This is a genomic window from Psychrobacter sp. UBA6291 (assembly GCF_002439405.1).
GTDB lineage: Bacteria > Pseudomonadota > Gammaproteobacteria > Pseudomonadales > Moraxellaceae > Psychrobacter > Psychrobacter faecalis.
Genome location: NZ_DJUD01000042.1, coordinates 1 through 105541, shown reverse-complemented (window position 1 = coordinate 105541; position 105541 = coordinate 1). Strand labels below are relative to the sequence as shown.

The 105541-nt window shown below is 44.2% G+C and carries 87 protein-coding genes, 1 pseudogene and 2 riboswitches; of the genes and pseudogenes, 36 read left to right on the top strand and 52 right to left on the bottom strand.

What is annotated here, in order from left to right:
• Positions 1 to 33: 33 nt before the first annotated feature.
• Together B3R91_RS07420 and B3R91_RS07415 are read left to right on the top strand one after the other, a co-directional pair.
• Entirely contained in the window at positions 34 to 1083 is a 1050-nt protein-coding gene (locus tag B3R91_RS07420; RefSeq protein WP_286797025.1) for a pyridoxal phosphate-dependent aminotransferase, read from the top strand.
• A gap of 238 nt (positions 1084 to 1321) precedes the next feature.
• Entirely contained in the window at positions 1322 to 1699 is a 378-nt protein-coding gene (locus B3R91_RS07415; protein WP_102077848.1) for a hypothetical protein, read from the top strand.
• Positions 1700 to 1845: 146 nt separating this feature from the next.
• Here the strand turns inward: B3R91_RS07415 and B3R91_RS07410 are convergent, their stop codons facing one another.
• The 4 genes from B3R91_RS07410 to B3R91_RS07395 all read right to left on the bottom strand — a co-directional run bounded on the left by B3R91_RS07410 (position 1846) and on the right by B3R91_RS07395 (position 5862).
• Complete coding sequence (locus B3R91_RS07410) at positions 1846 to 3540, bottom strand: alkaline phosphatase D family protein (RefSeq protein WP_286797023.1); 1695 nt, start codon at positions 3538 to 3540, stop codon at positions 1846 to 1848.
• Positions 3541 to 3699: 159 nt separating this feature from the next.
• Positions 3700 to 4086 carry a hypothetical protein gene (locus tag B3R91_RS07405; RefSeq protein WP_286797022.1) on the bottom strand — a complete coding sequence of 129 codons (387 nt, stop codon included), beginning with the start codon at positions 4084 to 4086 and terminating at the stop codon, positions 3700 to 3702.
• Between the two features lie 140 nt (positions 4087 to 4226).
• Positions 4227 to 5270, bottom strand: a complete 1044-nt coding sequence (gene lipA, locus B3R91_RS07400) for a lipoyl synthase (protein WP_068406192.1) — start codon at positions 5268 to 5270, stop codon at positions 4227 to 4229.
• Positions 5271 to 5466: 196 nt separating this feature from the next.
• Entirely contained in the window at positions 5467 to 5862 is a 396-nt protein-coding gene (locus B3R91_RS07395; RefSeq protein WP_286797021.1) for a carboxymuconolactone decarboxylase family protein, read from the bottom strand.
• Positions 5863 to 6197: 335 nt separating this feature from the next.
• On the opposite strand from B3R91_RS07395, the gene acnB reads away from it, so the two are divergent.
• Both acnB and B3R91_RS07385 read left to right on the top strand, forming a co-directional pair.
• Complete coding sequence (acnB, locus tag B3R91_RS07390) at positions 6198 to 8801, top strand: bifunctional aconitate hydratase 2/2-methylisocitrate dehydratase (protein ID WP_286797020.1); 2604 nt, start codon at positions 6198 to 6200, stop codon at positions 8799 to 8801.
• 229 nt (positions 8802 to 9030) lie between these two features.
• Complete coding sequence (locus B3R91_RS07385) at positions 9031 to 9477, top strand: PACE efflux transporter (RefSeq protein ID WP_286797019.1); 447 nt, start codon at positions 9031 to 9033, stop codon at positions 9475 to 9477.
• 97 nt (positions 9478 to 9574) lie between these two features.
• Here B3R91_RS07385 and B3R91_RS07380 read toward each other — a convergent pair whose 3' ends face one another.
• Positions 9575 to 10372: an enoyl-CoA hydratase/isomerase family protein gene (locus tag B3R91_RS07380; protein ID WP_286797018.1), complete on the bottom strand. Its 798-nt coding sequence runs from the start codon at positions 10370 to 10372 to the stop codon at positions 9575 to 9577.
• A 327-nt stretch (positions 10373 to 10699) separates the two neighbouring features.
• Between B3R91_RS07380 and B3R91_RS07375 the strand changes: the two genes are divergently transcribed.
• Positions 10700 to 11512: an alpha/beta fold hydrolase gene (locus B3R91_RS07375; RefSeq protein WP_286797017.1), complete on the top strand. Its 813-nt coding sequence runs from the start codon at positions 10700 to 10702 to the stop codon at positions 11510 to 11512.
• 179 nt (positions 11513 to 11691) lie between these two features.
• Here B3R91_RS07375 and B3R91_RS07370 read toward each other — a convergent pair whose 3' ends face one another.
• The 5 genes from B3R91_RS07370 to B3R91_RS07350 all read right to left on the bottom strand — a co-directional run bounded on the left by B3R91_RS07370 (position 11692) and on the right by B3R91_RS07350 (position 17594).
• A complete protein-coding gene (locus B3R91_RS07370) occupies positions 11692 to 12768 on the bottom strand; it encodes an HpcH/HpaI aldolase/citrate lyase family protein (protein WP_286797016.1) in 1077 nt (358 codons plus the stop codon).
• A gap of 149 nt (positions 12769 to 12917) precedes the next feature.
• Complete coding sequence (locus B3R91_RS07365) at positions 12918 to 14075, bottom strand: cysteine protease StiP domain-containing protein (protein WP_286797015.1); 1158 nt, start codon at positions 14073 to 14075, stop codon at positions 12918 to 12920.
• Positions 14076 to 14157: 82 nt separating this feature from the next.
• Positions 14158 to 14979: an HAD hydrolase family protein gene (locus B3R91_RS07360; RefSeq protein ID WP_286797014.1), complete on the bottom strand. Its 822-nt coding sequence runs from the start codon at positions 14977 to 14979 to the stop codon at positions 14158 to 14160.
• 122 nt (positions 14980 to 15101) lie between these two features.
• Entirely contained in the window at positions 15102 to 16388 is a 1287-nt protein-coding gene (locus tag B3R91_RS07355) for a phosphoribosyltransferase domain-containing protein (RefSeq protein WP_286797013.1), read from the bottom strand.
• Between the two features lie 42 nt (positions 16389 to 16430).
• Positions 16431 to 17594 carry an ATP-grasp domain-containing protein gene (locus B3R91_RS07350; protein WP_286797012.1) on the bottom strand — a complete coding sequence of 388 codons (1164 nt, stop codon included), beginning with the start codon at positions 17592 to 17594 and terminating at the stop codon, positions 16431 to 16433.
• A gap of 300 nt (positions 17595 to 17894) precedes the next feature.
• Between B3R91_RS07350 and B3R91_RS07345 the strand changes: the two genes are divergently transcribed.
• Positions 17895 to 19148, top strand: a complete 1254-nt coding sequence (locus B3R91_RS07345; protein ID WP_286797011.1) for a TerD family protein — start codon at positions 17895 to 17897, stop codon at positions 19146 to 19148.
• 106 nt (positions 19149 to 19254) lie between these two features.
• Here the strand turns inward: B3R91_RS07345 and B3R91_RS07340 are convergent, their stop codons facing one another.
• The 3 genes from B3R91_RS07340 to B3R91_RS07330 all read right to left on the bottom strand — a co-directional run bounded on the left by B3R91_RS07340 (position 19255) and on the right by B3R91_RS07330 (position 21503).
• Entirely contained in the window at positions 19255 to 19863 is a 609-nt protein-coding gene (locus B3R91_RS07340) for a TerD family protein (protein WP_286797010.1), read from the bottom strand.
• Between the two features lie 127 nt (positions 19864 to 19990).
• Complete coding sequence (locus B3R91_RS07335) at positions 19991 to 20743, bottom strand: TIGR00266 family protein (protein ID WP_286797009.1); 753 nt, start codon at positions 20741 to 20743, stop codon at positions 19991 to 19993.
• 184 nt (positions 20744 to 20927) lie between these two features.
• A complete protein-coding gene (locus B3R91_RS07330) occupies positions 20928 to 21503 on the bottom strand; it encodes a TerD family protein (protein ID WP_068408073.1) in 576 nt (191 codons plus the stop codon).
• Between the two features lie 327 nt (positions 21504 to 21830).
• On the opposite strand from B3R91_RS07330, the gene B3R91_RS07325 reads away from it, so the two are divergent.
• The gene (locus tag B3R91_RS07325) at positions 21831 to 22490 is read left to right on the top strand and encodes a 7-cyano-7-deazaguanine/7-aminomethyl-7-deazaguanine transporter (protein ID WP_068408071.1); all 660 of its coding nucleotides are present in this window, start codon (positions 21831 to 21833) and stop codon (positions 22488 to 22490) included.
• A 145-nt stretch (positions 22491 to 22635) separates the two neighbouring features.
• Here the strand turns inward: B3R91_RS07325 and B3R91_RS07320 are convergent, their stop codons facing one another.
• From B3R91_RS07320 to queC, 8 genes are all read right to left on the bottom strand, one after another.
• Complete coding sequence (locus tag B3R91_RS07320; protein WP_286797008.1) at positions 22636 to 23697, bottom strand: DUF475 domain-containing protein; 1062 nt, start codon at positions 23695 to 23697, stop codon at positions 22636 to 22638.
• Between the two features lie 279 nt (positions 23698 to 23976).
• Positions 23977 to 24552 carry a TerD family protein gene (locus B3R91_RS07315; protein ID WP_068408067.1) on the bottom strand — a complete coding sequence of 192 codons (576 nt, stop codon included), beginning with the start codon at positions 24550 to 24552 and terminating at the stop codon, positions 23977 to 23979.
• A 238-nt stretch (positions 24553 to 24790) separates the two neighbouring features.
• Positions 24791 to 27112 carry a bifunctional 23S rRNA (guanine(2069)-N(7))-methyltransferase RlmK/23S rRNA (guanine(2445)-N(2))-methyltransferase RlmL gene (rlmKL, locus tag B3R91_RS07310; RefSeq protein ID WP_286797007.1) on the bottom strand — a complete coding sequence of 774 codons (2322 nt, stop codon included), beginning with the start codon at positions 27110 to 27112 and terminating at the stop codon, positions 24791 to 24793.
• A gap of 204 nt (positions 27113 to 27316) precedes the next feature.
• On the bottom strand, positions 27317 to 28504 hold the full coding sequence (locus B3R91_RS07305) for a mechanosensitive ion channel family protein (RefSeq protein ID WP_226928854.1): 1188 nt from the start codon (positions 28502 to 28504) through the stop codon (positions 27317 to 27319).
• A gap of 224 nt (positions 28505 to 28728) precedes the next feature.
• A complete protein-coding gene (locus B3R91_RS07300; RefSeq protein ID WP_286797006.1) occupies positions 28729 to 30225 on the bottom strand; it encodes a dihydrolipoyl dehydrogenase in 1497 nt (498 codons plus the stop codon).
• A 71-nt stretch (positions 30226 to 30296) separates the two neighbouring features.
• Entirely contained in the window at positions 30297 to 30794 is a 498-nt protein-coding gene (locus B3R91_RS07295; protein WP_286797005.1) for a peroxiredoxin, read from the bottom strand.
• 171 nt (positions 30795 to 30965) lie between these two features.
• On the bottom strand, positions 30966 to 31295 hold the full coding sequence (locus B3R91_RS07290) for a hypothetical protein (RefSeq protein ID WP_144297135.1): 330 nt from the start codon (positions 31293 to 31295) through the stop codon (positions 30966 to 30968).
• A 341-nt stretch (positions 31296 to 31636) separates the two neighbouring features.
• Positions 31637 to 32449, bottom strand: a complete 813-nt coding sequence (gene queC, locus B3R91_RS07285; protein WP_286797004.1) for a 7-cyano-7-deazaguanine synthase QueC — start codon at positions 32447 to 32449, stop codon at positions 31637 to 31639.
• A 273-nt stretch (positions 32450 to 32722) separates the two neighbouring features.
• On the opposite strand from queC, the gene ttcA reads away from it, so the two are divergent.
• Positions 32723 to 33922 (top strand): tRNA 2-thiocytidine(32) synthetase TtcA, encoded by a 1200-nt coding sequence (ttcA, locus tag B3R91_RS07280; protein WP_286797003.1) that lies wholly within the window; start codon positions 32723 to 32725, stop codon positions 33920 to 33922.
• A gap of 235 nt (positions 33923 to 34157) precedes the next feature.
• On the opposite strand, the gene B3R91_RS07275 is transcribed toward ttcA, so the two are convergent.
• From B3R91_RS07275 to ccoN, 6 genes are all read right to left on the bottom strand, one after another.
• A complete protein-coding gene (locus tag B3R91_RS07275) occupies positions 34158 to 34739 on the bottom strand; it encodes a FixH family protein (RefSeq protein WP_191690606.1) in 582 nt (193 codons plus the stop codon).
• A 198-nt stretch (positions 34740 to 34937) separates the two neighbouring features.
• A complete protein-coding gene (gene ccoG / locus B3R91_RS07270; protein ID WP_201588893.1) occupies positions 34938 to 36350 on the bottom strand; it encodes a cytochrome c oxidase accessory protein CcoG in 1413 nt (470 codons plus the stop codon).
• A 509-nt stretch (positions 36351 to 36859) separates the two neighbouring features.
• A complete protein-coding gene (gene ccoP / locus B3R91_RS07265) occupies positions 36860 to 38005 on the bottom strand; it encodes a cytochrome-c oxidase, cbb3-type subunit III (RefSeq protein ID WP_286797002.1) in 1146 nt (381 codons plus the stop codon).
• Entirely contained in the window at positions 38002 to 38184 is a 183-nt protein-coding gene (locus B3R91_RS07260; protein WP_183618778.1) for a cbb3-type cytochrome oxidase subunit 3, read from the bottom strand. The genes ccoP and B3R91_RS07260 overlap by 4 nt, the downstream gene beginning before the upstream one ends.
• Complete coding sequence (ccoO, locus tag B3R91_RS07255; protein WP_286797001.1) at positions 38184 to 38822, bottom strand: cytochrome-c oxidase, cbb3-type subunit II; 639 nt, start codon at positions 38820 to 38822, stop codon at positions 38184 to 38186. The genes B3R91_RS07260 and ccoO overlap by 1 nt, the downstream gene beginning before the upstream one ends.
• Positions 38823 to 38831: 9 nt before the next feature.
• Positions 38832 to 40313 (bottom strand): cytochrome-c oxidase, cbb3-type subunit I, encoded by a 1482-nt coding sequence (ccoN, locus tag B3R91_RS07250; protein WP_286797000.1) that lies wholly within the window; start codon positions 40311 to 40313, stop codon positions 38832 to 38834.
• A gap of 876 nt (positions 40314 to 41189) precedes the next feature.
• Here ccoN and B3R91_RS07245 point away from each other — a divergent pair.
• Positions 41190 to 41579, top strand: coding sequence for an SCP2 sterol-binding domain-containing protein (locus B3R91_RS07245; protein WP_068408139.1), 390 nt, complete (start codon positions 41190 to 41192; stop codon positions 41577 to 41579).
• A gap of 107 nt (positions 41580 to 41686) precedes the next feature.
• Here B3R91_RS07245 and B3R91_RS07240 read toward each other — a convergent pair whose 3' ends face one another.
• A complete protein-coding gene (locus B3R91_RS07240; protein ID WP_286796999.1) occupies positions 41687 to 42667 on the bottom strand; it encodes a hypothetical protein in 981 nt (326 codons plus the stop codon).
• Positions 42668 to 43128: 461 nt separating this feature from the next.
• Between B3R91_RS07240 and B3R91_RS07235 the strand changes: the two genes are divergently transcribed.
• From B3R91_RS07235 to B3R91_RS07225, 3 genes are all read left to right on the top strand, one after another.
• Positions 43129 to 44364, top strand: coding sequence for a lipoprotein-releasing ABC transporter permease subunit (locus tag B3R91_RS07235; protein WP_286796998.1), 1236 nt, complete (start codon positions 43129 to 43131; stop codon positions 44362 to 44364).
• Positions 44365 to 44415: 51 nt separating this feature from the next.
• Positions 44416 to 45096, top strand: a complete 681-nt coding sequence (gene lolD / locus B3R91_RS07230; protein WP_068408142.1) for a lipoprotein-releasing ABC transporter ATP-binding protein LolD — start codon at positions 44416 to 44418, stop codon at positions 45094 to 45096.
• 214 nt (positions 45097 to 45310) lie between these two features.
• Positions 45311 to 45628, top strand: coding sequence for a hypothetical protein (locus tag B3R91_RS07225; RefSeq protein WP_198327921.1), 318 nt, complete (start codon positions 45311 to 45313; stop codon positions 45626 to 45628).
• Positions 45629 to 45737: 109 nt separating this feature from the next.
• Here the strand turns inward: B3R91_RS07225 and B3R91_RS07220 are convergent, their stop codons facing one another.
• On the bottom strand, positions 45738 to 46316 hold the full coding sequence (locus B3R91_RS07220) for a DUF2062 domain-containing protein (RefSeq protein WP_223808538.1): 579 nt from the start codon (positions 46314 to 46316) through the stop codon (positions 45738 to 45740).
• Between the two features lie 287 nt (positions 46317 to 46603).
• On the opposite strand from B3R91_RS07220, the gene B3R91_RS07215 reads away from it, so the two are divergent.
• The 4 genes from B3R91_RS07215 (at position 46604) to B3R91_RS07200 (ending at position 52857) form a co-directional block, all read left to right on the top strand.
• The gene (locus tag B3R91_RS07215; protein WP_286796997.1) at positions 46604 to 49666 is read left to right on the top strand and encodes a ComEC/Rec2 family competence protein; all 3063 of its coding nucleotides are present in this window, start codon (positions 46604 to 46606) and stop codon (positions 49664 to 49666) included.
• Between the two features lie 258 nt (positions 49667 to 49924).
• Positions 49925 to 50980 carry a signal peptide peptidase SppA gene (gene sppA, locus B3R91_RS07210; RefSeq protein WP_144297121.1) on the top strand — a complete coding sequence of 352 codons (1056 nt, stop codon included), beginning with the start codon at positions 49925 to 49927 and terminating at the stop codon, positions 50978 to 50980.
• A 126-nt stretch (positions 50981 to 51106) separates the two neighbouring features.
• Positions 51107 to 51994: an alpha/beta fold hydrolase gene (locus tag B3R91_RS07205; protein WP_286796996.1), complete on the top strand. Its 888-nt coding sequence runs from the start codon at positions 51107 to 51109 to the stop codon at positions 51992 to 51994.
• Positions 51995 to 52068: 74 nt separating this feature from the next.
• Positions 52069 to 52857: a CPBP family intramembrane glutamic endopeptidase gene (locus B3R91_RS07200; RefSeq protein WP_286796995.1), complete on the top strand. Its 789-nt coding sequence runs from the start codon at positions 52069 to 52071 to the stop codon at positions 52855 to 52857.
• Positions 52858 to 52955: 98 nt separating this feature from the next.
• On the opposite strand, the gene dusA is transcribed toward B3R91_RS07200, so the two are convergent.
• The 3 genes from dusA to B3R91_RS07185 form a co-directional block, all read right to left on the bottom strand.
• Positions 52956 to 53927: a tRNA dihydrouridine(20/20a) synthase DusA gene (dusA, locus tag B3R91_RS07195; protein ID WP_286796994.1), complete on the bottom strand. Its 972-nt coding sequence runs from the start codon at positions 53925 to 53927 to the stop codon at positions 52956 to 52958.
• A gap of 267 nt (positions 53928 to 54194) precedes the next feature.
• Positions 54195 to 55496 carry an MFS transporter gene (locus B3R91_RS07190; protein WP_286796993.1) on the bottom strand — a complete coding sequence of 434 codons (1302 nt, stop codon included), beginning with the start codon at positions 55494 to 55496 and terminating at the stop codon, positions 54195 to 54197.
• A gap of 91 nt (positions 55497 to 55587) precedes the next feature.
• Positions 55588 to 57258: a phospholipase D family protein gene (locus B3R91_RS07185; protein ID WP_286796992.1), complete on the bottom strand. Its 1671-nt coding sequence runs from the start codon at positions 57256 to 57258 to the stop codon at positions 55588 to 55590.
• Between the two features lie 511 nt (positions 57259 to 57769).
• Here B3R91_RS07185 and B3R91_RS07180 point away from each other — a divergent pair.
• The 4 genes from B3R91_RS07180 to B3R91_RS07165 all read left to right on the top strand — a co-directional run bounded on the left by B3R91_RS07180 (position 57770) and on the right by B3R91_RS07165 (position 61680).
• Positions 57770 to 59074 carry an O-succinylhomoserine sulfhydrylase gene (locus B3R91_RS07180; RefSeq protein ID WP_286796991.1) on the top strand — a complete coding sequence of 435 codons (1305 nt, stop codon included), beginning with the start codon at positions 57770 to 57772 and terminating at the stop codon, positions 59072 to 59074.
• Between the two features lie 90 nt (positions 59075 to 59164).
• The gene (locus B3R91_RS07175; RefSeq protein WP_068404078.1) at positions 59165 to 59494 is read left to right on the top strand and encodes a YbaB/EbfC family nucleoid-associated protein; all 330 of its coding nucleotides are present in this window, start codon (positions 59165 to 59167) and stop codon (positions 59492 to 59494) included.
• A 121-nt stretch (positions 59495 to 59615) separates the two neighbouring features.
• Positions 59616 to 60209 (top strand): recombination mediator RecR, encoded by a 594-nt coding sequence (gene recR, locus B3R91_RS07170; protein ID WP_191692347.1) that lies wholly within the window; start codon positions 59616 to 59618, stop codon positions 60207 to 60209.
• A 142-nt stretch (positions 60210 to 60351) separates the two neighbouring features.
• Positions 60352 to 61680 (top strand): ribonuclease D, encoded by a 1329-nt coding sequence (locus tag B3R91_RS07165; protein WP_286796990.1) that lies wholly within the window; start codon positions 60352 to 60354, stop codon positions 61678 to 61680.
• A gap of 51 nt (positions 61681 to 61731) precedes the next feature.
• Here the strand turns inward: B3R91_RS07165 and B3R91_RS07160 are convergent, their stop codons facing one another.
• From B3R91_RS07160 to gcvT, 5 genes are all read right to left on the bottom strand, one after another.
• On the bottom strand, positions 61732 to 62424 hold the full coding sequence (locus B3R91_RS07160; protein ID WP_198327932.1) for an esterase/lipase family protein: 693 nt from the start codon (positions 62422 to 62424) through the stop codon (positions 61732 to 61734).
• A gap of 179 nt (positions 62425 to 62603) precedes the next feature.
• Positions 62604 to 65501, bottom strand: coding sequence for an aminomethyl-transferring glycine dehydrogenase (gcvP, locus tag B3R91_RS07155; protein ID WP_201588929.1), 2898 nt, complete (start codon positions 65499 to 65501; stop codon positions 62604 to 62606).
• 70 nt (positions 65502 to 65571) lie between these two features.
• Complete coding sequence (locus tag B3R91_RS07150; RefSeq protein WP_286796989.1) at positions 65572 to 66330, bottom strand: nitroreductase family protein; 759 nt, start codon at positions 66328 to 66330, stop codon at positions 65572 to 65574.
• A 259-nt stretch (positions 66331 to 66589) separates the two neighbouring features.
• Positions 66590 to 66970: a glycine cleavage system protein GcvH gene (gene gcvH, locus B3R91_RS07145; RefSeq protein ID WP_068404068.1), complete on the bottom strand. Its 381-nt coding sequence runs from the start codon at positions 66968 to 66970 to the stop codon at positions 66590 to 66592.
• A 72-nt stretch (positions 66971 to 67042) separates the two neighbouring features.
• The gene (gcvT, locus tag B3R91_RS07140; protein ID WP_286796988.1) at positions 67043 to 68227 is read right to left on the bottom strand and encodes a glycine cleavage system aminomethyltransferase GcvT; all 1185 of its coding nucleotides are present in this window, start codon (positions 68225 to 68227) and stop codon (positions 67043 to 67045) included.
• 182 nt (positions 68228 to 68409) lie between these two features.
• A riboswitch (glycine riboswitch) is annotated at positions 68410 to 68568 on the bottom strand.
• A 52-nt stretch (positions 68569 to 68620) separates the two neighbouring features.
• A riboswitch (glycine riboswitch) is annotated at positions 68621 to 68757 on the bottom strand.
• A 236-nt stretch (positions 68758 to 68993) separates the two neighbouring features.
• Between gcvT and B3R91_RS07135 the strand changes: the two genes are divergently transcribed.
• The 4 genes from B3R91_RS07135 to B3R91_RS07120 all read left to right on the top strand — a co-directional run bounded on the left by B3R91_RS07135 (position 68994) and on the right by B3R91_RS07120 (position 72608).
• Complete coding sequence (locus B3R91_RS07135) at positions 68994 to 69314, top strand: YcgL domain-containing protein (RefSeq protein WP_102076631.1); 321 nt, start codon at positions 68994 to 68996, stop codon at positions 69312 to 69314.
• 251 nt (positions 69315 to 69565) lie between these two features.
• Positions 69566 to 70183 (top strand): hypothetical protein, encoded by a 618-nt coding sequence (locus B3R91_RS07130; protein ID WP_144297109.1) that lies wholly within the window; start codon positions 69566 to 69568, stop codon positions 70181 to 70183.
• Between the two features lie 256 nt (positions 70184 to 70439).
• Complete coding sequence (locus B3R91_RS07125) at positions 70440 to 71303, top strand: AAA family ATPase (protein WP_286796987.1); 864 nt, start codon at positions 70440 to 70442, stop codon at positions 71301 to 71303.
• Between the two features lie 81 nt (positions 71304 to 71384).
• The gene (locus B3R91_RS07120) at positions 71385 to 72608 is read left to right on the top strand and encodes a vWA domain-containing protein (RefSeq protein ID WP_286796986.1); all 1224 of its coding nucleotides are present in this window, start codon (positions 71385 to 71387) and stop codon (positions 72606 to 72608) included.
• Between the two features lie 151 nt (positions 72609 to 72759).
• Here B3R91_RS07120 and B3R91_RS07115 read toward each other — a convergent pair whose 3' ends face one another.
• From B3R91_RS07115 to B3R91_RS07100, 4 genes are all read right to left on the bottom strand, one after another.
• Complete coding sequence (locus B3R91_RS07115; protein ID WP_286796985.1) at positions 72760 to 73602, bottom strand: phosphodiester glycosidase family protein; 843 nt, start codon at positions 73600 to 73602, stop codon at positions 72760 to 72762.
• Between the two features lie 56 nt (positions 73603 to 73658).
• A complete protein-coding gene (locus B3R91_RS07110) occupies positions 73659 to 75461 on the bottom strand; it encodes an FMN-binding glutamate synthase family protein (protein WP_102076647.1) in 1803 nt (600 codons plus the stop codon).
• A gap of 583 nt (positions 75462 to 76044) precedes the next feature.
• On the bottom strand, positions 76045 to 76503 hold the full coding sequence (locus B3R91_RS07105; RefSeq protein WP_286796984.1) for a DIP1984 family protein: 459 nt from the start codon (positions 76501 to 76503) through the stop codon (positions 76045 to 76047).
• Between the two features lie 180 nt (positions 76504 to 76683).
• On the bottom strand, positions 76684 to 77511 hold the full coding sequence (locus B3R91_RS07100; protein WP_286796983.1) for an IclR family transcriptional regulator: 828 nt from the start codon (positions 77509 to 77511) through the stop codon (positions 76684 to 76686).
• Between the two features lie 175 nt (positions 77512 to 77686).
• On the opposite strand from B3R91_RS07100, the gene B3R91_RS07095 reads away from it, so the two are divergent.
• Both B3R91_RS07095 and B3R91_RS07090 read left to right on the top strand, forming a co-directional pair.
• The gene (locus B3R91_RS07095) at positions 77687 to 78871 is read left to right on the top strand and encodes an acyl-CoA dehydrogenase (RefSeq protein ID WP_286796982.1); all 1185 of its coding nucleotides are present in this window, start codon (positions 77687 to 77689) and stop codon (positions 78869 to 78871) included.
• 171 nt (positions 78872 to 79042) lie between these two features.
• Entirely contained in the window at positions 79043 to 80242 is a 1200-nt protein-coding gene (locus tag B3R91_RS07090) for a CaiB/BaiF CoA transferase family protein (RefSeq protein WP_286796981.1), read from the top strand.
• Here B3R91_RS07090 and B3R91_RS07085 read toward each other — a convergent pair.
• Entirely contained in the window at positions 80239 to 81003 is a 765-nt protein-coding gene (locus tag B3R91_RS07085; RefSeq protein ID WP_286796980.1) for an IclR family transcriptional regulator, read from the bottom strand. The genes B3R91_RS07090 and B3R91_RS07085 overlap by 4 nt on opposite strands.
• A 274-nt stretch (positions 81004 to 81277) precedes the next feature.
• On the opposite strand from B3R91_RS07085, the gene B3R91_RS07080 reads away from it, so the two are divergent.
• The 3 genes and pseudogenes from B3R91_RS07080 (at position 81278) to B3R91_RS07070 (ending at position 85874) form a co-directional block, all read left to right on the top strand.
• Positions 81278 to 82750 carry an NAD-dependent succinate-semialdehyde dehydrogenase gene (locus B3R91_RS07080; RefSeq protein ID WP_286796979.1) on the top strand — a complete coding sequence of 491 codons (1473 nt, stop codon included), beginning with the start codon at positions 81278 to 81280 and terminating at the stop codon, positions 82748 to 82750.
• Positions 82751 to 82924: 174 nt separating this feature from the next.
• Positions 82925 to 84223: a 4-aminobutyrate--2-oxoglutarate transaminase gene (gene gabT, locus B3R91_RS07075; RefSeq protein WP_286796978.1), complete on the top strand. Its 1299-nt coding sequence runs from the start codon at positions 82925 to 82927 to the stop codon at positions 84221 to 84223.
• Positions 84224 to 84434: 211 nt separating this feature from the next.
• Positions 84435 to 85874 (top strand): annotated as a pseudogene (locus B3R91_RS07070) (APC family permease).
• A 120-nt stretch (positions 85875 to 85994) separates the two neighbouring features.
• Here the strand turns inward: B3R91_RS07070 and B3R91_RS07065 are convergent.
• The 8 genes from B3R91_RS07065 to B3R91_RS07030 all read right to left on the bottom strand — a co-directional run bounded on the left by B3R91_RS07065 (position 85995) and on the right by B3R91_RS07030 (position 97797).
• Positions 85995 to 87413, bottom strand: coding sequence for a glycosyltransferase (locus B3R91_RS07065; RefSeq protein WP_286796976.1), 1419 nt, complete (start codon positions 87411 to 87413; stop codon positions 85995 to 85997).
• Positions 87414 to 87583: 170 nt separating this feature from the next.
• Positions 87584 to 88456 carry a TIGR03915 family putative DNA repair protein gene (locus tag B3R91_RS07060; RefSeq protein WP_286796975.1) on the bottom strand — a complete coding sequence of 291 codons (873 nt, stop codon included), beginning with the start codon at positions 88454 to 88456 and terminating at the stop codon, positions 87584 to 87586.
• A 12-nt stretch (positions 88457 to 88468) separates the two neighbouring features.
• Positions 88469 to 89737, bottom strand: a complete 1269-nt coding sequence (locus B3R91_RS07055; protein ID WP_286796974.1) for a putative DNA modification/repair radical SAM protein — start codon at positions 89735 to 89737, stop codon at positions 88469 to 88471.
• Positions 89738 to 89968: 231 nt separating this feature from the next.
• On the bottom strand, positions 89969 to 90919 hold the full coding sequence (locus B3R91_RS07050; RefSeq protein ID WP_286796973.1) for a hypothetical protein: 951 nt from the start codon (positions 90917 to 90919) through the stop codon (positions 89969 to 89971).
• Positions 90920 to 91417: 498 nt separating this feature from the next.
• Positions 91418 to 91894, bottom strand: a complete 477-nt coding sequence (gene greA / locus B3R91_RS07045) for a transcription elongation factor GreA (protein WP_144297093.1) — start codon at positions 91892 to 91894, stop codon at positions 91418 to 91420.
• A gap of 375 nt (positions 91895 to 92269) precedes the next feature.
• The gene (gene carB / locus B3R91_RS07040; RefSeq protein ID WP_286796972.1) at positions 92270 to 95524 is read right to left on the bottom strand and encodes a carbamoyl-phosphate synthase large subunit; all 3255 of its coding nucleotides are present in this window, start codon (positions 95522 to 95524) and stop codon (positions 92270 to 92272) included.
• A 162-nt stretch (positions 95525 to 95686) separates the two neighbouring features.
• On the bottom strand, positions 95687 to 96919 hold the full coding sequence (gene carA, locus B3R91_RS07035) for a glutamine-hydrolyzing carbamoyl-phosphate synthase small subunit (protein WP_286796971.1): 1233 nt from the start codon (positions 96917 to 96919) through the stop codon (positions 95687 to 95689).
• A 329-nt stretch (positions 96920 to 97248) separates the two neighbouring features.
• Positions 97249 to 97797 carry a phosphatase PAP2 family protein gene (locus B3R91_RS07030; protein ID WP_198328060.1) on the bottom strand — a complete coding sequence of 183 codons (549 nt, stop codon included), beginning with the start codon at positions 97795 to 97797 and terminating at the stop codon, positions 97249 to 97251.
• 242 nt (positions 97798 to 98039) lie between these two features.
• On the opposite strand from B3R91_RS07030, the gene B3R91_RS07025 reads away from it, so the two are divergent.
• Positions 98040 to 98576 (top strand): gamma carbonic anhydrase family protein, encoded by a 537-nt coding sequence (locus tag B3R91_RS07025; RefSeq protein ID WP_286797024.1) that lies wholly within the window; start codon positions 98040 to 98042, stop codon positions 98574 to 98576.
• A gap of 19 nt (positions 98577 to 98595) precedes the next feature.
• Here B3R91_RS07025 and B3R91_RS07020 read toward each other — a convergent pair whose 3' ends face one another.
• On the bottom strand, positions 98596 to 99042 hold the full coding sequence (locus B3R91_RS07020; protein WP_191691390.1) for a hypothetical protein: 447 nt from the start codon (positions 99040 to 99042) through the stop codon (positions 98596 to 98598).
• 195 nt (positions 99043 to 99237) lie between these two features.
• Between B3R91_RS07020 and B3R91_RS07015 the strand changes: the two genes are divergently transcribed.
• The 3 genes from B3R91_RS07015 (at position 99238) to B3R91_RS07005 (ending at position 101668) form a co-directional block, all read left to right on the top strand.
• On the top strand, positions 99238 to 99939 hold the full coding sequence (locus B3R91_RS07015; protein ID WP_286796970.1) for an HAD family hydrolase: 702 nt from the start codon (positions 99238 to 99240) through the stop codon (positions 99937 to 99939).
• A gap of 116 nt (positions 99940 to 100055) precedes the next feature.
• Positions 100056 to 101151 (top strand): peptide chain release factor 2 gene (gene prfB, locus B3R91_RS07010; RefSeq protein WP_286796969.1). Its coding sequence is split into 2 segments (ribosomal slippage): positions 100056 to 100127 and positions 100129 to 101151, totalling 1095 coding nucleotides; the frame shifts between segments, so codons are not numbered across the junction.
• Between the two features lie 232 nt (positions 101152 to 101383).
• Positions 101384 to 101668 carry a pyrimidine/purine nucleoside phosphorylase gene (locus tag B3R91_RS07005; RefSeq protein ID WP_286796968.1) on the top strand — a complete coding sequence of 95 codons (285 nt, stop codon included), beginning with the start codon at positions 101384 to 101386 and terminating at the stop codon, positions 101666 to 101668.
• A 123-nt stretch (positions 101669 to 101791) separates the two neighbouring features.
• On the opposite strand, the gene B3R91_RS07000 is transcribed toward B3R91_RS07005, so the two are convergent.
• Entirely contained in the window at positions 101792 to 102181 is a 390-nt protein-coding gene (locus tag B3R91_RS07000; protein WP_286796967.1) for a GNAT family N-acetyltransferase, read from the bottom strand.
• 1 nt (position 102182) lies between these two features.
• Between B3R91_RS07000 and B3R91_RS06995 the strand changes: the two genes are divergently transcribed.
• From B3R91_RS06995 to B3R91_RS06985, 3 genes are all read left to right on the top strand, one after another.
• On the top strand, positions 102183 to 102467 hold the full coding sequence (locus B3R91_RS06995) for a hypothetical protein (protein WP_286796966.1): 285 nt from the start codon (positions 102183 to 102185) through the stop codon (positions 102465 to 102467).
• Positions 102468 to 102676: 209 nt separating this feature from the next.
• A complete protein-coding gene (locus B3R91_RS06990) occupies positions 102677 to 104401 on the top strand; it encodes an AMP-binding protein (RefSeq protein ID WP_286796965.1) in 1725 nt (574 codons plus the stop codon).
• Between the two features lie 223 nt (positions 104402 to 104624).
• Entirely contained in the window at positions 104625 to 105416 is a 792-nt protein-coding gene (locus B3R91_RS06985; RefSeq protein ID WP_286796964.1) for an SDR family NAD(P)-dependent oxidoreductase, read from the top strand.
• The last annotated feature ends 125 nt before the right edge of the window (positions 105417 to 105541 follow it).

The following is a 105541-nucleotide window of genomic DNA, read 5'->3' as shown; positions in this document are numbered from 1 at the left end:
TTTTTTTATCTTTTTTTTGAGCCCTTATCCCGAATTGGGGTTAAATTACTCAAGTTAGACTTTAATGAAAACTCTTTAGGCATGTCGGACGCTGCCAAAGAAGCCATCACTAATGCTTTAGCTGGCGCTGCTCGCTATCCTGATAAACATCGCGTTACGCTGCAGAGTAAAGTAGCGGCTCTCAACGGCGTACCTGAAAATCAGGTTTTATTGGGCAATGGCTCAATTGAGAGTATCAGAGCAGTGGTGCAAATGCTGCATGACAAAGCATTAAAAACAGATACAAGGTTTCAGCTAATTATTCCAGACCCAACTTTCGGCTGTGCAGAGCTGTATGCACGCTCATTAGATATTCCAGTAGTCAAAGTGCCATTAACGCGCGATGACTATGATTTAGACTTTGATAATCTACAAAAAGCGGCTGCTCAATTTGACGGTATCAGTCTTTTTTATTTGTGCAATCCTAATAATCCAACCGCTATCATTACCGAAACGGATACGCTCAAAGCGTGGATAAAAAATGCGCCGAAAAACCACTATTTCTTAGTGGATGAAGCCTACTTTGGCTACATCACCGATCCCAGTTTTGAGAGTGGCGTTGAGTGGATAAAAGAGGGGTTATCAGATAACTTGATTGTCGTGCGCACTTTTTCAAAATTATTTGGGCTTGCAGGCTTGCGTGTCGGGTATGCGATTGCCAATCCGCCGATGATTGCAGACATTGGGTCTTTGATGTCTACTGATAATATCAACATGTTAGGTGCGGTTGCAGCAATAGCAACGCTAGAAGACGAGGCGTTTTCGGCGCATAGCTTACAAACCACCAATCAAGCAAGAAAAATGATGCAGACAGCGCTCGATGAGCTGGGGCTGCGCTATTTACCTTCGCAAACCAATTTTATTTTTTATGAAGTCAAGGGTGACGTGCAAACCTATATCGATCGTATGCTCGAACATGGTATTGCCGTTGGTCGCGAGTTCCCTTCGATGCCAGGTTTTAACCGCATCACACTTGGCACACCCGAAGAGATGACAGTCGTTATTAAGACGTTACAGTTATTTCGTGAAAAAGGCTGGGTGTAATTACGCACAATCGTATGATTGGATTTACCAAAAAAGAAGGGACGCTTAGACGGCGTCTTTTTTTTACCAACATCAAACGCAGTTTTACATATTCTGTCTTAAAAAGTATCCGTACACCTTATAGGATAAGTTAATAAAGCACGATTTATCATAAGTAAATATGCGAGACGCATACCATAAAGACCATAAGAATAGACGTGCTAAAGGTTTTTAAAATTTTAAGACAAATGGTGTATGTATGTTTGATATCAAATCTTTTTTTAAGAGAGAAGTAGAAAAAAAGCTCATGGATGTGGATGATTATATTTTTATGCCTGAGCGTATCGAGATGGCGCTTGAAGGTGGAGAGTTGAATTGTGTGTTAAATAGTGATGGCCGCGTCGACATTTTTTATAGTAAGCAGGGCGTGACAGAAGTCAGTTCGGCATCGCGTAAGCATCCTTTTACAGCATTTGAGACCGAGTTATATCATGGCGTTTATGATGATGTCATCCATGCTTTGGTCAAAGAAGTAAATAAGATAATCGACGGCTCATCTAAGTATTTTCATCGCAGTAAAATATTGCCATCGACCGCGTCTTTGCCCGTTCGTCCAACGCCTAGCAATGAGTTATAAATTGACTAATCATAAGTACGTCAGTATTTCATAAATCCCATTAGCTAAATGAGTAATAAAAAAGGGTAAATCATATGATTCACCCTTTTTTTTGGCTACTATTTTTTTACCTTAAGTATGCAAAATACTGTGCGGAGCATATTGTGCTAAGCGCCACTTAAAACGGCAGACTTTTTCACTGCCATAATAGATTTGTTAGCATCAGATAGGGCAGCGACGTTAGTAAGCGGGCGCGATTGACTGCCATCAATTAAGTGGTTGGTTTGGGTTTGAGTAAGCAAACTTTTTGCAAATCTAACGCTATCATCTCGTTTTTTTAAGGTGTCCGTATAATACCATTCACATTGAAACGCCTGCTCAGTGATATCGAGGAGCATATAACCACGTTCGGTCTGATTGTTAAATTTCTGATGCGGGTTTAGCTCAACACCTGCGGTTTCAGGAAAGGGCGAAGACGTCAATGCCGGACAGACGAACTCTACAGCTAAAGAACCTTTGCCGGTTAGAGGATTATAGCTACTTGCTTCAAAAGGGTTTTTTGCAATATCAAATGCAAAGGAAGCATGATAATCCCCAGTTAAAACAACCGTATTGGAGATATTATTTTCTTCGATAAAGTTGAGCAAACGTGTGCGTGCACTGGCATACCCATTCCAAATATCGCCAGAATTGGTGGCAAAAGTGCCTTTAAATGGCGCTAAAATAACTTGTTGCCCGAGTATTTGCCATGTTGCTTGTCGGCGTTTGCCTTCGAGCATCTTTAAATAGAGCCAGTTTTCTTGTTCAAGACCTAATAATTGACGTTCAGGCTCGTTGCTGGCTTTGGCATCAAGCTTTTCGCGACCAAATATGCGCGTATCTAGCATGTTTAAATCGAATAATTTACCAAACTCAAAACGTCGATAGATGCGTAATTGACTGTCTAGCTCGTTGCTACTGTCATCGCGGATAGGCATCCACTCATGATAAGCGCGCACGGCCGACATTTTGCGTTCTATATAGCTGCCTTTACTCTCAGTATGAAAACCTGCACCACCTTTCCATGAATTGTCTGCGATTTCGTGATCGTCCCAAACAGCGATAAACGGATGCTGACGGTGACATTCTTGCAAATCGACATCGGTACGGTAGCAAGCGTAGCGGCGACGATAATCCTCTAAGCTGATAATCTCGCTTTTTGGCTCTAGCGGTTGCTCTTCTTTTAAATCGTTATCACGATAAAAGCCTTCTGGATACTCATAGATATAATCACCCAAATGTATGACGGCAGAGATATCGGCTTGCTTGGCGATATTGGCATAACCATTAAAGTAGCCAAAGCCATAGTTTGAGCAGGAAACCACGGCTAAGCGCACACGATCAACTTCGCTTGCTGGCAAGTCTGCTTGTGGTATGGTGCGTGTGCGACCAATAGGAGAGTGATAGCCTAGTGCTTTAAAAGCATAATAATAAGTGGTATTGGGTTGTAGGTTTTTAGGGTCGACTTTTACGGTGAAGTCGGATTGCGCTGTCGCTATTGCGCGACCTTGAGTAACGATGTTTTTCAGCGCTGGGTCTGTTGCTACCCTATAAGCAACAGGAATGCTGGCGGCTTGGATACTGCCGTCATTGGTAATTCGTGTCCATAGTATGACCCGATCTTGGAGCGGGTCACCACTGGCAATACCATGCACAAAAGGTGCTGCACCTTGATAGCCTAAGTCATCTAAACCATCTAAACCATCGAGGTTATTTGGTGGCCTAACGTCGTCATCATCTGATGAGCAAGCACTGAGCTGAGTCAACACAGTACCGGCTATCGTTACCTGACCACCAAGTTTTATAAATGCACGTCTTTTCATCAGTCATCCTTGACATGGGTTAAAGATAAATTCCATTTATCATTCACAATAGTAAATAAACTATATGAATAAGTTGGGTTGTGCAATTAATAACCCAACTTATTTCGTGAAATAAGCCCTTTAGTCAAGTCGCTGATCCAGCATCTATTTTTCAGCTACTTATTTAACGGTACTGCCATAACAGCTTTGCAGCGTTTTTGCTACCACTTTAGTGACCAGTTGGGTGCGATAGTTGGCATCAATTGCCGCATTGCCAAGTTCAACGAGGGTCACTTGCTGCGGCGCTTGCTCGCTGACGCAGCCGCAAACTCGACCTTTTATCTCTTCCTCTTGGGCGTCCGTCATCGCCACACTAGCAATGCGCCAAGCATTTTGTTTTTCAATCTGACTGCGGCATTGTTTATCAATAGCGGCTTTAAAGATATTCATCCCAATCTCGTTTGCCGAACCGATGGCCGTGCCAGCATTGGTATTCATATCAGAAGTGGCACAGCCAGCTAGGACAAATGTGGCAAAAACGATGCTCGAAGCAAATAGTTTTTTCATAAGTTTTCTTTTAAGGTTATCGATATTGGTAGCGGTTTTATTCTACAGATTTTTCAGACTATAACGATAAAGATAAAAAATAAACACAAAAAAAGAGACCATGATAGGTCTCTTTTTTATAGGTATAAAGGTTTTAGAATCTAGCAGCCAAGCTTACCTTCTGCTTCAAGCGCTTTTTTGCTACGAATTGGTGCTGGGCAATCTTCACCATAGTATTGACGATCGGCAAAGTAGCTTGAGCGTACCATTGGGCCGGCCCAAATGCTAAAGAAACCAATCTTTTTACCATAGTCCATATAACGCTGGAATTCGTCTGGATGTACGTAACGATCAACTGGCGCATGATCCTTACTAGGTTGCAGATACTGTCCAATGGTAATCATATCGACGTCATGGGCTTTTAAATCGTCAAGCAGAGCATAGATTTCTTCTTCGGTCTCACCAAGTCCAACCATAAACCCGCATTTGGTGGCGATATCAGGACGGCGCTCTTTATAAATTTTAAGCAAATCTAATGAATGCTGATAGTCAGAGCCTGGACGGAAGGCTTTATACAGACGCGGCACGGTTTCGATATTGTGGTTAAACACATCTGGCGCGGTTTCAGTCAATAAATCTAAGGCTATTTCCATACGCCCACGGAAATCTGGCACTAGTATTTCAATCAAGCAATTTGGGCTTAGCGCGCGCGATTCATTGAGAACTTCAACGAAATGTCCAGCACCGCCGTCTTTTAAATCATCGCGGTCAACTGAAGTAATCACTGCGTATTTCAGACCTAGACCTTGAATGGTCTCAGCGGTATGGCGTGGCTCGTCTTTGTCCAATTCATTTGGACGACCATGACCGACATCACAAAACGGGCAGCGACGGGTACAGATATCACCCATAATCATAAAGGTTGCCGTACCATCAGCGAAGCACTGCGGCAGATTCGGGCAAGCGGCTTCTTCGCAGACAGTATAAAGTTTTTGTTCACGAAGAGTGGCTTTGATACGAGCTACTTCCGCAGGTGACGACATTTTAACCCGAATCCAATCAGGCTTTTTCTTTGCCTCGACGGTCGGAATCACTTTAATTGGGATACGCGCGACCTTATCGTAGCCACGTAGCTTTTCGCCTTGGATGGCTTTTTTCGGTTTTGCACGGGCAGCGGGGACATGGGTTTGTACGGCGTTTGTCATAATCAAATGTTCTCTTAACCCTTGATATGATAAGGGTTTTTGGCATTATTAGAATGTTTTATGGATGCAGCTATTATAGCAGATAATGGCTCAAGGTTTTTTGGGCAATCTTGTTAAGACAATCAAAAAAGCTACTAAGGCTAAATAAGGTTTTATCACTAATAAGACTACTACGAAGCGCACCTTTACCCTAGTTTTATTTATTGATATCAATGTCCATGTCATTTAGCACATCTATGGCTGCGCGAAACGCTTCTTGGGTAGCAGGTGCGCCGCAATAAGGCAGGCTATGCATCAGTACTTCTCGGATTTCAGCGACGCTGGCGCCATTATTAATTGCTCCTCGGATGTGTCCCTTGAGCTCATTGGGGCTTTTTTGCGCAATTAAGAAAGCCATGGTAATTAATGAGCGATATTTGCGCGGTAATATGGTGTCGTCTTGCCACGTGCTGCCCCAAGCATGTTCGATAATCCAGTCTTGCAGCGGCTGGGTAAATGGGGACGCCGAATCGAGCGAGCGTTTGACATGTTGCTCGCCCATCACTTCGGTACGAACTTTTAGACCATTATGATAATTGGCATTATCGTCCATCTTATTATCCTTAATATTTATTGGTAAAGTGTGTTTTATCAAGTCGCATCTAAAAATTCGCTAACGTAAAACATCTGATAAGTTCTGAGGTTGTCAGAGTATAGCAGGCACACGGTTTTTATTTAACCGCGTCAATCATATTGGTTATGGCACTATTTTTATAATAAATGTCCAATATGGCGTTATTCTGCGCCTTTTCACGGCTCAGCCATTAACATTTTGAGCGTTTTGAGCTATGATTGCACGGATAACTATTCAATGCAGTACATCGATGTAGGCTGTCATCCTGACTACTCACGTGATGTACTGGTCACCAACCGACGAGGACGACTATTGTGTTAGAAGCTTATCGTAAACATGTCGCAGAACGTGCTGAGCTAGGGACTGTACCACTTCCACTAAATGAGAAGCAGGTAGCAGAATTGGTAGAGCTACTTAAAAACCCACCAGCGGGTGAAGATGCGTGCTTGATGGACTTGTTAGAAAACCGTATTCCTGCCGGTGTTGACCAAGCCGCTTATGTTAAAGCTGCATTTTTAGCTGCTATTGTTAAAGGCGAAGCGACTTCACCACTTATCAGCAAGAAAAAAGCCGTTGAAATCTTAGGTACTATGCAAGGTGGTTACAACGTTCAGCCATTGGTTGCAGCATTAGACGACGCGGAAGTCGCACAAGAAGCTGCTGATGCGTTAAAGAAAACATTACTCGTATTTGACGCGTTCAATGACGTGACCGAAAAAGCCGAAGCTGGCAATGCTATTGCTAAAGAAGTGGTGCAATCTTGGGCTGACGCGGAGTGGTTCTTAAGCCGTCCTGAAGTGCCAGAGAAAACCACTTATACCACCTTTAAAGTCACTGGCGAAACCAACACCGATGACTTGTCACCAGCCCAAGACGCGTGGAGCCGCCCCGACATTCCATTGCATTCATTAGCCATGCACAAAAACTCTCGCGACGGCATCTTTGCTGACGAAGAGGGCGTTGTTGGTCCAATGAAGCAAATCAAAGCGTTAAAAGAAAAAGGTCATCCACTTGCCTATGTTGGCGACGTGGTCGGTACCGGTTCTAGCCGTAAGTCTGCAACCAACTCGGTACTTTGGCTAATGGGCGAAGATATTCCGAACGTACCAAACAAGCGTGGTGGCGGTTTAGTGCTTGGTAACAATATCGCTCCTATCTTCTTTAACACCATGGAAGATTCTGGCGCCTTGCCAATCGAAAAAGTTGCCGTTGATAACCTAAACATGGGCGATGTATTTGACATCTATCCGTATGAAGGTAAAATCACTAAGCACGACTCTGACGAAGTATTGTCAACCTTTACGCTAAACTCGCCAACCTTGCTTGACGAAGTGCGCGCAGGCGGCCGTATTCCATTAATCGTTGGTCGTGGTTTGACCAACCGTGCGCGTGAATATATGGGTCTTGGTCATTCAGACGTCTTTGCTAAACCAGAAGAGCCAGCGGATACCGGTAAAGGCTTTACTCTAGCACAAAAAATGGTTGGTAAAGCTTGTGGCCTAGAAGGCGTCCGTCCGGGCATGTACTGTGAGCCAAAAATGACCACAGTTGGTAGTCAGGATACCACAGGTCCGATGACTCGTGACGAGCTAAAAGATTTGGCTTGCCTAGGTTTCCAAGCAGACCTAGTGATGCAGTCATTCTGTCATACCGCTGCTTATCCAAAGCCAGTTGACGTTGAGACTCAGCATACACTACCTGACTTTATTATGAACCGTGGCGGCGTCAGCTTACGTCCGGGCGATGGTATCATTCACTCGTGGTTGAACCGTATGCTACTTCCAGATACCGTTGGTACTGGTGGTGACTCGCACACGCGTTTCCCAATGGGCATCTCGTTCCCAGCCGGTTCTGGTTTGGTTGCATTCGCAGCGGCAACTGGTGTGATGCCACTTGATATGCCTGAATCTGTGCGTGTGCGCTTCGTTGGCGAGCGTCAACCTGGTATCACGCTACGTGACTTGGTCCATGCGATTCCTTATCAAGCCATCAAAGAAGGTTATTTGACCGTTGATAAGAAAGGTAAAATCAACGAGTTTAATGGTCGTATTTTAGAGATCGAAGGTCTAGAAGACCTAACCGCTGAACAAGCGTTTGAATTGTCTGATGCGTCAGCTGAGCGTAGTGCTGCTGGTTGTACCATTACTTTGTCTGAAGAATCAGTAACTGAGTATCTAAACTCAAACATCACCTTGCTTAAGTGGATGATTTCAGAAGGTTATGGTGACGCGCGTACCATCAGCCGTCGCGTTGAGCAAATGCAAGAATGGCTAGCGAACCCAAGCCTCATGCGTGCTGACGAAGATGCAGAATACGCCATCGATATGACTATCGATATGAGCGAGATCAAAGAGCCAATTCTTTGCTGCCCGAACGATCCAGACGATGCTAAGACATTGGCTGACGTCGCTGGTGATACCATTGATGAAGTATTCATTGGTTCATGCATGACCAACATTGGTCACTTCCGTGCTGCGGGTAAACTGCTACAAGATGTACCAGCAGGAAGCCTCAAGACTCGTCTATGGATTGCGCCACCGACTAAGATGGATGCGCGTCAGTTGATGGAAGAAGGTTATTACAACATCTATGCTCAAGCTGGCGCTCGTACTGAAATGCCAGGTTGTTCACTATGTATGGGTAACCAAGCACGTATCGCACCGAAATCTACGGCGGTATCAACATCTACGCGTAACTTCCCGAACCGTTTAGGTCAAGGCGCAAACGTCTATCTCGCGTCTGCAGAGCTTGCAGCGGTAGCGGCGGTGCTTGGTAAATTGCCAACCAACGACGAATACCAGCAATACGCTGGCATGCTAAACAGCATGGGTGATGAAGTTTATAAATACATGAACTTCGACCGTATGGAAGATTACACTGAAGAAGCGGACAAAATTAACGTGGCTCAGTTGACCTAGTTTTTCATTCGAAAGCTTCTTAATTTTTTGAAAACAAACCCCGTATCGTGATGATGCGGGGTTTTTTGCTATGAGTGATGGCTGATTTTCCATACTATCTTATGTATAATATAGGGGCAGGCGGAATCCGTGGCTCTGCAATTTTTCTCATTTCTATCTCGGGACGGACCGATACTTTACTAAGCAACTTTTTGTTTATACTTAAGTGCTAAGTGTTTTGGAGTCTTGGTTGATTACTTTATCCTCACTCAAACGTCGTATTGTCTATGTGACCATCTTTGAAATTATCGCTATTATTGCTTCTACCTTTGTACTAATGAAACTTAGTGGTAGCGATGCGGCAGAGTCGTTACCCGTTGCGGTGATGGTGTCATTAGCCGCTGTGATTTGGAACTTTTTATACAATACTGCTTTTGAAGCGTGGGAGCGGCGCAAGCAGGTTAAAAAGCGTACCTTATTAATCCGCAGCGCTCATGCGATAGGGTTTGAAGGCGGTCTAGTATTGATTTGCCTACCGCTATATATGATTTGGTATGACGTTGGTTTAATCAAAGCCTTTATGATGGAGGCGGCGTTACTGCTATTTTTCTTGGTTTATACCTTTGTATTTACCTTAGGTTTTGACAAGATATTCACCTTACCGCATTACGATAAGAGCGCTTCTGTTTCTTCATAAATACAGAGATGAATCGTATTAAATGACCCAACAAAAAGGCTGCTATTAAATTAGGCAGCCTTTTTGTTGATAGTCCAGAAGATAGCGTTATAAACTTTTATTTACCTTGATAAACGGGCTGACGTTTTTCCATAAAGGCGGTGATACCTTCAGCAAAGTCAGCGGTTTTTGCCATCATAGTTTGTTGGTCAACTTCCATATCGAGTGCTTCATTTAAGCCTGAAAAAGCATGTACGTTAATCATATGCTTCATCGAAGCCAGTGCCTTGCCTGGTAAATTACTTAGGCGCGTTGCCAATGCTAGTACGCTGGCGTCAAGCTCATCTTTGCTCACGACGCTATTGACTAAGTTTAGACGCGCGACATCTTCGCTAGTGAGTTTTTCACCCAGCATCACAAGCTCAGTCGTTTTCGCCGCGCCAATCAATTGATTGAGTAAGTAAATGCCGCCCGCATCTGGAATCAAGCCGATATTGACAAATGCTTGCACGAATTTGGCATTGTCAGCGGCAATACGGAAATCACAGGTTAATGCCAAGTTCATCCCAGCACCCGCGACGGCACCTTCTAATTTGGCAATAATGGGTTTATGAATATTACGCAGTTTTAGGCTCACTTCTGCCACTTCTCTGAGCATAAAATCAAGCTTTGCCACGAGTGCTTCAGACTCCATACCATTCTCTAACATCTCACCGATATGACCGCCACTAGAGAAATTATTGTTTGATCCTTGCAGCACGATCACGCGTACGTCGGCATCTTGATCAGCTTGGTCAAGCGCATCCATAACCGCGCCTTTTAATGGTGTGCTAAAGGCATTTAGCGTCTTAGGGTCATTCATGGTAATGGTGGCAATATGGTTTTCGCTGTGATATTCGACCAAAGGTTGTGACATGGTTGGTTTCCTTAGTAAGAAGTTCTAGATAAGCATTGCGGATAACAATGGACGTTATAATGGACAAGGTGTAACAAGTCATGCAAGCTGATTACTATAGCAGCTTGTTATGATTATAAAAGCGAGTTTTGTGGGCGCTAAAGGTACGGACAAAAATATGTGAGTTTTCCTTATTTGTTATATATTTATTTTAATAAATATATACTATCTGCCGTACAAAAATAACGCTATGAAGTATTTGCTTGGTGCATTATGCTAAACATCAGTAGTGTTAAGGATTTCGTTAACCAAACAAGCAATCAATAAGCAACAAACAAGGAAGTAATTATGCCAGTGATAAATGTGAATAACGTTGATATTTATTATGAAGACAGCGCGCCGGATGATAAGCAAAAACCAGTGATGGTCTTTGCCCATGGGCTGCTGTGGAATACGCGGATGTATGATAAGCAGGTGGAATACTTTAAATCTGGCTGCCGCTGTATTACATTTGATTTTCGTGGACAAGGTCAGTCTGAGATTAGCAAATCAGGCTATGATATGGAGACGCTGACCGAAGATACGCTAGCGTTATTGGATGCGCTAGATATTGATAAATGCCATTTTTTAGGGTTATCGATGGGTGGTTTTGTCGCTCAGCGTATCGCGCTCAAACGTCCGGAGCTACTGTTATCGCTGACCTTACTTGAAACGTCAGCAGACCCTGAAGACCCAAAAAACGTCCCGCAGTATCGCAAATTGATGAAGGTTATCCGCTGGCTGGGTATGAAACGCGTCAGTCAAAAAGTCATGCCTATTATGTTTGGCAGTAGCTTTTTGAACGATAAGTCGCGTAAGGCTGACCGTAGAGCGTGGCTCACGATGTTACAAGGCAATCGTAAAGATGGCGTCGTAAAGGCGACCACAGGTGTGATTGAACGCTCGGGCACTTACGATCAGCTAGGCGAGATTAGCACGCCGACATTGATTATCGTTGGTGATGAAGATGTGGCAACGCCTTATTCAAAAGCGGAGCGCATGCATTTTGCCATTAAAGGCTCAAAGCTTGCGGTTATTAAAGGCGCTGGACATACAGCGACGGTAGAAGAGCCGGAGCAGGTTAATAAAGTGATTAATACCTTTTTAGCCAACTGTGTCTAACTTTGAGCGAGATTGGAACCAGTTTTGAATCAGACATAGCAATTAATAAAGTGTTTATACGAAAAAAAGCCGTTATCTTAAATAGGATAACGGCTTTTTTATTGAAACCATTTAACAGATTAACGTTAAAGCGGCAGTTTTAAAAACATACGATAAAGGAATCAGGCTAATGTCTTTATTTATAAGCGGGTCGTATAGTCGCTATTAATATCATCAAGAGTACCAAAAACCTCAGCGCGATTGACTATTTCGGTGGCCCATGCACGGTGCGTGGCAGGCTCAAGCATGGTATCGTTATATTTAAAGACCGCCTTTGCCTCGCTATGCAAGATTGCCTGCGCTTCATCCAAGGTACTTAAAGGCACGCAATACGCTTGCTGTACCAACGCAATCTGGCTTGGGTGAATGACCGTTTTGCCGACCAGTCCTAAGTTTACATCACGCATCAGCTCTTTCATAAACAGCGTTGGCTGTTCTAAGTATTCAAATACCGGTGCGGTAAGATAAAAACCATGCGGTACAAAGCAGCCAAGCAGCTGATAGGCGAGCGTACCAATCGGGGTATCATAAACGATGCTATTTTTAGGACGGCGTAAACGCAGTGCGGCAAATAAGTCGTTACCACCGATACGCAGGGCAAAAACGGGCTGGCTGAAGGCTTCTTTAAAGCCAATCGCCAATTCTTGATTGTGATGAGGATTAAAGAGCGCTGCCGTCTCAAGCGTCGGCATCAATAAATGCTCAGTGCTTAAATTCTGAGATGCCATGCGCCAATTAGACAAGCTATACATATCGACTTTTGGCATCACAAAACCGTCGACCAAATCAATATGGGCAAAATCTGCCAGCTGCTCTAGCATCGCCGGATGACGCGGGCGAATAAAGACTAGTGGTCTGGTTGGTTGAGCAGTTTGCGCTTTTGATTGAATGTCATCTTTTTTTGCAGGGTCATTAATACTATCGACATGCGCCGCCCACGTATGTAGCAGCGTTTGTAGACGTATGAGCGCCAACTCAACATCGCCATGGCTGACCGCATCTTCTAAGCAGATAATAATACTGTTAATGGACGGTAATTTTTCACGCGTAATGACCTGCCAAATATCTTGCCGCGTCGCAGGCATGTAAAGACTGGCACCCAACTGATACGGATGATGGGTAAGCGGCTTAAGCATCGCATGACGCTCAGTAATCAGGTGGGCGTAAGACTGATTGTTGTTATAAAGGTTGGACTCGTTGTGCGGTATATCGGACATAGTTGGCATCGTAGATAGTGATAAATGAATGGTTTATAGAGGGAGGCTCATAGCGTAAGGACGTATGATAAAAACAGCGCTGCTGATGCAGTATTAATGCATTTCTTTCGCAAGACATCAATACATCAAGGCATCAATACATTAATAAATCATGAGCGATCTGTTGCCCGCTGCTTAATCAGCGTAATCGCTTGATAGGGGAGTATTTTAGCACCTAATACCGTGATATTGATATCACGCTCGCTACATAAATGCCGCAATAACACCGTATCAGGATGATCGGCGGTGGCCAGCAAGATGCGCTCAGGATCACGGCGTAATATCGCCCGTGTCGCCTCTGCAATGGTCGGCTTAATACGGTTGCGATTGCTAATATCATACTCTACTGCCAGCGTATCAATTAAATCCGCAGTCTGATAGCGTGGTTGCTCAAACGTTTGCAAGTATTGTGGAGACGTAGACAATGCACGCCGCGTGCTATCAATATGATCAACAAAGGCTAGGCTATGGTCTACCGCAACCAAGTTATCATAAAAGACGCTACGATGTAGCCCCGATTGTGGCTCGGTATATAAACTGCGTGATATCAGCCCAGATACCGTACTGTTTAATAAACCTGATGGAATCAGCCAATCTTCCTCACTTGCCGCCAACCAAGCAACGCCTGCGGGGTCAGCAAGGGTTAATAGAGGAATAACATTCTCACCTTGATGAAAAATATTGGCAAAGTTTGGATGATTAGGGTCACTAAAGGCGTCTAAGCTACGCGCCAGCTCTTGATAAATAGCGCCTTTGCCCGTCCAGCCATCGACAAATATGATGGTGCTGTCTGGATGAGCGTCCAATATCATCTGCAGCGCGACTGGATCAAGTCCGCGATCGCGAATGATACTGATACCATAATGCACACTTGGCAGCGCATAGCTGCTATCAGCATCTGCTAATGCCCGCTGCAACAATACGCCAATGGGTAAACCTGCGCGTACTAAGCTGACTAATATTAATGGACATTGAAGACTTACCGTTTGCTGAAAAATATGATGTAGCGTATAAGCCAAGTTAACAATATCTGTCGCGGTTCTCGTGGTACCTTGCGCTAATGCCTGCTGATACAATTGCTCATGCATGGCAGTTGGCGCATTCTCTAAGGTTAACATATCAGAATAATGGCGCTGGCCACTTTGGATGAGCGCTTCTTTTTGACTGACGGGCACATCAGCAACGGCGTTTTTATCAACGATATTAAGCAGCACAGTCACATCGCTAGCAAGATAGCTGCCCGAGCCGTATTCCTGGATTTTTCGCATATTAGGGTTCGTTATAGGATGGGTCATAAGATGGTTTCTACTTACAAAAATGAGTTCTACTACTATTGCTGTTATTTAAAAACTATTGCGAGCTAAAGCGCTCATGTAGCTGACCATGATTGGGCATACCGTACCAGTCAAGCAATTGCAAAAATGGTAAATCGGCCAAGCTATCACCAAAACCAAAACTTGGACGCTGAGTGTCTAAATGCTGGTCTAATAAGAACTGTACCGCATGGCATTTATGAACCGCGTGCGGCAATATCGCCAGATTATTCGCATTCACATGCACATAAAAATCTTGCTCAAAATCACGTATTAACGTTGGTAACTTTTTAGCGAGCTCTACTAGCGCTTGATGGTCTTTTTGTCCATGCTTAATAGCCAGGTAAATAGTCAATTTTTCATTAGCAGAACCATTATTAAAGTGATCGATATGCGGTGTAAATACCAGCTGGCTATTGTCATTTTTACTGTGATTGGCAAATAATTGGCTAAGCTGCTGCAACTTATCCTGTAGTGGTGCAAGCTGACTATGCATACGCTGTTGCCACTGGGCTTGTAGCGCACCGTCTCTATCAAGAATAATGGCACCGTGTGTTAAGACCTGCCAACTATCAAAAGGCAGCTTAACGCGTTTTATTTCACTGCGATCGCGTGCTGTCACTACGATTAGATCAGTGCTAGCTAGTAACCAATTAAAGAATGCGGCTTGACGCTGACTCATAAAACTTAACGGCTCACCTTGTTTGTTGATCGTGGCACAAACTAAGTTTTTGGCTTCAGCAGTAGGTAAATCCCACGTATCGATTTTACGTTGGGTTTGAAAAAGTGTATCGTCCAAATCCATCAACGCATAAGGTTTAATAATATCGGGATTGGCTTGAAAAAATGGGCTAGTCATAGTATTTGCCATAAAAGCGTGCGTAAGGGTTAGATATAAGAAACAAAGTAGGATTTAAAGGATAGTTTTAATAGGACAGCTTTTATAAGATAGCCTTGGTAAGCTAACTTTTATAAAGCAGCTTAAAGCGTCGGACTCACCACCAACACATTATCCAAATCTTTCCACATCTCATCGACGCTATCCGCCGATGTTTCCACGCACAAGACAATCAAGTCCCAATCGCTAGGCTCAACATTATAAGCAAAGTTGGTCATACCAAGCCCATAGTTATCGCTAAAACTGAGCATCGTAGTAATCGCGCCCCCAAGGGCAATCGGCGAGCGGGTTAATGCACTAAACTTAACCGTAGCGTTTTGAGTTTGCGTCTCAAGCCATTCTGCCAATAAAAACGGCAACCAAACAAACTCATTACTGCCCAGTACTAAAATCCGCTGTGGCAACTGTTCTTTCTCAAACGAGGCTTTTTCAGATTGGGCTTGCTGATTAAAAAGGTTAAATGCTGCTTGAAACTTCGTAAGATAAAAAGCAAAACCATCCGTGCTGTCTAAGGTTGGGAAGCGCCCCCAATTGCCAGTATCGCCTAGCGTATGACTGCCAGATTCTGTCGTGTCAACCGATGGCATCGTAATCGGCTCAGGATTAGGCGCATCCGTCCATGTCCATGCACCAGATAACAAGTGATGACGATGAAATTCGATATTTGATAAGCGCGTCGCGATAGTGTCATCGGCGTTTGCGTGACTCTGGTTCTGATTTAATGACCAATCGACCAAAGTGGTCAGATGGACTTGCTGTAACTGGTCAAGACCTGCGTTACGGAGGGCGGTGACTACATTGACGCAAGTATTGCCCGTTGACGCTTCATCATCCACCATAATCAAGGTTTTGCTCGCTAGTAGCTGCGCTTGGGTTACTGTATCTGCACTTTGATATATCAAATGCTGGCTGGCGTGACTGTGATCCTCGCTAAACGTAGTCAATAAAGAGTGGCTGTTTTTGTCATGATTGCCATCATGTTGCGCATGACGGGTAGAGTTAAGCAATAAAGCGTTTGGATAGCGAGTTTGTAGCGCTTGGTGTACGCCAGCAGATAAGCCAACGGCAGTCTCTGCCATACCGATGACCAAAATGGGTTCAGGCAAATCATCTGGTACTAAGTTTGCCAAATCCGTAAAAGCATGACGCATGGTGCCAGGCGCAACTGGAATATGGCGACCTAAGACTTTTGAGACGAATAAAAATGCGCGTTTAGGGTTAATGCGCTGCGCAAATCCAAGCAAGTCTTCTAATTGATAGTGATTGCTTGGCTTTGTTCCATCTTTTGCAGTGGCTGAATTGGTTTGATAAGTTAAATCAAGAGTGCCGCGTGGTAGGGTGATGGTCGTACTGTGTTGCTTATTTGGCATTTATTTTCCTTTGGTCTTACAATTTTTTGTCTTTATTTTTACTTACTCGCTAGCATTTTCTGCTTCAATCTTTACGCTAACCATAATTGAGCGTACTTGGCACGGCATGATTTGCTGCGTAATATCTGCAAGCTTCGGCTTAGTGGTTAAGCCGAGCCAATTGCCAAATGCAACTTGGGTTAAATCTACACCGCTATGAGTGGTGTAACCGATACCACCAGAGGGGCGACTATTAATCTCAAGTACGCGGTGCTGCCCGTCATCGTCGGCCTTGGTTTGTACGCTGACGATACCATCACAGCCAAACGCTTTAATCAGTGGAGTAACCACATCCATGACCGCTTGCTCGTAGCCGATATGCTGGATTTTGCCTGTTTTATAACGGGTAACAGCCGCCAATACTTCGCCGTATTCACAGACGACATCGATAGAGTATTCTTGCCCTGACAAATAAGGCATCAGCAACATAGGAATTGGGCGCTCGTGCACCATTAGGCTGTTGGCATAAGCATTGATAAACTGCGTGGTATTGATTTTTTTCTCTTCGGTAAAGTACAAATGTTCAAAGCTATCGTATCGTGCGTCAGCTTCCTTGTCGGTATCAAGTCGCCAAAACCCTTGAGCGAAAATACCTGTCACCGGTTTGACGCATAAAGGCTGATGACCGTGCCTAGCAAGTAACGCCTCAAGCTCTGCGACATTATCAAAGCGCCACGCTTCGGCGACGGGAATATCATGCTCATGACACTGCTGCATAAAGGCAAACTTATCATCTATCGCTTCTAACGCCGCCACACTTGTCGCGCCAGTTAATAAACGAATACCCGCCGCCTCAAATGCTTCCCGCTGCGCTTCATAATCAATGCCATTGCGCCCCGTGAGTAGCACTTTAACGTTGTTATTTTTGGCTTGCTCTAAGACAAACTGCCAACGCGGCATTACTGGCTCAGCAGACTCAAGCTCTGCTTGCTCATCGCTATCTGCAGCGCTTGCAGAGGGCTCATGATATACGCTATCGGCAAATTCAAAAATCTCAGGTCTATTATGACGGTGTGAAGCAATAATGTTAAATGGCGTCTCAGATTGGGCTTTTAATGCTTGTAGGCTGGCGAGCATATCGCGCTGGCTTGATTGACCTTCCGCTAACCAAACGGCAGATGGCGTAGTAGACGTTGTGTGAGGGCTTTGGTTAGCAGGGGATTTCATAATTCTCTCAGCGTTATTAAAATTTATAGAGTGCAACAACTAGAATTGAGTTTTAAAGAGGGTCAGTCGTTCAGCGCGTTATCATATTACCTAAAATAGAGACTATTATATACAAATGCTAAGCGTTATAAATACTGCTAACAAAATAGCATTAAGGATTTGTAAAAATGTTTTTGCCGGCTGGTTAACGCTTTGTTGAACGGGCGTGCGCTGTAAAAATCAGCTGTTATCCATGCTACTATAGTGCGATAGTCAACAGCATCCATATCAACAAATAATAAATAACCTAAAGGATAAATGATGAGTCAACCTCAAAAACTGATTGCTGGTGCCAATGCGCCGCTGCCAACCGATAACATTAGCATCCGTATTTTAAGCCAAAGCGCCATCGATTGCGCCGCTTATCGCCTGACGACTGACGGTAAAGTACGCGGCGATGGCGACATGATATTTTATGGGCAGACGCGTAGCGATGATGGCAGTGTAAGCTTCCGTGGACATGATAGCGATGGATTTTTTGATATTAATTTACCTGCGCAGCCAGCGAGTATCGACAAGATAGCCCTTGCGTTTTCTAGTGCGCAAACACTGGCGCAAGTCGGCGATGTGGATGTTCAAGTCTTGCAAGGCAGCCAAGTGCTGATGACTTGTCAGTTAAGTGCTGCTGGACGTAATGAAAAAGCCATTATCCTTGCAGAATGCTACCGTCGCCAAGGTAGCTGGAAGTTCCGTTTTATCGCCCAAGGTTTTGAAGGTGGTCTAAAGCCCTTATCTGAACATTTCGGTGTAGAGATTGCTGATGAAGCGCCAGCTCAAGCTCAACCAATCAATACGCAGAAGCCAATCAACACGCAAAAAGCGGGTAGTGCGCCGCAAACAACTACGCCGCCGCCAATTCCTAGCGCTGCTCAAAATCCGTCAATCAATCTCAGTAAAATCACCTTAACCAAGAACCAAACTAGCATCAATCTAAAGAAACGCGATGATTTTGGTAAAATCTCTGTCAACCTCAACTGGAATCAACGTCCAGATAATAGTACACGAGCGCCTAAAAAAGGCTTGCTAGGCGACCTATTTAAGCAGCATAAAGTTAGTGGTATTGACCTTGATGTTGGGGCGATGATTCATCTGAAAAATGGTGAAAAAACGCTGATTCAGGCCTTGGGCAATCGCTTTGGTAACTTACAATCAGCGCCTTATGTGTTGCTCCGTGCCGATGATAGAACCGGACAAGTCAGTGGCGGTGAGTGGCTAGATATCAATGGGCAACAGTGGTCGCAGATTGAAGAAGTGTTTATCTTTGCTTTTATTTACGAAGGTGTACCAAATTGGGCGCAAACCGATGGCGTTGTGACCATTCATGTGCCAGATCAGCCGCCGATTGAAACTCGTTTGACAGAAGGCACAGGTAACTTGCCCATGTGTGCGATTGCGCGTTTGGTCAATCAGCAAGGCAGTATTAACGTCGAACGTATCAATCAATATTTTCAAGGTCACCAAGAAATGGACAAAGCCTTTAATTGGGGTTTTAGCTGGAAGCGTGGGCGTAAATAAGTGCTTTAAGAGTATTATTTAATAAAAAAAGTCAGCCCGTCTATTACAGTAGACGGGCTGATTGCTTATAGATTACTAACAGTCTTACAAGTGGATCTGCAATGAATTAAGCATGCGGCGTGATAGCAGGCATCAAATCATGAAAGGTACGTCCAGCAGCAGTTTCGCCGATGGCATGCATTTTCCACTCGTTATTATGACGATAGACTTTTGCCATAATCATTGCGGTGTGTCCACCTTGCGCTGATAAATTGTAGCGGGCAACTTCCTGATTGTTATTGGCATTGACGATACGGCAAAAGGCGTTTTCTACCGTTTCAAACGTCTGACCAGTAAAGCTATTGACCGTAAAAACCAGTGACATTACGTCAGCGGGCACTCTTGATAAATCAACGTTAATGACTTCGTCGTCGCCGTCGCCGTCACCTGTCCGGTTGTCGCCAGTATGGACGATGCTGCCATCTTTTGATTTTAGCTGACTGAACCAAATCGCATCGACCGCTTGTTTATTGGCATCAAACATAATGCATGAAGCGTCTAAATCGATCGAGTCGCCGCCCGTACCGCCGCCAAATAACTTGCCTAAGAAGCCGCCTTTTTTCTCTTGTGGTCCTTGAAAGACGTCCCAGCCTAAACCCAATTTTACTTGCGTAAGCTCACCGCCAGCTTCTTTGCTGAGGGAGATTTTTTGACCCTTTTGTAAACTAACTGCCATGGTAAAATCCTTATAATAATTGTGAGGGGATTAATGAATTTTTAGTGTTTGTTTTTAGTTCTTCATTTCTGCACTGCTTTAGAGCTTCAATCTTGGCGATGACTTTAATGATAGAATGCAACTTCAATTATAAAATATTATCTAAAAAACCACCGCTGCCACCGCGACCGCCTGAGCTCGTACCTAAGATGCTTTGTAACCAGCCTTGATAGCTGTCACGATTACGTGAGCAGATGATAACTTTGCCCGTTCCTGAGAAGTTTAAAACCATGCCTTCACCACTGGTGACCGAATTGATAATATTGCTCATGATGCCTTTTTTCTTACTGGTCGAGACTGACAGCTTATAATCAAGGTTTGAATCCCAACAGACCACATGGCCATTATCAATGATGACGTCTTTATCAGGCGTCACATCAATCTCAAATAGCGAACCAAAACCAGAAACGACAACTTGACCTTTACCTTGGGTTTGCATCACCATAAAGCCGCCGGTATCACCAAAGACCGCACCGCCGAGGTTACGCTGGATATTGGCTCTGATATCGACGCCTGTTTGTGCGGCAACGAACGCGCCATCGCTCAAGGTATATTGCTGCGCGCCGCAATCGATGATTTGCATATCGCCATCAAGCGTCGGTGCTAGCAGACAATCACCTTCACCATTGACAGCTTCAATCTGCTGTTGAAATAAGGATTCATCGTTGGCAAAGCGGCGCATCAGTGATTGCATAAGACCGCCTTGTAGCTTACCTTTAAGCTCAAGGTTCGACTCCATCATCACCATGGCATTGGCTTCACAATAAATCGAATCGCCTTTTTTTAAGTTACAATGTAAAAAAGGTTCAATGGTGCCGATTAAGCTAAACGTCGCTGCCATGGGGTGCAAATCCTTATTCTAATATCTTGAATGTTTTTTTATAAAAAATGAGCATCTGTAATTTAAGCCTACCAATTACATTTAAAGCCATCAAATGCTTTAGACAGGCACACCTGATGGCTTATTGATTATTGCAATCAAATAGTCGATTGCGATAGTAGTCTTACAAATATCTTATAGAGCGTTAAACGTTGACGCCATAAGAAGAGGCTAATGGGCCTAGACCACCACTAAAGCCTTGACCAACAGCGCGGAATTTCCAGTCGCCGTTATGACGGTATAACTCACCAAAAATCATCGCTGTCTCAGTGCTACCATCTTCTGATAGGTCATAACGGGCGATTTCGGCTTGACCATTATCATTGACTACACGGATATAAGCGTCGCCGACTTGGCCAAAGTTTTGGTTACGCGCTTGACCTTCATAAATGATGGCGCAGATAGCGACTTTACTCACATCTGCTGGAATACTAGCAAGATTGATTTTGATTTTTTCATCATCACCGTCGCCTTCGCCCGTACGGTTGTCACCTGTGTGCTCAACCGCGCCATTGTCCGACTTTAGATTGTTAAAGAAAATAAAATCTTGGTCATTACGCACTTTGCCTGCTTCGTTTACCAAAAAGGCAATGGCGTCTAAGTCAAATTCTTGACCATCAGTAGCGCGTGGATCCCAGCCAAGACCAACGGTAATGTTGGTTAAGCCTGGAGCTTCTTTTGATAAGTTTACGTTGCCGCCTTTTGTTAAGCTAATAGCCATATAAATATCCTTTGGATTAATAATTAAGTGGATTTGATTTTATAAAATAAAAATAGGGCAGTCATGCTATTTACGCGTAAGTATTTCAGCGCAAAAAGGTCAATAAATCGACCTGTACGCCATAACCTGCCTATCATTACGTTTTACTATACTAAGCGTTTGCTTACTAAGCAAGGTGTATTTTGTGTGCCTATCTGACAGTTATATTTTTGCTTATATAAGAGGATGTTACGAGCATGTCTGACCTATTTTAGCTATTTATCTTATTATCATTTATAATAGCGCGCTCAGGTTCCCTCCACCCTGACTCAAAAAAAGGCCTCCTTTATGAATACCTGTACCATTTCGACCAATCCCGCTTCATCCATTCGTTATAGCCGTGCGTTGTTCTGGCTTGTCAGCCTGCATATCTTTATCATCGCCATTAGTAATTATTTAGTGCAAATACCGGTCGGGCTATTTGGCTTTATTACCACATGGGGGGCGGTTACTTTTCCTTTTATCTTTTTAATTACGGATTTGACCGTACGCATCTTTGGTCAACATCTCGCTAGACGCATTATTTTCTTTGCCATGCTGCCAGCGCTCGCTATTTCTTACTATTTTTCGGTCGTATTTGCAGATGGACAGTTCGTCGGTCATGAGCATCTGCTCGATTTTAATTTATTTGTCTTTCGCATTGTCCTTGCCAGCTTTAGTGCTTACGTCATTGGACAGCTGTTAGATATCAAAGTCTTTAATAAGTTACGCCAGCTTAAAACGTGGTGGATTGCACCCCTAGCATCGACGTTTATTGGTAATTTGGTCGATAGCTTCTGCTTTTTTGCCATCGCTTTTTATAAAAGCCCAGATGCTTTTATGGCAACGCACTGGGTTGAGATTGGCGCGATGGACTATCTGTTTAAAATAGTGATGGGCGTGCTTATCTTTTTACCTTTATATGGCGTGATACTGGCGAAATTGCAAAAAATGCTAGCCGATAAGTAGAGCGAAAATTAATAGCCTAAGCTAATCCCTGCTCACAATTCTATTCTTTATAGCCACTATAAAAAACAGGTCATAACCAATAATGGTGATGACCTGTGATTTAATAATCTGAATAAGTCTAAGTATTACGTCGACAATTATTTCTTTATTCAAGCGCTTGGCGTTTACGATAATTGAGTGACGCGACAAACGCCCAACCAATAAAGGCAATACCAATCAGACCAGTGATAATCTCTGGTACATGGAATTTCACCGACAATAGCATAATGATGGCTAGAGCGCCGATGGCATAATGCGCGCCATGCTCAAGATAGACAAACTCATCAAGCGTGCCTTTATCGACTAAGAAAATAGTCATCGAACGTACGAACATCGCACCGATTGCTAGACCGAGCATAATCACGATAACGTCATTGGTAATCGCAAAGGCGCCAATCACGCCGTCGAAGCTGAATGAGGCATCAAGGACTTCTAGGTATAAGAAGCCGATAATACCCCCTTTCATAATCGCACTGGTCGCTGCTGCACCTGAGCCAGCTTCAGCGTTTTCTAAGTCTTCTTCAAGGTCGCCTTCTAGCATACCCGAGACCACTTGTACGCCAAGGTATATTAAGATACCCCAAACGCCTGCAATCAATACCGCGGCGGATTGCTCAGGGTCAGCAAATGATACGGCAATCATCAACACGATAAGCGCGACAAAGACGCTCATGGCATCTACTTTGCCAAGCTTTGCCAAACGGCTTTCAAGCCAGTTAAACCAGTGCACTTCTTTATCATCAAAGATAAAGTTTAAGAACACGAGTAATAAGAAGATACCACCAAAGGCTGAGATTTCAGCATGGTGAGCCAATAGTCTGGCTGAGTATTCTTTAGGATCGTTTAAGGCCAAATCGACCACTTGCATAACGCCAAGGTCAGCCGTCACTGCTACGATAACGATTGGGAATACCAAGCGCATCCCAAATACAGCAATCAAAATACCAACGGTTAAGAATATCTTTTTCCAAAACTCATCCCAGCCTTTGAGGACTGAGGCATTAACGACTGCATTATCGAATGATAATGAGATTTCCATGACGGCCAAAATAGCGGTAATAGATAAGGTTGCGATCAAACCACCCATCCCGCCATGTGAATATCCCCACCATGCCGCGATCGCTAATGCAATGGCGGTAAAGATAAAGTCTAAATAAAAATGTCTCATGACATATCCTGTCTGGTTGCGTAAAGCTAAAGTCGGTCTATTATAAACACAAACCACAAAAAAAGTGGTTATCGCTAACCACTTTTTTGCCTAATTTTAAACGAAACTTAAAGCATTACCAGTCTTTTAGCTAGGAATAATTGTGACTATTTTGCAACCATATTTTACTGGCAGAATGACAAGTGATAACGCTGCCATATTGTCCTAAGTTTCGGAAGTATTTATGTCTAGGCATTGTTTTTAGTATGGGCTAAGTTTTTCGCAGAGGTTAATATCGAGTTAGATATTGACGCCATACTGATGACACATGGCTTGTAAGCCGCCTGAATAGCCTTGACCAACGGCGCGGAATTTCCACTCACCGTTATGACGATAGACTTCGCCAAACACCATTGCCGTTTCCACCGAGTAATCTTCTGCTAAGTCAAAACGTACCACTTCCGTGCCAGTTTCTTCATTGACCACTCGGATAAAGGCATTGGCGACTTGACCGAAGTTTTGGCTACGGGCAGCAGCATCATGAATCGTGACCGTAACGACGATTTTATCGACATCAGCAGGCACTTGGGTCAGGTTTACTTTGACGACTTCATCATCGCCGTCGCCTTCGCCCGTGCGGTTATCGCCGGTATGTTCGATTGCACCATTGTCAGATTTTAGCTGGTTGTAAAAAATAAAGTCATGATCGCCGCGTACTTTACCAGCGGTATTTAGCAAAAACACGCTGGCATCAAGGTCGAACTCAGCGCCAGAGGTTGCGCGCTCATCCCAACCAAGACCGATAAGTAGCTTGGTTAAATTTGGGTCAGTTTTGGTGAGCGATAAATTACCGCCTTTATTTAATGATAAAGCCATGAGATTATCCTTGTTATTAGAGTGATTAGGGGTTTGATAGTTTGTATATAAATCAAAACGCTAGCAAAAGTGGGATTAAAGCGGTTAAAAATCTGTCGCTTAACGGTTGCTAGTAACGTTCTATCATAGCAACAAAAAATGACCCAATCAAAGCTGATTGGGTCATAGTTATGTGTACGCTAAGACGGACTGGAAAAGACTGGGCTTAAATGCTGCTTTTATATTTAACCAAGCAGCTCTAATGATGGCGAATCTCAAAACTTTGATGAATCGGCTTTTTGATATTAAAATCAAAGCCTATCGTTTGTGGCGTGATATCGATAATGTCATAGCGTTCGGTTAACTGCTCATCAAGCTCAAAGCGCGTGAAGTTGTTGGAAAAATATAACACGCCATCAGAGGTTAAGCGGTTCATCGCACGATTAATAAGGGCAGCATGGTCACGCTGGACATCAAAGGTACCTTGGAACTTTTTCGAGTTTGAAAAAGTTGGCGGATCGATAAAGATAATATCAAATTGTTCCGTATTACCCTTAATCCATTCAAAAATATCAGCGGCGACAAATTGATATTTATTGCTGCTGACATTTAAACCATTTAAAGCAAAGTTCTGCTTGCCCCAATCGAGATAGTTTTGCGATAAGTCAACGCTGGTGACTTTTTTCGCGCCAGCCAATGCCGCGTGGACGCTCGCCGTGCAAGTATAAGCAAATAAGTTCAGCACCGATTTGCCGCGGCTATTGTCTTTGATACGGGCGCGCATATTGCGGTGGTCAATAAACAAGCCTGTATCGAGGTAATCGGTAAAATTGACGTACAGATAGGCGCCATTTTCGCGCGCAACATAAAATTTACCGCGCTTTTCGCTACTGCCTTGCTTGCTATATTGGTCATTGCCCGATTGGCGTGCCCGAGTTTTGATAAAAACTTGTTCGCGGTTAATGTTGAGCACTTCGCGAATGCCCATCAAGGCCAAATTAAAACGTTTTTTCGCGGTCTCTACCGGAATGGTTTTTGGTGGCGCGTATTCTTGTACGTGTACGTAATCGCCATACAAATCAATCGCCACTTTAAAATCAGGCAAATCAGCGTCATATACGCGAATATTGCTGACAGTGTCTTTGCTAGCGAGTCTTTTAAGTTTGCCCAGATTTTTTTGCAAACGATTAATAAAGTCTTGTCCTTCTTCCACGGCAATCTCGCGCTTCTCAAAGCGACTAATGAGGCTGCCTGTTTGCCCAGCAATTAAGGTACCGTAGCGGAAATAAACCGTGATTGCCCCATTATGGCAGCGCAAAGTTTTTGGCTCTTTAATGGGCAAGATATCAACCTGTTCGACATTGGCTGCCAAGATACCAAGCATCGGATTGACGCCACTACCCGCAAAGCTGTCTTGCAAAATAAGCCCAAGCGCTTGATATAGCGGCTTAATCATATCTTCATCGCCCAAACGCTCACCATAAGGTGGGTTGGTAATGACCAGAGGATTGCTTAAGCGGCCATCATCGGCTAACGGCTTTAAAACGTGGCTGAGCTGATTGAGGGCGCGGGTTTCAAGGTCAAGTAGCGGTAATAAATCCTGCAAACCTGCGGCAATCAAGTTCTTTTCTGTCGCCAAAATCGCGCCACTATCGGCATCGAATCCCAAAACGAGCGGCAAGGTATCAGGTTGTTCGTTGATAATCTCTAAAGCTTCACGAAAACGCGTCTGCGCATCGTCAATCATCTGTTGCCATAGCGCTTCATCATGATGTTGCCATTGATAAAAGCCAAATTGATTGGCCGCTTTATCGATACCGACAGCATAATCGCAGTGCATGAGTAGCGCTTCAATGATAAAAGTACCAGAGCCGCACATCGGGTCGATTAGAGCATTATAAAAAGGGGCATTACCGGCATCATTTTTCTTATGCCAACCCGCGCTATAAAGTAGCGCCGCTGCCAAGTTTTCTTTTAGCGGCGCTTCAGTCATGGCAACGCGGTAGCCACGGCGGTGCAAACTGGTACCTGATAAATCTAAATACAGCTCAGCCTGCTTATCATTGACCGTCGCAAAGACTGAAAAATCTGGGTTTTTACTATCGACATTCGGACGGCTGTCATAGATTTCATTAAAGGTATCGGCAATCGCATCTTTGATACGCAGCATGGCGAATTGCTGACTGACGGCAACGCGCTTATCGACAGACAGACGAATGGCGAACGTCTGCTCTAAGCTAAATTGCTCGGTCCAATTGACCGATTTTGCCAAGCCATACAGCTGTTCTGCCACATCGTATTCAGTATTGATATTTTTACGTTTAATCAGCATCAATACCCGCGACGCCACCCGTGACCATAAACAAATGGTATAAAGGTCGCGCAAGCTACCAGTGACCGCTAAGCGTCCTGTACTTTTCATCTCACTTGCAATGCCAAAGCTGCTTAGCTCAGTTTGCAGCGGTGCTTCTAATCCATCGGCGCAGGTGATGATAAGGTCAAGCGATAATCTATTAGAAGATGCTTGCGAAGACGCTTGCGCAGGTGTGATAGATGTGGCGAGCGCGGTTGTTTCGGTCATACGGTTACCTGTGGGCTAAATTGATAAATAATGCACCTCAAAACCCTGATGTTTAAAATCTTAAGGCTTAAAATTATGAGGTTTAACTGGCAATTTTACCATAATTACGAAGTTGATAGTTTAAAGTGGCAGTGTTTATGGTGCAGTGTTTAAAAGCTACGTTGAAAAAATGATGACTTACTGGGTTTTGAGATTATCGAGCCGTTATTCAGCATCTTTTTTTAATGAGTTGTCTTCAGTAATCAGTTTGGTCGTGGTTGCAAAGGGTTTGGTGTCGATAGGAGAATCAACGTTTTTTGGCATTAGCAGGCGCATATGCGGGTAGGGGGTTGAGATATTTGCCTCATCGAACGCCCGTTTGATATTTTCCGTCAAGGCTTCTTTAATCTTTGGCATACGCGCAACGGCGGCAGGCTTGACCCAAAAACGGATGACAAAAAATACTCCATATTCGCCAATCTCGTCTACCGTCGCTGAGGTTTCAGGGCGTTTTAGCACCACTTCACTATCAGACAATACTTGTAAAATAACCTCGCGCGCCTTATCGACATCATCTTCAAAAGCAATGCGCATACGGATATCAAAACGGATAAAGTTTTTTGAAGTTAAATTGGTGACCACTGATGAGGCGACATTGGAGTTGGGGATGATGACGGTGATGTTATCACGGGTTAAAATATGGGTCGTGCGTAACGCGATGACCACAACCCGCCCTTCATTGTCATTGATATTGACCCAGTCACCGACTTGAAAGGACTGCTCAAGTAAAATGGTAATACCGGCGATAAAGTTAGCAAGCGTCGATTGGGCGGCAAAACCCACGGCAATACCGGCAATCCCCAGACCTGCTACCAAAGATACGATATCAAAGCCAAATTGTGCCATAACGCTGGCAAGCCCGAATACCAATAATAGCACCGATAAAATATTTTTAAGCAGCTGCTCAATAGAGGCGTTTAGACCATAGTGCTGTAAAACCTTATGTATAATTTGTCCAGATGACGCCCATAACACATAGTAAATTCCCGCCCACGTACTGGCTTTGGCCGTGGCTTTGACCGTATCTGGTTCAAAGCTTAGCTGACTCATAATAGCGATTAAACTGCTGACTATCCAAATATAGCGTAATACCGAGCGGGCGATTTTAGAGCGGCGTTCATTGAGCCCAATGCGGCTTTTACTCTTTTTGATAAGATAGATGGCAAGCCAATAAAAAAATCCCAATACCGCCAGCAGTATTAGGATTTTGATGGCCGTGCTCACCAGTTCTACTGATTTAGAAGTCCAGTCGAGTGAATCTTCTTCGATGGAGCCGCCGATAGCAATATATAGGCTGGTATGTAGGTCGCGAACAATCTCTTGAAAGAAGTCAGTAATACCAGCGATTGCCATTGTTTTATCCATGCAAAGTTTGGGTCTACATCAAATGAATCGTAAAAAGAGCTTAAACTAAGATAATTCAGCTATAAAATCATCTAATAATAAAGTTTTAACGCTAAATTTTTGAGGAACAATCAGCGTAAACCGCGCAGCTCATTCTCAATCTAAGCTTAACTGGGCGTAATAGCTTAGACCATATTAACGTTAATTTTAATAAAAATGGTTTTATCAGTCGATTAAAAAGTCCCTTCTTGAGTATCGTGATACTGATAAGGGATTTTCATCATGCGCTGAACGTTGCGTAACGCCGTACGCAGACCTTCTAGTATCGTCGGATGATAAAAAGGCGTGTCGAGCATGTCCTTTATACTCATATCATTGGTAATCGCCATCGCTAATATATGACCGATATATTCAGCATCAGGGGCAACCATGCTTGCGCCCAAAATTCTATCTGTTTTTTTGCATCCATAAATGTGCAGTAGGCCGCAATTGACACCCATCACGCGGCTACGACCTTGATTATCAAAGCTGGCTTTTCCAATCACATATTCAAGCTCCGGATCGGCTTGTATTTCAGGTAGCGACATGCCGACGTTGACGATTTGTGGTGAGCAAAAGACGATAGAAAACGGCGCGGCAGTTGGGCGGATATAAGTATCGCTATTGTTGTTACAGACCATACTACCAGCACTAAAACCTTCATCACTGGCAACGTGTAATAAAGGCAGATTGGCATTAGCATCACCGACAATATAAACTTCTAAATTGCCAATTTTACCCGTTTTTTTATCGAGCTGCTTTGGACGATTTTTGTCATCAAGCTCAACACCTACGTTTACAATGCCTAGGGCCGCGATATTATTGCGTCGGCCCGTAGCGACCAATACATAATCGCCCTGCCACTGGCGCGTCTCACCAGCGCTGTCTTCGTAATCGATAAAAGCCGCTGAGCCTTCGTTATCTGCTGCTTGCTGACCGACGTCGTTAATCTTGCTACCCAAATGCATGGTCAGCTCACGACTTAAGCAATCAATGGCTTTATTATTGATATCTTCATCTTTTAAACCGGCGACGCGTTTGTCGCGATTAAAAAGTGTCACCTCGACGCCCAAACGTGTAAAGGCTTGGGCGAGCTCCAAGCCGATAGCCCCTGCGCCGATGACGGCGAGAGACTTTGGTAAATCAGTTAGCTCAAAGACAGTATCAGAAGTCAATAATGTTTTGCCAAGTTTATCCGCCCAGTTATCAGGGATAAACGGCTTACTACCAGTCGCCACGATAATTTTATCGGCTTCGATGAGTTCATCATTGACCTCAATGAGACCTTGTTGGTTGATGTAAGCGCGACCCGCTATTTTTGTCTCAGCAGGCCAGCTTTCTACTTGTTTTTGGACGTAACTGGCAAAATGATTGCGTTCGGCGCGAACCCGCTCCATCACTTGTTTGCCATCTATTTGAGCAGTAGCATGAATACCAAACTCGCCAGAATGGTTGGTGTCATAGGCGCGATCGGCAGCAGCGATGAGAAGTTTACTCGGCATACAGCCGACGGCAATACAAGTTGTTGACCAAGAGCCGTCATTAATAATGAGGACGTCGTCTTTTAGTTTTCTGGCTTGGCGAAAGGCATTTTGACCGGCGGTACCGGCGCCGATGACCGCCACCGTTACCTTGCGCATCGCTTTTTTATCAGTGTTATTATCGGTGGTGCTGTCAGTCTGTTGATTCATATTATTCACAAAAAAAAGGTTTTATAGTAGTCGATAGAGATAAATAAAATTGCCAAATAATCATAAAAATATTATGGCGTGAGCGTGGCGAGTAAGCGTTCGGTATAGCCTGCCGCGCGTAAATTGCGCTGTGCATGAGTAAGAATGCCATCTTTATTAAAGACAAAGGCTGAACGTACAAGGCCTAAGCTGACTTTGCCATACATATTTTTTTCTTTAATCACATCAAAATATTGGCACAACTTCTCATCACTGTCGCTAATCAGAGGAATATGCAAATTGTACTTAGCGATGAATTTTTCGTGAGACTCAACGCTATCGCGCGACACACCGATGATATCGTAGCCCAACTCATCAAATGCATTGATATGAGTAGTAAATTCTGTCGCTTGGGTGGTACAGCCTGGGGTGTTGTCTTTTGGATAAAAATATAAGATAAGCCCTTTATCGGTATGGGCAACCAGCTCTTTTAGGCTGATATCGTCATAAATAAAATTGCCGTCTAGCTCGCGCACGATAGTGACCGGAAAATCGGGTAGGGCAAGGTTCTCTGTAGTGGGCTTAGCCATTATAAAATCCTTATTAGTTTCGGTTATGCGTATATTATAGTAGGTGGTCTTATTATAGGCAGTTTGGCAGAAATAAATACTCCGTTTTACACTTCACTTATTCATTCGCAACAAAAAAGACTGGCGATGACCAGTCTTTTGTATTTTGTAGCAAATATTTTCTTAAGCAGCTTAGGCAGGTTTTTGTGGCTGTTTTAGGTCCAAGCCCACGGTGCATTGCTGCAAGTCTTTTTGCATTTTTTTCACGTAGGGAAGACCTGATGGGTCTTTTTTACTTTTTGCATAGCTTTCGATTTCCCACATTTGACCGATGGTCATATTGCTACGGACACCGATGGTGCAGTTACAAAGTTTGGTAGCATCGCTTTTATTAGCGACTTTATATTTGACCGCGCCTTTGACACAGGTATTGATATTGTCTTGTTTGATGTCGGCTGCGTTTGCTTGTGGTAAGGCAAACAGCGCAGCAAGAGCTAGGGGTAAAACGGGCAAAAACTTCATAAACATCCTCTACGGGTCGTGTCAATTTCTCAGATTTTATATAAAATCTTGGTAGTGTTATATGGTCACAGGTTTTATGGCTTATATAAGTGATGATAAAAGTATAGGTAACTATAAAAGCTTTTTTATCTATGTCACTCATTATATTTTAGTAAACCAGCAGTACATGTCGCTTGTGACTGACATAGTCGCCCATACCATAGCAAGTAAATCGTCTAAAATACAACGCTAGCGTGCTGTGTTAATGCAAGCAAATGTTGCGCAAATATTTAATGGGCGGCCGCGCCAAGACAATAATAGCGCCATTTTCAAATACTTAAGAGAATATTTCCAAAGGTTTATTAAGACTCATTAGACTGGTAAAGCGTCGGATCAGAAACCCCAGCTTGGGCAAATCCTTGGCGACGTAGGACGCAGCTGTCGCAAATACCGCAAGCAAGACCATTGGCATCTGCCTGATAACAAGAGATCGTCTGTCCATAATCGACCCCGAGCGTTAAACCGAGCTCAATAGTTTTGGCTTTGGATAGATGCTGCAACGGCGTTTGAATCGATAAATGGTGACCAGTAACGCCAGCTTTGGTGGCGAGGTTTGCCATGTGTTCGAAGGCGGCGATATATTCTGGACGACAATCAGGGTAGCCTGAATAGTCGACCGAACTGACACCGATGACGATATGATTAGCATCAGTGACTTCAGCGACTGCTAAAGCATAAGATAAAAATATGGTATTACGCGCCGGCACATAGGTATTTGGAATGGCATTATTATCAACGTTATCGATATTATTGACATCACTGCCATCGCGATTGTTACTCGGGAATTTATCAGTATCGCCATCAGGGACAGTCATGCTGTGGTCGGTGAGTGATGAGCCACCAAGCTGGGCGATATCGATATCAATAATGCGATGGTTAACATTGGCAGTCTTTGCAATGGTTTTGGCAGCGATAAGCTCGCTATTGTGGCGTTGACCATAGTTAAAACTGACCGCCGTCACAGACGCATAGCGCGCCTTTGCCCAATACAAACACGTCACGGAATCAAGCCCGCCTGATAGCAGCACCACGGCATTTTGGCTTTTATGTAGTGCTGCTAAATCAGCATTATCTTTGGGACTGGGAGAGGAGGTCTGCGCAGTTATTTGAGTCATAGTATTGTCTATTGTTGGTTTAAGAAATTTGAAAAACTTGAGTTTTTGAGAAATGGCTATTTTAACTAAGGTGACATTATTGTATAACTTTGAAGATATGTTTAATTGCCCTTAAGTGGCGATAAAAATAGGCTCAAAAAGCCACTAATTTTGTGCGACTTTTCAATCTGTTAGCAAAATTTGTTATAATCGCTGCTTTTAAAGCCCACCTGCTGAAAAATATTGCTAATTGCTTTGTAGTAAAATTAACTTTGTAAAGATATTGAGTACCTTATGACCGTCGCGACCTTGTTTACGCCTAAAATCCCTTCTCAGTTTGATGAAGCCTCTTCGAAAACCAGTTCTACCGATACTGGCTGGGATAGTTATGCTGAAGATACTGATAGTATGGGGTATGACGACATTGCTGGCGCGGCTATAAGTAATAATACCGCTGAGCAAGCATCTTCTACGCAAATCTTACCGACTGAAACGGCGGAATTTCGTAAACTACAAAAAAAGCTACGCCGCCAAGTATCATGGGCGATTCGCGATTTCAATATGATTGAAGACGGCGATGTTGTTATGGTTTGCGTTTCAGGCGGTAAAGACAGCTATACGTTGCTCGATATTTTATTGCTGCTCAAGCGCATTGCCCCGATTAGCTTTGATATCGTTGCGGTAAATCTTGACCAAAAGCAGCCCGGTTATCCCGAAGATATTTTGCCCGCTTATTTGAATGAGCAAGGTATTGCCCATTATATTTTAGAAAAAGATACCTATAGTATCGTCAAAAGCGTGGTGCCAGAAGGTAAAACGTACTGCTCAGCCTGCTCACGCCTGCGTCGCGGTTCGCTATATGGTTTTGCCAAACAAATCGGCGCCACCAAAATCGCCCTTGGTCATCACCGCGATGATATGCTGGCGACGTTCTTTTTAAATTTATTCCACGGCGGCGCGCTGAAATCCATGCCGCCAAAACTGCTAAGCGATGATAAGCAAAACTTACTGATTCGTCCGCTTGCTTACGTTGAAGAAAAAGACATCATTGAATACGCACGTTTAAAAGAATTTCCGATTATTCCGTGTAATCTATGCGGCAGCCAAACCAATCTGCAACGCGCAATTATCAATGATATGCTACGCGAATGGGATAACGCCCATCCACAGCGTTTGGCGTCTATTTTTAAAGCGATGCAAAACGTCGCGCCGTCACAATTGGCCGATCGCGAGTTGTTTGACTTTGAAACTTTAAACATAGAGCGCGATGACAATGAGCGCTTATTTGAAGGCGATAATATCCAAGCAGGGCAGACCGACAGTTTGGCTGAGATTGGTTTACCAGTAGCGCCAAAAACTCAAGTTTTTAATCCGAAGTTTGCCAGTCATCACAACCACGACCACGACCATGATCAGCAGGCAGAAAGCACCGATAGCATGGCAAAAACTAGCCGTACCACGCAAAAAATCCCCACGATTAATCCGGTGATTTAAATCATATAGATAGCTATAGTCAAAATATCCTAAAAACGCGACGGTATTGCTGATATCAATTTTTTGTGGCCTCTGTCTGCGCAGGCACAGCAAGCAAGAAAAACTGATATCAACAGTGCGTGATATATCAATATTACTTTTCACTCGTTATATTTTTATAAAATTAACCCCCAAAAAAAACCAGCGCATTATTCACTAATGGCTGGTTTTTTTTGTATTTATTTAACCTTAACAATTAACTTTTGGCAAAAACGGGTAGAGGGTTAAAACTCACCTCAGGGCGTGGTAATTTTGCCACATCCTGCATGCGCCAATCATTCTTTCCATCATAACTGACTTGCAAATAATATTTGCCTTTTACGTCATCCAAATCGACTTGCGCCGTGTACTTGTTACCTTCTTGATGTTTGAGTACCGCATCGCGGTCTTTTTTAATGTCGGTGGCGTGCGAGATAGACAACTCTAAAGAGTCAGGATAGGTTAAAGGCTCACCGTTTAATAATTTACCAGACTGCAAGCTTTGCTCAGGATAATTGAGATAAAACACGACATCGCCATTATCGGCAAACTGCATCTTGCCATGTAAATCTAAATCATAGGTCAGCTTGTCGCGTGAGACGTCATGATATAGGGTTTTGCCATCCATATACCAATCGTCGCGTACCACGCTATCACGGATTTGATAAGAATAATAAACAAACCAAATGCAAGCGATTACTACAAAAGCTGGCATGCCAATGACAAAGATAACCACCATATAGTTTTTGTACCATGGTTGGCTGTCTTGATGCTTAAAGTTCGGTGCTGGACTAGACATAACATACCTATTAATCAGATATTCGTTTATAAAGTGCGGTTTGTCAGCTTATTATAAACGCTATCAAAAAATAAACCGACGGCTCAGAGCAGCCAGTTTAATGATAAATACTTCAGCTGCCAGTCAGTGATGATTAGCCTTTGACCAAGCACCACTAACGAGCGGATGAATAGATAAAAGCAACTACATACTCAATAATTACTGCCCTTGCGTGGTAAAGATATTTTGTTTACTCACATTATATTTACCATCTTCGCTGGCTACTGTTAAAGTAATCGGCGTTTGACCAAACTCAATCACCTCAGGGTCGCCATAAATACTGACTGGCATATCAAAGCTTTCGCCTGCTTCTAATGGCACATCGTTGAAGCGTACGCCTAAGCTCAACCCATCTTGTGGCTCAAGGCTTATTTTATAAGTGTGCGCACTTTGGGTTTTGTTGGTCAATTTAACGATATAGCTGTTTTCAATCATGCCTTGTTGGTTTACTGACGACAACTGATTACGGTCACGGCGAATATCAATCTCTAACGGTACGCGGTCTGTCAATGCATAAACCACACCGCCACAAAGTACCGCAAGCAAGGTTAAATAAGCAAAAAAGCGCGGGCGCAGTACACGGCTTGGCTCTTTTTCGACCAATTGACGCTCTGTGGTATAACGAATCAAGCCACGTGGGTAGCCAACTTTATCCATTACATCATTACAAGCATCGACACAGGCGGCACACTGAATACAGGCAACCTGCAACCCATCACGAATATCAATACCCGTCGGGCATACTTGCACGCACATCGTACAGTCAATACAATCGCCTAAATTCTCAGGATGGGTGCCTTTTTTACGGGCGCCGCGAGGTTCACCGCGCTCATAATCATAAGAAACAATCAAGGTATCTTTATCAAACATCACGCTTTGGAAGCGACCATAAGGACAGATTTGCACGCACATCTGCTCACGCATATAGCCTGCATTGACGTAAGTTGAAAAAGCGAAAATAAATATCGATACCCATATCCACGTTGACCAGTCAGGGAAGGGGATAACGCCCCCTAACATTTGCCAACTACCATATAGAGCTTCTGTCCCTGATACATAACTGACAAACGTCATCGCCGTAATCATCGAAAATACAAACCAAATAAAGTAGATTAAAAAACGCTTGAAGACTTTTTTAGCATTCATAGGTTCTTTATCAAACTTGATACGTTTATTGCGATCGCCGATGACTATTTTTTCAACGTATTGGAACATATGCGTCCAGATGGTTTGCGGACAGGCATAACCACACCAAACCCGCCCTGCATATACCGTCACCATAAATAGCGCAAAAGCCGCAATAAGCGCAAAGACGGCAAGAAAGTAAAAGTCTTGGGTCAGAAACGTCATACCAAAAATATAATAATGCTGCGACGGCACATCGAACCAGATAGCTTGCCTGCCGTTATACCTTATCCACGGTAAAATCAAAAATAATGCCAATAACGCATACATGCTAATCACGCGGATATTTTGGTAAAATCCAGTGATAAACCTAGGGTGAACGCGTTTTTTATTGGCGTTAAGATCCACCTCAACGACAGGAATTTTATTGGATGGTTGTGCTGACATAAACGTGCCTCTTTAAAAAAAGAATCAGTCTGCTGGCATGATGAACAAATACCTTGAATGGCTAGGTATATGGATGTGCGATGTTATCAATGTCAGTAAGTAGCAAGTCTCATACCAAAAAAAGTATCCAAACTTGCTACCAAATGAGCGATTGTAAATAAAGGATTAAAATATGCTTAAATAGATGATTCTATAGTGTTTCTACTCGATTGCTATTTTAGCAGTTTCCCTACTATAAATGGGGTGAGAATGCTAAAAAGCAATACTTATCTGCGACTTATTGATAGACAAAGTGCGTATCACTATTGAGCTTGATAAATATCAAAACCAGTGGTGATAGAGCATAAAAAGTATTAAATCTATCGGCAGTTTGATTTTGCGAGTTGCTCGTAGGCAGAGTTTATTAATAAAACATAAAGCTGATAAATAACTAAAAAGGGAGAACTGCAATCACAGTCCTCCCTTTGTCAAACACTACTTATTTACGATATACAACTGACTAAATGTGCTTAGTTTGCAACTGCCGTTTCAGGTGTGGCTGCTTTTGGTGCAGCGGCAGAAACAGGCTGCGCTTTAGCAGGCTGAGGCGTTCTGTCTGATAGAGAATAAACATACGCAGCAAGCAGCATAATACGCTCATTACCTAGTTTGGTTTCCCACTCTGGCATCACACCGGCACGGCCATAACGGATGGTATCACGGATACTTTCACGATCACCACCATACAACCAAATATTATCAGTCAAATCTGGTGCGCCAGTAGAAATCATACCTTTAGCATCATTACCATGACACAGCACACAGTTGGTAGGCTCATTGAATATCACTTCACCTTGAGCAACTTTAGCTTGGTCAAGCTCATAACCTTGCTGATTACCAGAGATAGATAGTACGTAATCAGACACTGCACGTATGCCATCTTCACCAATCTGATCACGCCAAGCTGTCATACCACCAACACGACCATTATGTAGCGTCGTTAGGATATGTGAAGCTTCACCACCATATAACCAATCGTTATCGGTGAGGTTTGGATAGCCCAAAGCACCTTTAGCATTAGAGCCGTGACAGACAGCACAATTCTGTAAGAACAAGCGACTACCAACCTTCAATGCATTCGGGTTTTCAGCCAGCTTTTCGACATAAGGTGCCAACTCGGCCACTTTCTCGTCGATTTGAGCCTGTAGCTCTGCTGGTGGCTTCTCACTACGACGCATGGTCGCTTGCATCTCAGACAGCGTTGCTAGCGTTTTAGTCGCACCGCTGGCATCTGCTTTAGCCAAAATGTTTTGTTCAAAGTTATCCGTGAATACTTTGTTATTGCTCTCAAGCTCGCTGAACAACTCATTCTTAGAAGACCATGGCACTGTTTCACCATCGACTTCTACCGTTGCGATGCCGTCCCAGTTTGCTGGTTGAATAGCTGGGAAAAATACCCAGTATGCGGCACCCCAAATGATTGAGCCAAAAAATATTACCAACCACCATTTAGGAAGCGGTTTATCGTATTCTTGAATACCGTCATAAGTATGACCAGTAGTACCGTCTTCTTCTACTTCTGGCTTGTACTTCAACACCATTAGTAAGACGCCGAGGATACCTGCCCAACACATGATACTGAGGATGGTAATCCAAGAACTCCAAAAAAATGTCATCGTTTATCCTTATTGCGCTGCTCTTCAGACAAAGATTCGATATCCTCGTCATCAAGCGCAAGTTGTGCATCTTCTTCGAAGCGTTTTTTGTTTTTTGGCGAATACGCCCACCATGCAACACCTACGAAGGCAACAAAGGCAGAAACGGTCGCAATTGTTTGTAATTCACCAATACCCATTAGCGCTGTCCTTCCATCGCGGTGCCTAACTGTTGTAGATAGGCAACAAGAGCATCAAGCTCAGTGGCACCAAGAACAGCATCGGGAGCTCCTTCGATATCTTCTTCAGTATAAGGAACACCGAAGCGATCGCGGAATAGACGCATTTTCGTTTGAACGTTTGACCCATTGACTTCGTTGGTGGCAAGCCATGGGAAACCTGGCATCACTGATTCAGGAACGAGTGATTGCGGGTCTATCAAATGCTGTTTTTGCCACTCTTCAGAGTAGCGCTGACCAACACGTGCCAGGTCAGGTCCAGTACGTTTTGAGCCCCATAAGAATGGGTGATCCCACGTTGACTCAGCAGCACGTGAGTAAGGTCCGTAACGTTCAACTTCAGCACGTAGAGGACGAATCATTTGGGTATGACAAACGTGACAGCCTTCACGAATATAGATGTCACGACCTTCGAACTCTAGTGCAGTCCATGGCTCCATAGAAGGAAGGGGAGCGTTCACCCCACCTTCTTCAGGACCCTTGTTATCATAAATAAGTGGTACGATTTCAACTAGCGTTGCAAAGCTAATAGCAATAACGATACCGATGACCAACAAGCCTGTATTTTTTTCGATAATTTCATGCGGTGTACCAGCCATGATCGCTCCTTATACGTTAGCTGTCGATGGTTTTTCGACACTAGGTTCATGATCCGTTGGATCAGCGACATCTACAGGCTTACCTTCTGGCATCTTGAGTGTTTTATAACAGTTGTAAGCCATCACAAACATACCCGACACATACAATAGGCCACCAAAAGCACGACCAATGTATGGGAAATGCGAGAATTCAACAGTATCAACGAAGCTATATACCAAAGTACCATCTGGGTTGGTCGCAAGCCACATCATGCCTTGACCGATACCTGAAATCCACATAGATACGATGTAGAAGATTGTCCCTGCAGTTGCCAGCCAAAAATGCGTAGTGATTAAGCTGATTGAGTACATTTTTGGTTTGTTATAAATACGTGGTAACAGTACATATAGCGAACCAATGGTAATCATACCTACCCAGCCAAGCGCACCTGAGTGTACGTGACCTACTGTCCAGTCAGTGTTATGCGATAAGGCGTTCACCGTCTTAATAGACATCATTGGGCCTTCGAACGTCGACATCGCATAGAATGACAATGCCACAATCATAAAGCGAATGATTGGATCGGTACGCAGCTTATCCCAACTGCCTGATAGCGTTAGTACACCGTTAATCATACCACCCCAAGATGGTGCGAATAGGATGATAGAGAAGACCATTGCTAAAGACTGCGTCCAATCTGGAAGCGCTGAATAATGCAAATGGTGACCACCAGCCCACATATATGAAGCAATCAATGCCCAAAAGTGAACGATAGACAAACGGTAAGAATAAATAGGACGACCAATCTGTACTGGAACGAAGTAATACATCATTCCAAGGAAAGCTGCCGTTAGATAAAAACCTACCGCGTTATGTCCGTACCACCACTGCACCATCGCATCAGTTGCACCGCCAAATAATGAGTAAGATTTAAACGCACTAACAGGGATGGCCATACTATTTACGATATGCAGTAGAGCAATCGTAATAATAAATGCGCCAAAGAACCAGTTAGCCACATAAATGTGTGAAGTTCTACGTTTGATGAGCGTACCGAAGAACACAATGGCATAAGAAATCCATACCAAAGCAATCAAGATATCGATTGGCCACTCAAGCTCAGCGTATTCCTTGGTCGATGTCAGACCTAAAGGAAGAGTAATCACCGCTGCGACGATAACCGCTTGCCAACCCCAAAAGGTAAACCAAGCTAAGTACGGTGCAAATAGGCGCGTTTTACAGGTACGCTGAACAATATAGTAAGACGTTGCGAACAGGGCACAGCCACCGAACGCAAAAATGACCGCGTTAGTATGTAGCGGTCTTAAACGACTGAATGTCAGCCATGGAATGTCAAAGTTTAGTGCTGGCCATGCTAACTGTGAAGCAATGAACACACCAATACTCATGCCGACGATGCCCCATATCACGGCCATTATCGTAAAGAATCTTACGACAGTGATTTCATACTCACGGTCAATTGGGGCGACTGCTGTGTTTTGTAAACTCATTGGATGATTCCTTTACAGCCCGAATTATCAACAGAATTAACTAACTCTCCGCAGCCTCTATATTATAAAAAATTATAAGCAGATTATGGTTGCGGTACATGTTGTTTTTGCCAAATCTTATTATCGAGACCTTATTTACTATTAAGTCAAACCTACACTAGTTATCAGCGGTTACTGCTGAGTAGAGGGCGGCGATATAAATGCACGGCGCTCACAGCTGGACGATAATAGGATGATTAATAAATAATAAACGGTTAAATTTGATAAGATAATGTGCCTTCCTTGAGCATCAAACATCTATTGAGGCTGAGTATGTATCTTAATTATTACTGCTAAAAAGCCAGTATGAACGAAGATAGATACTGATATTCAATCGGTGATAAAAAACTTATACACCATCAATGTATGCTAGCGGCGGCTGACAAAAACCATGTTTACGTAATGTTTAGTTAAAACTCCCGACTCTGTTTAAGGGTATTGTAACGCAAACCTAATCAAATATCATCAGAACTATGCGCCAAAATACAAACTCTTTGGTAAAATAGTTATGAACGATATAATCTTTCAGCGTTATACACCTATTTTATACCCAATTTCCCTACTATTCTAGGGGTGAAAAAAGATAGTGCTTTTTGGCGCAAAAAATACAATTAAGCGGTGGTTTTGTAACAATAGCAGCATTTGCGCTATAAATAAGTTTTACTTATCATCGAATCGCACCTTATAATGACGCCTTGTATTATCGCTAACCAAGTGCTTTATACTGATATTAACGAATATTTTGAACTTTTAAATAGTGGTTAGGCTTAGCCGTATGCTGGCACAAGCCTACCTTCATAAATAACCTCATAAGTAATAGGTATTAAGGATAATAATATGGCAGTTTTTTTGACAGACGAATGGTTTGAGCAAGTTGAGAAAATGGGTCAAGAAGCCGGTGAATTAAATTTACCACCAGCGCTTGCTAATATGGTGGTGAACTTAAAAGTTACCGATACGGAGCAAGATATCGAAGCAAGCTTTGCTGACGGCTTACTGCACCGCGGTTTGAATGATAAGGCAACCACAACCTTATTATTGGATCGTAGCCTGCTGCAATCTATCATTACCAACTTTGATACCAATGAAATCATGGGCGCTTTTATGGCCGGTAAAATTCGTGTCGAAGGTGATATGTCACAATTGATGGCAGTACAAACCGCGCGTCCAAGTGCTGAGCAAAAAGAGCTTTATAGTAATATCAAGTCAATGACTACCTTAGCTTAATGACTTGTTTTTCATTTTTGTATCAATAACGTTTAGCATAAAAAAAGCCCTTAATATGAATTAAGGGCTTTTTCGTCGGAGAATTTAACAGTAAAGTAACTTCTAAATTAACTGGCTTTTGATTGTTGCGCAGTTGTTTGTGGTTTTTGATTTTCTTTGTAAATCGCCGCTTGTAACCAGATATTCGCCTGTACATAATCATGCACTTCAATAGCAGCGGTGGCTTCGGTTTTAGGTGCGCCGATACGAATGACAAAAGGGTCTGCATCTTGTTCACGCAGTACCACCACATCAAATAAGATAATGGTCTGACCATTAAATAGTGTTTCTTGCTTACCAAGCACCTGACCTTGACACCATGCTTCATCTTCTTGCCCTATGGTATCGCCGAACAAATACGCGCACATATGACCGAGATTAATCTCGACGGGCGCCATTTGTTCTTTGGTTTGAGGCTGCCATGCTTTGATTTGCTCTTGTAAATCGTCAGGCATTTTTCCATCATTAGCGGCAACGATGTCGTTAAAGGCGCGATGGTAGCGAATGGCTTCTTGGTCTTCGACCATAATCACTTCGTCTTGTTCGCTCAGCTTAATCTCATGCGCCCACGCACTAAAGTTCACATAATAAGCGGTATCTTGCTGATATAAATGACGGTTAGCGGTATATAGCTGGTCGAAAGCATAAATAATGCTGCCATCAGCGGTGCGTAAGCGTAAGACGGTATCGTGAGTGTTGTCATTGACAATCATGCGCTCGATTTTGCACGTCAAACCATAAGGGCTATCGACACAAGGGTAAGCATTAATAAAGCATTCAGGCTTGCCGTCCTTCATCGCCAGCACTTGATTGATATGACAAGGCTGGTCTTCAGATAGCAGCAAGCAGCTGTCTTTGGCGCTGACATTGCTGTTGAGCCCTTTTGGCATAGCTGCTTTTTCAATCATCTTTTGCAGCCATTCTGGCACGTCTTGACTCATGTCATCGGTCAAAATGCGCCAATGATCGGCGTGACCAGCAGATTGCTCGTCAGTTAAGGTAATTTTGGTGGGAGATTGGATGTTTTTATATTGATAATTAATGGTCATGAATATACTCAAACTTAAGTCAGCCATGAAGTTTGGGTCTAAAACTGTGATTGCTGACCATTATCCAATATATGAGCGGATTGGTTTATGATAACCAGCAATGTCGTCAGTAAAGAGGCAACAAACAACAATGAGGGGTTAGTGACAATTGTCCTTAGCATACAATATATAGGTATAGACGCAACTAATAGCAAGCCCCTCGTCAAAAATAATATGAAAAGTTGAGTTTTTATTAAAAAATACCGGCAGTTTGCGCTAATGACTGGCACATATAAGTCAAATTGTGTCAAACTAGCTCCCTTTTGACAGCGGTATTTTGCTGCTCATAATCCCCTGTTTTTTGTTCGATTGATATGTTTTTGCGGCGACGGCCTTAGTGAGTGTCATGCTAAAAGACGGTTGCTGCATTGGATTTTATAACATAAATAAAGTCGCACGTAGATAAGATAAAGAGTTTGAATATGTTTCGTCCTTTAGCGTTATTTATCGGCTTACGGTACACCCGAGCAGAGCGTAGTAATGGTTTTATCTCCTTTATCTCGCTGATTTCAATGATTGGTCTGACGCTTGGCGTGGCGGTACTGATTACGGTGCTATCGGTCATGAATGGTTTTGATCGCGAGCTCAAAACGCGTATTTTGGGTATGGTGCCACAAGCGACGGTTATTTCAACCGAGATTATCGGTGATTGGAAAGAGGTGGCTGATAAGATTAAAGAAGATCCCGAAGTTGATGCCGTCGCACCCTTTATTCAGCTGCAAGGTATGCTGACCTCCAACGGTCAAGTGGCTGGGATTATGGTCACCGGCGTTGATCCAGAGTATGAGAAAAACGTTTCTATCATCAACGAGCACATGATAGAAGGCAGTATTGATACACTGCAAAACGGTGAATTCAGTATTGTTCTTGGTGAAGAGATGGTGCAGTCTTTGGGGCTGCGCTTAGGCGATAAAGTGACGTTGGTATTGCCAGAAGCGTCGCCATCACCAGCGGGTGTGATACCGCGCTTCAAGCGTTTTACGTTGACAGGTATTTTTACCATCAGTCCCGAGGTAGATAGCCTAATGGCGTTTATTCCGATGGGTGATGCGGCAAAATTACTGCGTCTACCAGAGGGCGCGCAGGGCATACGTATGAAGCTTGACGATATCTTTAACGCACCGATGGCGGCCCAAAAAGCAGCAGCTATTGCGCCTAACAAGCTTTATCCTAGCGATTGGACGCAAACGCACGGCAACTTATTTGGTGCCATCCAAATGGAAAAAGCCATGGTTGGCTTGCTGCTGTTTTTAATTATCCTTGTTGCCGCTTTCAATATCGTTTCAAGTTTGGTGATGCTAGTCACCGACAAAAAAGCAGACATTGCTATTTTAAAAACCTTTGGCGCTTCACCGCGTCTGATTACCCATGTGTTTATGGTACAGGGCATCGTTATTGGCTTTATTGGTACCATTGCGGGCACGATACTTGGTGTTATCTTTGCCCTGACCGTCAGTGATATTTTGGGCTTTATCAATCAAACCTTTGGCCTCAATTTGTTTGATGCTTACTTTGTAAATTATCTGCCATCGCAGCTGCGTTTGACCGATGTGGTGCTGATTACCAGTGCGTCATTTATACTGAGCTTCTTGGCGACCATTTATCCAGCGCGCCGAGCAGCGAAAATTCAGCCTGCGCAAACGCTGCGTTACGAGTAATCTACAGGCGTCAATCGTCAATGCCATGATAAAGAAAACAAAGGAAGTACCATGTCTGAAATTTTAAAAGCGACCAATATTAATAAAATTTATGATGAAGGGGCGGTGAGCACGCAAGTATTGACCGGTCTGGATTTGACCGTCAATGCCGGTGAGCGCATTGCGATTGTTGGTACCAGTGGTTCGGGGAAAAGTACCTTGCTGCATTTGCTTGGCGGACTTGATACCCCCAGTAGCGGGGAGGTTTGGCTACACGGGCAGCTATTAAATAGTATGAATGAGACCGAGCGCGGGGCGATGCGTAATAAACACTTGGGGTTTATTTATCAGTTTCACCATTTGTTAGCCGAATTTACCGCGGTTGAAAACGTTGCTATGCCGCTACTGATGCGCCCAAAAGTATCGACGACCGAGGCACGTCAACAAGCGATAGATATTTTAAAAAGTGTCGGTTTGGAGCATCGTTTGGCGCACAGACCCGGTGAGCTATCAGGCGGTGAGCGTCAACGTGTGGCGATTGCTCGCGCGCTTGTGACCAAACCATCACTTATTCTGGCCGATGAGCCGACTGGTAACTTAGATTATGACAACGCCCAAAGTGTGTTTGGGCTGTTATCCGAGCTACAAAGCACCATGCAAACGGCGCTATTGATGGTGACGCATGACCGTAGTTTGGCAGCCCTTGCTGACCGTCAGCTCCTACTCCGTAATGGGCATTGGGAAGATTACTAAAGGCGTCATTTTTAATACTTTTTTTCAATAAACTGTAGAACTGCTGTTACTGAGCAGCAGCATGATACGGTTAGCTTTTTTATAAAAGTTACTGACTATAAAAATTACTGACTATAAAAATTACTGATAAAAGCAACTCAAAAAACAGACTGTATCTAGCAAACTTAACGAATAGATAAAATCATAACTAAAATGCTAAATAAGGAATAATGAGATGGATAAAAATGATGACCCGATTGAAGCGTTTGGTAGCGCCGAAGAAGGTAACGAACCACTAAAGCCTTATATGGATCCGACGCTGTTTGACACCATTGATAGACAAGCACAAATAGACTTGCTGACGCCGGTTTTCGACTCAATTACCTTAGCGGGTGCAGATTACGATTTAAAGGCGCAAGATAGCGCCACGGGAAAACGTTATACGCTGCTAAAAGATGAGAAGGTGATAGATATCTTTGTGATGGATAATAATCTGGCTGATAATGTTAAAAACGCTATCGACAAGCATAAAGAGGAAGAAGGCGAGTTATAAGGTCGCTTATGAATTGGGTAATGATTTTATAAGATATTTCCAACTTTATAAAATGCTGCTATTTTTATAAGATGACTGACGCGGCAAAATTGATTATTAAGGATTCACGCTATTCATGCTTGCTGGTTTTTTCAGCAGAGTCTTTCTGACGTTTTTGCCAGCTGGTGACAGTTTTATAGCGCCAGATGGCTTTAAACGCCAGTCCGCAGACAATACTGCTGATGACCGCTAAAATTGTTAGCCCTAGACAAAAAGCGGCGATAGATACCGTGCCTTTATAAGTGATAAAAGGATTGGCGCCATCAGAGATAATCCATAAGGTAAAATCTGAAATCATGCGACCGATAATTCGCAAGCTAATCATCGGCACATCAAGGATTTTGGCACCGATATAGTAGCCAGCATAAAACACCGGCAGGGTCGTCAGCGGGTTAGTAATCCAAGTCAGACCAAGCGCCATCGGCACATTGGCACGAAAAATAAGCGCGCCGATTAAGGCCAGCAACATCTGTCCTGGCAACGGGAAAAATGCGCTGAGCACGCCTATATAAACCGCTTTATTTAAACTATGGCGATTAAAATGCCATAAACGCGGGTCGGCAAGTTGCGGCGCAAATAGTTTTAATGAGCGACTTTCTAAGATTTTTTCAGGGGTAGGGAGTAGGTCTTTTAGACGTTTGTTTGGCACAGAATCGCCTTTACATGTTATCTTCAGCCCGCTCAATCATATTGATGGGATGATATACAGTGATATTATTAATAAAAAATATAGCTATAAATGTTATCAGAAAAGCGGCTAGATAATGTTGAATAATCACTATTGCAATATTTCTGGTAAGTATAGGGTAATAGCCACATAAATGCCATCGCTTGACGGTTTGCGCACTTGGTGGTTGGTTCAATGTTTAGAACGGTCATTATCCATCATGCAAATTATATGCAATGGACGAGCTATCAAGCAAGCGAGGAGCGCTGGTGTACTGGTTAATTGGTAGCTTGATAATCATCGTTATGATGGGGGTTTTGGCCGTCTCGGATACTATTCCGCTGCCTATTGGCTCCTTATTACCAGACCTCAGCACATCTTCTATCTTGCCGTTATTATTAATGGCTTTGACCATTGTTCTGCTATTTATCAATCAGCGTTACATTGCGCTTGCACCTTCGATTGACGCTAAAAAAGGGGTTTCTAAAAATTCCTCTGCTCAAAATCTTGCTGTTCAAAATTCTGCTAAAACCCCATCTTCTACATCACCATTACTCTATAAATTTGCTCATTATTTATTAACGACAGTATTAGCGTTAGCGCTGATTACTGGTAGTGGGCTGCTCGCTTTGATAAATCAGCAACAGGCGCAAAGTAATGCCATCAAACAAACTGTGCGCGTGCAAGCGTTGGTGAGCATCGAAGGCATCAGTGACAGTGTCTATGATGACGCAAGTAATAGTGGCTATCGGCAGGTTGCTACCATTAGCCATATATCGCCTTTACTGTCCGAGATAACGTCGCAGGATTTGGACAAACTGAGCGTAAATTACAATGCCAATTATAAAGAGGTGACTGATAATAGCCTAAGCAATGAAGAAAATAACTTAAACGGAGATAATCTCGAATATTTCGAAAATAAACAATATCGTATACTGCTAAATGCTTATCCAAAAAAATCTTTCTCTAAAAAACCTTCTAAAAAAAGTACTGACAATAAATCGCAGACTATAGACTTAAATGATTTGCAGCCAGGTGATCAGTTATTGATGGCTTTGACGCTAGCGCCACTTGCTAACTCTGAGCAAGCGTTGAACAATCCAACGGGATTTGATAGTTATCGTTGGTTACGAGGGCGACATATCGATGGGGTTGCCACGATATTAGCGACCAGTACCTCAACTATTCCGTTTAATGACTCAGCAGCATTGTCTAAAGCGGACGATTCTTATCTATACCGTTTGCGTACCGCTATCGACCAAGGACGTTGGCAACTACGTCAGCATTTTTATCAAGATTGGGCAGGGCAAACTCCCGCAGAGCAGCAAGCAAAAGCAGTGACTTTAAGCTTACTGACCGGTGATCGCAGTTTAATCAATCGCGCTACCAAAGATTCATATCAGTTGGCAGGTATTTCTCATTTATTGGCCATCTCAGGAACGCATGTTTTATTTTTAGCGATTGTGTTAGCGGGATTGGCAGTCTTACTGTTGAATCGTTTTTACTCCTCTCTCTATCGTCATATCCCGCGCTGGCAATTGCGCTGGTGGGTTATGATGAGCGCGGCTTTTATTTATGCCTTGTTTACTGGGTTTGATGTCCCTGCTGCGCGTACCGCGTGGATGTTATTAGCTATAGGTTTGATACGCTTAACGCTACTGCCAATTAGTACCATGCGTACATTGTTGGCGCTGGCGATACTGATGGCATGGTTCGACCCGTATGTACTGTGGCAGGCTGGTTATTGGCTGTCCTTTATAGCGGTAGCGCTGCTATTAAAGTACGAAGATAGTTCAGTAGCATGGAGTCAAGCAGAGTCTGCAAGCTTAACGACCACGAACTCTAATGACAATAAAAATGCGAAGATAATTCAACGCTTATGGCTAGGGTTTAAAAGGTTGTTTAAGTTACAGTTCTGGCTATTTATTGCGCTATTACCCATAACCTTATTGTTATTCGGTAAGGCATCACTGTTAGGGCTTATCGTTAATCTCTTTGCCATCGGCTTATTTGGTTGGGTGATTGTACCGCTAAATTTACTGGCTGGGCTGTGCTATCTTATCTCGCCTGCGCTAGCTGATACTATTTGGGCACTGGTGATTGCTCTCGTCGCTCATTTACACAAGCTTATCACGTGGCTAACGGCGTTACCGATATTCTCAGGGGCATGGCTTTATACGCCAGTGAATATAGCAATTTTGCTGATGGTATTATTGGCGATGTTGCCGTGGCTATTAGCGCGTGGCCTTATCAGTCGTTGGCTCGCGCTAGCACCGTTAACGCTACTGGTTATGACGGTATACGCCAATCAGCAGTCGTTAACCATGACTCCGACTCTCTATATTCTGCCAACGGGCGACCAATATTTAAGCGCGGCGGTGCTACAATACCCTGTGCTAAATAATGAAGATAATAAGACAAACGTTAGCTGGTTAATTTTAGCCGATCATAGGCCTTATGATACTCGTACGATGCCAAGCACGCTAACCGCTGACAAGCTATCTGCGACATTAGAGCAACAACTACGCAGCTTATTTATCAAGCGTCTAGAAGGTATGGTAGTCCAAAGCAGTAGCGCGGCCTTGACGACATCTTTAGCGACATTAACAAATAACAACCGTAAGTCATTGCAGCCGACCATCTATAAGCCAAACGACTCTGAGCTGCTACCAATGACCGTCGCTGAGTTAAGTCAACGTCTCCCAACCGCTCAGTATTGGCAAGCCGGGCGTAGCGAGCGTTGGCCCGAGCTCCAGCGCGCTTATCAACTGACCAGTCAATCTGGTAAAAATAAAACTCAGGCAACCATCAGTGCCCAAGCTTGTGAGCAAGGTAAAACCTGGCAACTCGCCAATGGTGATTTAACGTTGCAAGCTATCACAGGTTGGAGCAAAATAAACGATGCCAGTGTCTGGGACTGTACGCTTGAACTTGACAGTCGATTACCTATTCAAATTGTCAGTTATAATGCTGCTGACCCGCTCAAATCATTAGCTACTAAAGTACAAACACTTCAGTCCGATAACAAAGAGCCACCTTCTCATACTAAAAATGCTCAATCACGTCTGATTTTAAATGTCGATACCCATCCGCGCGTGTGGCAAATGTGGTCGTTATTATGCGCGATTGAACCGAATACTAAAAATGACACTTTAAAAAACTCATTAAACAACACCTTAGGTAATGTCATAAACAGCACAACATGGCTTGGACATAGTGCCTCGCATATCTCTACTGAGGTAATAACTCAGCAACAAATCCATGAGATAATCACTTATGATAATAAGCCACTAGATGCCGCTCTAGCTTTTGAGGCCGATAGTAAGGATTAACCTTATAATCTGACTTATTGGTATTATCCTTATAAAATACCTCGCTCCTATAACCTATCGCCTTTATAATATCAAGCTATTTCACAGTTCTGCTATTGAACCATGAGAGAAATGCCACCATACTTAGTAGCTTATTCAACTTTATCAAAGCGCTATAAAAGCATTGATACAAGTAAAAATAGCTATCACGCTTTTGCTATATCAAGTTTTTAGTTCTCTCTTTTATCGTTTTACATTGTTTCTGACTTAGGAAGTTATATGCCCAACTGGCCACCAGACCCTAACAAACGTCCTGACAACTCGGCCAACCAGCCAACGCCGATGCAGCAGCAAAATCAGCCGAGCGGACAAGAGTGGCGACTGCTTGAAAATACGTTACTAGCCAGTGTGGTTGAGCAGCGCCGCGCCCGTCGCTGGAGTATTTTCTTTAAGCTATTGACCTTTGGTTATATTTTATTGATATTTTTGACCATTGGTCGCGGTTGTAGTACCAAAACACCGTCCGGGCTTGAAGGCGTTGATACCAGTAAGCCGCATTTGGCGGTGGTTGAAATCCAAGGAACGATTAGTAGTGGTGATGTCGCCAATGCTTACGATGTTAATGAGGCCTTAACTCGCGCTTTTGAAAACAGTAATGCCAAAGCCGTGGCGCTTGACATCAACTCGCCCGGCGGCTCACCCGTACAGTCTGATGAAATCTGGCAGACGATGATGGATTTGCGTCAAGAATATCCTGACAAAAAACTCTACGCGGTGATTGGTGATATGGGTGCTTCGGGCGCTTATTATATCGCTTCAGCTGCGGATGAGATTTATGTCAATCCATCAAGCTTAGTCGGTTCGATTGGCGTAATTATGCCAAGCTACAATATCGAAGGCTTAATGGATAAATTTGGCGTTAAAGACCGCACCATTACCGCAGGCGAGTATAAAGATATTTTAAGCTTGTCACGTCCGCTGACTGACTATGAAGAGCAGCACGTCGAAAAAGTGCTGGACAATACTCATAAGCACTTTATCAATGCAGTCAAAGAAGGTCGCGGCGATCGTCTAAAAAATCCTGAGGAAAATAAACTGTTTTCAGGGCTATTTTGGACCGGTGAGCAGTCGATTGAGCTTGGCTTAGCTGACAAAAAGGGCAGTATTTCGACTTTAGAGAAGAAGTTGAAGCTTGATAACGTCGTTAATTATACGCCAACCGACCCATTTAGCTTGTTTATGGATCGCTTTGCCGTTAAGTTAGGCGCCGGTCTTGGTTCAAGTATCAAGCTTGACGTGTTACCACAAGAAGAGAGTCAAGCGCAGATGCGCTAAGCGCTTTATATTTTAGATTTAATGTGTATGATTGTTAAGGCTGAGTATATGATTATGCTCAGCCTTAATTGTATATAAATTTCGATTATTATAATAAACAGCTATTTAAATTACTGAGAACTTGTCATGAGTGCCATTAATCCACAGACCTTTGCGTCACTACCCAAGTCTAAGATAACCCAAAAACCTGTCATTCATTTTGCCCATGCCAATGGTATGCCAAGCGCCGTTTATGCGCCGTTTTTTGCCCCGCTTGCTGAATTTTTTACCATTGAATATATCCCTATGCTGGGTAATACGCCCGATTATCCAGTAGATAACCATTGGCAAAGCCTGACCCAGCAGATTATTGATAGCGTTAAACGCACGTGTGAGCAGCATGGGGTGAGTCAGTTAGTAGGCGTTGGGCATTCGCTTGGTGCCATGTGTACTATGCAGGCGTTATACCGTGCGCCGGAGATATTTGCGCAAGCGGTGCTGATGGATCCACCGTGGATTTATGGCAAAGTAAGCCTGCTGTGGCATTTGGCAAAAAACGCCGATAGATTACCGCTGATGAATAATCGCTTGATGGATAAGCTCTCGCCAGCGGGCGTGTCTAAGCATCGCCGTGATGTCTGGGATAGCCGCGAAGACGCTTATGATAAGCTGCGTCATAAAGGCTTTTTTAAAGATTTCGATGAGCGTAGTTTTCAAGGCTATATCGAGCATGGTTTACATGAGCGTGCGGACGGCAAAGTAACCTTGGCTATCCCTAAAGCCAGCGAAGTTGAGGTGTTTCGCACCAACCCGTCATGGTATTGGCTGACCCCAAACCGTGCACCTAAACCGCCAGTGACGCTCATCATTGGTGAAGACAGTATCTTTCTCAAGCGCCGCTTCCCGCAGCAAATCAAATCACGCCTGAATATCGATTATGAAACCCACGCTGGCGGACATATGTTCCCGCTTGAGCACCCAGAGTCGGTGGCGCGTCAAGTGCTTGAGCTTATCAAAAAGCAATTGCCAAAATAAACGATGGTTGTGAATCCTAGAAGTTAGGATAAATGTAATGTGAGCAGCTAGCACACTTTTTTGAGTGACGATTTATGCTAAAAAAAGCGACCACCGCATCTATTAAGACCACAGCGTCTAAACCTACGCCGCTATTTTCACGCTTGGGTGCGTTGTTGTTAGTGATAGGCATGGTAGTGACTTTCTTTATCAGTCAATTAATCGGCGTCTATATCGCCGGAAAGCTTATATTGCCCGCTACTAAAAACGCTACTATGGGCGATATTTTCTTTTTCGGCAGTAATGATGGTACGGTGGTCAGTCTTTCTATCATTATCGGCTGTGTATTACTGGTGGCAGTCAGCGTTTTATTGATTCGGGTGAGGGGCGGCAATGTAAGGAAGTATCTGGCGCTACAGCCATTTTCATGGTCGGTTGGCATCGGTATGTTAGGGTTATTGCTGATATTTATGATTGGCAGTCAAGCGTTAACTTACCTGCTCAATGAATCACCGTTGGTCTTCGTCGACCCTTTATATCAGTCTGTCAGCTCAGTCTGGTTATTGATATTTGCCATGGTGATTGTCGCGCCGATTTATGAAGAGCTTATATTTCGTGGATTATTATGGTCGGCTATTGCTGAGCAGTTCTCAAACGTAGCCAACGCAGAGCATCGCGGCGCAATAGTTGCAAGTTTAGTGACCAGCGTGATATTTGCGGTAATTCACTTGCAATATGGTATTTATGAAATCGGCACCATTGTGGTATTGGCATTGATATTTTGCTACGCGCGTATCAAATCAGGCTCGCTACTATTACCGATGCTGCTACATATTGTTAATAATGGCGCCGCGATGGCGCAGTATTTAGCGGAAATTAGTTAAAGGTTTATATATAAACGTCAAATAGCTAATTGATGAATGTCTTTATCAACTAGCTATGCACCCATTAGCTGTTATTTTATGTTTATAGTGATTGATGACTAGGCATCTGGATTTAAGGCTAAGACTTCTTCAGCGGCTCGTTTAATATCGTCTATCGTTAGCTGCGGTTTACCGCTCAATGCCTGTCGCCACTTGCGCGCACCTGTTAAGCCTTGAAATAACCCTAAATAATGCCGCGTCATCGTTGGTAGTGCTTCACCTTTAGCGCTTTGTTTTTCTAGATAAGGGTACAATTGCGCTAAAATATCCGAGCGCTTAGTAATCGGCGCGCCCCATAAACTGTTGGCTTCTGCCAGTAGGTACGGATTGTGATAAAACGCTCGTCCAATCATCACCCCGTCGACATGCTGTAAATGCGTTTTAATATCGGCAACTGTTTCGATACCGCCGTTAATTTCTATATCAAGCGTTGGAAAGTCTTGTTTGAGACGGTAAACATCATCATAACGCAGTGGCGGTATTTCGCGATTTTGCTTCGGGCTCAAGCCTTGTAGCCACGCCGTACGGGCATGAACAATAAAGCGTGTACAACCTGCCGCAGCGACTTTTTCGACAAAATCTACCATAAACTCATAACTATCAAAATCATCAATCCCAATACGATGTTTAACGGTCACCGGAATATCGACCGCTGCCTGCATGTGCTTGACCAAATCAGCAACCGTCTGCGGCTCTGCCATGAGGCAAGCGCCAATTTTATTGTGCTGGACGCGATCAGAGGGGCAACCGACGTTGATATTGACCTCATCGTAGCCATGCTGCTGCGCAAATTGGGCACATTGGGTCATCTCGCTAGTATCGGCACCGCCAAGCTGTAGCACCAGTGGATGCTCAAGCGTATCAAAGCGCAAATGCCGCGCGCGATTGCCATGGAGCAGCGCACCGGTACTAATCATCTCGGTATAAAGATAAACATGCGGATTAAACAGCCGTGCAAAGTAGCGATAATCTGTCGTTGTCCAGTCGATCATTGGCGCAACAGAGAGTCGTTTGTTGGTCATATCAACCATTAGGGTAAAGCCTCGTTATTATGCATGCATATAGTAGGTCGTTTTAAAATCGTTATACCAGTCTCACGTCGATATTCATCAATTTGCCAATTTTATTGCGAACCGACCTTACTTTTACGTGCATTTTTAAATGTGTTTAAAAGGAGAATAGATAAAGCGCCATGAGTGTTATTTTCATGACGCTTTTTGATTATTCTATCTATATAAGTTAAATAATAGGAAAATCAATAACAAAGCAAAAATAGGGAAAAGCTCAGTAATTATTCTCTAAATCACTTCATCAATTTTTTTGAATTCAGGCAAATTATAAAAATAAATGCCCATGATAATGCCGATAAAGCCTACAAAGGCAATGTATAGCGCAGGCGAAAAGCTGATATATAAAGTGGCGTAACCAAGCCCAAAAGGCACCAACACTCCGACAATCCCATAAGCAACATTATAACAAAGTGCCATACCTGTCAGGCGCACGTTGGTGGGAAATAATTGTACCAAAATGGCCGGAACCATGCCCACAATACCCGCACAAAACCCTAACAGCGCATACATGATAAGAATGTAATCGCCACTTGCTTGTAGATGATAAAAGAATGCAAACATTTGTGCAATCAACAAGATAGAACCAATGGCCAATACTTTACCAAAGTTTTGATGGTTGGATATGATTCCGTAAAACACACAGCCGAGAATCATAAATACGATGCCTAAACTGTGTGAAAAGCCAAATAAATCATTATCCAAGGTAAAACGCAGCTCAATTAAATCGGGTAGGAGTAGAATGATAACGGTGGTGATACTGGCTATGATAAAGGTAAGTAGCAAGCCGATAAAGATAGAATGCTTACAATGCTTAAAGAGCAGGATAAAGGGTTTGGCAATATAATCACGCGGCTTTGCAGCTTTCATGGCGATAAAAAACGGCGATTCATTTATCCAGCGCCACGCCAAAAAAGGCACCACGCTTAGGATGGCCGCCATAAAAAATGGTACCCGCCAGCCATAAGCGGCCAGTTGCTCGGTGGTCATGGAGTTGGTTAGCCAAAGAAAAAAGGCGTTGGAAAATAGTACACCGACAAAAAAGCTTGCCGTTACATAACTACAGGCGACTGACAAATATTGGCGCGGCACATGCTCTGACACAAAAACCCAAGCCAGCGGTGCAAAAAGCCCAAACGCCATTCCTTGTATCAGGCGTAAAATAATGAATAAAGCAGGCGCAGCCATACCCCATTGCGCATACGTTGGCAAGCAGGCCATCGCCAGCAAGCTTGCAGCGGTCACCAAAATACTCATTAATAATATCGGTTTTCGTCCACTGATATCACCAAAGCGCCCAAAGATAACCCCGCCAAACGGACGTGCCAAATACCCAATCGCAAATAGCCCAAGCCCTTGTATTTTAGCCATCGCCGCACTGGTATTAGCAGGAAAAAAGGCGGCAGCGATGATATCAGCAAGATATAAGTAAATCAAAAAATCAAAGAACGCGACTGCGCTGCTAAAGCAGATAAAAAGCACAGCGTTTCTATCTTTAGAAGACATCAGAGCATATTGAGAACGAGAAGGCATAATAGATCACGCATCCACTTAAAGAGGGGTTGATTAGAATGGGTAAATAAAGCGTATGAAATAACAGTCGTGCGATAAAAGTATTGGCTATCTATAACAACCAATCAATCGGTAGCCATGACATGATGGCCAACCAAACATGATCACTAATATCGACGCGCGGCTCTGAATCGTAAACAACCTTTTCACCAGCTTCTACGGTATGCCATTGCAAGCTGCCATTTTCTAACAACTTAACTTCATAGGCTTGACCCAATAATTCATCGCTGAGCGCACTATGCAATTGTTTTGCCAGCTCCTCGTCATTGATAATGACGCCCATCTCGGTATTAATATTGGCGGAGCGCGGATCGACATTATATGAGCCAATAAATACTTGGTAGTCGTCAACGGCAAAAGTCTTGGCATGCAGGCTGGTAGACGATTGACTGCGCGCTTTCCAAAGCTTGTTTTCGCGTTTTTCTTCAGAAGCGGTTGATTTTAGCTCGTAGATTTTTACCCCAGCTCGCAATAAGCTTGGGCGCCATTGACTGTAGCCAGAATGCACCGCGGTCACATCAGTGGCGTCAAAGGAATTGGTTAAGATCTTAATATCAATACCAGCTTCTGCCAGCTCGACCAGTGTATTGACCCCGTCTTTGGTGGGGACAAAATAGGATGAGATAATCGTCAGGCGTTTGGTTGGACTGCCCAATAAAGTACGCAGCTGATGTACCAAATTGGTATTGGCTGGGACAGTCTTGGTCAATTTGCCGACGTCATCGCTTAAAAACTGCATGTCAGTCCAGCGAAAGGGCACGCGCTTATTGATTAAGTCACTATCAATAGAGGAATCTTCGATAGCCGTTTTATAGACGTCTAAGCTGCTCTTACTGTTGTTTTTTTCATCAGCTCTGAGTTTGTCCAAACCTTCCAAAAAATCCGTGGTTTCACCTTTATCAAGGGTGGCAAGGGTTTGGATATCAAATGAAATTGGCGCTGACCAATAACTGGCAAAGCTATTGTCAATGTCAGCGACTACTTTACCGATGAGCAAAACGTCTAAATCGGCAAATTGGCTGTTTTTGTCATTGCTTAGGTATTCATCACCAATATTACGCCCACCAATAATAGTGATTTGCTTATCAAAGGTCATGCTTTTATTGTGCATGCGCCGATTAATGCGCGGTAGACCTGTTACGAAGTTTAAGGTTTGAAATTTGCGGTACATCAATGGGTTGATAATACGTACGGCGATATTCGGGTGGCTGGCAAAACGTAATAAATGCTGATCAAATTTGGCGCTATTATTAAAATCATCCAACAACAAACGAACGATGACGCCGCGCTCGGCCGCGTCCCATAAGTCCTTTAGCATCAGCTGTCCGGCTTGGTCATCGTGCCAAATATAATATTGGGCGTCGATATTACGCGTGGCCATGCTGGTCAAAATACTGCGTGAAGCAAAAGCGTTGGCACCTGTCACAATCGGATGATAACCCGATAAATCAGGGTGAATCTCGTTCTGTTCACTGATAGCGGCGACTAAGTCAGTGCTATCCGTTTTTGTATTGGTAGTTTGGCTGTTTTGTTGGCCGTCTTTCTGATTGCTATTTTGCTCGCGACCCTCTTGTTGATATAAAGCGTCGATACGCGCGGATAAAGCTTGGCTTTCAGGCAAATGCGGCTGCTTTGGTAAAGTTTGGCAGCCACTAAGACTTAAGGTGAGTCCCAGTGTTAGACTCAGCGCTAAGTTGCTTGGTTCTATACTAAACATCGACATAAATGAGATACCTTAATGAGCCTGAATGTAATGATATACTGGTGAATAATGGACTTAACTTTGCTTGCTGTTTTTACCGATGATAGCACTGATTATGAAGCGGATCATAATATCGCTCAAAGCAATATTCAAAGCGCGGCTAAGCTTAGCAGCTGTTGTCATCTGTGCCTATTATAAATACGTTATTTTTGTTAGATACGGCACGTTATTTGGTCATGATAACCACATCGTCCAGTCATCGTCTGCGCTTGCATCTTATCCTTATAAATGCATCGGTGTTTTTAGTATTAAGTCGTTAATAGTTAATTCTAAAGATTTAATAATAATTTCTGAACACTAAGTGCTAAACCTAATACTAAGTGCTAAACCTCTAGTATTCAAAAATAATATTTAGCAAGCCTTTGAAACCAGCTGTTTGGAATAAGTTGCCATGCTATGATAACGCGAACAAATGCTGTTTATAGTCAAAATAAGCCGTATGTTTAATAATAACCAGTGCAATGGAAAATTTATGAGCCAGTCGCAAATGCATGATGATAGCAATGCAAATAAAACAGAGACAAATAAAGTAGACCCTAACTGGCGCGATGACGCGCTCAATCTAGAACTCGATTATGGCATGCAAACCATCGCCGTACGAGCAGGGCAGCATCGCACTGATGAAGGCGAGCATTCAGAGGCTATTTTTACCACAAGCTCTTATGTCTATGAATCAGCGGTGGACGCTGCCGCGCATTTTAATGGTAGCAAAACGGGTAACGTTTACTCGCGCCATACCAATCCGAGCGTGCGCACCTTTGAGCGGCGTTTGGCGGCGCTCGAAAACGGCGAGCGTGCGGTGGCGACAGCCTCAGGTATGGGCGCGATTTTGACCATGTGTTTGGCGTATCTTAAAGCTGGCGATCATTTGCTCGCCGCCAATCAATTATTTGGCTCATCGATTGGTTTGTTTAATAACTATATGGCAAAGTTTGGCGTTGAAGTCAGCTATGTCGACTGCTTCGATAATGACGCTTGGGCAAAAGCTGTGCGGCCAAATACCAAGGTTATTTATTGTGAAAGCCCGAGCAATCCGCTTGCACAAATTTGTGATATCGGCTATCTGAGCGAGCTGTGTAAAGCCAATGATATCTTATTGGTCGTTGATAATTGCTTTGCCACACCAGCCTTGCAGCGCCCATTAGATTTGGGCGCGGATGTGGTCATTCATTCTGCAACCAAATATTTAGACGGTCAAGGTCGGGTATTGGGCGGCGCTTTAGTCGGTAGCGATAAGCTGATGCAAGAGGCGTTTACTGTGGTTCGTTCAGGTGGTATCAGTATGAGCCCATTTAACGCATGGGTCTTTACTAAAGGGCTTGAAACGCTGAAATTACGTATGCAAGCGCATTGTCGAAATGCCAATCAAATAGCAGAATTTTTGGTCAATCATCCTAACGTCAGCACCGTGCACTTTTCAGGATTAAGCGACCATCCCGCTCATGAATTGGCAACGCGTCAACATCATATGAAAGATGGTTATGGCGCTATCATGGGCTTCGAAGTTAAATCGTCGACTAGCCCTAATTCAAAGGGTACTGATTCAAAAGCCGCAGCGTGGCATGTGATTGATTCAACGCAAATGGTCTCTATCACCAATAATTTGGGCGATGCTAAAACCACCATTACCCATCCCGCGACCACTACCCATTTTCGCTTGACGCCTGAGGCGCGCGCAGAAGCAGGCGTTAATGATAGTCTCATCCGCCTGTCGGTAGGCTTAGAAGATGTGGAAGATATCATCAAAGATTTGGCGCGTGGTTTAGACAGTTTGTAAAGATCAAGGTATAATCGCCATTAACATCAGATTTAGTGATGAATAACGTTTTATAATGATACGCATTAATACAAAATAAAAGAGGCAACTATGAATATTCAAGCATTGATGCAACAAGCACAAACGATGCAAAAGAAAGTCGAAGCAAACGTTGAAAACGCTAAAAAAGAATTGGCCAATAAAGAAGTGCAAGCCGAAGCGGGCAGTGGTCTGGTTAAAGTCACTATGACTGGTCGCCACGTCGTTAAGCGTTTGACCATTGATCCAAGTTTATTGGAAGACGAGCCAGATATGATTGAAGACCTAATCGCTGCTGCCATCAATGATGCGGTGCGTCAAGCGGATGAGCTGTATGAAGAAACAATGGCTGGTGCGACCTCAGGTATGGGCTTACCACCAGGTATGCAAGGTCTGTTCTAAATAGCGAATTATAAGCGCTAAAAACTGCTGATTGACCACAAAAATGGGGTTGTTATCGACACGATACGACCCCATTTTTATAGCTACGATTTATAAATTAAGTTAAATAAAGGAAGTTACTTTGCTGACAGCCAAATTTGATCAGCTGGTCAAACAGCTACGTATTTTGCCGGGCGTGGGGCAAAAAAGTGCCCAACGTATGGCATTGCATTTGCTTACCAAAAAACGCCCCCAAGGCATGGCGCTCGCGCAAGCACTTGATGAGGCGATGCGTGATATTGTCGAATGCCAGCGCTGCCATAGTTTTAGCGACGAGGCAGTTTGTCCATTATGCCAAGATCCACGGCGTGATGATGGCTTGTTATGCGTGGTTGAAACCGCAGCGGACGTGATGGCGATAGAGCAAACCGCAGGCTATCGTGGGCGTTATTTCGTGTTGGGCGGGCATTTATCGCCGATAGACGGTATCAGCGCCGATGATTTAAATATCGATCAACTGGTCTGGCGGGTGAAGCAAGAGCCGGTTGAAGAGCTGATATTGGCGACGGGTACGACTGTTGAGGGTCAAACGACCGCCCACTTTATCAGTGAAGCAGTCAGTCGTCATGTCAATAAAATCACTCGCTTGGCGCAAGGCGTACCGATGGGCGGCGAGCTTGAGTATCTTGATAGTATGACCCTTGGCCAAGCCATGCAAAATCGCTCATTTTTGTAGTATGTCTGTCTCTTTGGTATTACTGCTTTTTTAAAACAAAATTTTGTTCATCTGATTTTATGATATTGTTATAATTCTTTTTTCATTGTATTAAGGCGCGGTTTAGCGTTTTATTTTCTTCTATTTCAGCAGGTATCTGCCCGTGTCAAACCATGTTTCAACAGCTTTAACTACTTCTAACCAATCAAACCGCTTAGATAATACTGCTACTGATGATGAGCTATCAAAACCATCAGTCAATGACGAGGTAGCGCCCACAGATTTGCCACCCAAGCCAAATATCGATGCATTGCTAGATGCCGCTGATGATGCGGCTGTTACCTGGGTACGTAAGCAGGATGATTTGGCTGAAGTTATCGATGCGTTGGCAACTTGCGGCCGGGTGGCGTTAGATACTGAATTTATCAAGCGCGATACCTACTATCCGCGCTTGGCACTGGTGCAGCTGAATACTGGCAATCATGTGTATTTACTAGATGCGCCGCAGTTGCAATTGGCCGAGCTATGGGAAGCGTTGGCTAAAGTAGACGTGGCGATTTGGCATGCCTGCGGTGAAGATTTGGGGATTTTTTATCTATTGTCTGACTGCCCGCCGTTGACCAATATTTTTGATACGCAAATTGCCCTGTCATATTTAACTGGCCAATTGCAAATGGGCTATCAGCAGGCGCTTGATGACCAATTAGATATGCATATCGATAAAGAGCAAAGCCAATCAGACTGGCTGCAACGCCCGCTATCAGATGAGCAAGAGCAGTATGCGATAGATGACGTGCGTTTTTTGCCAGCGCTTTATCTAAGCCTTGAATATGAGCTGAAAAAGCAGGGTCTGTTTGAATACGTGTGGGCGGACTGCCAGCTTTATGCCAGTGACTTATATGACGCACAGCATGTAGCCGATGATGAGATGTATCTAACGATGGCAGATTATCGTTATACCTCTGAGCAGATGGCGATATTGCAAGCAGTGGCAACATGGCGCGAGGAGCTAGCACGCGCGACCAATCAGCCGCGTACCTTTGTGATAAAAAAACAAGCAGTACGCGAGATTATTACAGAAAAACCAAGCAGTATGCGCGAGCTTGCGCACAAAACTACCATGCATCGTAGTATGCTGCGTCTCTATGGTGAAGAGTTGCTCAAGGTGATTAAAGAAGCCAAAAACCTGCATCCTGCTGAGCATCCGGATTGTCTACTGCCACCGTATCGTTCAAAAAACAAAGTCTTATCAAAAGCTGTGCAACAAGCAATCGATGCGCAAGCAGAAAAAATCGGTGTGCCTGCTAATGTCTTGATGCGTAAAAAATGGCTCGCGCAGCTCTATGAAGTGATTGCTTTTGATAAGGAAATAAGCGAGTTGCCTGAAGGGTTAAAAGGTTGGCGCAATGAGTGGGTGATGCAAACTTTGATTCCGGTGATTGAAGAGCATAAAACCGAGTTGCAGCAGGGTATGGGTATCAATGTTCGCTAAGCGATAAAAACTAGCTTTTATAAGTGCTTAACATTTATAAGTGCTTAACATTTATAAGTGCTTAAGCTCGCTATGGTCAAACTGTCCATGTTGTAAAAAATACTTGGTTTGTGCGGCCACTGTTTTATCGACCAGCATGCCAGTATGCGAGACGGGCAAGACAATATGATCAGTGGCTGCCTCTATTTTAGTTTCTTCTATATATACTGTGCCATCGTGTAGTAGATGTTCTGCTGATGGCATATTATTTGTCTTACAAAGTTTGCGATTATGATACTGCAAAAATAACTGCCCTAAGCCATAAGGGCGATTACCGGCAATCACGCCTAAGGTAATATGCTCCGGTAAGGGCGCGACGGTTCCATCTAGCGCATCGACGTACGAACGCCCCACTACCACTGGGGATAAGCGCCAAATATAATCTGCACAAACACTACCTAAATGCGGTGTCCCGAGCGTTACGCAGCGCCCAATTTGCCATTGTGGATATTCATTAACGAAATCACGAATAATCAAACCACCCAAACTATGACCGACTAAATCGATTGGCTGGTCAGGATGGTGGTTTTCTTCTAGCCAACGATTGAGCCGTGCGCTATTGGTTTTGATGCCATCACGCAGACTACGATAGCCAAATTGATAAGTATCAAATCCTGCGGCTTGCAAGCGTTTGGCTAATGGCCGCATAATCCAAGCGGTTTGATGCAGACCATGAATCAGAATAACGCGGTTTTTTTGTTGCATGTTATTGTCCAAAAGTTATTTTACTGATATTTTATTATATTAGGCTCTAGCTCCTAATTTAAACGTTAATCTCATGATCTTTTAAATTATTAGCCCAGAATAGACAAAATAAAAACCTCCAAATCAGCTACTGACTTGGAGGTTTGTTTTTATATCAACTATTTATCTTTGTTTGAAAACTACATATAGTTTTCGATACTTGGGCAAGAACACATGAGGTTCTTGTCGCCGTAAGCATCATCAACACGTGCCACACTCGGCCAGAACTTATGGGTGCGGATGTAAGGCAGTGGGAATGCAGCGGTATCACGGCTGTACGGATGTGACCATTGGCTGCTAGTAATCATCGCCGCGGTATGCGGTGCATTGACCAGTGGATTGTCTTCTAATGTCCAACCATCTTCGCCAGCTTTGGCTTTCATTGCCTCATTTTTGATAGATTGTAGCGCACTGATAAAACGATCTAACTCTTCTTTAGATTCAGACTCAGTGGGCTCAATCATCAAGGTGCCTGCAACTGGGAAACTCATCGTTGGTGAGTGGAAACCATAATCCATCAAGCGCTTAGCAATATCGCTTTCACTGATGCCAGTTTCTTCCTTCAATGGACGAATATCGATGATACATTCGTGAGCGACGCGGCCATTTTTACCCGTATAAAGAACAGGGTAGTGGTCTTTCAGCTGGCTGGCAACATAGTTGGCATTTAATAATGCAAGCTCAGTGGCTTTTAGCAGACCATCACGGCCCATCATCGCGATGTACATCCATGAGATAGGTAAGATACTCGCTGAACCATAAGGTGCTGCTGATACAGCTGAGCAATCATTTTGCGCATTATGTACAGGGCTCAACGTATGGTTGGCCATGTATGGTGCTAAGTGTGCTTTCATGCCAATAGGGCCCATGCCAGGACCGCCGCCGCCATGTGGAATGCAGAAAGTTTTGTGCAAGTTCATATGTAGTACGTCTGCACCGACATCAGCAGGCTGCATCATGCCGACCTGCGCATTCATATTGGCGCCGTCCATGTATACTTGACCGCCATGCTTATGAATCAAATCACAAATATGACGAATGCCTTCTTCAAATACGCCATGTGTCGATGGATAAGTAATCATCAAGGCACCTAAACGCGCGCTGTGCTCTTCACATTTGGCGGTCAAGTCATCGATGTCTACGTTACCGTTTTCATCGGTTTTCACCACGACGACTTGCATGCCCATCATCATGGCGGTAGCAGGGTTGGTACCGTGCGCTGACATTGGAATTAGGCAAACATCACGGTCCGTTTCGCCCAATGACTCATGGTAACGACGGATTGCTAAGAGACCAGCGTATTCGCCTGAAGCGCCAGAGTTAGGCTGCATAGACACTTCATCAAAACCTGTAATGGCTTTGAGTTGCTCTTGCAAGCTATCAATCATTGCAATGTAGCCAGTCACTTGACCGCGTGGCGCAAATGGATGCACATTGGCAAATTCAGGCCACGTAATCGGTAGCATCTCACTGGTCGCATTCAATTTCATGGTACAGCTACCGAGTGAAATCATGCTACGGTTCATCGCCAAATCTTTGTCTTCAAGCGATTTTAAGTAGCGCAGCATTTCATGTTCGGTATGATGCGAGTTAAAGACTGGATGGGTCAAGATGTCATCGCTACGCAAGTGAGCGCCATCGAGTGACACGCGAGCTTCTGTTGGCAAGTCATGAGCTTTACTGACAAATAGTTGCGTTAAGACATTAAAATCTTGCGCATCGCTAGTCTCACTAAAGGCAACACTTAATTTGGTGTCGCCAAGACGCCATAAGTTGTAGCCAATATTGTCGGCGTTTTCAAAAATCTGCGTTGCCATTTTTTCTGAACCACAATCAACGACGACACTGTCAAAGAATTGATCATGTACCACATTTAAATTGCTATCGTTAGCGCCTTTAATAACATCAGCAAAGGCAGTCGCAAACGCATGGATACGAGTGGCGATACGCTTAACGCCATTTGGACCATGATAAACGGCATACATACCAGCTAGATTGGCAAGTAATACTTGTGAGGTACAGATGTTTGAGTTGGCTTTTTCGCGGCGGATATGCTGCTCGCGAGTTTGCAGTGCCATACGTAGCGCGGTATTGCCTTGCGAGTCTTTAGAGACACCAATGATACGACCAGGTGCTGAACGCTTGGCTTTATCCGAGAAGGCAAAGTAGGCGGCGTGTGGACCACCAAAACCCATCGGAATACCAAAACGCTGAGTGCTACCGAGTGCTACGTCTGCGCCCATATCGGCTGGTGACTTTAATAGCACCAAGCTCATGATGTCACTGACAACGCTCACATAAGTTTTGTTTTTCTTTACCGCCGCAATAACATCGGTTAAGTCTTTTACATCGCCTTCAACACCGACGTATTGGAAGATAGCACCGAAATAATCACCTGATTTAGCCAGTTCGAAATCACCAACCACCACTTCCCAACCAAAATATTTGGCACGAGTATTGATGACATCTAAGGTTTGCGGATAGATACGCTCATCCACAAAAAACTGGTTTGATTTGCTTTTGCTCACACGCTTCGACATGGCCATCGCTTCTGCCGCAGCCGTTGCTTCGTCAAGTAATGACGCGCCAGCCATCTCCAAACCTGTTAAATCAATACAAACTTGCTGGAAGTTAAGCAGTGCTTCTAGGCGACCTTGGGCGATTTCTGCTTGATAAGGCGTGTAAGCAGTGTACCAACCTGGATTTTCAAGGACGTTGCGCTGAATCACTGCTGGCATACGCACAGGCGAGTAACCTTGACCAATATAGCTCTTATTAACCGTGATATCGTCTGCCATGGTACGTAGTTTAGCAAGCGCGGCGTGTTCACTCATGGCCACAGGTAAATCTAGCTCTTTATGCAAGCGCACAGGTTCAGGCACGGTATCATTGATAAAGCTTGCCATATCTTGATAACCAACGGCATTTAATAGGTCGGCTTGTTTGGCATCATTTGAGCCTAAATGACGATAGACAAATTCAGCTTCGTTGAATAAACCTTGAAAGGTATCAAACGTTGGGTTTTGAGAGATAGTCATAACAGTCCTTGATAAAAGGGATGATAAAGGAGATGGCTAAAATAACGAATAAATAATAACGGTTTACGGTTTAGACGTAATGGACAAATTGAGTTTGGTCAAAGCGGAACTGGGTGTTGTAGACGCCATTATCAGCGCGCTCACCGGCACCAATCATCATAATGATATGGTGATCGTCGCTTAAATTTAATAAGCGTTTCATCGCAGGCTCATCAAAGCCGCCCATCGGACAGCTATCAAAACCGTGCGCGCGTAAAGCAAGCATGAGGTTTTCGGCTGCAAGAGCAGTATTGTTGGTGGCCCAGTTTTTGGTGTCTTCAAAGGTATAATAAGGTGATTTAATCGGACCCTTTACCCGTCTGACGACTTGCGTTGCACCCCATTTGGCCGCTGATATAACGTTGACCGGTCCGCGTAAGAAATCCATGGTCACAACTTTGTTGTAGTAATCTTTGACCTTTTTTGGCACGGGCGTGTCCGGATATTCGCGTAAAATTTGCTTGGCGTGATCGTGCCAAACATCGGTACGCGCAACGACCGCAATCAAGCGCGCTGAGGTTTTCGCCGCATTTTGATTCATGCAGTTTTTTATCGCGCGTTTGCGTTTATCCGCATCATCAATCACATAAAATTCCCACGGCTGTAGATTGCTCGAGTTCGGCGCGAGCATGGCCAAACGCAGACAGTCAGCCAACACATCATCAGGTATCTTGGTGTCGGTAAAGCGACGCACAGATCGGCGTGATTCAACCACATCGCGAAAGGCTTGTAGCTGCGGGGTATGATCAGGCGTCGCAATAATGGTTTGCTTATTAGTATCTGGGGTCATATGAAAATCCATGCTGGGATTGAGTGCTTGGCTAAGTTTGTGTGTCGAGATACTTGAAGTGCGTGGTTAATATTCTTTGCTCAATGAGTACGGCCCAAAAATGAGCGGGCGATTGCAAATGCTAAATTAAGCCCTAAGGCTAAGTATGTTAAGAAAAAGCGCACAGATACCAGCTGACGCCAATATCTGTCATAACAAGTTGTGTTTTTAATATTAAAAATAGCGATAGCTTAATTAATTAGCGCCTATTAGCTTACTATTACAGCTCGTTTTCGTACTCATCAGCACTTAGCAAAGCTTCGTAGTCAGCGATATTGTCAGGCTTCATTTTAAAGAACCAACCTTCGCCGTATGGGTCAGAGTTGATGATTTCTGGATCATCTTCTAATGCTTCGTTGATGGCAACCACTTCGCCTGAAATAGGCGCGTAAACGTCAGAGGCCGCCTTTACAGACTCAACCACAGAGATTTCGTCATCAACCGCGATGATATCGCCAACGTCTGGTAATTCAACAAACACCACGTCACCGAGCAAGTCTTGAGCATGGTCAGTGATACCAACCGTAATCGTACCGTCGTCTTCTAGGCGCAGCCACTCGTGGCTAGCGATGTATTTTAGTTCTGCTGGGATGTTGCTCATGGTCTCTCTCCTAAATGATAGAGAATGGTTAATAAAAACAAGGGACGCTCATAATAAAAGGTAACAAGGATATCAGTCAAATTGCTGTTTGCCATTACGCACAAAGGGCAGCTTGACAACGCGGACGTCGACGAATTTACCCTTGCCGCGCAAATCGACCTGCACGCTATCGTCATCTGATAAGCTGGCAGGAACGCGGGCGATTGCAATTGAGTTTTTTAGGCTAGGGGAGAAAGTGCCACTGGTAATAAGACCCGTTTGTTCATTATCTGTGCCTTGATTGATGGTCACGGTCATGCCTTCACGCAACACACCACGCGTCGTCAATAGCAAACCGACTTGCTTCATGGCACTGTTGTCATCTTTCGCTTGTTGACGCTTATTTACTAAGGCTTCACGGCCGATAAAGTCGCGCTCGTCTTTTAGCGCCAGTGTCCAGCCCATGTTGCACTCGTAAGGGCTGGTTTCTTCATTCATATCATGACCATACAAGTTCATGCCCGCTTCCATACGCAAGGTATCACGCGCGCCAAGACCAGCAGGTTTGACGCCATTGGCTTTTAATTGCTCAAAAAATGCTGGTGCATCATCGCCATGCATGATCACTTCAACGCCGTCTTCGCCTGTATAGCCAGTACGCGCCACAAACCAATCTTGGCCTTCGATATCGGTTAAATCAGCACCAACGAAAGGCTTAAGGGCGGCCAGTGTATCTGCCCAACTCGGTTTGACTTCTGCTAATTTTGCAACGGCATTCGGTCCTTGGACCGCGAGCATAGCTAAGTCATCACGTTCCGTTAAAGCAACCTCAAAACCTTCGGCAACTTTATTAAACTGTGCCATGTCTTTATCGCGGGTAGCTGCATTTGACACGATACGATATTCGCTCGCGTCTTCATTCATCAAATAAACGATTAAATCGTCAATGATACCGCCTTGCTCATTGAGCATCGGAGAGTAAAGTGCTTTACCAACGGTTTTTAATTTATCGACATCATTAGCAAGGAGCTTTTGCAACCATGCTTTGGCATCAGAGCCTTTAACATCAACAACCACCATATGCGAGACATCAAACATCCCGGCGTCGGTACGCACGGCTTCGTGTTCTTCGATTTGTGAACCATAATGGATTGGCAATTCCCAACCAGAGAAATCCACCAGTTTGCCGTCGCTATCAAGGTGCGACTGGTAAAGGGGCGTGCGTTTAGGGGCGGAAGCGCTGGTATTGTGAGAATTGGTATTGTGAGTGTCGGTCATAACAAATCCTTATGGAACATCAGCAGCACTTGATAATCAGGTATAAAATATCAAAGTAGCAGGGCAGATGTGCATTATCATAGTAGTGAGTAGCAATCTTGCAGGGCGCAAGCAGTGCAACCAAGGGCCGTACAAAAAAATAGAACAATCAGCCAAACAGACGCCAAACGTCGGTTTAAGCAAAAGCCCTATCTGTCCTGTAACCTGAGATTTTCAACACGAACCATCATTGTGATTTTTTAAAGCAAAAGCCTTAAAAAGCCCAAGCAAATGATGTCGCATTTTCTCCCCTTCGGTGGGTAAGGCGTCGTCCGTCCTTACCGCTCTCCAGATTTGTTATGTCTTATGTTTTGGAATGCTATGCAGTTGTGATAGCAGTAAAACAGTTATGACATATGTTTTTCAGTCCTTTTACCTGAGCGATTGGCAGGGTGTATGCGCCTTCGGTGGTCATCAAGCAGTTATCAGCGCAGCTCGTAAATATAAGCGCACTTAATATAATGCCCAAGACTCTCTCCTGAAAAACGCTTTTATTATGAAAGGTTCAGGCTGTTTTTACAAGCCATCTGCCGCATTAAAGTCGATAATGTTGTTAAAAACAACTTTTTAGCAGCAGCGCTGACAAATTTATGAATAAATAGCATGTGTAAAAGGTCATTAAATTAGCGGACTTTACAGTGATTTACCATAGCAAAACGTAAAGCGACTACTGATTGCAGCCGCAAATATGCTAATCTATGGCGATAGTTTCTGATAGGTTGTTTTTATGCATTGCGATATTTATAAATTTCCCAAACACGACGATATGTATGTTTACATTGCGCGCCCTGATTATCCTGATGATACCGATGAGATTAAGGACTGGCTCGGTGTACTGCCAAAAGAGTTTCGGGCAAGTTTAGGACGTAGTCAGTTTGTCATGCATTTAGACTTGGCGAGCACGCCAAAATTGGCGCGCGTTGACAAAGAAGAAGTGCTGACAAAACTGAAGTCGCAAGGGTATTTCGTGCAGTTGCCGCCGCAAGATGTCATGCGCCGTCAAGCGGAGCTACGCGCCCGTGAAGCTCAGGATAATATCTACGATTGATAGAGGTTCTGAAATTAAGAGACTTTTTTTAAAATTAAGAAACTTCGCTTAAATGCATCAGAAAAGCGACGAAACATTTGCGCTTATGCATTTTGCTAGCAAGTCATGATAAACTAATCGCTATCAAATACGCATCATTAAGTGCAGTTGATGATTATGTATTTTGTCGAATTTTTAGTCTGACAAAACTTACCCTATACCGCTTGACGCCTTACGCGCCGCAGGTAATAAACGCAGGTAAAGAAACACGCATGGATTGGTTAAAAGGCATTATAGACAGCTTACCGATAGGCGCTATCAGTGATATCCTCGGTGAGATTACGATTTGGTGGGGGCAACTGGTCAAAGATGTGCCACCCGCAGACTTACCTATGTATGCGTATCTTGGCGGCGTCATTATCGTTTTGATACTCTGGTTGTTGGTTGCTCGTATTTTGCCGCGCCCGCTTGGTGGTATGAGTTGGATGATATTGTTTGCCGTCTTGCTCGCGCCTGGTACGGCGCTTGGTGATCCTAGTGTGATTGCGCCGGCGAGTATCAGTGTCGTTTATGCGATTATGATGAAAGATACGGCTGGCGCGATAGCCAATATGCTGCCGATTTTAGTGGTGTTGGTCGTGGGCTTGTTTGTGGGTTTTGTCTGGCAACTGATTCGCGGCGCGTTTGAGTCCAGCTTGGATAAAGCTCGCAGCCGTACGGCGGATGATGCGCAAGCGACTGCCCAATTGACTACTGGTAATTATTTAGCAGACGACGCGGGTTTATCAGAGTCGTTTGACCATTCAGCATTGTCGTCTAAACCTGAATTGGCTAGGACTGAATTAAGTAAGCCTAAAGCTGAGGTTAGCTTAAAAAAAGACCGCAAATAATAGATATGAGTAGTAAAGCTTTTTGCTTTAAATTTTTACACTAAAAGACACCCTGCGTGTCTTTTTTTATACTCATTTATTGGCTGTACAGCCAGTCAATGATAACTACGAACGCATGAGTACTTTGGCAATTAATGGCACTGTGCTAATCTAAATAATTAAGTATCTGCTAACGACTTTCTCTAAGCTTTCTACTATATTTAACGGATAACAATAACTGATTTTAATAACTTTTTCTAATAACTGAGAATGTATTATGAGCACGACTGATAAAACGAAAAAAAGCTTTATCGGTACGCAAAACTACATTGCTACCGATGATTTGCAGCTGGCCGTTAATGCGGCAATGACGTTACAAAAGCCGTTACTGATTAAAGGCGAGCCGGGTACGGGTAAAACGTTACTGGCTGAAGAGGTGGCTGAGAGTTTAGGGATGCCGCTGATTACGTGGCACATTAAATCGACCACTAAAGCTGAGCAAGGGCTGTATGAGTACGATGCCGTATCGCGCTTGCGTGATTCGCAATTGGGCGACGACAAGGTGTATGAGATTGGCAACTATATCAAGCCTGGTAAACTGTGGGAAGCCTTTACGAGCAGTGAGCGCAGTGTGTTATTGATTGATGAGATTGATAAGGCCGATATCGAGTTTCCAAACGACTTACTGCATGAGCTCGATAAAATGTCTTTCTACGTTTATGAAACGGGCGAGACCATCACTGCCGAGCAGCGTCCGGTGGTTATCATCACCTCAAATAATGAAAAAGAGCTGCCGGATGCGTTTTTACGCCGCTGTTTCTTCCATTATATCGACTTCCCAGAAGAAGATACCATGCGCCAAATCATTGAGGTGCATTTCCCCAATATCCAAGAAAAACTCGTCAATGATGCGCTCGATATTTTTTATAAGCTGCGTAATATTCAAGGGCTTAAAAAGCCACCATCAACGTCGGAATTGGTCGATTGGCTGACGCTATTATTGGCTGATGATATGGCACAAAACGAGCTGGAAGAAAACTTACGCGGGGAAAAGTCTATTCCGCCGCTATATGGCGCGCTGCTGAAAAACGAAGCCGATGTGAGTTTATTGCAGCGTTTTGCCAATATGATGCGTCGTTAAGCGATAGCTCGTTTGTCATAATTGAAGCTAATGAAGCAGTCCAACTCGTAACTCTATCAGCCAATAAGTGATGCGACTTTTATGTTTATCAAATTGTTCTATACCCTGCGGACCTACGGCGTGCCAGTCAGTACGCGTGAGCTGCTTGACCTAAACGCGGCCTTAGATCAAGGGCTGATGATGCAGCCGCATCCTGAAAACCCAGAGCTATCTACTTTTGCCAGTCGCGAGGATATGTATCGACTGATTCGGCTTTGTATGGTCAAAGACGAGCGTCACTTTGATAATTTTGACCGTGCTATGGCAGATTATTTTGAGGGCGTCGATAGTCTTGATATGGATGAGCTGCTTGCAAAGTTGACGGATATTCCAAAAGAATGGCTAGATTTAAAACTTGATCCAAAAAATCTGACCGAAGAGCAGCGGCGCTTGCTGAAAAAATACGGCTCATTAGAAGAGCTGATGAAAGCGCTTGAAGAGCGTCTTAAAGAGCAAAAAGAGCGTCATCAAGGCGGTAGTAAATGGGTCGGCACAGGCGGCACGTCACCATTTGGTGCCTATGGCGACCATCCAGAAGGCGTGCGCGTCGGCGGCGAGTCACGTAAGCGCAGCGCTGCTAAAGTGTGGGAGCAGCGCAAATATCGCAATCTCGATGATGACAATCAGCTTGGCACGCGCCAAATTCAGATGGCACTGCGTAACTTGCGCCAATTTGCACGTACGGGTAGCGCCGATGAGCTAGATATTCACGAAACCATTAAGCATACCGCTAAAAAAGGTGTGCTCGATATTCATATGCAAGCTGAGCGCCGCAACCGTGTCAAAGTGCTGATGCTATTTGATGTTGGTGGCAGTATGGATGTTCACGTCGAAGCATTGGAAAAGTTGTTTTCTGCTGCTAAAAACGAATTTAAAACCTTAGAGTTTTTTTACTTTCATAACTGCTTATATGATTATGTTTGGAAAGACAATAATCGTCGCCACAGCGCTCCGATGCCGACTTATGAGCTGCTTAATACCTATGGTCGCGAATATCGGGTGATATTTGTCGGCGATGCGTCGATGTCGCCGTATGAGCTGATGACGGTTGGCGGTAGCGTCGAATATATGAATAATGAGGCGGGCATTGTTTGGCTAAAACGGGTACTGGCGCATTTTGATAAAGTCGCTTGGCTCAATCCGGAAAATCCTGCGTATTGGAATTACACCCAAACCATCGTTGAGATTAAAAAAATCTTCAACAATAAAATGTATCCGATGACCTTACATGGTGTGGAAGAGATGACCAATTATCTGGCGCGCTAAGGGACAGTTGTAAGAATCATTTGCTTTATTTATTTTGTAAACACGCATAAAAATAGCCGTTATAAAATATAGCGGCTATTTTTTCATTTCTAATTTCTAATTTCTAATTGCTAATTTCTGTTTTTACTCTTGCTTTGCTAATTCTTTGTTTCTAATTTTTCGTTTCTATCAGCCCAATCATCACGCCCATCTCTTTTTTATCATGCTTATCAATGCTTGGTGCGTAGAGTGCCGAAGCGATACCGCCATCTAAAAATAAGGCATTTGGGCAGCTTAACTCATCTTTAAACAGCGTGGCAAATTGATAAAAGCTCACCGGCGCCTCGCTATTGACAAATTGTATGCTGCCATCACTGCAAACACCTGCGCCATTACGTAGCTTAAGCGAAGTGCTGTTAGGCTTAAACTGCGGGTGAATCTCATTATTGATGACTAACATAGGACCCGATTGCGTCGCATACCAAGGCTGCGTATTGCCATTTTTGAGCTGGCTGTCTAGCGTTTTGCTTTCGGTAATCTGTACTTTGCCAGATTTATCCCACCACATGACGCCGTTGGGCAACAGATGAAAGTTGCCGCCGCCTTCTTTGATATTTAATGCGCGTCGCTCCCTACCTTCGATAACCGTATAGCCAATCGGCGCATAATTTTCATTATACATGCCAGCATTCATGGCAAAGTTAAGGGTTTGATTAGAGGGCAGCGCCGCTAGTAAAGCATCAAAAGTCAGTAGCGGCTGGTTGTTATCAGCATTGCTATCGCTCTGTTGCCAAAATAGCTGTAATGAATAACGCGTGTCGGTCAGCGCCTTTGCATCAATACGGCAAACGCTATAGGCAAAGGGCGTGTTTTGCGCCTGACATGACCAATTTTTGCCATCACTACTTATCGTGTCATGGTTATTATCTTCTGCTGGCTGGCAAGCGCTGATGCTTAATGCAACCAGCGCTGCCGCCAACAATGAGTAAGGAAACCTAAATATAGAACTTGGCATCGATGACTTATCTTTTTATAGGATAACGTTAGATGGTCTAAAAAACGCCATAATTCTTAGTCGTCTAATGGCGGAATTTCGCGGAAAGTATTATTGACGTTACCAATTAACAGACCACCATCGATGAGATCTACCGAATCATCGGGGTGCTGGGTGGTTGGGGCATTGGTTTCTTTACCTTTATCACGCGAGTCTTTGTTATAAGCAATCAGCGCATCGTTATTGGCAAGGAAGCTATCAGGATTTGCCATCACCCACATTTGGTTAAAGACGTCGGCGCGAGCATTTTCCTCAAGCAGGGCGCCTTGGTCAGCAAAGTAAAAGAACTTCGATAATAGCTTAATCTGGCCATCGTCTAAACGGCGGGCGATATGATACGGCTGTAATTGGCTTGGATGCTGAAGACCAACCGCACCAACGATACTGGCAAGTGATTTTAGCGTATTTTTATGAAAACTTGCCACGCGCTCAGCTTTACTTGGTACATCAAGAGCTTTTTGGCGATACGGGTCTTGGGTAGCAACGCCAGTCGGGCAAGTGTTGGTATGACATGAGCGCGATTGGATACAACCAACGGCAAACATAAAGCCGCGCGCCGAGTTACACCAGTCAGCACCCAACGCAATCATACGCGCAATATCAAAGCCTGAGACGATTTTACCACTAACGCCAAGCTTAATCTTATCGCGAATACCTGCACCAACCAAAGTATTATGCACGAGCATAAAGCCTTCAACCATCGGCATACCGACGTTGTCCATAAATTCAACGGGCGCTGCACCTGTACCGCCTTCAGCGCCGTCAATGATGATAAAGTCAGGGTAATTGTCCATCTCTATCATAGCTTTTACAATCGCCATAAACTGCCACGGCTGACCGACACACAGCTTAAAGCCGACCGGTTTACCGCCTGATAAATCACGCAGCTGCTGCCAAAAAGTCACCAACTCGCGCGGCGTGCTAAAGGCGCTGTGCGAAGAGGGCGACACACAGTCTTTACCCATCGGCACGTGGCGCGTATCCGCAATCTCTTGCGTGATTTTTTCTGCTGGCAGTACGCCACCTTGACCTGGTTTTGCACCTTGCGAGAGTTTAATCTCAATCATTTTTACTTGCGGATCGGTTGCCTGTTCGGCAAAGGACTGCGGATCAAAATTGCCAAGCTCATCACGGCAGCCAAAATAACCGGTGCCCAGCTCCCAGATTAAATCGCCACCAAACTTACGATGATAAGGGCTGATGGCGCCTTCGCCAGTATCATGAGTAAAGCCGCCCAATTTAGCGCCTTGATTAAGCGCCATAATGGCATTGGCCGATAAACTCCCAAAGCTCATCGCTGAGATATTAAATACCGACATATCATACGGCTGTTGACATCGCTCGCCGCCGACGATAATACGAAAGTCTTTATTTTCTAACGGTTGGCTGACTGCTGATTGCAAAAACCATTCTTTACCGTGTGCGTATAAATTATCAAGCGTACCAAAAGCATTGGTATCACTGACGTTTTTTGCTCGTTGATACACCAGTGCGCGCTGCTGGCGTGAAAACGGCACTTGTTCTTTATCATTTTCTAATAAATACTGACGAATTTCAGGGCGAAAATCCTCAAGCACATAGCGAATATGCCCGGCGACTGGATAGTTTCTTAAGATAGCATGCTTTGCCTGTATGACATCATAAATCCCCAAACCCACACCCAATCCGCCAAGAATAATCAGCCACCAATTCATCAATAACAGCCCTGCTATAAACAGCAGGGTTGCAGCGGCAAAAGTACTGTAGCGCAACATAACGCCAACTAAATAAGGAGAATCCTGTTTGGGTTTTGGGTTTAGATTGGTACGAGATTGGGGCATAACGATACTCAACAGTGTTACGTAAATAATAAAAACGCAATGATAAAAAACAAAATATCCATAACAAAATAACCATGTCATAAACATGGTTATTAAGAATGGATTAAATGCTTAAATTTATCGCGTACATCATACACATATGATATCACTGCGATGGTTTAATTGGGTAACAGAGTGCTAATGTTGCGCTCAAAATAACAGTTTTTAGATGTAATCAGCTCTGATTGATTATTTCAAATGATTTTCTGCTGATAATTTGGCGTCGAAGATAAGGAAAAGGCACTCAATGGCAATAACGAAAAGCATTAAAAATAAGATTGAAACCGACTGTCAGTATCTGGTGGTAAGGTCTAAATAGTGCCTTGTGAGTTGTGACGGGTGCAGGGCATGAATGGTAAAAAAAGCGTTTGCCCGCAACGCGTAGCAGCCACTACAGTATGTTTTCAACCCCCTGCTGTGGCGGTTTGGGGTCTGACACTCGCCCAGTCGGTTCCAAAGGGGCAGTCTATCCGTTTATTATCGAATAGTATTGTTAAATAAATAAAACGGACAGAAAATTCTCATATCAATGGTTTAAAAATACTTATTCTACAAGGTCAATTTGCCAGTTATTGGCTTGAATGAAAATATTAATTTTGCGCAGCTTCATTGCGATGTCGTCGGCTTGCTTTTGTAAACCGGCAACCGAAACCATGATATGCCATTTAATCTCGCGAGGGCTATAACGGTCAACCTCGGTATCAGTGGCTTCAATGGCCTCAATCAATAACTTATGGCGCATCTCTAAGGTATCACGTTCGATCAATAGTGTCAGCATCGATTGACCTTCATTGGACTGAGCGACAGCGTTAGTTCGGTGAATACGTTCAATCAAAGCCGATAATTCAGTAATGACTTGACTGGCTTCAATCATCAGCGCGTTTGGGTCTTCGTTTGGCGTATCGCCTTCTTGGACTTTGACATTGCTACGAATACGCCCTTTAATTTGGGCGAGCTTTTTTTGCATATCGCTACGGATGAGGAGGGCTTCGGCGAGTTTCATGGTTGACTCCAATACTTTTATTATTATTGATATTTGCTTTAAAGTTTAGCGCTTCTCATTCTTTAACACAAACCACTTGCCGAAAATTATATAGCACTTCCACCAAATAATTTTGTGCTCTCATCGCATTACCAACACCTTTATACACCGCTGAAAAATAAATAAATCCACTCAGCTTTTCTAAAACCCACTGCCAATCCTTTCAGCCAACACCTGCAATTTTGGCACAATCATTGCTGCATATTCTTCCGCTTGCCAATTGGCACTTGGCACACTGGCATTGAGTGAATATGCATACTGCCCAGTTGCGATGTCAAAGACGCCAACAGCAACTGCCAATATATCGGTAGAAAACTCACCATCGGATACCGTATAGCCGTATTTTGCATAATGCTCTGTCGCCTCGGTTAACGCAGATTGCGCGCGGTCATACTCTTCTTTAGATAAATGCTCTTGTAGATTACTACGAATCACCGCCTTTCTCGCTGGCGAGCTTACTGCATAAAAAGCGCGACCAATGGCAGTGCGGGCGACAGGTACAGCTGAGCCAACTTGTAAATTGACAGAGAGGCGAGCAGGGCTACGACAACAAGCGTGATAGCGCATTTCTCCTTCGACTTCGGTGGCCAAATTCACCGATACTTCATTGCTACTTGCAAATTGCCGCAGCAATGGTTCAGCAGTTGCCACCATGTCATGACGACTCCACGCGGTGGCACTTAATCGCACCGCACTACTGCCCAGCTGATATTGTCCGTGCTCGGTCATACGTAAAAATCCAAGCGTCATCAAGGTATGAATAAGCCGAGTGATGGTGGCTTTTGGCAAGGCGGTCATCTGACACAATTGCTGATGACTGAGCTGCTCATGCTGCTCAAAGGCTGCCAATAAAGTCAGTCCACGCCCCAGTGCGGTGACAAACTGCCGGTCATTATCGTCCTTACTTTGCTCAAGAATAGTGGTCATTCGATCGAGTAGTGGCAGAGCTGTAGATACATTTTTTGTCATTTTATGCTCATTTTTTTTGATAAAGGTTTACAGCGCGGTAAAACTTTGCTTAAATAGATTTAAATTATGAAACTAAGTTTCGCATAGCGGAATTAACAAGTCAATCATTTATACAAACGATTTACTCATTAATCACTACTCGTCGGTCAGGAAGACTGATAACAAGGAGTTCTACATGGCAACATCTAAGCGTCCAAGTTTCGATTGGGAAGATCCGTTTTTATTACGCAACCAATTAACCGATGAAGAGCGCATGGTCACGGACAGCGCCCGTCAGTTTTTTCAAAAAGAGCTGATGCCTGGCATTTTAGAGGCCAATCGTAACGAGAACTTTGATCGCAATATCATGCGTCAAATGGGTGAGATGGGCTTGCTTGGTGTGACGATTGAAGGTTATGGCTGTGCCGGTTTATCAAGTGTTGCTTATGGTTTGATTGCGAAAGAGGTCGAAGCGGTGGATTCAGGTTATCGTTCGGCGATGAGCGTGCAGTCGAGCTTAGTCATGCATCCTATTTGGGCATATGGCACCGAAGAGCAAAGAGAAAAATATCTACCGAAGCTTGCCACTGGCGAGTATGTCGGCTGTTTTGGCCTGACGGAACCAGATTCAGGCTCAGATCCTGCCTCGATGTCGACCCGTGCGCGCGCAGTTGATGGCGGTTATGAGCTGACGGGCAATAAGATGTGGATTACCAACAGTCCTATCGCTGATGTATTTGTCGTTTGGGCAAAAGATGACGCCGATGAGATTCGTGGTTTTGTTTTAGATAAGGGCATGAAAGGGTTATCAGCACCGAAGATTGAAGGTAAATTTTCACTACGTGCTTCAGTTACCGGTGAGATTGTCATGGACAAGGTATTTGTCCCTGAAGCCAATGCTTTCCCAGATATCCGTGGTCTAAAAGGGCCATTTGGTTGCTTAAATAAAGCCCGTTATGGTATTGCATGGGGCGCAATGGGCGCGGCTGAATTTTGCTGGAAAGCGGCGCGTCAATACACGCTAGACCGTAAGCAATTTGGTCGTCCACTTGCCGCAACCCAGCTTGTGCAATTGAAGCTTGCCAATATGCAGACGGAAATCGCTTTAGGTTTACAAGCGGCGTTACGCGTCGGTCGTCTGATGGATGAAGACAATGCCGCGCCTGAGATGATTTCACTCATTAAACGTAATAACTGCGGTAAGGCGCTCGATATCGCGCGTGTTGCGCGTGATATGCACGGCGGCAACGGTATCTCGGATGAGTTCCACATTATCCGCCACGTCATGAACTTAGAAGCGGTTAATACCTATGAAGGTACGCATGATATTCATGCGCTTATCCTAGGTCGTGCGCAGACGGGTATTCAAGCATTTTATTAATCGTTATTAGCTAATTACGTGCGCTACTGTTTGGCTTCCTATAAGCAGATTTTAAACAGTAGCGTACGTTTTTCAGTTGTTCTTCATCATTTAACTGCTTGGCAATTAAATCATGAAGAACAATTTTATCATCAAAAAATCAAAAAATACGCGACACAATAAGGGATTATTATGACGGATATGGCAAAAGGTGCACTGCACGGTATTAAGGTGCTTGATTTATCGAGAGTATTGGCCGGTCCTTCTTGTACGCAGGTACTTGCAGATTTGGGCGCCGAAGTCATCAAGGTCGAACGTCCGCATATTGGCGATGAAACGCGGCATTGGGCGCCGCCAAAATTCAGCGATGACACTTCTGCTTATTACGCCACTATTAACCGCAATAAAAAATCCCTCACCGTCGATATCACCACACCTGCCGGACAAACCATTATCAAACAGCTTGTCGCCGATAGCGATATCGTCGTTGAAAACTTTAAGGTTGGCGGTTTAAAAAAATACGGCTTAGATTATGACAGTTTAAAACAAGACAATCCGCGCCTTATTTACGCCTCATTAACGGGATTTGGGCAGACAGGGCCTGATGCCAAGCGCCCCGGTTATGACTATATTATTCAGGGCTTATCAGGGCTGATGAGCATCACCGGTCCAAGCGATGGCGAACCGCATAAGGTTGGCGTGGCAGTGGTTGATTTGTTTGCAGGGTTACAGCTGACCATCGGTATTCAAGCCGCTCTATTAGCGCGTCAGCATACCGGACTTGGGCAACATGTCGATGTGGCATTGCTTGATAGCGCGCTTGCGATGCTCGCCAACGTCGGCATGAATTATTTGGCATCAGATAGAGTCCCGCCAAGACTCGGCAATCAACATCCCAATATCGTGCCTTATCAAGTATTCGAGGCAAAAGGCGCGTCGCACTTTATCTTAGCCTGCGGTAATGACAGTCAGTTTGCCAAGCTTTGTAACGTATTGGGCGTTGATTGGAATACGGACGAACGCTTTATGACCAATCCACAGCGCGTTGCCAATCGTGAACTACTTTGTGATGAGCTGAGCAAGAAATTTGCCAAGCAACCGCGCAGTTATTGGTTAGAGGTTTTAGATAAAGCAGGTATCCCGTGCGGGGCGATTCATAATATCTCTGAGGCCTTGGCGATGCCGCAAGCACAAGCTCGTGAGATGGTGGTTGATTTTGCCGCGCAAGGTAGTCCTGTGCGCGCGCTTGGTAGTCCGATTAAATTGTCCGCATCACCGGTCACTTATCGGACACCGCCACCCAAATTGAGCGAACATACCGATAGCACGCTTGCTGATTTGGGTTATGACAGCGAGATGATCGCCAAGCTTAAAGCCGATGGAATTGTTTAATGCTCGTCCTTAAAACCCAAACGCTGCTCAATTTGCTCTGCCAATTCAATCAGTACCGCACTGACCTCAGCTCGCTTGGACTCATATTCTGCTTGCAAAAAGCTAATCGCCATTCCGGCAACCGCGTTGCCTGACGCGTTACGAATATAAGTGCCTAAGCAATACATGCCATCGCGCAGTTGCCCATCGTCAAGTGATATACGACTGTTTTTAATGGCGGCCAGCTCGGTCGCCAAATCGGTAAAGTTATCGACACCATATTTGGTAATAGGTGTAGGGAAGCCAGTGGCGTAAATAGATTTTATGCTGTCCATAGATAAGGTGGAGAGCATGGCTTTGCCTGTAGCCGAAAACACCGCCGGTACGCGAACACCCGCGCGGAAAGTAAAGCCAAGCGGCGCAGGCGCTTCATGACAGGCTAAAAATACCACTTCCCCCAAGTCGAGTTTGGATAAGGTGACGGTATGCTGCAAAAGGATGGGGTACTGGACAATAAGGTCTTTGAATAACTGGATGACACCTTGCTGCTGCTCATATTTGCCCGCCCAATACATTAAATACGAGCCCAAATGAAAGCGGCTATCGCTGTCTTTATAAATGACATGTTTGGCTAATAAACTTTGCAAAATATTGTGGGTTGAGCTACGAGGCAGGTTAAGCGCTTTTGCAATATGCGCCGCCGTTAAAGGTTGGGCGCTGTCAGTTATTAAATCTAAAATCTGAAAAGTTTTGTCCAAAGCAGGAACGGTAGTGGTGCTCATAAGAAACCTATAAAAGACGATAAAATTAAGGAAGTAGCAAAATAAAATGATAAATCAGCACAAAACTGTTAATAGGGGTTGCAAATAAGGGATTATCATTCTTATAATGATGTCTCATATATAGAATACATGTTCAGTATATTGAACAAATAACAAGTTATCAATAATTATTTAAGTCATAACCTTTTATTTTCATTCCTATTTTTAGCTATTCGTTTATCACTATAAATCTGCAAACCTTATTTGCAAAATAACACTGACAAGGAGTGTCAACATGTCACAACAGTCAAATACGCTAACGCTAGCAAATCCAGACTTACTCAAACAGCAGTGCTTTATCAAAGACGGCTGGCATGATGCCAGTGATGCCGCGACTATCGACGTGGGCAATCCTTTTAACGGTGATGTCATCGGTAACGTGCCAAGCCTGACGACCGATGATGTCAATGACGCGGTTGCTGCTTCTCATGAGGCGCAAATCGATTGGGCAACCAAGACGGCCAAAGAGCGTGCGGAACTACTGCAAAAGTGGGCCGACCTTATCGATGCCAATAAAGAAGATTTGGCCATCATTATGACCGCCGAGCAAGGCAAGCCTTTAACCGAATCACGCGGGGAAGTTGGTTATGCCAATAGCTTTATCCGCTGGTTTGCTGAAGAAGGTAAGCGCGTATACGGCGATGTTATCCCTGCCAATCAAACCCAATTGCGCCATGTCATCTTAAAACAGCCGGTCGGTGTTTGCGCGGCCATCACGCCTTGGAACTTTCCAGCAGCGATGATTACCCGTAAAGCAGCCCCTGCACTCGCGGCAGGCTGTACCATGATTATTAAACCTGCAACCGAAACACCGTTTTCTGCATTGGCATTAGCGGTATTGGCTGAGCAAGCCGGTATTCCAGCAGGCGTCATCCAAGTGGTGACAGGTAAATCTTCAACCATCGGCGATATTCTAACCGGTGATCCACGCATTCATAAGCTGTCATTTACTGGCTCTACCGAAGTCGGTCGTACCTTGATGGCACAGTGTGCCCCAACGATTAAAAAACTGTCATTAGAGCTCGGCGGCAATGCGCCATTTATCGTCTTTGATGATGCCGATCTTGAAAAAGCCGCTGAAGGCTTAATCGCTTCTAAATATCGTAACGCGGGTCAAACCTGTGTTTGTGCCAACCGTGTCTACGTGCAAGATAGTATCAAAGACAAATTCCTCGACGTCTTTGTGAAAAAAGTCGCTGAGCTTAATGTCGGTAACGGCATGGATGAAGGCGTGGATATTGGTCCTTTAATTAACAAAAAAGCCTTGGAAAAAGTACAAGCGCTGCTCAAAGACGCGCTAGATAAAGGTGCAACCCTTATCACGGGCGGCAGCACCAACGGCGCATCAGAGCTGTCTTATAACCCAACGGTGATTACTGATATCAGCAGCGACATGGATATCGCCCATGAGGAAATCTTTGGTCCTATCGCCACCATCTTTACTTTTAAAGATGAAGCCGACGTCATTCGCCAAGCCAACGACACTATTTATGGTTTGGCTGCATATTTTTACAGCGGCAGCTATGCACGGTCATGGCGCGTTACCGAAGGGCTTGAGTACGGCATCATCGGTCATAATACCGGTCTTATCTCTACCGAAGTCGCACCATTTGGCGGCGTCAAGCAATCAGGCTTTGGCCGCGAAGGCTCAAAATACGGCATCGAAGAATATGTCGTGACCAAATATTGGTGCTCTGATGTTAGTTAATAGTTAGAGCTAATGGTTAGCTGTTTTATATTTTAACCATTTGTTTTTTATAGATTTTCACCTAGCATTTAACGGGATTCAGTAGCATGAATCCCAAATTTAGCCACAGCTTATTTTATAAACCGCCATACCATCATTGGCATCTACGTAAAGAAAAAAGAAAAGGATATTCTTATGACTACCAATCAATCATTACTTGCGCGCCGTAAAGCTGTTTTGCCAACAGGCCTTGGCATTGCCTTTCCTATTTTTGCCGAAAAAGCAAAAAACTCAGAAGTGTGGGATATCGAAGGCAATCGTTATATTGACTTTGTCGGCGGTATCTCAGTACTGAATACTGGTCACAGCCATCCAAAAATTACCCAGCGTGTGCACGAGCAGCTAGACAAATTTACCCATACTGCCGCGCAAATGGTTAACTATGAATGCTACGTCGAGCTTGCTGAAAAGCTTTGCGAAAAAGCGCCTATCAGCGGTCCGAAAAAAGCCTTGTTCTTGACCACTGGCGCAGAAGCGGTCGAAAACTGTATCAAAATTGCCCGTGCAAAAACCGGTCGTCCGGGTGTCATCTCTTTCGTTGGTGGTTGGCATGGTCGTACGCTGATGTGCATGAGCCTAACGGGTAAAGTATTGCCGTATAAAAAGAACTTTGGTCCGATGCCAGGCCCTGTGTTCCATGCGTTATTCCCAGCAGAAGAGCTAAACGTTACCGAAGCACAAGCATTGCATAGCCTTGAGATGATTTTCCAAGCGGACATCGATCCAAGTGAAGTGGCGGCGATGATTATTGAGCCCGTACAAGGCGAGGGCGGTTTCCATCAAGTGACACCATCGTTTGCCAAAGCGCTGCGTAAGATTTGTGATGAGCATGGTATCGTGCTGATTTTTGATGAAGTCCAGTGTGGTTTTGCTCGTACCGGTACCTTGTTTGCGTCTGAGCAATTGGGCGTTGAGCCGGATCTGATGACCAGTGCTAAAAGCTTAGCGGGTGGTTATCCTATTTCTGCCGTTATCGGTCGCGCTGATATCATGGACGCCCCGCAAGTCGGCGGTTTGGGCGGTACGTATTCTGGTAACCCATTGGCTTGTGTGGCTGCGCTTGCTGTCATGGAAGTGATTGAAGAAGAAAATCTGCTTGAGCGCAGTATCGAGATTGGTGACAAAATCGAAGCATTTTTAAAAGATTTGAACCTAAGCAGCATCGGTCATATTCGCCATAAAGGCGCGATGTTAGCGTTTGAGCTAATCGACAACGATGGCAAGCCTGATGCGGCAGCGACTGCCAACCTAAAAGCCAAAGCTTTCGAGCAAGGATTGCTGCTTGCGTCTTGTGGTATGTTTGGCAACGCCATTCGTGTGATGGTGCCGCTCACAGTAGAGGACGAAGTGCTACAAGAAGGCCTTGATATTATCAAAGGTATTTTGACCGCTCAAGGCGTTAATTCAAAAAATGAAAGCTTAAGCTTAGGATAATGACAGTGCTGCTTTGAGTGGTGGTTTTACAACGGCGCCTTGCAAATCAAGACGCCGTTGCTGTCTCTGCTAAGCATTTTTTAAATACTAAACCTATCGCTCGATAGGCAGTAAAAGATAAAAAAGGGCAGCGCCCTATTACATAAAAATAGTGGGTATCAGTGCCGTTAAAAAGGGCTGACACGGATGACACACGGACAAGGAGTAAGTTATGTCTGAGCTAAAAAAATCGCTGGGCATGTTTGACATTATTGCTTTAGCATTCGGTGCTATGGTTGGTTGGGGCTGGGTAGTCTTGGCTGGCGGTTGGATTTTGTCTGCAGGAACGTAGGGCGCAATGCTGGCGTTTTTGATAGGCGGTTTGGCCGTGATACTAATCGGTGTGACGTATGCTGAGCTGGCCGCTTCTATGCCGATTACAGGCGGCGAGCATACTTATACGCATCGAGCGCTGGGGGTAAATATCTCCTTTATCTGCTCATGGAGCATTTTATTTGGGTATTTTTCGGTGGTGGCGTTTGAAGCGGTCGCCCTGCCGACGGTAGTTGAATATTTTATTCCCAATTATAACCAAGGCTATCTGTGGACGATAGCGGGCTGGGACGTTTATGCCACGTGGGTTGGCGTCGGTATGCTAGGCTCAATCATCGTCACTTGGCTTAATATTCGCGGCATGGAAGTCAGCGCTTGGTTCCAAAAAACAGCCGTACTCGGTATTTTATTTGTCGGTACGTTATTGTTTATTGGTGCGGTAATTTACAATCCTGCGAATTCAACCGCTGTACAAGCGCCTGCCTTTATCGGTGGTATCGGCGGTATGATGACGGTGATTGTCATGGTGCCGTTTATGTTTGTTGGTTTTGACGTGATTCCGCAAGCGGCCGAAGAGATTGATCTGACCCGTCCTAATATTGGTAAGTTTTTGATTGTCTCTATTATTATTGCGGTGATGTGGTATGTCAGCGTAGCATGGAGTGTCGGTCGCACTTTGCCGCTCATTCAAGCACAAGGCTCAACCTTGGCGACCGCTGACGCGATGACCAATGCGTGGCATGGCAAATGGGCGGGTATTTTACTAGTGATTGGCGGTGTGCTGGGTATTTTATCAAGCTGGAATGCCTTTTTAATCGGTGGTAGTCGTCTGCTATATGCGATGTCCAGAGCACATATGTTGCCAGCCTTTTTAGGTAAATTGCATCCAAAATATAAAACGCCATCAAATGCTATTTTATTAATCGGTGGTTTGGCGACGCTTGCGCCGTTATTTGGTCGCAAAATGTTGGTTTGGATTGTCGATGCCGGTGGTTTTGGTATCGTGATTGCTTATACCTGTGTCGCTATCTCATTCTTAGTCCTGCGCTACCGTGAGCCAGATATGGTGCGCCCGTTTAGAGTGCCAGCGGGCAAATTGGTCGGTATGTTTACCATCGTACTGGGCATTGGCTTGCTCATCTTATATATGCCGGGTATGCCGTCAGCGCTCAGCGCTATCGAGTGGTGGATTTTCTTTGGTTGGACAGCGCTCGGTATCGGTCTTTATAGCTATGCCGTCGTCAAATATCCAGGCATCAGTGAAGCTATTATGGCAGAAGAGCTACGCGAGTTAAAAATCGTCAATCAGCTATGGTTGAAAGATAATCCGCCTAAATAAAAATAAGATTTGTTCAAAATAAAGAAAGCCTAGCGTAAGCGTTAGGCTTTCTTTACATATTCACAGCATCAATCTTATCAACCAATAATCTTGCACCAAACCGTTAGCGAGATTGGCATTTTATAACGGTTTATTATCTAACGCATCATTCTTTAAAGCGTGCTTATCTAAAGAGGCATTATCCAGTTTTTTATCCTTTAAAGTGATACTGTCTTTATGTTGCACAACTTCTTTATCAGATTTCATAACCGCGTTATCTTGCGCTATTATTTTATCCTTTTTGAGAGTAATGGGTAGCGCAGGCTCTTGATTGACTAAACGATCAGAAAGTTTATCAAAAGGTTTTATCGTTGGTTTCAGACTTTTCTTAATTTTTTTAATCGCCGCTGCATCCGCCTGCGCTTGTTCTTCTGCAAGCGATTGGTCATATAACCCTTGATAGACGAGTAGGGTTTGTTCAATCATCTCACGCATGGTGAATTTATTGGTCATCTCAGGACGGGTGACACTCTCTAGCTGGTTGCGCACTGCCTTGCAGAGCGCTTTGGCGTTGTATTTTTTGACCAATCCTTGCGGATAAAGTGGCTGTAGTATCTCGCTAAAGGCCGCTTGATCCCAGCCAATGACTGGCGTACCTAAGTGAATTGCTTGCAGGGCATTGATGCCAATCGATTCTGGCTCGTTGGCCAACGCCATGACGATATTGGCCGCCGACAGCCATTCGCGCATGTCATTACGTTTGCTGCCGACGTAAGTTATGCGCTCAGACAGTCCAAGCGTATTGCTGCGTTGGCGAAAATCTTCATGCGCCACATCACCTTCGCGGTAATCATCGTCCATAATAATGACGTGAATATTGGGAAATTGTTCTTGCAGATTACCCAAGATATCAATCAGCCATTCTTGCCCATATTCATTGCCAATAATGGTCGGAAAAACCAGCCATTTTTTATGTTCAAGTTCAGGGTATTCGGCGAACGTATGTCGCAGCCAATATACAGAAGGGTTGTGTCGATACGGATAGCGACGGGTATCGACACCGCGGTAGATGCGCTTAATAACTTTAGGTTCTAGCTCCTCACGGCGCAGGCCTTTTTTTAAATAATTGGTGACGCTATCAGAGACCGTGATGATGGTATCGACATCGAGCAGCGCTTGCGAGTACTTATTAATCGGATAAAAACCGTACATGGTCGAGACCAGTTTGGGACGACGCTTGAGGCGGGCGCGGCGCAAGGCCAAATGCAATATCCATGCAGGGGTGCGCGAATGCACATGAATGACATCAGGGTCGTATTTTTCAATCAGGCGGCGCAGCGGGGCGACTTGTAGCAGTGACAGCCAAGATTTCTTATTCATATAAAGCTGATGGTAGATATTACCATCGCGCTTTAGGCGTTTGACCAAGTCATTTTCTTCATCGGCGCTAGCGATAATAATGGAAGTATGCCCATTTTTAACCAAAGCGCGACCCAGATGAAAAATGCCGCGCTCGGATTCATCATGCTTTAAGGACGACAGTAAGCGCATAACTTTCATAATAGCGTCGGTCACCAAATAAGATATCAAGCTGCTATTGTCAGTTAAAAGTACTGAAAACTCAACCACCAAGATAAAAAGATAAGGTCAGATTTGCCATGCTTTTTTTAGCTGAGAGTAAGAGTTTTTTAGCTAAGAATAAGCATTTGGCAATAGGTATCGTTACCAAACTAGCGACGTTTTTGTAAATGCTCAGCATTTGGTAGCACTTGCTTTTCACTGAGATATTTCCAATAGCGCTGCGGCAGATATTGCTTATGTAGCCGTGGGTTTTTACGCTCTTTGATATTGACATTAGTAAAGTAGCCTTGCCAAAACTTTTGATAGCGCTGTTCGTCCTTACTATGAATGCTAGCAGGATTACGCAGTACCGCATCATCTAGGTTAGTGATGGTTTGCAGGGCAGCAGGGCGCGACGGCGTGCTTTTACTTTTGTCATAATAAATGCCATAGCCGCGCGCCACATCATAAATCGCCCAATGCTGGTCTTGGTAGCGCTGGCGAAAATGCTCACCAATCAAAGGCAGTACATTAAAATCAGGCTCAACGCGGGCAAAGTAGATATCGTCAGTGGTATGCTCAAAGCGCACAAAGGCTTCCATGCGGTGTTTTTCTCGGCCGACCGATTTGACGGTTTGTACCAATTCCAAAACATTTAGGTTGCCCAAATCTTCCATAATATGGCGGCTAGGGTAGTCAATGGCGTATTTGATTACTTGAAATAAAGTGGTGCCGATATGAGCTTTTTCTGATAAAAATCCCCAGAGGATATTGCGCATACCTGAGCGACCTAAGAGTTTATGCAGCTTGGTTAGTACACGTTCGGCGTTGTCTGCATCCATTGCTACGCTTGTTGCCTGCGCAATCAACGATGGTATATAGCAGTCGTGAGCAATTAGTTGTAGGGATGCATCGTCCTGTAACTTATTGGCATAGACATAAAATACGGCACTGAGCCAACCTTCAAAACTTGGCTCATAAAGCACAATACTGGGCGTTAAGTGACCGACAACGAAGTCATTATTTTGCAGCAGTTGTGACATCTACATTCCTATTTAAAACAACGTCAATTGTCCGTTGCGTTGGTCTTTATATTTGGTTTGCGTTTGCGCCAGTACATATTGACGGAAGTTATCACGGGTTAAATGCGCCAAATGCTCGTTTTTACCCGTTGTTGCGATAAAGTACTTAGCTCGATTGACCGCCGCGCCCATTTTTTTGAGATGATAAAGCGTCAACTGATTAAACTTACGCGCTTTGACTATCTTTTTAGCGGTTTTGGTACCGATTCCGGGAATACGCACAATCATCTCGTAAGTGGCGGTTTGAATATTAACGGGAAAGTGCTCACGGTGGCGGATTGCCCAAGCAAGCTTTGGGTCACAGTCCAAATCTAAAAATGGCGAGTCAGGCTCAACGATTTCGTGCGCACCAAAACCATAAAAACGCATCAGCCAATCCGCTTGATACAGACGGTTTTCACGTATCATCGGTACAGGCGTCCCAATCGCTGGCAGACGACTATCGGACAACATCGGCACGTAACCTGAGTAATAAACACGTTTTAAATCATATTGCTGATAAAAATGGCTCGATAGCTGTATGACTTGCAAATCGGTCTCATTGCTGGCGCCAACAATCATCTGACTGGTCTGACCCGCTGGCACAAATTTAGGCGTTTTTTTATGGGTTTTACGGCTCTCTTTGATGGTGATAATTTCAGTTTTAACCGTTTCCATTGGCGCTTTTAATTCATCATGCGACTTCTCTGGAGCGAGCAAAGCCAGTCCTGATTTGGTTGGAATCTCAATATTGACGCTAAGGCGATCGGCATACAATCCCGCTTCTAGTAGCAATTCTTTTGACGCGCCCGGAATAGTCTTAAGGTGAATATAGCCATTAAAGCGTTCACGTGTCCGCAATATCTTGGCGACCTCGACCAAGCGCTCCATCGTATAATCGCCGCTTTTAAAGATACCTGAGCTGAGAAAAAGCCCTTCAATATAATTACGACGATAAAATTGCATGGTCAAATCAACAACTTCCTCGACACTAAAAGCGGCGCGCGGCGTGTCATTGCTTTTACGCGAGGTACAATAAGCGCAGTCGTATATACAGTGATTGGTTAGCAAGATTTTAAGCAGGCTCACGCAGCGACCATCTTCGGTGTAGCTGTGGCAAATACCGGTTGCTGAGGCATCACCGAGGCCACCGCCTTGGTTTTTGCGCGTACCAGCGGAGGATGAGCAAGAGACATCATACTTAGCAGCGTCTGCTAAGATATTGAGCTTGCCTTGCAGGCGTTCATAATTGATGGTTGCCATAAGCGCTATTTACCAAATCATTTATAGGTATGTATTTTAGCAAAATTAGGCTTAAGTCATTGTAAAGGTAGGATAACTACATAAACAAGACGACAGCTAGTGTCGCTTGAAGACAAAAATTTTCAACAAGATTAGTTGGAGATTCATACTTCTTTAAGATGACAAAAGCCCCGCGTTTGCAAGGCTTTAAAGTAATTATTTAGTAAAATATGACATTTTATAAGGTCGTCATTACTGAACTTTAGCTCGTATAACGACGGTCTGAGCAGCGTTTGGACTTAGATCAACCAAGTTCCATTTAAGACCAGAATAGTTTTCTTTTACAACCACAGTGTCGCCCACTTGCTGAATAGTTTGATAGCTATCGCCGCCCATGGTGGCAAGCGTTGGTAACGGACTGTTTAGTGACACTAATTGCACGCCATTTGGCAATGAAACCATCGCATTGATATCGGTAGCAGGCTGCGCGGTGGTATTGGTATAAGTGGTGTGATATTCGATGACGTCGCCAGGCGCGATATGATTGGCGGGTACGGCCACTTCACGACCATCTTTATTTTTTAATATTTTCATGACTTTGGTTTGAGCATTAACCACCCCAGGCGTGCTAAAAGTTGGGGTCAATTGCAGAGTATCTAAAGAGGTAGAAACGATTTGCGTCGTTGCCGGTTGGTTAGTGACGATAGTAGTCGTTGGTGCATTGATGACGGGCAACTGGGTCACCGGCGTCACAGGCAAGACTTCGGTCACGCTGGTCGTTGGAACCGCTATGACGTCAACTCTGCTGGTTTGATTAGTGACTTGGTTTGTCACAGGTACGCTCGTGACCGTGGCATTGCCTTGAGTAACGACAGTATTAGCGCCTGAGCGAACCACATAACGGGGCGCAGTACTCACTTGTGTACTGTAAAACGGCATGCCATCTTGCATGGTAATGCCATTTGGCGTCGCAGTGATAACCGCTGTTTTGCCGTCTGAGTAACTTTCGACCACTGTGGTGCTGTTGCTCACAGATGGTACAACCGTTACTTCAGGTGCGGCATGGGCAGCAGCTAGCGTCAGAAAACTACCCGCTAAGACCATTGATATGGCTGTAGGAATAGTGTTTTTTTTAATGAAGGCATGTTTAAGCGCTTTTTTATTCGTAGCCTGAAATGCTGGCGTATTGATTGGCGTGGTCATAATAGATTCCTTTAAAGTAGCAGTAAATAAAGCCGCTAATGAAGTAGCAAAAAAAATAAAATTTAAAAAAACAAGGTTGAGAAAAACAACGCTTATATAAGAAAAAACCCTCGTCAAATGAGCATGTAAACCATGTCAAATAACGAGGGCAAAGGTACTTAAGATAGCCAACACTTGCTATCATTCCATCATTATTTTAGTCAAATGCTTAGCACTTAATGTGTGAACAATTATGCGCTAAAACGAATTGAGTAAAAAAGCTGCATTGTGTAACTAGTGCTCTACTAATAATGACATTGTGTACTGTTTTTTGCATCTATCAGCGGCACTAAAAATATATAGTCGAATACAAATAAATCAGATACATCGCTATTAAATCGTTCAATGAAAAGTTGTATCGTTTTTATATCTAATTAACTATACCTATCTACAAAAAAAGCTTTTGTTATCGAAAGCTTTTTCTTAAAGGTGATCTATTTATCTACAAAATAAGCAATATTAATCGTAAATCACTTTCATGATTTCATACTCGACTATGCCTTTGGGCGTTTCGATACGGACTTCGTCGCCTTCAGACTTGCCAATCAAACCACGCGCAATCGGCGAGTTGACTGAGATTTTGCCAGCTTTAAAGTCAGCTTCGTCATCACCAACGATTTTGTATTGTTTTTCTTCTTCGGTATCCATATTTTCAATGACCACACTCACGCCAAATACCACTCGGCCATCATTTGGTAGCGTAGTAGGGTCGATGACCTGTGCAGCGCCAAGCTTGGCTTCGATATCACGGATACGCGCTTCGCAAAAACCTTGTTGTTCGCGAGCGGCATGGTATTCAGCGTTTTCTTTTAAGTCGCCGTGTTCGCGCGCCTCAGCGATGGCCGCTGTAATACGTGGACGGTCGACACTTTTTAACTGTTTTAGTTCGGCTTCTAGCGCCGCATGTCCTTGTGGAGTCATGGGATAACGTTGCATGTTTTTTCCTTAAACCAATAACACCACACCATCTCCTAGTGAATAGTGAGATGGTGTCAGTGTTGTTGCAATGAGTATGTAATATAAAAAGAATGAGGTTGAGGCTGCGTCGTAAGTAACTGCACACTTAGCGATTAACTATCAGCACGGATACACTTACCGAAAAGACGCCTTAACCTGACGTAATAAAAAGCATAGTCGCAGTTCAGCCACTATGCTTTTTAGATTTATCTTTTAAAAACTTTATTTTTCTAAAGTACAATTTTTTTAAGTACTATAGTCGTATAAAAACCAGACATAATTTTTGCCAACGCTTTTAAATAAACGTCACTATGATGCTTAATCTACTGAAATTATACCACCAAGTCAATAGTGCTAAGCGATAGTCTTTGCTTGTTCATGCAAATCTTGTAGCTTATACACATCAAACGGTAGGTCAATCGCATAAGATTTACAAACTGCATCTGCCGCGCCTAATGTCGTGACATAAAATACTTTACCTTGTAGGGCACTGCGGCGGATAGAGAATGAATCCTCTTGCGCTTGTTTGCCTTCAGTAGTATTGATAATAAGGTCAATTTTGCCATTTTTCAAGGCATCGACGATATGTGGGCGACCTTCGGTGACTTTGTTAATTTGCTTACATTCAATACCGTTTTCCGCCAGTACTTTTTGCGTACCAGTGGTGGCAACAATGTTAAAGCCAAAATCTAGAAGCTGGCGAGCGATAGGAGTAACTTGTTCTTTATCGCTATCACGCACCGAGATAAAGACGGTTTTGATTTCGCCTTTGGTAGGTAGACCTGGCAGGCGCTCATTACTACCGATAACCGCTTTGTAGAATGCTTCGCCAAAGGTTTTACCCACACCCATCACTTCACCAGTTGATTTCATCTCGGGGCTCAAGATTGGGTCAACACCCGGAAATTTAGCAAATGGGAATACCGCTTCTTTGACCGCATAAAATACTGGGACGATTTCAGTGGTAAAACCTTGATCTTTCAATGACGTACCAGCCATACAGCGCGCCGCGACTTGTGCTAATGACGTACCGATACATTTAGATACGAAAGGTACGGTACGGGCTGCACGTGGGTTCACCTCTAGAATGTAAACCGTTTCGCCTTTTACCGCGAACTGAACGTTCATCAAACCGACGACGCCAAGCTCTTTTGCCATCGCAACTGTTTGCGCGCGCATTTTATCGCAAAGCTCATCTGATAATGAGTAAGGCGGCAATGAGCAAGCCGAGTCACCAGAGTGCACGCCAGCTTGTTCGATATGCTGCATGATACCGCCAATCACCACATCAGTACCGTCGCAAACACAATCAACATCGACCTCAATCGCATCATCTAAGAAGCGGTCAAGGAGTACAGGCGCTTCGTTTGACGCTTGTACCGCCGTGCGCAAGTAATGTCTTAACTCATCTTCGTTATAAACGATTTCCATCGCGCGACCACCGAGTACATAAGATGGGCGGACTACTAGTGGATAACCAACGTCTTTGGCTTTGACCAAACCATCTTCTAAGCTTGTCGCTAACGCATTGGTTGGTTGCACAAGGTTCAATTGCTGAATCATATGCTGAAAGCGTTCGCGGTCTTCAGCGCGGTCGATCGCATCAGGACTGGTACCGATGATTTTGACGCCAGCAGCTTCAAGCGCACGCGCCAGTTTCAATGGCGTTTGACCGCCAAATTGCACAATCACGCCGTCTGGATTTTCGATACGGACGATTTCAAGTACATCTTCTAAGGTGATGGGCTCAAAATACAGACGGTCTGAGGTGTCATAATCGGTTGAAACCGTTTCAGGGTTACAGTTAACCATGATGGTCTCGTAGCCGTCTTCGCGCATGGCAAGCGCCGCATGAACACAGCAATAGTCAAACTCGATACCTTGACCGATACGGTTAGGACCGCCACCGATAACCATGATTTTCTTGTTATCCGTTGGATTGGCTTCACATTCGCTATCGTACGTTGAGTACATATAAGCGGTGCTGGTGGCAAACTCTGCCGCACAGGTATCGACGCGTTTATAGACAGGATAAACGTTTAAATCCCAACGCTTTTTGCGTAGTTGTTTTTGTGAGACGCCAAGCAGTTTTGCCAAACGTAAATCCGATAAGCCTTTACGCTTAAAGCTACGCAGGTTTTGCTCAGTTAAACCGCCAAAGCCTAGGGCTTTAACTTGTGCTTCGGTTTTCACGATATCTTCAATTTGTACCAAAAACCATGGATCGATTTTGGTTAAATTAAACACGTCATCGACACTCATGCCGATACGGAAAGCATCGGCAATATAATAAATGCGTTCAGGCGTTGGAATGGTTAAGCGATTGTTAATCTCGCTACGGGCTTTTTCAATACTGACTTTTGCTAAGTCGATTTGCTCATCAAAACCATCATTGCCGGTTTCCATGCCGCGCAGGGCTTTTTGCATCGATTCTTGGAAGTTGCGACCGATTGCCATCACTTCACCAACCGATTTCATCTGGGTTGATAACACACTGTCGGCTTGTGGGAATTTCTCAAAGTTAAAGCGAGGTATTTTGGTCACAACATAATCGAGCGCCGGCTCAAAGCTCGCTGGCGTTTTGCCGCCTGTGATGTCATTTTGCAATTCATCTAGGGTATAACCAATCGCCAATTTGGCAGCGATTTTAGCAATCGGGAAGCCGGTTGCTTTTGATGCCAATGCCGATGAGCGTGAGACACGCGGGTTCATCTCGATGACGACCATACGACCCGTGTCAGGGTTGATACCGAACTGGACGTTTGAGCCGCCTGTTTCCACACCGATTTCACGCAGTACGGCCAATGAAGCATTACGCATGATTTGGTATTCTTTGTCGGTTAAAGTTTGTGCTGGGGCGACTGTGATTGAGTCGCCGGTATGCACGCCCATTGGGTCAAAGTTCTCAATCGCACAAATGATGATGCAGTTGTCGTTTTTATCACGAACCACTTCCATCTCATATTCTTTCCAACCGATGAGAGACTCATCGATAAGTAGTTGATGGTTTGGTGATAAGTCAAAACCGCGCTCACAAATCTCGATAAATTCGTCGCGATTGTACGCAATACCGCCGCCTGAACCGCCCATGGTAAATGACGGGCGAATGATACACGGATAGCCCATTTTTTCTTGGGTAGCAAAGGCTTCTTCCATGGTCTCAGCGGTTTCAGCGCGCGGGCATTCAAGGCCGATACGCTTCATGGCTTTATCAAATAAGTTGCGATCTTCTGCCATCTCGATTGAGTCTTTAGTCGCCCCAATTAGCTCACAATTATATTTGGTCAGGACGCCGTGCTTGTCTAAGTCTAAAGCACAGTTTAGCGCTGTTTGTCCGCCCATCGTTGGCAGGATAGCATCCGGACGCTCTTTAGCAATGATTTGCTCAACCGTCTGCCACGTGATCGGCTCGATGTACGTCGCATCAGCCATGACAGGGTCAGTCATGATGGTTGCAGGGTTTGAGTTGACCAAGATGACGCGGTAGCCTTCTTCTTTTAGCGCTTTACACGCCTGCGCGCCTGAGTAGTCGAACTCACACGCTTGGCCGATGACGATAGGGCCTGCGCCAATGATAAGAATGCTTTTTATGTCGGTACGTTTTGGCATAGTTAGGGCTACCTTCGTTTGGGTGATATTTTGAGTAATCTGTATTTTAACGATATGTTCGATAATACTTATCGTGTCTGCTAGGGTGCAGCTTGAACCACCATCTGTGCTTCAAGCTTTATACTTATATTTATTCTCTGTTTGCGGTTAACTATTGATAAGTTACGCTTTTGCCGCTGCCATCATATCCGCAAACCTATCAAACAGTGGCGCAGCATCATGTGGACCAGGGCTGGCTTCTGGGTGACCTTGAAAACTAAAGACCGGCTTATTGGTCAGTTCAATGCCTTGGTTGGTACCATCAAATAATGAGCGATGGGTAGATTTAACGTTATCAGGCAAGGTGGCTTCATCAACGGCAAAACCATGGTTTTGACTGGTAATCATCACCGTACCAGTGGCTAAGTCTTGGACAGGATGGTTGGCACCGTGATGACCGGTTTTCATTTTGATAGTGTTGGCACCGCTGGCAAGACCAATGAGCTGATGACCTAAGCAGATACCAAAGGTTGGAATGTCGGTTTCTTCAATGATATGACGGACCGCATCGATAGCGTAATCACAAGCCGCTGGGTCGCCAGGGCCATTTGATAAGAAGATACCGTCAGGATTCATTGCTAACACATCTGCAATAGGCGTTTGTGCGGGGACAACGGTCACATGACAACCGCGGTCTACGAGCATACGTAGGATATTGGTTTTGCTACCAAAATCGTAGGCGACAACGTTGTATTTTGAGTCAACATGGGTGCCAAGCTGTTTAAAAAATCCGCCCGTACCGCTATCATGGCTGCCCGGTATATCGCGGTTGAGTAGGGTGTCTGACAAATCCCAGCTGCCTGCTGTCCATTCAAACGTCTTCGGCGTACAGCATTCTTTTGCCAAGTCCATGCCTTCGATACCAGCGAATTCTTGCGCCAATTTAATCGCTTGCTGCTCATCTTCGCTGCTAATCGTTGCGCCGTTAGAAGCGGTCATGATACAACCGTTTTGTGCACCTTTATCACGTAATAAGCGCGTCAACTGGCGGGTATCGATATCAGCAATGGCGACCGTATCATGGTTCTGTAAATAATCCGTCAATGACTCTGAGTTACGGAAGTTTGAAGTGACCATCGTCGCGTCACGAATGATAAGCCCTTCAGCCCATACTTGATGGCCATTACCAGATTCGACATCTTCAGCGTTGGTGCCAGTATTGCCGATGTGCGGATAGGTAAGCGTGACCAGCTGGCGCGCGTAACTTGGGTCAGTTAGAATTTCTTGGTACCCTGTCATGGCTGTATTAAATACCACCTCACCGACACGATGACCAAGACTACCGATACTCAAACCGCGAAAAATAGTACCGTCTGCTAGTGCCAAAATTGCTTGTATTTCTGCCGATGAATTCAAGGGTTGCCTCCGCTGTTATGGGTGAGTGCCGTGATGTTTTATGATAAAAATTTTGTTCTAAAATGGCTTTTTAGAGGTATTTAAATACTGCTAAATACACATAAAAAAGGGCTGAAGCCAAATTTTTTCCACAAAAAAGCGAGAAGACATCATAGATGAAAAGGTACAGGATTCACTAAGGGTGAATGAGTAACTTGCATCATGTCCGCTCGCTTTGGCACAGATTTTGCGCATTATACTAGAGTTTTGCGTTAAGGGCTAGCATCTTATCTCTTCTGTTATTTCTAATGTCTGTATTTAGTGCTTTCAAATGGGATAAATAAGTGCTATTAAAAATTATAATGCACCGATACCCCATAATAGTCGGGTGCTAAATTGGTGGCGATGTGCACTTGGTCGTCATAATAGCTTTTGGTTAAATACATACTACTGGCAATTCCTAATGCTGCCCCTGCCACCACGTCGGCCACATCATGCTCATCGGCTTCAACACGACTATAAGCCACGAAACCTGCGCCAATATACGCAGGAATGCTATATTCTAAGCCATAGCGTTTATGGATAAAGCTGGCACCCTGAAACGCCATCGAGGTATGACCAGAAGGGAAGGAATCCTCATCACGGCCATTGGGTCGCTCTTTGTCTATCACCGACTTTAGGACTTGCGTCGTAGCAACGTTGGTCGCAAATGAATAGTAAAATTGCTGACGACCCTCTTTATCATCCATATAATAAGTGCTACCGTAAGCAGCAGCTGGAATGGCAAAGGCCAGTACATCGCCTACCTTACTAGTAGTGCTACTGTCAGCGTGGGCAGGGATGGCAGCCATCAAGCTGGTCGATAATAAAACGATAGGGGCGTATTTTTTGCTGATCATCACTGCGATCCTAAAAAAGGTTGGTGAGCGTTGATTGTCTCTATAAAATTCTATAGTTATTTTATAGGGATAAATGGCATACGGCTTTATTCTAAATTCTAATTGCTCTATTGATTGGCGACAGCATTATACTATAAAGTTTTTATCTTTCTTTACAACTATCATGCTTTAAGTCACATTTATTTGTGGCACGCTTTTTACCATATATAAACTTGTATAAAAATAACCACTAAGGATGGATGATGATTTATCAATATTTAGACAAAACGCCAGAGTTTGCCGTACCATTTAATGGTTGGGTTGCTGATACCGCACGGGTGATAGGCGATGTGTATTTGGGTCATCAAGCCAACGTCTGGTTTAGCGCGGTGATTCGCGGTGACAACGAGCGCATTCATATCGGTGATTATAGTAATGTGCAAGAAAACAGCGTCATTCATACCGATGCAGGGATTGAGGTTAAAATCGGCGATTACGTCACCATTGGCCATTTAGCGATGCTGCATGGCTGCGAAGTTGGTGATAATAGCTTGATTGGTATTGGCGCGGTGGTATTGAATAATGCCAAAATCGGTAAAAACTGTATCATTGGTGCCAAAGCTTTGGTTACTGAAGGTAAAGAGATACCGGATAATTCGCTGGTGATGGGCGCGCCGGCAAAAGTGGTCAAAACCTTAAGCGATGAGCAAGCGGCAATGTTAAAGCTATCAGCTATGCATTATGCGGAGCGCTGTCAGAAATTTAAAACCGGCCTAACAGAAATAGCGATGCCTGATTGAGGCATCGGAAAGCGGAATTTTATGCCATTAGCATCATGATAAGCCAAATAACGGCAAAAATGATAATACCGATAATCAGTCCGCGGAAGATATCATGGCGTATAGAATGGTCATTAAGGTAATGATTATTACTCGTATCATCGATATTTAAAGCATTGACGCTTTCAGCGCCGGCGCTTTTACCGACGATAAAACCCGTTAACGCCCCCAAAACTAGCATAAACGGCGTGAATAGCCAGAATATCTCGCCATTGCCCATACCGGCGATGGAGCGAATAACAACGATGGCAAGGTCGATAAGTAAGCCGCCAAAACCATATAACAGAGCGTTTAACAGCGCATAAAGCAGACGCTCTAAAGGCGATTGATAGCTTTTGCCTAACTGCCGTCGCCTGATTTCTCTGATGGAGCGGGCAGGACGTCGCGGTCGGTTGGACAAAGCAGTTTTATCATCAGGCGCTTTCATACAGTTCTCTATTGTTATTATCAAGCAGATTAAAGATAAGGTAATGAGATATTAAAGTAAATAAGTTAGCATAATTATGTTTAGTAAACAGTAGACTTATAGCGCATGATGCAACACGTTTTATATCCAATAATTTTCTAACATATTTTATAGTCAAAAAATCATTCCTTTAATTAATAAAAACAAGGCTCCATTATGCAAGCAACACAAGCGGGACAAGCTCCAAAAGAGTTGGCACTTTTTGATTTAGACCATACGTTACTCGATGTCGATAGCGATTACCTATGGGGCGAGTATATCGTCAAGCATAATCTGGTTGACGAAGCTGAATATCGCACCGCCAATCAAAAGTTTTATCAAGATTATATCGAAGGTACGCTCGATGCGACCGAATACAATGAATTTGTCGCGCAATTTTTAAGTAGCTTACCGATGGACAGACTGCATGAGCTACGCGAAGATTATATTAAGACGGAAATCGAGCCGCATATTCGCCCAAAAGCCATGGAGGCGCTCTGTCATCACGTCGAGCAGGGTCACGACGTGGTGATTATTTCTGCCACCAATGATTTTGTAGTGTCGGCGATTGCTAAGCGTTTTGGTATTGAAGAGAGTAATGTACTATCGACGCCACTTGAGATACAAAACGAGCGTTATACCGGTAAATTAACCGATAAGCCCAATTTTAAAGAAGGTAAAATCTACCATCTAGACAAGTGGCTTAATAAAAAGCAATTAGCGGGTATCACTTTTGATAAAACTTATGCCTATTCAGATTCCAAAAATGACATCCCATTACTCGAATGGGCGGATGTGGCTATCTGTGTGTCACCCGACGATGCCCTACATGCTCATGCGTTGTCGCATCGCTGGGCAGTAGAAGATTGGTCGATTTAGGCAGCTTAAAGTTATTTAATATAAAGGCAGTAGCAATTAGCCAACTATTTAGCGTCAATCTCATTTAAAATAGCGCCATATCAGTGAGATATCTATTTAAAAAGACAGGAACACTTATGGAAATCAATCCGTATCAAGAACAAATCAAAGATTTATCTGAGCGTGGGCAGGATTTGCGGAGGTATCTTTGACTTCGACGGTAAGCAAGAACGCTTAGAAGAAGTCAATTTAGAATTAGAAAACCCCGAGCTATGGAATGATCCAGAGCGCGCGACCAAGATTAATAAAGAAAAAAGTCAGCTTGATGGCGTCATCGACGTGGTGGTTTCGCTTGAAACGACTTTAGCAGATGCCGCTGCCATGCTTGATTTAGCAGTAGAAGCAGAAGACGAATCCTTACTTGCTGATGTGCAAGCAGAGCTCGACAATGCGGAGAAACGCGTTGCGGATTTAGAGTTCCGCCGGATGTTTAGCGGTGAGATGGATCCGAACAATTGCTACTTGGATATCCAGTCGGGTAGTGGTGGCACCGAAGCGCAAGATTGGGCAGAAATGCTGCTGCGGATGTACACGCGCTGGGCCGAATCTCATGGCTTTAAAGTCGAAGTTATCGAAGTATCGTCAGGTAGTGTCGCTGGCATTAAGTCAGCGACGATTGAGATTAAAGGCGATTATGCCTTTGGTTGGTTACGTACCGAAATTGGCGTGCATCGCTTAGTGCGTAAGTCACCATTTGATAGTAATAATGGTCGTCATACTTCCTTTGCCGCCGTTTTTGTATCGCCTGAAATCGATGACAACGTTGAAATTGATATCAATCCAGCCGATTTGCGTATCGATACTTACCGCTCATCAGGCGCGGGTGGTCAGCACGTGAACACCACCGATTCTGCGGTGCGTATTACTCACGAGCCAAGTGGCGTGGTGGTCACGTGTCAGAACGAGCGTAGCCAACATGGAAACAGAGCGACGGCGATGAAAATGCTCCGCGCCAAGTTGTATGAGCTTGAGATGCAAAAACGTATGGAGAGCCAGCAAGCGGTCGAGGATAATAAATCTGATGTCGGTTGGGGCAGTCAAATCCGCTCTTATGTACTCGATGACTCGCGTATCAAAGACTTGCGTACTGGTGTTGAAACCTTTAATACTGGCGCGGTACTCGATGGTGACCTCGATCAATTTATTGTAGCAAGCTTAAAAGCTGGGCTGTAAATTTAGTCCATAAATACTATCGACTGCTATACATAAAAGGAACAGCAATAGCCTATTATAAAGGCGATTTAATAAAGATAAACGAGCGACTTTGAGAGTTTACGAACAACAGAGCCGAGTGTTCTTTATTAAATTGCTATGCTGTTATAGAGAGGCTATTGCTGCTATTTAATCACCAATCAAACTTTTTAATCACTAATCAGACTTTAAACGAAACGACTTAAGGAAAATTATGCCAAGCGTTAATAATTATTTTGATAATAAAGTAACTTCTATTGCCTTTCAAACGGCAACTCTGCCAGCTACTGTTGGCGTGATGGAAATTGGCGAGTATGAGTTTGGTACTAGCGAATTTGAAACCATGAGCGTAGTCAGTGGGGCATTGACGGTAAAACTGCCAGAAAGTGATGAGTGGCAAACCTTTAATGCGGGTGAGCAATTTACCGTTGAAGCCAATCAAAAATTTGGTGTTAAAGTAGAAGTGGAAAGTGCTTATTTATGTACTTATGGTCAATAATCATCTTTAGTTTAGATTTGTGTCGTAAAAAAACGCCAAGTGGTTAACGCTTGGCGTTTTTTTGTGCGTATTATTCTGAATAAATTTAAAGATAGTAGACTGACAACATAGAGCCAATCAAAGTTATAAGTCTTTGCGATATTGCACCATGTCAGTTTGAGTAGCGATTACATCATAGAGATTGCGTGCCGTCGCATTGTCTTCTTGCGTCGTCCAATAAACACGGTTGCAGTTTTTCTCATTGGCAAATTCATACACCTGTTCGATCAGTGCGCGCCCAACGCCTCGCCCGCGAACCACCTCACTAACGTATAAATCTTCTAAGTAACAGCATTCTGTGGTATTCCAAGTATTGGGATGTAGTACCACATGCGTGATACCGACTAGCATTTCATCCTGCCAAGCGCCAAAACCATAAATCGGCATATCGTCATCAAGCAGGTTGCGCCATGTCTTTTCTGTGGTACTTGGCGGCAGACGAGTTTCATAAAAGGTTAAATAACTTTGCCACAATTTGTACGATGAGCTGCAGAGCTCGAATGGCAGAGAAATATTAGCCAGTGAGCCTAATAGCAATGAGCGCCAGCAGCTGGTCGTTGATATGGTCAAAGAAGTCGCAGAAGAGCTTGGCAATACACCTGCTGTTTGCCGAGCGTCTTATATCAATCCGGTTATTATCGAGCGCTTTTTAGCAGGGCAGTTTTTTGAGTGTTATAAACAAGCGCGCCGTGGCCGTACCAAACAATATCAAAGCTGCGAAGAGAAAGCGCTGCTAGGCTTTTTAAATGCTATCCAATAAATTTATTTTTAGCAAAACTCGTATTAATTTCTGAAAATGATACGTTATGTATTGATATAAATATTAAAATGCGTTACTAATAGAGTATACGCATTTTTATATGCGCAAACCATAAGAGCAAATAGTGACTAGGATAGGACTGTTTGACTTCTAATAAAGTGCTGATATCGTCTATCGTCAGCGACTCTCTATTGCTAAAGGATTAGCTTATGAACACCACCTCTTCCAATCATTCGTCCGCAAACTCTACTAAAGATACTACCCACACACCAACGAGCTACAACGATTACTATCATAATTTTGATATGAATGCGTTATTGGCAGAAATCTATGGCGAGCATTTAGATGACCGTTTAAATGCTTATATGGCTTGCTGTGGTCGTCATGTGCGTGACAGGCGCGGCGATAATCTAGCCTTAGTGCATGAAGATACGGCTGGTAATGTGACGCGCATGACTTTTGCAGAGCTTGATAAAGCAAGTGCGCAAGTGGCCAATTTATTAACATCCTACGGCGTACAAGTTGGCGACCAAGTAGCGACCATGCTCCCGCGTACCCCTGAGCTGCTCACCATTGTACTAGCGACTTGGCGGATTGGCGCAGTCTATCAACCCCTATTTACCGCTTTTGGCTATGATTCGATTAAATACCGCATGGATAAAGCCAATACCAAAGTGGTTTTTACCAATATTGATAACCGCAGTAAATTCGAAGACTTAGCCGAGCAGACCAAAATGGTCATGGTGGGCAGTCAGAATGATGCGCAAGCTGATAGTGAAAGCAAATGGGCTGATGATAATTGTGCTCAGATGATGGCGACCCAGCCGCAAACGCTAGAGGCGGTTTTGCTCAATGAAGATACAGCGTTTTTGCAAATGTTTACCTCGGGTACGGTCGGTAAATCAAAAGGCGTCAGTGTGCCGTTATCAGCGCTATCTGCTTTTTATCTGTATATGCGCTATGCGATTGATTTGCGCGCTGATGATAACTACTGGAATATGGCCGATCCCGGCTGGGCGTATGGGCTATATTACGCGATTACGGGGCCTTTATTGATGGGCGTCACGACTTACTTTAACGAGGCGGGCTTTGATGCTGCCAATACCCGCGACTTTATGGTTCGTCATAAGATTACCAATTTGGCCTCTTCGCCAACGGCGTTTCGGATGATGAAATCGAGCGGTGTGTTTGAGAAATCACATGACGATGCTAGCGCCCGTTTATCACTGCGCTGTGCCAACTCAGCAGGCGAAACTTTAAATACCGAAGTGGTTAATTGGGTTGAGACGTATTTGAACTGCCAAGTAAAGGACCAATACGGCCAAACAGAGACGGGTATGACCTGCTGTGCGCACCATGCATTAGCACATGAATGTCCTACTGGTTCGATGGGCATGGCGCTACCGGGTCACACACTCGTCGTATTGGATGATGACATGCAAGTATTGCCTGATGGTGAACAAGGACAGCTTGCCGTAGTGGTTAGCCAATCGCCTGCGTTTTATTTCTGCGGTTATAGCTGGAATGAAAAAGACGCCTTTGTGGATGATTACTATTTGACTGGCGATGTAGTCGAGCGCCATAGTGACGGCAGCTATTGGTTCTCTGGGCGTGATGATGACATTATTATAACGGCAGGTTACCGCGTAGGGCCTACGGATGTGGAAAACACCGTGCTCGAGCATGAGGCAGTGGCAGAATCCGCAGCAGTTGGCATACCAGATGAAGTGCGCGGTCATACGATTAAGTCTTATGTGGTGTTAAAAGATGGCATCGAAGGGACGGATGAGATTGCCAAGGAAATTCAAGACTTAGTGCGCAGACGCCTATCGACGCATGCGTATCCGCGTGAGGTTGAATTTGTCGCGGAATTACCAAAAACGCCAAGCGGTAAAATTCAGCGCTTTTTGTTGCGTAGTTTGTCTGCGGCATAAAGTAATGAAAACATCGATAGCCGTTTAAGACAATAAAGTATAGTCCATTCAAGATAACATCGTTACGCTAATAGTTATGTGCGACTGGTATAAATTTTCCTTGCTTGCTACTACCGCAGAGGCTACGAAAAATTCATCCCAGTCGCACTGTATCTATTTTACAGTGAATTCATTATGGTTAGCTTAAAAAATACCAGTAAAAACCTCGATTAAAGGAATAATTATGCAAATTGAACAACACAGCTTTTTGGTTACTGGCGGTGCGTCAGGTTTAGGTGAGTCAGTGGTTCGCGCTATCGTGAGTCAAGGCGGCAAGGTCATCATTGCTGATTTGAACGAGTCAACTGGGCAAGCTTTGGTTAATGAGCTGGGTGATAATGTACGCTTTGCACGTTGTGATGTGACCAGTGGCGATGAGGTGCAAGCGGCTGTTGAAGTGGCGGAAAAAGAATTTGGCGGTCTGCAAGGTTCTATTAACTGTGCAGGTGTTGCTGTGGTACAAAAGTTGCTTGACCGTGAAAATAACCCAGCGGATCTTGATGCTTTTAGTCGCGGGGTTAATATCAACCTCGTGGGTTCTTTTAACGTCGCGCGTTTGGTGGCGGCCAGTATTGCTAAGCGGGTTGCTAATATTGACAATACAGAAAGCGCTAATCAGAAGAATGCTGATAATGGCATCATTATCAATACTGCCTCTATCGCAGCTTTTGATGGGCAAGTAGGGCAAGCCAGCTATTCATCATCAAAAGCGGGCGTCGTTGGCCTTACTTTACCGCTAGCGCGTGAGCTGGCACGTCACGGTATTCGCGTCATGACGATTGCTCCTGGTGTTTTCGCCACGCCGATGATGCAGAGTATCCCTGAAAAAGCGCGCGAGCAGTTAGAAGCAGGCGTACCTTATCCTAAGCGTTTGGGCAATCCAAATGAGTTTGCCAAATTGGTCACACATATTATCGATAACGCTTATTTAAATGGTGAAGTGATTCGCCTCGATGGCGCGATTCGTATGGTATAACGACTGTCAGAAGGTGTTTTTATCTTATTCATTATTTTTGCACAGCGTTTAGCGCCAAAAAATGGCATAGTGCTTTGATATATTATGACTCATTGCTATTAAATATTAGGGCGTGTTGAACATTC

What these genes read in the sequence shown, in the direction of transcription:
- B3R91_RS07415 (WP_102077848.1), top strand. Translation starts at nt 1,322, where the DNA reads ATGTTTGATATCAAATCTTTTTTTAAGAGAGAAGTAGAAAAAAAGCTC.
- B3R91_RS07410 (WP_286797023.1), bottom strand. Translation starts at nt 3,540, where the DNA reads ATGAAAAGACGTGCATTTATAAAACTTGGTGGTCAGGTAACGATAGCC.
- B3R91_RS07405 (WP_286797022.1), bottom strand. Translation starts at nt 4,086, where the DNA reads ATGAAAAAACTATTTGCTTCGAGCATCGTTTTTGCCACATTTGTCCTA.
- lipA (WP_068406192.1), bottom strand. Translation starts at nt 5,270, where the DNA reads ATGACAAACGCCGTACAAACCCATGTCCCCGCTGCCCGTGCAAAACCG.
- B3R91_RS07395 (WP_286797021.1), bottom strand. Translation starts at nt 5,862, where the DNA reads ATGGACGATAATGCCAATTATCATAATGGTCTAAAAGTTCGTACCGAA.
- B3R91_RS07380 (WP_286797018.1), bottom strand. Translation starts at nt 10,372, where the DNA reads ATGTCACAACCTTTGGTCGAATATCACAGCGAAAACCATATTGCCACC.
- B3R91_RS07375 (WP_286797017.1), top strand. Translation starts at nt 10,700, where the DNA reads ATGCCAGTGATAAATGTGAATAACGTTGATATTTATTATGAAGACAGC.
- B3R91_RS07370 (WP_286797016.1), bottom strand. Translation starts at nt 12,768, where the DNA reads ATGTCCGATATACCGCACAACGAGTCCAACCTTTATAACAACAATCAG.
- B3R91_RS07365 (WP_286797015.1), bottom strand. Translation starts at nt 14,075, where the DNA reads ATGCGAAAAATCCAGGAATACGGCTCGGGCAGCTATCTTGCTAGCGAT.
- B3R91_RS07360 (WP_286797014.1), bottom strand. Translation starts at nt 14,979, where the DNA reads ATGACTAGCCCATTTTTTCAAGCCAATCCCGATATTATTAAACCTTAT.
- B3R91_RS07355 (WP_286797013.1), bottom strand. Translation starts at nt 16,388, where the DNA reads ATGCCAAATAAGCAACACAGTACGACCATCACCCTACCACGCGGCACT.
- B3R91_RS07350 (WP_286797012.1), bottom strand. Translation starts at nt 17,594, where the DNA reads ATGAAATCCCCTGCTAACCAAAGCCCTCACACAACGTCTACTACGCCA.
- B3R91_RS07345 (WP_286797011.1), top strand. Translation starts at nt 17,895, where the DNA reads ATGAGTCAACCTCAAAAACTGATTGCTGGTGCCAATGCGCCGCTGCCA.
- B3R91_RS07340 (WP_286797010.1), bottom strand. Translation starts at nt 19,863, where the DNA reads ATGGCAGTTAGTTTACAAAAGGGTCAAAAAATCTCCCTCAGCAAAGAA.
- B3R91_RS07335 (WP_286797009.1), bottom strand. Translation starts at nt 20,743, where the DNA reads ATGGCAGCGACGTTTAGCTTAATCGGCACCATTGAACCTTTTTTACAT.
- B3R91_RS07330 (WP_068408073.1), bottom strand. Translation starts at nt 21,503, where the DNA reads ATGGCTATTAGCTTAACAAAAGGCGGCAACGTAAACTTATCAAAAGAA.
- B3R91_RS07325 (WP_068408071.1), top strand. Translation starts at nt 21,831, where the DNA reads ATGAATACCTGTACCATTTCGACCAATCCCGCTTCATCCATTCGTTAT.
- B3R91_RS07320 (WP_286797008.1), bottom strand. Translation starts at nt 23,697, where the DNA reads ATGAGACATTTTTATTTAGACTTTATCTTTACCGCCATTGCATTAGCG.
- B3R91_RS07315 (WP_068408067.1), bottom strand. Translation starts at nt 24,552, where the DNA reads ATGGCTTTATCATTAAATAAAGGCGGTAATTTATCGCTCACCAAAACT.
- rlmKL (WP_286797007.1), bottom strand. Translation starts at nt 27,112, where the DNA reads ATGACCGAAACAACCGCGCTCGCCACATCTATCACACCTGCGCAAGCG.
- B3R91_RS07305 (WP_226928854.1), bottom strand. Translation starts at nt 28,504, where the DNA reads ATGGCAATCGCTGGTATTACTGACTTCTTTCAAGAGATTGTTCGCGAC.
- B3R91_RS07300 (WP_286797006.1), bottom strand. Translation starts at nt 30,225, where the DNA reads ATGAATCAACAGACTGACAGCACCACCGATAATAACACTGATAAAAAA.
- B3R91_RS07295 (WP_286797005.1), bottom strand. Translation starts at nt 30,794, where the DNA reads ATGGCTAAGCCCACTACAGAGAACCTTGCCCTACCCGATTTTCCGGTC.
- B3R91_RS07290 (WP_144297135.1), bottom strand. Translation starts at nt 31,295, where the DNA reads ATGAAGTTTTTGCCCGTTTTACCCCTAGCTCTTGCTGCGCTGTTTGCC.
- queC (WP_286797004.1), bottom strand. Translation starts at nt 32,449, where the DNA reads ATGACTCAAATAACTGCGCAGACCTCCTCTCCCAGTCCCAAAGATAAT.
- ttcA (WP_286797003.1), top strand. Translation starts at nt 32,723, where the DNA reads ATGACCGTCGCGACCTTGTTTACGCCTAAAATCCCTTCTCAGTTTGAT.
- B3R91_RS07275 (WP_191690606.1), bottom strand. Translation starts at nt 34,739, where the DNA reads ATGTCTAGTCCAGCACCGAACTTTAAGCATCAAGACAGCCAACCATGG.
- ccoG (WP_201588893.1), bottom strand. Translation starts at nt 36,350, where the DNA reads ATGTCAGCACAACCATCCAATAAAATTCCTGTCGTTGAGGTGGATCTT.
- ccoP (WP_286797002.1), bottom strand. Translation starts at nt 38,005, where the DNA reads ATGACATTTTTTTGGAGTTCTTGGATTACCATCCTCAGTATCATGTGT.
- B3R91_RS07260 (WP_183618778.1), bottom strand. Translation starts at nt 38,184, where the DNA reads ATGGGTATTGGTGAATTACAAACAATTGCGACCGTTTCTGCCTTTGTT.
- ccoO (WP_286797001.1), bottom strand. Translation starts at nt 38,822, where the DNA reads ATGGCTGGTACACCGCATGAAATTATCGAAAAAAATACAGGCTTGTTG.
- ccoN (WP_286797000.1), bottom strand. Translation starts at nt 40,313, where the DNA reads ATGAGTTTACAAAACACAGCAGTCGCCCCAATTGACCGTGAGTATGAA.
- B3R91_RS07245 (WP_068408139.1), top strand. Translation starts at nt 41,190, where the DNA reads ATGGCAGTTTTTTTGACAGACGAATGGTTTGAGCAAGTTGAGAAAATG.
- B3R91_RS07240 (WP_286796999.1), bottom strand. Translation starts at nt 42,667, where the DNA reads ATGACCATTAATTATCAATATAAAAACATCCAATCTCCCACCAAAATT.
- B3R91_RS07235 (WP_286796998.1), top strand. Translation starts at nt 43,129, where the DNA reads ATGTTTCGTCCTTTAGCGTTATTTATCGGCTTACGGTACACCCGAGCA.
- lolD (WP_068408142.1), top strand. Translation starts at nt 44,416, where the DNA reads ATGTCTGAAATTTTAAAAGCGACCAATATTAATAAAATTTATGATGAA.
- B3R91_RS07225 (WP_198327921.1), top strand. Translation starts at nt 45,311, where the DNA reads ATGGATAAAAATGATGACCCGATTGAAGCGTTTGGTAGCGCCGAAGAA.
- sppA (WP_144297121.1), top strand. Translation starts at nt 49,925, where the DNA reads ATGCCCAACTGGCCACCAGACCCTAACAAACGTCCTGACAACTCGGCC.
- B3R91_RS07205 (WP_286796996.1), top strand. Translation starts at nt 51,107, where the DNA reads ATGAGTGCCATTAATCCACAGACCTTTGCGTCACTACCCAAGTCTAAG.
- B3R91_RS07200 (WP_286796995.1), top strand. Translation starts at nt 52,069, where the DNA reads ATGCTAAAAAAAGCGACCACCGCATCTATTAAGACCACAGCGTCTAAA.
- dusA (WP_286796994.1), bottom strand. Translation starts at nt 53,927, where the DNA reads ATGGTTGATATGACCAACAAACGACTCTCTGTTGCGCCAATGATCGAC.
- B3R91_RS07190 (WP_286796993.1), bottom strand. Translation starts at nt 55,496, where the DNA reads ATGCCTTCTCGTTCTCAATATGCTCTGATGTCTTCTAAAGATAGAAAC.
- B3R91_RS07185 (WP_286796992.1), bottom strand. Translation starts at nt 57,258, where the DNA reads ATGTCGATGTTTAGTATAGAACCAAGCAACTTAGCGCTGAGTCTAACA.
- B3R91_RS07180 (WP_286796991.1), top strand. Translation starts at nt 57,770, where the DNA reads ATGAGCCAGTCGCAAATGCATGATGATAGCAATGCAAATAAAACAGAG.
- B3R91_RS07175 (WP_068404078.1), top strand. Translation starts at nt 59,165, where the DNA reads ATGAATATTCAAGCATTGATGCAACAAGCACAAACGATGCAAAAGAAA.
- B3R91_RS07160 (WP_198327932.1), bottom strand. Translation starts at nt 62,424, where the DNA reads ATGCAACAAAAAAACCGCGTTATTCTGATTCATGGTCTGCATCAAACC.
- gcvP (WP_201588929.1), bottom strand. Translation starts at nt 65,501, where the DNA reads ATGACTATCTCTCAAAACCCAACGTTTGATACCTTTCAAGGTTTATTC.
- B3R91_RS07150 (WP_286796989.1), bottom strand. Translation starts at nt 66,330, where the DNA reads ATGACCCCAGATACTAATAAGCAAACCATTATTGCGACGCCTGATCAT.
- gcvH (WP_068404068.1), bottom strand. Translation starts at nt 66,970, where the DNA reads ATGAGCAACATCCCAGCAGAACTAAAATACATCGCTAGCCACGAGTGG.
- gcvT (WP_286796988.1), bottom strand. Translation starts at nt 68,227, where the DNA reads ATGACCGACACTCACAATACCAATTCTCACAATACCAGCGCTTCCGCC.
- B3R91_RS07135 (WP_102076631.1), top strand. Translation starts at nt 68,994, where the DNA reads ATGCATTGCGATATTTATAAATTTCCCAAACACGACGATATGTATGTT.
- B3R91_RS07130 (WP_144297109.1), top strand. Translation starts at nt 69,566, where the DNA reads ATGGATTGGTTAAAAGGCATTATAGACAGCTTACCGATAGGCGCTATC.
- B3R91_RS07125 (WP_286796987.1), top strand. Translation starts at nt 70,440, where the DNA reads ATGAGCACGACTGATAAAACGAAAAAAAGCTTTATCGGTACGCAAAAC.
- B3R91_RS07120 (WP_286796986.1), top strand. Translation starts at nt 71,385, where the DNA reads ATGTTTATCAAATTGTTCTATACCCTGCGGACCTACGGCGTGCCAGTC.
- B3R91_RS07115 (WP_286796985.1), bottom strand. Translation starts at nt 73,602, where the DNA reads ATGCCAAGTTCTATATTTAGGTTTCCTTACTCATTGTTGGCGGCAGCG.
- B3R91_RS07110 (WP_102076647.1), bottom strand. Translation starts at nt 75,461, where the DNA reads ATGCCCCAATCTCGTACCAATCTAAACCCAAAACCCAAACAGGATTCT.
- B3R91_RS07105 (WP_286796984.1), bottom strand. Translation starts at nt 76,503, where the DNA reads ATGAAACTCGCCGAAGCCCTCCTCATCCGTAGCGATATGCAAAAAAAG.
- B3R91_RS07100 (WP_286796983.1), bottom strand. Translation starts at nt 77,511, where the DNA reads ATGACAAAAAATGTATCTACAGCTCTGCCACTACTCGATCGAATGACC.
- B3R91_RS07095 (WP_286796982.1), top strand. Translation starts at nt 77,687, where the DNA reads ATGGCAACATCTAAGCGTCCAAGTTTCGATTGGGAAGATCCGTTTTTA.
- B3R91_RS07090 (WP_286796981.1), top strand. Translation starts at nt 79,043, where the DNA reads ATGACGGATATGGCAAAAGGTGCACTGCACGGTATTAAGGTGCTTGAT.
- B3R91_RS07085 (WP_286796980.1), bottom strand. Translation starts at nt 81,003, where the DNA reads ATGAGCACCACTACCGTTCCTGCTTTGGACAAAACTTTTCAGATTTTA.
- B3R91_RS07080 (WP_286796979.1), top strand. Translation starts at nt 81,278, where the DNA reads ATGTCACAACAGTCAAATACGCTAACGCTAGCAAATCCAGACTTACTC.
- gabT (WP_286796978.1), top strand. Translation starts at nt 82,925, where the DNA reads ATGACTACCAATCAATCATTACTTGCGCGCCGTAAAGCTGTTTTGCCA.
- B3R91_RS07065 (WP_286796976.1), bottom strand. Translation starts at nt 87,413, where the DNA reads ATGAAAGTTATGCGCTTACTGTCGTCCTTAAAGCATGATGAATCCGAG.
- B3R91_RS07060 (WP_286796975.1), bottom strand. Translation starts at nt 88,456, where the DNA reads ATGTCACAACTGCTGCAAAATAATGACTTCGTTGTCGGTCACTTAACG.
- B3R91_RS07055 (WP_286796974.1), bottom strand. Translation starts at nt 89,737, where the DNA reads ATGGCAACCATCAATTATGAACGCCTGCAAGGCAAGCTCAATATCTTA.
- B3R91_RS07050 (WP_286796973.1), bottom strand. Translation starts at nt 90,919, where the DNA reads ATGACCACGCCAATCAATACGCCAGCATTTCAGGCTACGAATAAAAAA.
- greA (WP_144297093.1), bottom strand. Translation starts at nt 91,894, where the DNA reads ATGCAACGTTATCCCATGACTCCACAAGGACATGCGGCGCTAGAAGCC.
- carB (WP_286796972.1), bottom strand. Translation starts at nt 95,524, where the DNA reads ATGCCAAAACGTACCGACATAAAAAGCATTCTTATCATTGGCGCAGGC.
- B3R91_RS07030 (WP_198328060.1), bottom strand. Translation starts at nt 97,797, where the DNA reads ATGATCAGCAAAAAATACGCCCCTATCGTTTTATTATCGACCAGCTTG.
- B3R91_RS07025 (WP_286797024.1), top strand. Translation starts at nt 98,040, where the DNA reads ATGATTTATCAATATTTAGACAAAACGCCAGAGTTTGCCGTACCATTT.
- B3R91_RS07020 (WP_191691390.1), bottom strand. Translation starts at nt 99,042, where the DNA reads ATGAAAGCGCCTGATGATAAAACTGCTTTGTCCAACCGACCGCGACGT.
- B3R91_RS07015 (WP_286796970.1), top strand. Translation starts at nt 99,238, where the DNA reads ATGCAAGCAACACAAGCGGGACAAGCTCCAAAAGAGTTGGCACTTTTT.
- B3R91_RS07005 (WP_286796968.1), top strand. Translation starts at nt 101,384, where the DNA reads ATGCCAAGCGTTAATAATTATTTTGATAATAAAGTAACTTCTATTGCC.
- B3R91_RS06990 (WP_286796965.1), top strand. Translation starts at nt 102,677, where the DNA reads ATGAACACCACCTCTTCCAATCATTCGTCCGCAAACTCTACTAAAGAT.
- B3R91_RS06985 (WP_286796964.1), top strand. Translation starts at nt 104,625, where the DNA reads ATGCAAATTGAACAACACAGCTTTTTGGTTACTGGCGGTGCGTCAGGT.